Source organism: Pseudomonas nitroreducens (assembly GCF_024170165.1).
Taxonomy (GTDB): Bacteria; Pseudomonadota; Gammaproteobacteria; order Pseudomonadales; family Pseudomonadaceae; genus Pseudomonas; species Pseudomonas nitroreducens_C.
The window spans coordinates 224,641-339,983 of the sequence record NZ_JALJXP010000006.1 but is presented as its reverse complement, the minus strand read 5'-3'; the positions used below and the strand labels follow the sequence as shown (position 1 = coordinate 339,983).

At 63.8% G+C, this 115,343-nt stretch carries 95 protein-coding genes, 2 tRNA genes and 1 pseudogene (1 of these 98 running past the window's edge); 58 read left to right on the top strand and 40 right to left on the bottom strand.

Translation table 11 applies throughout. From position 1 onward, the window contains the following. The 3 genes from J2T47_RS14805 to pip form a co-directional block, all read right to left on the bottom strand. Positions 1 to 1,150: the 5' portion of a glucan biosynthesis protein G gene (locus J2T47_RS14805; protein ID WP_437180981.1), read on the bottom strand. It extends 422 nt beyond the left edge of the window; only the first 1,150 of its 1,572 coding nucleotides appear in the window; its start codon is at positions 1,148 to 1,150; its stop codon lies beyond the left edge, outside the window. 201 nt (positions 1,151 to 1,351) lie between these two features. Continuing rightward, positions 1,352 to 1,789: a D-aminoacyl-tRNA deacylase gene (gene dtd / locus J2T47_RS14800; protein WP_253448018.1), complete on the bottom strand. Its 438-nt coding sequence runs from the start codon at positions 1,787 to 1,789 to the stop codon at positions 1,352 to 1,354. Then, positions 1,786 to 2,757, bottom strand: a complete 972-nt coding sequence (gene pip, locus J2T47_RS14795; RefSeq protein WP_253448015.1) for a prolyl aminopeptidase — start codon at positions 2,755 to 2,757, stop codon at positions 1,786 to 1,788. The genes dtd and pip overlap by 4 nt, the downstream gene beginning before the upstream one ends. A 178-nt stretch (positions 2,758 to 2,935) precedes the next feature. Here pip and J2T47_RS14790 point away from each other — a divergent pair, with 178 nt between their 5' ends. Both J2T47_RS14790 and J2T47_RS14785 read left to right on the top strand, forming a co-directional pair. Further along, on the top strand, positions 2,936 to 3,364 hold the full coding sequence (locus tag J2T47_RS14790) for a hypothetical protein (protein WP_253448012.1): 429 nt from the start codon (positions 2,936 to 2,938) through the stop codon (positions 3,362 to 3,364). Next, positions 3,361 to 3,837, top strand: coding sequence for an NUDIX domain-containing protein (locus J2T47_RS14785; RefSeq protein WP_253448008.1), 477 nt, complete (start codon positions 3,361 to 3,363; stop codon positions 3,835 to 3,837). Before J2T47_RS14790 ends, J2T47_RS14785 begins: the two co-directional genes overlap by 4 nt. Before the next feature lie 2 nt (positions 3,838 to 3,839). Here J2T47_RS14785 and J2T47_RS14780 read toward each other — a convergent pair whose 3' ends face one another. Genes J2T47_RS14780 through J2T47_RS14770 form a run of 3 tightly spaced genes read right to left on the bottom strand, consistent with a single transcriptional unit; the run spans position 3,840 to position 6,411 of the window. Then, positions 3,840 to 4,739 (bottom strand): transporter substrate-binding domain-containing protein, encoded by a 900-nt coding sequence (locus tag J2T47_RS14780; protein ID WP_253448005.1) that lies wholly within the window; start codon positions 4,737 to 4,739, stop codon positions 3,840 to 3,842. Between the two features lie 39 nt (positions 4,740 to 4,778). After that, a complete protein-coding gene (locus tag J2T47_RS14775) occupies positions 4,779 to 5,129 on the bottom strand; it encodes a RidA family protein (RefSeq protein WP_253448002.1) in 351 nt (116 codons plus the stop codon). 25 nt (positions 5,130 to 5,154) lie between these two features. Further along, the gene (locus J2T47_RS14770) at positions 5,155 to 6,411 is read right to left on the bottom strand and encodes a D-amino acid dehydrogenase (protein WP_253447999.1); all 1,257 of its coding nucleotides are present in this window, start codon (positions 6,409 to 6,411) and stop codon (positions 5,155 to 5,157) included. A 63-nt stretch (positions 6,412 to 6,474) separates the two neighbouring features. Here J2T47_RS14770 and J2T47_RS14765 point away from each other — a divergent pair. After that, a pseudogene (locus J2T47_RS14765) lies at positions 6,475 to 7,453 on the top strand (LysR family transcriptional regulator). Positions 7,454 to 7,551: 98 nt separating this feature from the next. Here the strand turns inward: J2T47_RS14765 and hutG are convergent. The 9 genes from hutG to J2T47_RS14720 all read right to left on the bottom strand — a co-directional run bounded on the left by hutG (position 7,552) and on the right by J2T47_RS14720 (position 18,914). Beyond that, a complete protein-coding gene (gene hutG, locus J2T47_RS14760; RefSeq protein WP_253447996.1) occupies positions 7,552 to 8,355 on the bottom strand; it encodes an N-formylglutamate deformylase in 804 nt (267 codons plus the stop codon). A 256-nt stretch (positions 8,356 to 8,611) separates the two neighbouring features. Then, the gene (gene hutI, locus J2T47_RS14755; RefSeq protein WP_253447992.1) at positions 8,612 to 9,808 is read right to left on the bottom strand and encodes an imidazolonepropionase; all 1,197 of its coding nucleotides are present in this window, start codon (positions 9,806 to 9,808) and stop codon (positions 8,612 to 8,614) included. Continuing rightward, entirely contained in the window at positions 9,805 to 11,337 is a 1,533-nt protein-coding gene (gene hutH, locus J2T47_RS14750; RefSeq protein ID WP_253447989.1) for a histidine ammonia-lyase, read from the bottom strand. The genes hutI and hutH (J2T47_RS14750) overlap by 4 nt, the downstream gene beginning before the upstream one ends. Before the next feature lie 48 nt (positions 11,338 to 11,385). Continuing rightward, positions 11,386 to 12,201 (bottom strand): quaternary amine ABC transporter ATP-binding protein, encoded by an 816-nt coding sequence (locus J2T47_RS14745; protein WP_192293251.1) that lies wholly within the window; start codon positions 12,199 to 12,201, stop codon positions 11,386 to 11,388. Further along, positions 12,198 to 13,052: an ABC transporter permease gene (locus J2T47_RS14740; RefSeq protein WP_138213885.1), complete on the bottom strand. Its 855-nt coding sequence runs from the start codon at positions 13,050 to 13,052 to the stop codon at positions 12,198 to 12,200. The genes J2T47_RS14745 and J2T47_RS14740 overlap by 4 nt, the downstream gene beginning before the upstream one ends. 62 nt (positions 13,053 to 13,114) lie before the next feature. After that, positions 13,115 to 14,023, bottom strand: coding sequence for an ABC transporter substrate-binding protein (locus tag J2T47_RS14735; RefSeq protein ID WP_437180984.1), 909 nt, complete (start codon positions 14,021 to 14,023; stop codon positions 13,115 to 13,117). Positions 14,024 to 14,165: 142 nt separating this feature from the next. After that, on the bottom strand, positions 14,166 to 15,578 hold the full coding sequence (locus J2T47_RS14730) for a purine-cytosine permease family protein (RefSeq protein ID WP_253447983.1): 1,413 nt from the start codon (positions 15,576 to 15,578) through the stop codon (positions 14,166 to 14,168). A gap of 112 nt (positions 15,579 to 15,690) precedes the next feature. Then, positions 15,691 to 17,358, bottom strand: a complete 1,668-nt coding sequence (hutU, locus tag J2T47_RS14725; RefSeq protein ID WP_253447979.1) for a urocanate hydratase — start codon at positions 17,356 to 17,358, stop codon at positions 15,691 to 15,693. Between the two features lie 542 nt (positions 17,359 to 17,900). Further along, a complete protein-coding gene (locus tag J2T47_RS14720; protein WP_253447976.1) occupies positions 17,901 to 18,914 on the bottom strand; it encodes an ABC transporter substrate-binding protein in 1,014 nt (337 codons plus the stop codon). Positions 18,915 to 19,147: 233 nt separating this feature from the next. On the opposite strand from J2T47_RS14720, the gene hutH (J2T47_RS14715) reads away from it, so the two are divergent. Beyond that, a complete protein-coding gene (hutH, locus tag J2T47_RS14715) occupies positions 19,148 to 20,677 on the top strand; it encodes a histidine ammonia-lyase (RefSeq protein WP_253447973.1) in 1,530 nt (509 codons plus the stop codon). A gap of 201 nt (positions 20,678 to 20,878) precedes the next feature. Here hutH (J2T47_RS14715) and J2T47_RS14710 read toward each other — a convergent pair whose 3' ends face one another. Both J2T47_RS14710 and hutC read right to left on the bottom strand, forming a co-directional pair. After that, positions 20,879 to 21,469, bottom strand: a complete 591-nt coding sequence (locus J2T47_RS14710; RefSeq protein WP_253447971.1) for a HutD/Ves family protein — start codon at positions 21,467 to 21,469, stop codon at positions 20,879 to 20,881. After that, positions 21,466 to 22,176, bottom strand: coding sequence for a histidine utilization repressor (gene hutC / locus J2T47_RS14705; protein ID WP_151188577.1), 711 nt, complete (start codon positions 22,174 to 22,176; stop codon positions 21,466 to 21,468). The genes J2T47_RS14710 and hutC overlap by 4 nt, the downstream gene beginning before the upstream one ends. A 223-nt stretch (positions 22,177 to 22,399) precedes the next feature. On the opposite strand from hutC, the gene J2T47_RS14700 reads away from it, so the two are divergent. Beyond that, complete coding sequence (locus J2T47_RS14700) at positions 22,400 to 23,764, top strand: formimidoylglutamate deiminase (protein ID WP_253447968.1); 1,365 nt, start codon at positions 22,400 to 22,402, stop codon at positions 23,762 to 23,764. Positions 23,765 to 23,973: 209 nt separating this feature from the next. On the opposite strand, the gene J2T47_RS14695 is transcribed toward J2T47_RS14700, so the two are convergent. The 9 genes from J2T47_RS14695 to thiI form a co-directional block, all read right to left on the bottom strand. Beyond that, a complete protein-coding gene (locus J2T47_RS14695) occupies positions 23,974 to 24,537 on the bottom strand; it encodes a lipocalin family protein (protein ID WP_253447964.1) in 564 nt (187 codons plus the stop codon). Positions 24,538 to 24,574: 37 nt separating this feature from the next. Beyond that, positions 24,575 to 24,829, bottom strand: a complete 255-nt coding sequence (gene bamE, locus J2T47_RS14690) for an outer membrane protein assembly factor BamE domain-containing protein (protein ID WP_138213877.1) — start codon at positions 24,827 to 24,829, stop codon at positions 24,575 to 24,577. A 73-nt stretch (positions 24,830 to 24,902) separates the two neighbouring features. After that, positions 24,903 to 25,508, bottom strand: coding sequence for a DUF924 family protein (locus J2T47_RS14685; protein ID WP_253447961.1), 606 nt, complete (start codon positions 25,506 to 25,508; stop codon positions 24,903 to 24,905). Then, entirely contained in the window at positions 25,508 to 26,521 is a 1,014-nt protein-coding gene (locus J2T47_RS14680) for a class 1 fructose-bisphosphatase (RefSeq protein WP_138213875.1), read from the bottom strand. Before J2T47_RS14680 ends, J2T47_RS14685 begins: the two co-directional genes overlap by 1 nt. Before the next feature lie 232 nt (positions 26,522 to 26,753). Then, the gene (estP, locus tag J2T47_RS14675) at positions 26,754 to 28,661 is read right to left on the bottom strand and encodes an esterase EstP (protein WP_253447957.1); all 1,908 of its coding nucleotides are present in this window, start codon (positions 28,659 to 28,661) and stop codon (positions 26,754 to 26,756) included. A gap of 101 nt (positions 28,662 to 28,762) precedes the next feature. Next, positions 28,763 to 30,127: a DUF3999 domain-containing protein gene (locus tag J2T47_RS14670; RefSeq protein WP_253447954.1), complete on the bottom strand. Its 1,365-nt coding sequence runs from the start codon at positions 30,125 to 30,127 to the stop codon at positions 28,763 to 28,765. After that, the gene (locus J2T47_RS14665; RefSeq protein WP_253447949.1) at positions 30,124 to 33,834 is read right to left on the bottom strand and encodes a DUF2339 domain-containing protein; all 3,711 of its coding nucleotides are present in this window, start codon (positions 33,832 to 33,834) and stop codon (positions 30,124 to 30,126) included. The genes J2T47_RS14670 and J2T47_RS14665 overlap by 4 nt, the downstream gene beginning before the upstream one ends. A gap of 199 nt (positions 33,835 to 34,033) precedes the next feature. Beyond that, positions 34,034 to 35,854 carry a translational GTPase TypA gene (gene typA, locus J2T47_RS14660; RefSeq protein WP_081515354.1) on the bottom strand — a complete coding sequence of 607 codons (1,821 nt, stop codon included), beginning with the start codon at positions 35,852 to 35,854 and terminating at the stop codon, positions 34,034 to 34,036. 170 nt (positions 35,855 to 36,024) lie between these two features. Beyond that, on the bottom strand, positions 36,025 to 37,479 hold the full coding sequence (gene thiI, locus J2T47_RS14655) for a tRNA uracil 4-sulfurtransferase ThiI (protein WP_253447946.1): 1,455 nt from the start codon (positions 37,477 to 37,479) through the stop codon (positions 36,025 to 36,027). 331 nt (positions 37,480 to 37,810) lie between these two features. Between thiI and glnA the strand changes: the two genes are divergently transcribed. Both glnA and J2T47_RS14645 read left to right on the top strand, forming a co-directional pair. Beyond that, positions 37,811 to 39,220 carry a glutamate--ammonia ligase gene (gene glnA, locus J2T47_RS14650; RefSeq protein WP_045215805.1) on the top strand — a complete coding sequence of 470 codons (1,410 nt, stop codon included), beginning with the start codon at positions 37,811 to 37,813 and terminating at the stop codon, positions 39,218 to 39,220. A 120-nt stretch (positions 39,221 to 39,340) separates the two neighbouring features. Continuing rightward, positions 39,341 to 39,751 carry a hypothetical protein gene (locus J2T47_RS14645; protein WP_253447943.1) on the top strand — a complete coding sequence of 137 codons (411 nt, stop codon included), beginning with the start codon at positions 39,341 to 39,343 and terminating at the stop codon, positions 39,749 to 39,751. A 12-nt stretch (positions 39,752 to 39,763) separates the two neighbouring features. Here J2T47_RS14645 and J2T47_RS14640 read toward each other — a convergent pair whose 3' ends face one another. Further along, positions 39,764 to 41,971: a mechanosensitive ion channel family protein gene (locus J2T47_RS14640; RefSeq protein ID WP_253447940.1), complete on the bottom strand. Its 2,208-nt coding sequence runs from the start codon at positions 41,969 to 41,971 to the stop codon at positions 39,764 to 39,766. 195 nt (positions 41,972 to 42,166) lie between these two features. Between J2T47_RS14640 and J2T47_RS14635 the strand changes: the two genes are divergently transcribed. The 4 genes from J2T47_RS14635 to ntrC all read left to right on the top strand — a co-directional run bounded on the left by J2T47_RS14635 (position 42,167) and on the right by ntrC (position 46,012). Continuing rightward, a complete protein-coding gene (locus tag J2T47_RS14635; RefSeq protein ID WP_253447937.1) occupies positions 42,167 to 42,715 on the top strand; it encodes a DUF4124 domain-containing protein in 549 nt (182 codons plus the stop codon). Beyond that, complete coding sequence (locus J2T47_RS14630; protein WP_437180983.1) at positions 42,712 to 43,296, top strand: DUF4124 domain-containing protein; 585 nt, start codon at positions 42,712 to 42,714, stop codon at positions 43,294 to 43,296. The genes J2T47_RS14635 and J2T47_RS14630 overlap by 4 nt, the downstream gene beginning before the upstream one ends. Positions 43,297 to 43,502: 206 nt before the next feature. Then, positions 43,503 to 44,579, top strand: coding sequence for a nitrogen regulation protein NR(II) (gene glnL / locus J2T47_RS14625; RefSeq protein WP_253447930.1), 1,077 nt, complete (start codon positions 43,503 to 43,505; stop codon positions 44,577 to 44,579). A 2-nt stretch (positions 44,580 to 44,581) separates the two neighbouring features. Continuing rightward, positions 44,582 to 46,012 (top strand): two-component system response regulator NtrC, encoded by a 1,431-nt coding sequence (gene ntrC, locus J2T47_RS14620; protein WP_253447927.1) that lies wholly within the window; start codon positions 44,582 to 44,584, stop codon positions 46,010 to 46,012. 357 nt (positions 46,013 to 46,369) lie between these two features. On the opposite strand, the gene trmL is transcribed toward ntrC, so the two are convergent. Then, complete coding sequence (gene trmL, locus J2T47_RS14615; protein WP_253447924.1) at positions 46,370 to 46,831, bottom strand: tRNA (uridine(34)/cytosine(34)/5-carboxymethylaminomethyluridine(34)-2'-O)-methyltransferase TrmL; 462 nt, start codon at positions 46,829 to 46,831, stop codon at positions 46,370 to 46,372. A gap of 52 nt (positions 46,832 to 46,883) precedes the next feature. Here trmL and J2T47_RS14610 point away from each other — a divergent pair, with 52 nt between their 5' ends. Continuing rightward, a complete protein-coding gene (locus tag J2T47_RS14610) occupies positions 46,884 to 47,282 on the top strand; it encodes a hypothetical protein (protein ID WP_253447921.1) in 399 nt (132 codons plus the stop codon). A gap of 685 nt (positions 47,283 to 47,967) precedes the next feature. Here the strand turns inward: J2T47_RS14610 and secB are convergent. The 3 genes from secB to J2T47_RS14595 are packed head-to-tail and all read right to left on the bottom strand — an operon-like array spanning position 47,968 to position 49,166. Next, a complete protein-coding gene (secB, locus tag J2T47_RS14605; RefSeq protein WP_017517171.1) occupies positions 47,968 to 48,450 on the bottom strand; it encodes a protein-export chaperone SecB in 483 nt (160 codons plus the stop codon). 37 nt (positions 48,451 to 48,487) lie between these two features. Then, complete coding sequence (grxC, locus tag J2T47_RS14600) at positions 48,488 to 48,742, bottom strand: glutaredoxin 3 (RefSeq protein WP_045215790.1); 255 nt, start codon at positions 48,740 to 48,742, stop codon at positions 48,488 to 48,490. A gap of 1 nt (position 48,743) precedes the next feature. Beyond that, on the bottom strand, positions 48,744 to 49,166 hold the full coding sequence (locus tag J2T47_RS14595) for a rhodanese-like domain-containing protein (protein WP_253447918.1): 423 nt from the start codon (positions 49,164 to 49,166) through the stop codon (positions 48,744 to 48,746). A gap of 145 nt (positions 49,167 to 49,311) precedes the next feature. Between J2T47_RS14595 and gpmI the strand changes: the two genes are divergently transcribed. The 4 genes from gpmI (at position 49,312) to J2T47_RS14575 (ending at position 54,396) form a co-directional block, all read left to right on the top strand. Beyond that, positions 49,312 to 50,847, top strand: coding sequence for a 2,3-bisphosphoglycerate-independent phosphoglycerate mutase (gene gpmI / locus J2T47_RS14590; protein ID WP_253447915.1), 1,536 nt, complete (start codon positions 49,312 to 49,314; stop codon positions 50,845 to 50,847). A 138-nt stretch (positions 50,848 to 50,985) separates the two neighbouring features. Further along, on the top strand, positions 50,986 to 52,275 hold the full coding sequence (locus J2T47_RS14585; RefSeq protein WP_253447912.1) for a murein hydrolase activator EnvC family protein: 1,290 nt from the start codon (positions 50,986 to 50,988) through the stop codon (positions 52,273 to 52,275). Between the two features lie 27 nt (positions 52,276 to 52,302). Then, a complete protein-coding gene (locus tag J2T47_RS14580; protein WP_253447909.1) occupies positions 52,303 to 53,613 on the top strand; it encodes a S41 family peptidase in 1,311 nt (436 codons plus the stop codon). 3 nt (positions 53,614 to 53,616) lie between these two features. Beyond that, positions 53,617 to 54,396: a divergent polysaccharide deacetylase family protein gene (locus J2T47_RS14575; protein WP_253447906.1), complete on the top strand. Its 780-nt coding sequence runs from the start codon at positions 53,617 to 53,619 to the stop codon at positions 54,394 to 54,396. 195 nt (positions 54,397 to 54,591) lie between these two features. Here the strand turns inward: J2T47_RS14575 and J2T47_RS14570 are convergent, their stop codons facing one another. From J2T47_RS14570 to hisB, 7 genes are all read right to left on the bottom strand, one after another. Continuing rightward, positions 54,592 to 55,347, bottom strand: coding sequence for a substrate-binding periplasmic protein (locus J2T47_RS14570; protein WP_253447903.1), 756 nt, complete (start codon positions 55,345 to 55,347; stop codon positions 54,592 to 54,594). Positions 55,348 to 55,499: 152 nt separating this feature from the next. After that, positions 55,500 to 56,255 (bottom strand): substrate-binding periplasmic protein, encoded by a 756-nt coding sequence (locus tag J2T47_RS14565; RefSeq protein ID WP_437180982.1) that lies wholly within the window; start codon positions 56,253 to 56,255, stop codon positions 55,500 to 55,502. A gap of 265 nt (positions 56,256 to 56,520) precedes the next feature. Beyond that, entirely contained in the window at positions 56,521 to 57,291 is a 771-nt protein-coding gene (hisF, locus tag J2T47_RS14560; protein ID WP_253447898.1) for an imidazole glycerol phosphate synthase subunit HisF, read from the bottom strand. Positions 57,292 to 57,403: 112 nt separating this feature from the next. Continuing rightward, positions 57,404 to 58,141: a 1-(5-phosphoribosyl)-5-[(5-phosphoribosylamino)methylideneamino]imidazole-4-carboxamide isomerase gene (hisA, locus tag J2T47_RS14555; RefSeq protein WP_253447895.1), complete on the bottom strand. Its 738-nt coding sequence runs from the start codon at positions 58,139 to 58,141 to the stop codon at positions 57,404 to 57,406. Between the two features lie 40 nt (positions 58,142 to 58,181). Continuing rightward, complete coding sequence (locus tag J2T47_RS14550; RefSeq protein ID WP_045215778.1) at positions 58,182 to 58,442, bottom strand: DUF2164 domain-containing protein; 261 nt, start codon at positions 58,440 to 58,442, stop codon at positions 58,182 to 58,184. A gap of 3 nt (positions 58,443 to 58,445) precedes the next feature. Next, complete coding sequence (gene hisH, locus J2T47_RS14545) at positions 58,446 to 59,084, bottom strand: imidazole glycerol phosphate synthase subunit HisH (protein ID WP_081515338.1); 639 nt, start codon at positions 59,082 to 59,084, stop codon at positions 58,446 to 58,448. Next, a complete protein-coding gene (gene hisB / locus J2T47_RS14540) occupies positions 59,084 to 59,677 on the bottom strand; it encodes an imidazoleglycerol-phosphate dehydratase HisB (protein ID WP_015479330.1) in 594 nt (197 codons plus the stop codon). Before hisB ends, hisH begins: the two co-directional genes overlap by 1 nt. A gap of 140 nt (positions 59,678 to 59,817) precedes the next feature. Between hisB and panM the strand changes: the two genes are divergently transcribed. The 29 genes from panM (at position 59,818) to J2T47_RS14395 (ending at position 95,292) form a co-directional block, all read left to right on the top strand. Next, positions 59,818 to 60,216 carry an aspartate 1-decarboxylase autocleavage activator PanM gene (gene panM / locus J2T47_RS14535; protein ID WP_253447892.1) on the top strand — a complete coding sequence of 133 codons (399 nt, stop codon included), beginning with the start codon at positions 59,818 to 59,820 and terminating at the stop codon, positions 60,214 to 60,216. 140 nt (positions 60,217 to 60,356) lie between these two features. After that, positions 60,357 to 62,585 carry an AsmA family protein gene (locus tag J2T47_RS14530; protein WP_253447888.1) on the top strand — a complete coding sequence of 743 codons (2,229 nt, stop codon included), beginning with the start codon at positions 60,357 to 60,359 and terminating at the stop codon, positions 62,583 to 62,585. Continuing rightward, the gene (mutY, locus tag J2T47_RS14525; protein WP_253447885.1) at positions 62,582 to 63,649 is read left to right on the top strand and encodes an A/G-specific adenine glycosylase; all 1,068 of its coding nucleotides are present in this window, start codon (positions 62,582 to 62,584) and stop codon (positions 63,647 to 63,649) included. Before J2T47_RS14530 ends, mutY begins: the two co-directional genes overlap by 4 nt. After that, positions 63,646 to 63,918, top strand: coding sequence for an oxidative damage protection protein (locus J2T47_RS14520; RefSeq protein WP_253447882.1), 273 nt, complete (start codon positions 63,646 to 63,648; stop codon positions 63,916 to 63,918). The genes mutY and J2T47_RS14520 overlap by 4 nt, the downstream gene beginning before the upstream one ends. 78 nt (positions 63,919 to 63,996) lie before the next feature. Then, positions 63,997 to 64,072 (top strand) — tRNA-Phe (locus J2T47_RS14515). 231 nt (positions 64,073 to 64,303) lie between these two features. Beyond that, positions 64,304 to 66,634 carry an LTA synthase family protein gene (locus J2T47_RS14510; protein ID WP_253447879.1) on the top strand — a complete coding sequence of 777 codons (2,331 nt, stop codon included), beginning with the start codon at positions 64,304 to 64,306 and terminating at the stop codon, positions 66,632 to 66,634. 283 nt (positions 66,635 to 66,917) lie between these two features. Continuing rightward, complete coding sequence (locus J2T47_RS14505) at positions 66,918 to 67,691, top strand: ABC transporter ATP-binding protein (RefSeq protein WP_045215765.1); 774 nt, start codon at positions 66,918 to 66,920, stop codon at positions 67,689 to 67,691. Between the two features lie 14 nt (positions 67,692 to 67,705). Next, positions 67,706 to 68,458: an ABC transporter substrate-binding protein gene (locus J2T47_RS14500; RefSeq protein WP_236171132.1), complete on the top strand. Its 753-nt coding sequence runs from the start codon at positions 67,706 to 67,708 to the stop codon at positions 68,456 to 68,458. 56 nt (positions 68,459 to 68,514) lie between these two features. Next, positions 68,515 to 69,210, top strand: coding sequence for an ABC transporter permease (locus J2T47_RS14495; protein ID WP_253447876.1), 696 nt, complete (start codon positions 68,515 to 68,517; stop codon positions 69,208 to 69,210). Beyond that, positions 69,207 to 69,899 carry an ABC transporter permease gene (locus J2T47_RS14490; RefSeq protein ID WP_184587956.1) on the top strand — a complete coding sequence of 231 codons (693 nt, stop codon included), beginning with the start codon at positions 69,207 to 69,209 and terminating at the stop codon, positions 69,897 to 69,899. Before J2T47_RS14495 ends, J2T47_RS14490 begins: the two co-directional genes overlap by 4 nt. A 66-nt stretch (positions 69,900 to 69,965) precedes the next feature. Further along, complete coding sequence (locus J2T47_RS14485) at positions 69,966 to 71,186, top strand: methyltransferase (RefSeq protein ID WP_253447872.1); 1,221 nt, start codon at positions 69,966 to 69,968, stop codon at positions 71,184 to 71,186. Positions 71,187 to 71,575: 389 nt separating this feature from the next. Further along, positions 71,576 to 72,049 carry a MarR family winged helix-turn-helix transcriptional regulator gene (locus J2T47_RS14480; RefSeq protein ID WP_253447870.1) on the top strand — a complete coding sequence of 158 codons (474 nt, stop codon included), beginning with the start codon at positions 71,576 to 71,578 and terminating at the stop codon, positions 72,047 to 72,049. Then, the gene (locus J2T47_RS14475) at positions 72,046 to 73,533 is read left to right on the top strand and encodes an efflux transporter outer membrane subunit (RefSeq protein WP_253447867.1); all 1,488 of its coding nucleotides are present in this window, start codon (positions 72,046 to 72,048) and stop codon (positions 73,531 to 73,533) included. Before J2T47_RS14480 ends, J2T47_RS14475 begins: the two co-directional genes overlap by 4 nt. Positions 73,534 to 73,547: 14 nt before the next feature. Further along, on the top strand, positions 73,548 to 74,732 hold the full coding sequence (locus J2T47_RS14470; protein ID WP_253447864.1) for an HlyD family secretion protein: 1,185 nt from the start codon (positions 73,548 to 73,550) through the stop codon (positions 74,730 to 74,732). 13 nt (positions 74,733 to 74,745) lie between these two features. Further along, positions 74,746 to 76,284, top strand: coding sequence for a DHA2 family efflux MFS transporter permease subunit (locus J2T47_RS14465; protein ID WP_253447861.1), 1,539 nt, complete (start codon positions 74,746 to 74,748; stop codon positions 76,282 to 76,284). Between the two features lie 74 nt (positions 76,285 to 76,358). Then, positions 76,359 to 76,434, top strand: a tRNA-Thr gene (locus tag J2T47_RS14460). 319 nt (positions 76,435 to 76,753) lie between these two features. After that, positions 76,754 to 77,731 carry a glycosyltransferase family 2 protein gene (locus J2T47_RS14455; protein ID WP_253447858.1) on the top strand — a complete coding sequence of 326 codons (978 nt, stop codon included), beginning with the start codon at positions 76,754 to 76,756 and terminating at the stop codon, positions 77,729 to 77,731. 4 nt (positions 77,732 to 77,735) lie between these two features. Beyond that, entirely contained in the window at positions 77,736 to 78,794 is a 1,059-nt protein-coding gene (rfbB, locus tag J2T47_RS14450; protein WP_253447855.1) for a dTDP-glucose 4,6-dehydratase, read from the top strand. Continuing rightward, a complete protein-coding gene (gene rfbD, locus J2T47_RS14445; RefSeq protein WP_253447852.1) occupies positions 78,791 to 79,693 on the top strand; it encodes a dTDP-4-dehydrorhamnose reductase in 903 nt (300 codons plus the stop codon). Before rfbB ends, rfbD begins: the two co-directional genes overlap by 4 nt. After that, positions 79,693 to 80,574, top strand: a complete 882-nt coding sequence (gene rfbA / locus J2T47_RS14440) for a glucose-1-phosphate thymidylyltransferase RfbA (RefSeq protein ID WP_253447849.1) — start codon at positions 79,693 to 79,695, stop codon at positions 80,572 to 80,574. Before rfbD ends, rfbA begins: the two co-directional genes overlap by 1 nt. Beyond that, complete coding sequence (rfbC, locus tag J2T47_RS14435; protein ID WP_253447846.1) at positions 80,574 to 81,122, top strand: dTDP-4-dehydrorhamnose 3,5-epimerase; 549 nt, start codon at positions 80,574 to 80,576, stop codon at positions 81,120 to 81,122. The genes rfbA and rfbC overlap by 1 nt, the downstream gene beginning before the upstream one ends. Further along, positions 81,119 to 81,958: an ABC transporter permease gene (locus J2T47_RS14430; RefSeq protein ID WP_253447843.1), complete on the top strand. Its 840-nt coding sequence runs from the start codon at positions 81,119 to 81,121 to the stop codon at positions 81,956 to 81,958. The genes rfbC and J2T47_RS14430 overlap by 4 nt, the downstream gene beginning before the upstream one ends. 1 nt (position 81,959) lies before the next feature. Continuing rightward, on the top strand, positions 81,960 to 83,348 hold the full coding sequence (locus J2T47_RS14425; RefSeq protein WP_253447840.1) for an ABC transporter ATP-binding protein: 1,389 nt from the start codon (positions 81,960 to 81,962) through the stop codon (positions 83,346 to 83,348). 77 nt (positions 83,349 to 83,425) lie between these two features. Beyond that, entirely contained in the window at positions 83,426 to 87,748 is a 4,323-nt protein-coding gene (locus J2T47_RS14420; protein ID WP_253447837.1) for a rhamnan synthesis F family protein, read from the top strand. A 68-nt stretch (positions 87,749 to 87,816) separates the two neighbouring features. After that, on the top strand, positions 87,817 to 90,234 hold the full coding sequence (locus tag J2T47_RS14415) for a rhamnan synthesis F family protein (protein ID WP_253447834.1): 2,418 nt from the start codon (positions 87,817 to 87,819) through the stop codon (positions 90,232 to 90,234). Then, a complete protein-coding gene (locus J2T47_RS14410; protein WP_253447831.1) occupies positions 90,231 to 91,163 on the top strand; it encodes an NAD-dependent epimerase/dehydratase family protein in 933 nt (310 codons plus the stop codon). The genes J2T47_RS14415 and J2T47_RS14410 overlap by 4 nt, the downstream gene beginning before the upstream one ends. After that, positions 91,160 to 92,161 (top strand): glycosyltransferase family 2 protein, encoded by a 1,002-nt coding sequence (locus tag J2T47_RS14405; protein WP_253447829.1) that lies wholly within the window; start codon positions 91,160 to 91,162, stop codon positions 92,159 to 92,161. Before J2T47_RS14410 ends, J2T47_RS14405 begins: the two co-directional genes overlap by 4 nt. After that, the gene (locus J2T47_RS14400) at positions 92,158 to 93,396 is read left to right on the top strand and encodes a glycosyltransferase family 4 protein (protein WP_253447826.1); all 1,239 of its coding nucleotides are present in this window, start codon (positions 92,158 to 92,160) and stop codon (positions 93,394 to 93,396) included. The genes J2T47_RS14405 and J2T47_RS14400 overlap by 4 nt, the downstream gene beginning before the upstream one ends. A 12-nt stretch (positions 93,397 to 93,408) precedes the next feature. Continuing rightward, on the top strand, positions 93,409 to 95,292 hold the full coding sequence (locus J2T47_RS14395) for a hypothetical protein (protein ID WP_253447823.1): 1,884 nt from the start codon (positions 93,409 to 93,411) through the stop codon (positions 95,290 to 95,292). A gap of 205 nt (positions 95,293 to 95,497) precedes the next feature. Here J2T47_RS14395 and J2T47_RS14390 read toward each other — a convergent pair whose 3' ends face one another. Next, the gene (locus J2T47_RS14390) at positions 95,498 to 96,586 is read right to left on the bottom strand and encodes an acyltransferase family protein (RefSeq protein ID WP_253447820.1); all 1,089 of its coding nucleotides are present in this window, start codon (positions 96,584 to 96,586) and stop codon (positions 95,498 to 95,500) included. 168 nt (positions 96,587 to 96,754) lie between these two features. Here J2T47_RS14390 and J2T47_RS14385 point away from each other — a divergent pair, with 168 nt between their 5' ends. The 11 genes from J2T47_RS14385 (at position 96,755) to J2T47_RS14335 (ending at position 112,210) form a co-directional block, all read left to right on the top strand. Next, positions 96,755 to 98,653 (top strand): sensor histidine kinase, encoded by a 1,899-nt coding sequence (locus J2T47_RS14385; protein ID WP_437180980.1) that lies wholly within the window; start codon positions 96,755 to 96,757, stop codon positions 98,651 to 98,653. After that, entirely contained in the window at positions 98,650 to 100,035 is a 1,386-nt protein-coding gene (locus tag J2T47_RS14380) for a sigma-54-dependent transcriptional regulator (protein ID WP_253447814.1), read from the top strand. Before J2T47_RS14385 ends, J2T47_RS14380 begins: the two co-directional genes overlap by 4 nt. 133 nt (positions 100,036 to 100,168) lie before the next feature. Then, positions 100,169 to 101,590: a UbiA family prenyltransferase gene (locus J2T47_RS14375; protein WP_253447811.1), complete on the top strand. Its 1,422-nt coding sequence runs from the start codon at positions 100,169 to 100,171 to the stop codon at positions 101,588 to 101,590. Beyond that, a complete protein-coding gene (locus J2T47_RS14370) occupies positions 101,590 to 102,912 on the top strand; it encodes an FAD-binding oxidoreductase (protein ID WP_253447808.1) in 1,323 nt (440 codons plus the stop codon). The genes J2T47_RS14375 and J2T47_RS14370 overlap by 1 nt, the downstream gene beginning before the upstream one ends. Beyond that, a complete protein-coding gene (locus tag J2T47_RS14365; protein ID WP_253447805.1) occupies positions 102,909 to 103,649 on the top strand; it encodes an SDR family oxidoreductase in 741 nt (246 codons plus the stop codon). The genes J2T47_RS14370 and J2T47_RS14365 overlap by 4 nt, the downstream gene beginning before the upstream one ends. An 82-nt stretch (positions 103,650 to 103,731) precedes the next feature. Next, on the top strand, positions 103,732 to 104,190 hold the full coding sequence (locus J2T47_RS14360; RefSeq protein WP_253447802.1) for a GtrA family protein: 459 nt from the start codon (positions 103,732 to 103,734) through the stop codon (positions 104,188 to 104,190). A 977-nt stretch (positions 104,191 to 105,167) separates the two neighbouring features. Continuing rightward, entirely contained in the window at positions 105,168 to 106,619 is a 1,452-nt protein-coding gene (arcD, locus tag J2T47_RS14355) for an arginine-ornithine antiporter (protein ID WP_253447799.1), read from the top strand. Between the two features lie 16 nt (positions 106,620 to 106,635). After that, entirely contained in the window at positions 106,636 to 107,892 is a 1,257-nt protein-coding gene (gene arcA, locus J2T47_RS14350) for an arginine deiminase (protein ID WP_253447796.1), read from the top strand. A 138-nt stretch (positions 107,893 to 108,030) separates the two neighbouring features. Next, entirely contained in the window at positions 108,031 to 109,041 is a 1,011-nt protein-coding gene (locus J2T47_RS14345) for an ornithine carbamoyltransferase (RefSeq protein WP_253447793.1), read from the top strand. A 72-nt stretch (positions 109,042 to 109,113) separates the two neighbouring features. Then, positions 109,114 to 110,046: a carbamate kinase gene (gene arcC, locus J2T47_RS14340; RefSeq protein ID WP_253447790.1), complete on the top strand. Its 933-nt coding sequence runs from the start codon at positions 109,114 to 109,116 to the stop codon at positions 110,044 to 110,046. A gap of 265 nt (positions 110,047 to 110,311) precedes the next feature. Then, entirely contained in the window at positions 110,312 to 112,210 is a 1,899-nt protein-coding gene (locus tag J2T47_RS14335) for a beta-ketoacyl synthase (protein WP_253447787.1), read from the top strand. A 175-nt stretch (positions 112,211 to 112,385) separates the two neighbouring features. Here J2T47_RS14335 and J2T47_RS14330 read toward each other — a convergent pair whose 3' ends face one another. Beyond that, the gene (locus J2T47_RS14330) at positions 112,386 to 113,210 is read right to left on the bottom strand and encodes an HDOD domain-containing protein (RefSeq protein ID WP_139791463.1); all 825 of its coding nucleotides are present in this window, start codon (positions 113,208 to 113,210) and stop codon (positions 112,386 to 112,388) included. 192 nt (positions 113,211 to 113,402) lie between these two features. Between J2T47_RS14330 and J2T47_RS14325 the strand changes: the two genes are divergently transcribed. Together J2T47_RS14325 and J2T47_RS14320 are read left to right on the top strand one after the other, a co-directional pair. Continuing rightward, positions 113,403 to 113,942 (top strand): type 1 glutamine amidotransferase domain-containing protein, encoded by a 540-nt coding sequence (locus J2T47_RS14325; RefSeq protein ID WP_253447784.1) that lies wholly within the window; start codon positions 113,403 to 113,405, stop codon positions 113,940 to 113,942. An 87-nt stretch (positions 113,943 to 114,029) separates the two neighbouring features. Continuing rightward, complete coding sequence (locus J2T47_RS14320) at positions 114,030 to 115,226, top strand: class I SAM-dependent rRNA methyltransferase (RefSeq protein WP_253447781.1); 1,197 nt, start codon at positions 114,030 to 114,032, stop codon at positions 115,224 to 115,226. Positions 115,227 to 115,343 lie beyond the last annotated feature (117 nt).

Here is a 115,343-nt window from a genome sequence, read left to right as displayed (position 1 = left end):
GCTTCTCGGGGTTCCAGAAGGCGACGATGTTGTCGTTGGTCTCGTCCGGGGTCGGGATCTCCACCAGCTCGATGGTGCCCTTGCCCCAGTCGCCCTGCGGCTCGACCCAGGCGGACGGACGCAGGTCGTAGCGATCGTCGAGGTCTTCGTAGCGGGAGAACTCGCGACCGCGCTGCAGCAGACCGAAGCCTTTCGGATTCTCGACGCTGTAGGCGCTGACGGACAGGTGTTTCGGGTTGTTCAGCGGGCGCCAGATCCACTCGTCGTTGCCAGCATGGATCTGCAGGCCGGTGGAGTCATGCAGCTCCGGACGGAAGTTGTGCTCCGACGACGGTTGGTTGGAGCCGAACAGGAACATGCTGGTCAGCGGCGCCAGGCCCAGCTTGGAAACCTTGTTGTCGCGCAGGAACACGCGAGCCTTCACATCGACCACGGTGTCGTTGCCCGGACGGATGGTGAAGCGGTACGCGCCGGTCGCACGGGGCGAATCCAGCAGCGCGAAGATCACCAGGTGCTTGTCCTTGGGCTTGGGCTTCTCGATCCAGAACTCGCGGAAACGCGGGAATTCCTCACCCGACGGCAGCGCGGTATCCAGCGCCAGGCCACGGGCGGACAGGCCCCACCACTGGTCCTTGCCGATGATGCGGAAGTAGCTCGCACCCAGGAAGGTGGCGATCTCGTCCTGCTTGTCGGCGGAATTGATCGGGTACAGCAGGCGGAAGCCGGCGTAGCCCAGATCCTTGGTGGCATTGGCGTCGAATTTCAGCGAACCGAAGTCGAAACGGGAGGGATCGTACTTGATCTCCTTGACGTCGGTCGCCGTGACTTCGTTGATCTTCACCGGGGTGTCGAAATGCATGCCCTGGTGATAGAAGCTGATCTTGAAGGGGGTCTTCTCGTCGGCCCAGTAGGCCTTCTCGTTACGGAAGCGAATCTGCTGGTAATCGGCGAACTTCATTTCGCTGAATTCCGATGGCAGGTTGCTCGTCGGTGCGCTGTACTTCTCTGCAGCCAGCGCCTTGGCCTTTTCGCCAACGTCGTCGAGATTGAAGGCCCAGGCATGGGTAGCGCTCAACGCCAACAGGGCGGAGCCGACCAGTCCGCGAAGGATTTGGCGCGAAAGCGGTTGTTGAACGGAACGGAAAATCACGAGTCCCCCTCGTCCGTGAACACAAAACGATTAAAGCCAGCAAAGGCGATGCCAATCTGCTGGCGATTGAATTCCGACCCCGTTGAGCCTGAATGATTCCCCGATTTTTTCCACGGGTACTTCGGGCTCCCGGAGGCGCATTGTTCTAAGTGCATAAGCCCTAACCATCATCCCACGGCGATATGACAAGCTGCCGCGCGTTCAAGCCTCCAGTAGAAAGGTCACCGGACCGTCATTGACCAGGTGGACCTGCATGTTGGCGCCAAAACGGCCAGTGGCGACCAGCGGATGACGCTCTCGCGCCTGCTCCACGAGTAGATCGAACAACGCGGCGCCCTTTTCAGGTGGCGCCGCGCTGGAAAAGCTCGGTCGCAGCCCCTTTCGGGTATCCGCGGCCAGGGTGAACTGCGAGACCAGCAGCAGACCGCCGCCGACATCGCTCAATGAAAGGTTCATTTTACCTTCATCGTCGCCAAACACTCGATAGTTAAGCAGCTTGTGCAACAAACGGTTCACTGACTCCTGATCATCCTGGGGTTCGACCCCCACCAGGGCCAGCAGCCCGTGGTCGATGGCGCCGACGATTTCGCCGTCCACCTCGACGCGGGCGCCACGCACCCGCTGGATCAGACCCTTCATTCAGCCTCCGGCGGCAGGTTCAGCAGGCGCCGGCCGATCTCGTTGGTGGCGCGCACCAGCGCATCGGTAATGCCCGGCTCACCGGCCACGTGGCCGGCGTCGCGGACGATCTGCAGCTCGCTGTTGGGCCAGGCCTTGTGCAGCGCCCAGGCATTGTCCAGCGGGCAGACCACGTCATAGCGGCCGTGGACGATCACGCCCGGCAGGTGGGCGATCTTGTGCATGTCGCGCAGCAGCTGGTCGGGCTCGAGGAAGCCGTCGTTGACGAAATAGTGATTCTCGATGCGGGCGATGGACAGCGAGCGGTGCGGGTCGGCGAAGCGCTCGACCACCGCCGGGTTCGGCCTCAGCGTGGCCGTGCGGCCTTCCCAGGTGGACCAGGCACGGGCGGCGTGCATCTGGGCGATCTGGTCCGGGCCGGTCAGGCGGCGATGGAAGGCCTGCAGCAGGTCGTCGTGCTCGTCGGCAGGAATCGGCGCCAGGTAGTCTTCCCAGTAATCGGGGAACAGGCGGCTCGCGCCCTCCTGGTAGAACCAGCGGATTTCCTGCGGGCGGCAGAGGAAGATGCCGCGCACGATCAGCGCCAGCACGCGCTCGGGATGGCTCTGGGCGTAGGCCAGCGACAGGGTCGAGCCCCAGGAGCCGCCGAACAGTACCCACTTGTCGATGCCCAGGTGCTCGCGGATGAGTTCGATATCCTGCACCAGGTGCCAGGTGGTGTTGTTCTCCAGGCTGGCGTAGGGCGTGGAGCGGCCGCAGCCGCGCTGGTCGAAGGTGACGATGCGGTAGATATTGGGATCGAAGAAGCGCCGCGACATGGCATCGCAACCGGAGCCCGGGCCACCATGGATGAACAGAACCGGCAATCCGTCGGGCGTGCCGCTTTCGTCCACATAGAGGACATGCGGCTCCTCGACGGCCAGTTCATGGCGCGCGTAGGGCTTGATTTCCGGATACAAAGTTTGCATGGCTCGCTCCTGGATCAATGCGTACGGTCGCTCCGGACCAGTAACCATCCTAGGGCCTGTCGCCACCTAATAGAAAGTCGCGTTACCGCGGCGCGACTTCCATCAACAGTCTTCGGCCCCCACGGTGTCGGGCATGATACTCGGGCCAGCGAAAAACCGATAAGGGAGTTAGTGAGCCATGCCACGGAAGTTGTTTCTTTCTCTGTTCCTGCTGCTGTTCGCCTTGAGCGGTTGTGGCCGGGACGATCCGCGCGCGCAACTGGACGCCGCCGTCAAGCAGTTGCAGGACAACCTCGAAGCCAAGAATAGCGGGGCCGTGCTCGATCAGCTGGCCGGTGACTTTCGCGCCAACGGCGAGCTCGATCGCGACTGGGCCAAGCGCACCATGACGCTGCTGTTCCTGCGTCACCAGCAGGTCAAGGTGATCCTGCTCAGCAGCGAGAACAGCATCGACCCGACCTATGCCAACCGCGGCCACACCGACGCGCAGGTCGCCCTCACCGGCGCCGAGAACCTCATCCCCGACAGCGCCGGGCACTATTCCGTGAAGCTGGAATGGTGGCGCGACGGCTCCGAGTGGAAACTGGCGAGGCTCGACTGGCAATGACTTCTCCCCTGCAACACCGCATTCGCGCCGCTGGTCTGCTTTTGCGTAACGATGAAATCCTGCTGGTGCGCCACGAGGTAGCCGGAGACGTGTACTGGATTCCGCCGGGCGGCGGATTCGAATCGGACAAGGACGAGTCGACCCGCGACACCGTGCGCCGCGAGTGCCGGGAGGAAACCGGGCTGGCAGTGGAAGTCGGTCCGCTGGTCTATGTGCGCGAGTTCGCCGAGCCGGCGGCCGGGCGCTTCCACATGGAACTGTTCTATCGCGTGGATGCCTGGGATGGCCGGGTCAGTCTGGACAACCTGCGCGGCCTGGGCGGCGACGAATTCGACATCCGCGAAGTCGCCTGGGTACCGCGCCAGGAACTGCCGCGCCTGCCCTCCTACTACCCCGGCGAATTGCTCGACGACGTCTGGGAGCGCCTGGCCGAGGCGCAGCCGCTGATCCGCCACCTCGGCCTGCAGCGCTAGGGCTACTGCACCGGCTCGCTGGTGGGTTTGGCGATGATCGCCTGCAGCTCGGCAGTCATGGGGAATTCCAGGTTGAGGTTCTTCGGCGGGATAGGCTGTTCGAACCAGCGCTGGTAGATGCCCTTGATCTCACCCGAGGCGTAGAGGTCGGCCAGGGTCTGGTTGACCAGGGCGAGGAACTGCGGATCGTCGCGGCGCACCATGCAGGCGTAGATTTCCCGCGACTGCGGCTCGCCCACCACGACCCAATGATGCGGGTCGCGCGCCTTGGCCTTCTCGCCGTAGAGCAATGCGTCATCCATGTAGAACGCCACCGCGCGGCCGGACTGCAGCATCAGGAAGGCTTCGCCGTGGTCCTTGGCGCTGACCACGTTCATGCCCAGCTTGTGCTCGGCGTTGTAGGCCTTGAGGTAGCGCTCGTTGGTGGTGCCGGCGGTGGTCACCACGTTCTTGCCCTTGAGATCGTCGAAGCCCTGGATACCGCTGTCCTTGGCGGTCAGCAACTGGCCCTTCACATAGATGAAACCGTAAGAGAAGGCGACCTGCTTCAGGCGCTCGGCGGTGACGCCGGTGGAGCCGCACTCCAGGTCGACCGTGCCGTTCTGCACCAGCGGGATGCGCGTCTGCGAGGTCACCAGGTTGTACTTCACCTTGAGGTCCGGCTTGTCGAGCTTCTGGCGGATGCGCTCGACCACCTTGCCGGCCAGGTCCACCGAGTAGCCCATGGGCTGGCCGCTGTTGTCGCCCAGGTAGGAGAACGGCACCGAGGCGTCGCGATAACCCAGGGTTATCGTGCCGCGATCGGCGACCTTCTTCAGCGTGCCGTCCAGCGCTTCGTTCGCCTGCGCCAGCGCGCAGACCAGGCTGGACGCCGCCAGCATTCCCAGTGCGAGTCGTTTCATGGGTTCGATCCCTCTTGTTGTTGTGAGTCGGGTTGAGGTTCAGAGCCGTGCAGCGATCACGGTGATTTCCACCAACACGGACGGCCGCGCCAGCAGCGCCTGCACCGTGGTGCGGGTCGGCGCGCAGCCTTCGGGCAACCAAGCGGACCAGACGCCGTTCATGGCCTCGAAGTCCGCGGCGATGTCCTTCAGGTAGAGGGTCGCGCTGAGGATGTTCGCCTTGTCGGTGCCGGCTTCGGCCAGCAGTGCGTCGATCTTCGCCAGCACTTCGCGGGTCTGGTCCTGGATATCGGTGGCCTGACCGGGCACCTGTCCGGAGAGGAAAACCAGCGAGCCGAAGACCATAGCGCCGGAAAGGCGGTCGTTGTTGGCGATGCGTGTGAGTTGCATGGTGGGTCTCCTAAATCCGATGGAATCAGCCCGCCAGCCGTTCGGGCGTCAGGCCGCTGGTATCGATATCCGGGCGGCGCCCGGTGATCTGCGCGGCGATCAGTTGTGCGCTGCCGCAGGCCAGGGTGAAACCGAGCGCGCCGTGGCCGAGATTCAGCCACAGCCCGCGCGGCCCGCAGGCGCCCACCAGCGGCACGCCGGTGGGCGTGGCCGGGCGCATGCCGGCCCACTCGACGGCGGCGCCGTAATCGCAGGCGTCGGGCAGGGTCTCCGCCGCCTGCTGGCGGATCAGCGCCAGCCGCTTGGGCTCCAGGCTCGGGTCGAAGCCGACGATGTCGACCATGGCGGCAACGCGCAGGCGCTCGCCGATGCGCGCATAGACCACCTTGCGGTCGTAGTCGGTGAGGCTCACGTCCAGCGCTTGATCACCGGCACGAATCGGCGCGGTCAGGCTGTAGCCCTTGAGCGGATAAAGCGGCAGACGCGGCCCGCGCGGCAGCAGTGCGGCGCTGCGGTAGCCGGCGGCGAGCACCACATGATCAGCCTCGATGCTTTCCACACCAGCCGGCCCGCCCGCCTCCACGCCGACCACGGCGCCGTTGCGCAGGATCAGCCGGGATGCCGGATGGCCATAGAGGATGCGGCAGCGGCCCGACGCCTGAAGCCGCTCGTCCAGCCGCTGGCAGAACAGGAAGCAGTCGGCGACCTCCTCGTCCGGCGTGTGGATGCCACCGACGAAGGGCGCGCGCTCCAGCGCCGGGTCCAGCTCGCGGCACTGCGATGCCGACAACACGAATTGCGCGACAGGATCGGACAGGTTTTGCCGTGCGCTGCGGAAGCTGCCTTCATCGCGGAAGGCCACCAGCTTGCCGTTGCGCCGCCAGTCGAAACCCGCCAGCCCGTCCTCGCGCCACTGCGCCAATGTAGCCTGGCTGAACAGCGCAAGACGCAGAAGGTGTTTCGCGTTGACCTGGTTCACCGAGCGCCGGCACGCGGCGGTGAACTCCAGCAGCCAGCGCCATTGCGCCGGGTCCAGGCGCGGGCGCAGGCGCAGCGGCGAATCCCCGCGCAGCAGCCAGCCCAGCGCCTGCTGCGGCACGCCGGCATCGGCCAGCGGCGCGACATAGCGGTAGGACAGCTGGCCGCCGTTGGCGAAGCTGGTTTCCAGCCCGGCCTGACCCTGCGCTTCCAGCACGGTGACGTCGAAGCCTTCGAGGACCAGCGCCTGCGCCGTGGCCAGTCCGACCACCCCCGCGCCGATGATGCAAACCCGCTGTGCCATTGCCGTCTCACTGCCCATCCATTCCTGGCACCGACCTTAGGCCCGGGTGACAGGCGGCGAACAATGAATAAACATGGGCGACCCATAAACCAGGGTTATACCCTGGCGAATCCGCCTACGGAGGCAAGCCATGCGCCTGCGCCATATCGAAGTGTTCCAGGCCATCCGCGAGACCGGCTCGGTCAGCGGCGCCGCGCAATTGCTGCACGTCTCGCAGCCAGCGGTGACCAAGGTGCTGCAGCATGCCGAGCAGCAGTTGGGCTTCCCGCTCTTTCTCCGTGTTCGCGGAAAGTTGCAGGCGACACCCGAGGCCCTGGAACTGGAGCGCGAAGTGGCCAAGGTCAGCGAAAGCCTGCAGGGCGTGCGGCGCCTCGCGCAGAGCCTGCGCGGCCAGCCGGAGAACCGCCTGCGCGTGGGCGCCACGCCGGCCATGGCGCTGTCGCTGCTGCCGCCGGTGATCCGCGAATGGACCGACCGTTACCCGCAGAGCAGCTGCGAACTGGCCACCCAGCACTCCCGCGAGCTGGTGCAGAACCTGCTGATGCGCGAACTTGACCTCGCCCTCACCCTGCAGCAGAGCGACCACCCCGGCCTGCGCTCGCAGCCCATCGCCAGCGGCCCGCTGGTGGCCCTGGCGCCACGCGGTCACTGGCCGACTGAACGCCTCGGCCAGCCGCTGACGCTGGACGAGCTGGCCGGCGAACCGATGATCGGGCTGTCCACTTCCGACCCGCTATCGGCCCGCCTGGAAAGCCATCTGGCCAACGTCGAACCGCCACCGCGCGTGCGCATCGCAGTGCAGACCTATGCGCTGGCAAGAACGCTGGTGGAAGCCGGAACGGGACTGGCGCTGGTCGATCCCTTCACCGCGCTGGGCGCGGACGAACGCCTGACGGCGCAGCGAACCCTGACACCCACCGTGAAGGTGACGCTCTACGCCTTGACCCGCGCCGACGAAACCCCGCCGCATACCCAGGCGCTGCTGCTGGAAATGCTGGTGCGGCACGCTGAGAGGCAACTGGCGCAGCAGCGCTTCGAATGAAAAGACAGCCCCCTGCCGCGCCGGGGCAACGCCGCCGGGATGCGTGGTCCGGCGGCGCCGCGCCGACAGTCCCGGCGCGGCAGGAAGCTGCGTAAAACTCAGCGGCCGTAGCGTTCGCGGCCCCAGGCGATGAAGGTTTCCAGCAGGCGCCGGAGTACCTGGGCGGTCGGCGCGGCGAGGTCTTCGCGGTAGCCGAAGGGCGCGTGCTCATCCATGTAGTTGCACTGCGCGAGCTCCAGTTGCACGGCGTGCACGTTGTCCTGCGGCTGGCCGTAGTGGCGGGTGATGTGCCCACCCTTGAAGCGGCCGTTGAGGATGTGCCGGTAGGCCGGTGCATCAGCGCAGACCGCGACCAGTCGCTCGGCCAGCTCCGCGTCGCAGCTCGCGCCGCTGTGGGTGCCGATGTTGAAGTCCGGCAGCTTGCCGTCGAACAGGTGCGGGATCACCGAGGCAATCGAGTGGGCGTCCCACAGCAGCGCGTAGCCGAACTCGGCCTTCAGGCGCGCCAGCTCGTCGGCCAGGGTGCGGTGGTAGGGCGTCCAGACTTCGGCGAGGTAACGCGCGCGCTCTTCGGCCGACGGTGTCTGGCCGTCCTTGAACAGCGGGCGGCCGTCGAACAGGGTGTCCGGGTAGAGGCCGGTGGTGGCGGTGCTGTACAGCGGCTTGTCGTCGGCCGGGCGGTTGAGATCGATGACGTAGCGCGAGTAACCGGCGGCCAGGGTGCTGGCGCCCAGCTCTTCGGCGAAGGCGTAGAGCCGCGGGATGTGCCAGTCGGTGTCGGCCAGCTCGCGGGCCTCGTCCACCAGGCCGTTTGCCACGGCCGGGGTCAGGCGGATGCCGGGGTGCGGCATGCTGACCAGCAGCGGCACGCGGCCGCGTTTGAATTCGAGAACGTTGTCCATGGGAGCTATCTCCAGTACGGGCGAGATGTATTCGCTGTTCGTGCGAGCAAGATTTCCCTCTGGAAATCCGTGCCGCTGCTTCCCTCTCCCCAGCCCTCTCCCTGAAGGGAGAGGGGGCATCCGATTGAAGCGAGCCACTCGTGCCACTCTGCGACATCGCTTGCAGGCTGACGCCAGAGTTTCGAGTTCTGCCGAACCGGTCCCCTCTCCCGCTTGCGGGAGAGGGTTAGGGAGAGGGGCATTTGATCTTGCCGCTTCAAAGCTCTTCGCCGTGACGAATGACGCGCTTGGGCAGGTCGCCGCCGAGCCAGTAGGCGAGTTCGGCGGGGCGCTGGATGTCCCAGGCGATGAAGTCGGCGACCTTGCCCGCTTCCAGGCTGCCGTGGCTGTCGGCCATGCCCAGCGCGCGCGCGGCGTTGAGGGTGACGCCGGCCAGCGCTTCTTCCGGGGTCAGGCGGAAGGCGGTGCAGGCCATGTTCAGCATCAGGCGCAGGGACAGTGCCGGCGAGGTGCCGGGGTTGAGGTCGCTGGCAATGGCGATATTCACGCCGTGCTTGCGCAGGGCATCCATCGGCGGCAACTGGGTTTCACGCAGGACGAAGAAGGCGCCCGGCAGCAGTACGGCGACGGTGCCGGCTTCGGCCATGGCGATGGCGTCGCTCTCGTCCATGAACTCCAGGTGGTCGGCGGACAACGCGCCATACCGCGCGGCAAGGCTGGAGCCATGCAGCGACGACAGTTGCTCGGCGTGCAGCTTCACCGGCAGGCCCAGGCGCTGGGCGGCCTGGAACACCCGCTCGACCTGCGCCGGGGAGAACGCCAGGTGCTCGCAGAAGGCGTCCACCGCGTCCACCAGCCCCTCTTCGGCCAGCGCCGGGAGGATGTGATTGCAGACCTGCTCGATGTACTCGTCGGCGCGGCCGGCGTATTCCGGCGGCAGGGCATGGGCGGACAGGCAGGTGGTGCGCACCGTCACCGGCAGCTCCTGCTCCAGGCGGCGGGCCACGCGCAGCATGCTCCGCTCGCTGTCGAGGTCCAGCCCATAGCCGGACTTCACCTCAAGCACGGTCACGCCATCGGCCAGCAGCGAGCGGGCGCGCTTGATGGCGCTGGCCAGCAGTTCGTCCTCGCTGGCCTCGCGGGTAGCGCGCACGGTGCTGGCGATGCCGCCGCCGGCCGCGGCGATCTCCGCATAGCTGACACCGTTGAGGCGCTGCTCGAACTCACCGCTGCGGTCACCACCGAATACCAGGTGGGTATGGCAGTCGATGAAGCCGGGCGTGACCCAGGCGCCACCCAGGTCGGTGCTCTGGATCGGCCGCTCGGGCAGTTCGGCGCGCGGGCCGATCCAGCTGATGCGCTGGTCCTCGGTGATGATCGCCGCGTCCTCGATGACCGAGTAGCGGCCGTCCTTCATGGTCGCTGCGTGGCAGTGCTGCCAGAGGTGTTTCATTGCAGTCTCCCGATGCTCGCGCCGACGCTGTGCAGCGCTGCCGGGTCGGCCAGCAACTCGGCAGCGCGGGTGATGTCCGGCGCCAGCCAGCGGTCGCTGTCATAGGCCGGCACCTGTTCGCGCAGCAGGCTCCAGGCGCAGTCGGTGCCGCTGCCGAAGCGTTGCGGCTTGAGGAATTCGAAGGCCTGGGCGGCCAGCAGGTATTCGATGGCGAGGATGCGCCGGGTGTTGTCGATGGCGCGACCGAGCTTGAGCGCGGCGCTGGTGCCCAGGCTCAGGTGGTCTTCCTGCAGGCCGGAGGTGACGTAGTTGTCCACCACCGCCGGCTGTGCCAGCTGGCGGTTCTCGCCGGCAAGGGAAGCGGCGACGTATTGCACGATCATCATCCCCGAGTTGACCCCCGGCTGGCTCACCAGGAAGGCCGGCAGGCCGCTGACCAGCGGGTTGATCAGACGGTCCAGGCGACGCTCGGAAACCCCGCCCAGCTCGGCCACGGCAATCGCCAGCAGGTCGGCGGCCATGGCCACGGATTCGCCGTGGGGGTTGGCCTGGGACACCACCCGGTAGTCGTCCGGCGTGCCCAGCACCAGCGGGTTGTCGGTGGCGGAATTGAGTTCGGTCTCGATCTGTTTCGCCGCGTGCTCCAGTTGGTCGCGGCAGGCGCCGTGGATCTGCGGCATGGAGCGGATGCTCAGGGCGTCCTGGGTACGGATGCCACGGCTCGAGGCGATCACTTCGCTGCCGTCGAGCAGCGCGCGCAGGTTGGCGCCGACCTTCTGCATGCCCGGGTGCGGCTTGAGCGCGATGATCTCGGCATCGAACGCGTCGATCTGCCCGCGCAAGGCTTCGAAGCTCATGGCGCCGATCACGTCGGCCCACTGCGCGAGGTGGTTTGCATCGTCGAGGGCGAGACAGCTCAGACCAGTCATGCAGGGGGTGCCGTTGACCAGGCAGAGCCCGTCCTTGGCGCCCAGCTGCACCGGCTCCAGGCCTTCGGCGGCCAGCGCCTGGAAGGCCGGCACCACTTCGCCGCGATAGCTCACCTCGCCGATGCCCAGCAGCGCAACGCCGACATGGGCCATGTGGGTCAGGTAGCCCACCGAGCCCTGCGCCGGTACACGCGGGGTGATGCCATGGTTGAGCAGCGCCAGCAGCGCTTCCACCACGCGGCGATGCAGGCCGGATTTGCCATGGCTGTAGTTGGCGATGGCGGCGGCGATGATCGCGCGGGTCTGCTCGTCCTTCAGCGGCTCGCCCACGCCGCAGGCATGGCTGAGCAGGGTGTTGCGCGACAGCTGAGCCAGTTGCTCGCCCTGCAGCACCACGTTGCACAGCGCGCCCAGGCCGGTGCTGATGCCGTAGGCCCGCTCACCCCGGCTGACGATGCGCTCGACAATGCCGTGGGCATTGTCGATGCGTGCCCAGGCGGCCGTCGACAGTTGCAGGCGCGCGCCCTGGCGCGCCACCGCGACCAGGTCCTGCCAGCGCAGCGGGCCGTTGCCGAAAGTGAGGGTGGAAGAGGACGACATGCGGAACTCCTGTAGGCGGGGAAGCCCCTTCCCCGCCGGCGAATGGTCTTACAGCGCGGCGACGCGGCGCTGGACGAAGCGGTCGACGTACTCGTCGGCAGGCTTGTGCAGGATGTCGGCGGGCGCGCCCACCTGGATCAGCTGACCGTCCTTGAGGATGGCGATGCGGTTACCGATGCGCACCGCTTCATCGAGGTCGTGGGTGATGAAGACGATGGTCTTGTGCAGGGTCTTCTGCAGCTCCAGTAGCTGGTCCTGCATGTCCGCGCGAATCAGCGGGTCGAGGGCGCTGAAGGCTTCGTCCATGAGGATGATGTCGGTGTCCGCGGCCAGGGCGCGGGCCAGGCCGACGCGCTGGCGCATGCCACCGGAGAGCTGGTGCGGGTAGGACTTCTCGTAGCCCTTCAGGCCCACGGTGGCGATCCAGTGCAGCGCGCGCTCCTGGCACAGCGCCTTGCTCTCGCCGCGGATCTTCAGGCCGTAGGCGACGTTGTCGAGCACGCTCTTGTGCGGCAGCAGGCCGAAGCTCTGGAACACCATGCTGATCTTGCGTCGGCGGAAGTTCTCCAGCGCGGCAGAGTCGTAGGCGAGCACATCCTCGCCATCCACCAGGATCTGCCCGCTGGTGGGGTCGATCAGGCGGTTGAAGTGGCGCACCAGGGTCGACTTGCCGGAGCCGGACAGGCCCATGATGACGAAGATTTCCCCGGCCTCGATGGACAGCGAGAGGTCGTTGACGCCGACCACGCAATCGGTGGCGGCGAGCACCTCGGCCTTGCTCTTGCCCTGGCGGATCATCGCCAGCGCGGAGTCGGCCTTGGCGCCGAAGATCTTGTAGACGTTCTTGACCTGGATCTTGCTCATTTGCTGGCCTCATGGTGGCGCGAGCGGCCGTAAGCCTGGGTGATGCGGTCGATGACCACGGCGAGGATGACGATGGCCAGACCCGCTTCCAGGCCCTTGCCGACGTTGAGCGTCTGGATGCCCACCAGCACGTCCTCGCCCAGGCCACGGGCACCGATCATCGAGGCGATGACCACCATCGACAGCGCCATCATGGTGGTCTGGTTGATGCCGGCCATGATGCTCGGCAGCGCCAGCGGCAGCTGCACGCCGAACAGTTGCTGGCGGCGGTTGGCGCCGAAGGCGGTGATGGCTTCCATCACCTCGCGGTCGACCTGGCGGATACCCAGGTCGGTGAGGCGGATCAGCGGGGGAGCGGCGTAGATCACGGTGGCGAAGATCGCCGGCACCTTGCCCAGGCCGAACAGCATCAGCACCGGGATCAGGTACACGAAGCTGGGCATGGTCTGCATGATGTCCAGCATCGGCAGCAGCACGGCGCGGAAGCGGTCGCTGCGCGCGGCGACTATGCCCAGCGGGATGCCGATCAGCACCGAGATGAGGGTCGCCACCATCATCAGCGCGAGGGTCTGCATCAGCTTGTCCCACAGGCCCACGGCGCCCACCAGGAACAGCAGCCCGACGATCACCACGGTCGGCAGGATGCGCCGGGTGGCGTGCCAGGCGATGCCGGCGACGATGGCCAGCATCAGCCACCAGGGAGTGGCCCGCAGCACGCTCTCCAGGTTGACGATGGCCCACAGCAGGGTGTCGGAGATGTGGCGGAACACGTCGCCGTAGTTGGTAACCAGGGCATCGACCCAACCGTTGACCCAGTCGGCGATGGAGAAAGTGAAGCGTTCGGGAAACATGGCACGTACTCGTCAGGAGTGGGCATCACCGGGGAAGCTGGGCCTCCCCGGATTCGGCGGCGTCAGAGCGCGGCCTGGACCTTCTTCGCAGCGTCCTCGCTGACCCAGGTGGTCCACACTTCCGGGTGCTCCTTGAGGAAGGCCTTGGCCAGTTGCTCGGAGGAGAGTTTCTCCTTGGCCATCTTCGCCAGGTTCTGGTTCAGCAGGTCGATGGGCAGGTTGACCTTCTCCAGCACCGCCACCAGCTCCGGGGCCTGATCATGGAAGACCCTGGACAGGCCGACCTGGATCTTCACGTCCTTGTTCACGCCCGGCTCATCCAGCTTCACCAGGTCGGCCTGGCCCATCAGCGGCGTCGGCGACCAGTAATAGAAGAGGATAGGCTCCTTGCGCTTGTAGCTCGACAGCACCGCAGCATCCAGGGCCGGACCAGTACCGGGGCGGAAGTTGGTGTACTTGTCCTCGAGGCCGTACTTCTTCAGCATCTCGGAGTTTTCCAGCTCGCAGGTCCAGCCGGCCGGGCAGTTGTAGAAGCGGCCCTTGCCCGGCTCTTCCGGATCGCGGAAGACTTCGGAGTACTGCGCAAGGTCGGTCACGGCCTTGAGGTTCGGCGCCTTGGCTTCGATGTTGCGCGCCTTGTCGCCCTCGATCACGAAGCGCGGCACGTACCAGCCTTCGGTGGCGCCGACGATGGGCGCGCCCACGCCGACTACCTTGTTGGCGGCGGCGGCCTTGTTCCAGGCGTCGCTGCGGCCGATCCATTCCTCGCTGAAGATCTGGATGTCGTTGTTCGCCAGCGCCTGCTCCATGGTGATGGAGTTGCCCGGCAGGCTGTCGGTTTCGCAGCCGTAGCCGTTCTTCAGGATGATCTGCATGAGGTCGGTGAGCAGCATGCCGCTCTCCCAGTTCAGCCCGGCGAACTTCACCGGCTTGCCACTCTCGCACCAGCCGGCGGCCTGGGCCGATGCCATAGTGCCGCCCAGCAGACCGGCGGACAGGAACAGGCCCAGCAGCGTCTTCTTGGTGTTGTTCATCTGATGCTCCTAAACGTGAATGAGGTTGGGCAGTGCAAGGGCCGCGCAAGCTTGTGGCTGCGCGGCCGGGCCGGTCTGTTCAGGTGCGGGCCGGCAGGATCAGCCGGTCCGGTACTGCCCGCGTGACGCGGCGGGCGACCAGGTAATAGAGAACGGCCGGAACCACCAGGCCGATGATCCAGGAGATATCCACGCCACCCAGGGCGTCCACCAGCGGGCCGGTGTAGAACTTGGTGGAGAGGAAGGGCAGCTGCACCAGCACGCCAATCACGTAGACGCTGATGCCGGGGACGTTCCAGCGGCCGTAGCGGCCATCGGGATCGGCCAGCGCCGGCACGTCGTAGTGCTCGCGGGTGATGCAGTAGTAGTCCACCAGGTTGACCGCGCTCCACGGGGTGAAGAAGGCCAGCAGGAAGAGGATGAAGGACTTGAACGCGCCGAGGAACGAATGCTGGCCGAGCAGCGCGATCAGGGTCGCGGCGCCGACGATCACCAGAACGAACACCAGCCGCTGCAGGCGGCTCACTTCCAGGTGGCCACGGAAGCCGCTGATCACCGTGGCGATGCACATGAAGCTGCCGTAGGAGTTCAGCGTGGAGATGGTGATCTTGCCGAAGGCGATGGAGAAGTACAGCAGCGCGGCGACTGCACCACTGCCACTCAGGCCGACGATGTAGGCCACCTCATGGCCGGCGAACTGGCCGTTGGCACCCGCGGCGGCGAACACGCCGAAGATCATCGCCACCTGCGCACCGATCACCGAACCGGCACCCACGGCGAGGAAGGTCTTCACCGAGGACGTCCTGCTCGGCAGGTAGCGCGAGTAGTCGGCAACGTAGGGGCCGAAGGCGATTTGCCAGGACGCGGCGAGGGACACCGCGAGCAGGAAGCTGCTCCAGCTGAAGTGGCGAATCTGCAGCAGCGCGCCGACGTCGGTCTGGCTCATCAGGCGACTGAACAGGTAGACGAAGGCGATTACCCCGATGACGCTGGCGATGCGGCCGATCACGTGGATCACCCGGTAGCCGAGCACGGTCACCAGCACGATGACGCTGGCGAACATCAGGATGCCGGCGCTGTCGCTGACGCCGAACAACTGGCCCAGGGCCTGGCCGGACAGCACCGTGCCGGTGGCGGTGAAGCCCAGGTACATCAGGCACACCAGCACGATCGGGATGGCCGCGCCGTAGACACCGAACTGCACGCGGCTGGAAATCATCTGCGGCAGGCCGAGCTTTGGCCCTTGGGCTGCGTGCAGCGCCATCACGCCGCCGCCCAGCAGTTGGCCGATGAGCAGGCCGATCAGCGACCAGAACACATCGCCGCCCAGCACCACGGCCAGGGCGCCGGTGACGATGGCGGTGATCTGCAGGTTGGCGCCCAGCCACAGGGTGAACTGGCTGTAGAGCTTGCCGTGGCGCTCGGCCTCGGGGATGTAGTTGATCGAACGCACTTCGATCAGGGGTTTGGAGCTATCACTGGCCTGGGACATCGTTATTGTTCTCCCGAGGGGATTTCTTGTCTGTCGATGTACTGCTTCTGTACGGACCGGGCCGCCGCACCACGCCGTGCGGCGGCCCTCTCCCTGGTCCTGGATTGCTGAATTACTGGCCGGTGATCATCGGCAGGTTCAGGCCCTGCTCCTTGGCGCAGTCGATGGCGATCTGGTAGCCGGCGTCGGCATGGCGCATCACGCCGGTGCCCGGGTCGTTGGTCAGCACGCGAGCGATGCGCGCGGCCGCTTCGTCGGTGCCGTCGCAGACGATCACCATGCCCGAGTGCTGGGAGAAGCCCATGCCCACGCCGCCGCCGTGGTGCAGCGAAACCCAGGTGGCGCCGCTGGCGGTGTTCAGCAGGGCGTTGAGCAGCGGCCAGTCGGACACGGCGTCGGAGCCGTCCTGCATGGCTTCGGTCTCGCGGTTCGGGCTGGATACCGAGCCGGAGTCGAGGTGGTCGCGGCCGATCACGATCGGCGCTTTCAGCTCGCCGCTGCGGACCATTTCGTTGAATGCCAGGCCGAGCTTGGCGCGCTGGCCCAGGCCGACCCAGCAGATGCGCGCCGGCAGGCCCTGGAAGCTGATGCGTTCGCGGGCCATGTCCAGCCAGCGGTGCAGGTGGGCGTCATCGGCGATCAGCTCCTTCACCTTGGCGTCGGTCTTGTAGATGTCCTCGGCATCGCCCGACAGCGCGGCCCAGCGGAACGGACCGACGCCACGGCAGAACAGCGGGCGGATGTAGGCCGGAACGAAGCCGGGGAAGTCGAAGGCGTTGGCCACGCCCTCTTCCTTGGCCATCTGGCGGATGTTGTTGCCGTAGTCGAAGGTCGGGATGCCCTGCTTCTGGAACGCCAGCATGGCTTTGACGTGCACCGCCATGGACTGCTTGGCGGCCTTGACCACGGCAGCCGGGTCGGTCTGCGCGCGGTCGCGGTACTGCTCCCAGGTCCAGCCGGCCGGCAGGTAGCCATTGAGCGGGTCGTGGGCGGAAGTCTGGTCGGTGACCATGTCAGGGCGTACGCCGCGCTTGAGCAGTTCCGGGAGGATTTCCGCGGCGTTGCCCAGCAGGGCGATGGAGATCGCCTTGCCTTCGGCGGTGTACTGGGCGATGCGCGCCAGGGCGTCGTCGAGGTCCTTGGCCTGCTCATCGACGTAGCGGCTGGCGAGGCGGAAATCGATGCGGCTCTGCTGGCACTCGATGTTCAGCGAGCAGGCGCCGGCCAGGGTCGCGGCCAGCGGCTGGGCGCCGCCCATGCCACCCAGGCCTGCGGTGAGTACCCAGCGGCCCTTGAGGTTGCCGTCGTAGTGCTGGCGGCCGGCCTCGACGAAGGTTTCGTAGGTGCCCTGGACGATGCCCTGGCTACCGATGTAGATCCAGGACCCTGCGGTCATCTGGCCGTACATGGCCAGGCCCTTGGCGTCGAGCTCGTTGAAGTGTTCCCAGTTGGCCCAGTGCGGCACCAGGTTGGAGTTGGCGATCAGCACGCGCGGAGCGTTGGCGTGGGTCTTGAAGACGCCGACCGGCTTGCCGGATTGCACCAGCAGGGTCTCGTCTTCGTTCAGCTCTTTCAGGGTCGCGACGATCTTGTCGTAGCACTCCCAGTTGCGCGCAGCGCGACCGATGCCGCCGTACACCACCAGTTCCTTCGGGTTCTCGGCGACTTCCGGGTCGAGGTTGTTCATGAGCATGCGCAGCGGCGCTTCGGTCAGCCAGCTCTTGGCATTCAGTTGGGTGCCGCGCGGGGCACGGATTTCGACGTCGCGGAATTTGGTCACGGAGGGCTCCTTCGCTTTGCTCGGGTCGTTGGCCGTGGGGGGCGGCCTGGCGGTTCGTTCGACGGTGCCGAGGGGTTCGTCACCATCATGTCTATGCTTGTATGTACAAGTATAAGCAAAGCGAGGGCCAACCTTGGCTGGCAGGGTTTTTCGCCAGCTCAACATAGTTATCAAGTTATTGATTTATAATAGATAAACAAGGAAATCCGTGTATCGTGGGCGGATGACAGCAATAGCCTTCCTTCAGGCGAATGCACCAGAAGCAGGCTTCACTGCACCGTTTCGTTGCGTTCGGTAACACCGCTCGCTACCAAGGGACACAGGTTGTATAGACAAGCTCATTGGAGCGAGATTTAGGCACAGCGTCTCCCGGATGCACCTTCTCCCCTGCCCTCTCCCTGAAGGGAGAGGGAGCCGCCCCTGCCGGCTGACACTTTGGCCTCAACCTGCACCATACGGTCCCCTCTCCCTTCGGAGCGGGGCGCGCAGCCAGGGTTAGGGAGAGGAAGCCCCAGTACCATCAACTTCACCCAGGCACCCGCTCACTTCAACGCCGCATCGATCTTCGTCGCCGCCTCGTCCGTCACCCACTTCGACCACAAATCCCGATGCTCGCGGAAGAACTTCGCGCGCACGTCCGCCACATCGCGGTGGTGCTCGGCCATGTCCGCCAGCAGCGCGTTGAACATCGGCAGCGGCAGCTCGACCTTCTCGAACACCTGCACCAGCGCCGGTGCCTTGTCATGGAAGTCGCGGGACACGCCGATGCTGATCTTCGCCGGCAGCGAGCGCGAGCCCCTGGGGTGGACATCGTTGGCGTCGGTCAGGGTCTTCCAGGCCGCCTCGTCGAATGGCGGCTCCTCCAGTTGCACCAGCTTGAAGCGTCCCAGCAGCGGCGTCGGTGCCCAGTAATAGAAGAGCACCGGCTTGCCCTGGGCGATGGCCGAACTGATCGCCGCATCCAGCGCGGGGCCGGCGCCGGTGCGGAAGTTCACGTAGCTGTCCGTCAGGCCGTAGGCCTTGAGCTTCTGCGTGTTGACGATCTCGCAGGTCCAGCCGGTGGGGCAGTTGTAGAAGCGGCCCTTGTCCGGCTCCTCGTCATCCTTGAACAGCGCCTTGTATCGGGGCAGATCGCTGACGGACTTCAGCTCCGGCGCGGCAGCCTTGATGCCGCGCTTGGCGTCGCCGTGCACCACGTAGTCCGGCACCCACCAGCCTTCGCTGGCGCCCTTCACCGTTTCGCCCACGGAGAACACCTGGCCGGCCTGCTCCGCCTGCTGCCAGATGGTGCTGCGCCCGGCCCACTGCTCGCCGGTGACCTGGATGTCGTTCTGCTTCAGCGCGTTCTCCATGGTCACGGTGTTACCCGGCACGGCGTCGGTCTGGCAGCCGTAGCCCTTCTCCAGGATGAAGCGCAGCACCTCGGTGGTGAACATGCCGCTCTCCCAGTTCAGCCCGGCGAAGACCACCGGTTTCGGGTAGGGGCAGGCGGCGAAGGTCTGCGCGCAGAGGCCGAAGGCGAGCAGCAGGGCGAACAGGCAACGGGGGGCGGACATAGGCATCTCCGGACCTTGGTGTCCCATTGGGTTTAGCCGCCGATCCGCGATTTGCCCACGACCACCGGACTGGAAATGCCACTGGCGGTGACATTCACTCCAGCCATGCACCACCGCAAGCGAAGGTGAAATGCCAAGTCACGCGTTCTGGCGCGCCATGGCACAGCGATTGCTATACCTGTATATACAGGAACGATCCACGGTAACACTTTCACCGAACCCAGGATGCCGACATGTCCGAAACCCTGCTCCTGACGCCCGGCCAGTTCGACCTCGACCAGCTGCGCGCCATTTACCAGCACCAACCCGAATTACGCCTGGCGGATGAATGCCGCGAGGCCATCCTGCGCAGCGCGCAGACGGTCAGCCAGATCATCGCCGACCAGCGCACCGTCTACGGCATCAACACCGGCTTCGGCCTGCTGGCGCGCACCTCCATCGCCGAGGACCAGCTCGCCACCCTGCAGCGCAACCTGATCCTCTCCCATTGCACCGGCACCGGCCCGCTGCTGGACGACGCCAGCGTGGCACTGATCATGGCGCTGAAGATCGGCTCCCTGGCGCGGGGCTTCTCCGGCGTCGGCCTGCCGGTGATCGAGACGCTGCTCAAGCTGTACCGCGCGCGGGTCTACCCGTGCATCCCGTCGCAAGGCTCGGTGGGCGCCTCCGGCGACCTCGCGCCATTGGCGCACCTGTCCTCGACCCTGCTCGGTGTCGGCCAGGTACGCCACGAAGGGCGCATCCTCGAAGCCGCCGAGGGGCTCGCCATCGCCGGCGCCGAACCGCTGGTACTGGGGCCGAAGGAAGGCCTGGCACTGATCAACGGCACCCAGGTCTCCACCGCGCTGGCCCTACGCGGGCTGTTCGCGGCGGAGAGGCTGTTCATCTCGGCGGTGGTCGCCGGCAGCCTGACGGTGGAAGCGCTGAAGGGCTCGTTCGTGCCCTTCGACGCGCGCATCCAGGAAGTACGCGGGCAACCGGGGCAGATCGCGGTCGCCGCGCTGTACCGCGAGCTGCTGCACGACAGCCCGATCAACCATTCGCACATCGACTGCAAGCGCGTGCAGGACCCGTACTCACTGCGCTGCCAGCCGCAGGTGATGGGCGCCTGCCTGGATCACCTGCGCTTCGCGGCCGGGGTTTTCCTGCGCGAGGCCAACGCTGTTTCCGACAATCCGCTGGTGTTCAGCGCTGACGGCGATGTGCTGTCAGGCGGTAACTTCCACGCCGAGCCGGTGGCCATGGCCTCCGACGTGCTGGCGCTGGCGATCTCCGAGATCGGCGCGCTGTCCGAGCGGCGCATCGCCCAGCTGGTGGACCCGGCGATGTCCGGGCTGCCGGCCTTCCTGGTCAAGGAGGGCGGGCTGAACTCCGGCTTCATGATCGCCCAGGTCACCTCGGCGGCGCTGGCCTCGGAGAACAAGACCTGGGCCCACCCGGCCTCGGTGGACAGCCTGCCGACCTCGGCGAACCAGGAAGACCACGTCTCCATGGCCACCTTCGCCGCCCGCCGCCTGCAGGACATGGCCGGCAACAGCGCTGGTGTGGTCGCCATCGAACTGCTCGCCGCCGCGCAGGGCGTGGACTTCCACGCGCCGCTGCAGAGCTCGCCGCAGCTGCAGGAAGTGCGCACGCTGATCCGCAGCCAGGTGCCGCATTACGAACAGGACCGCTACTTCGCCCCGGACATCGCCGCGGCGCGGGCGTGGGTAGAGGAAGGGGTGATGAGCCGGTGGATCGGCTATTCGCGCCTATACGCCTGACCTGAAGTCGATGGCGTTTTACGCCATCGAGGGCATGGCCCGCTCCTACACCGGCAAGAGCGCAGCCCCCTGTAGGAGCGGGCCATGCCCGCGAACAGCGCCTGTAAGGCGCTTCTTCCGGGCCGTGGAATGGTTGATGGGTATCGCTTCGCTCCACGCCATCCTACAAATGCAAAAGGCGCCTTCCGGCGCCTTTTCTGCTCAGCGTGCGTCGAGTTCGATCACGCAGATATCCGCACTGCCCGCCACCTTCAGCCGCCACTCGCGCAACGCACCGTCGCCCTCGGCGATCAATGTGTCATGCAGGCCCAGCACACCAGCGGCCGCACCGTTGAGGCTGGCATGAATGCCCTCCCCCGCACTGAACAGCAGCACCGTCGAAGCACTGCTGAAGAAATGCGCCGCGCCATCCAGCTTCAGCCACTGCAGCCGCGCCCGATAGCGAGCCGGCGAGTAGATCAGGTTGAAGTCGCGGATCGCGCCGCCCAGCAGCGTGCAATCCACTGCGCTGGCACCATCGAAGGCGAAGGCATCGAGCGCACGCAGGTCACGGGAATCGACGCCATCCACCTTCAGCCGCATGCCCTCGCCTTCCAGCACGCTGATGACGCGCTGGTAACCGGTGAACGCGGAGAACGGCCCGGGCGCCCCGACGTCAGCGATGGACACGCGCCAGCCGAAACCTTCCAGGCCGTCGCCGACATCGCGGACGATCTCGCGGGTGGTACCCGCACCGTTCTTCCAGGGCATCGCCGGGTAGTCGGCAGCGCGCAGCAACTTCACATCGGTCATGAACTGAAACGTCCTTCCAGGCGGTAGCGCGAGCCCGGATACAGCAGGCGCGCGCTGGTGACGGTATTGCGCCCCGACCAGGTGCGCCGGCGGATCAGCAGGCACGGCTCATGGCGGTCGACGGACAGCAGCTTGCATTCCTCCGGGCTGGGCAGCACTGCCTCGACCACGTGCTCGCCCTCGCTCAGCGGCGCCACTTGTGTGAGGTAGGCGAACGGCGTCTGCCCGGTGAAATCCTGCTTCATGTAGTCCGGCGCCACGGCCGCGTTGACGTAGCGGTCCTCGATCTGCACCGGGATGTCGTTCTCGTAGTGCACGATGATCGAGTGGAAGATGCGCTGCCCTTCGCGCACGTCCAGCGCCAGAGCGCGCTCGGCGGTGGCCAGTTCCTCGATCAGGCTGACCACCACGCAATGGTGCTTGTGGCCGCGGGCAGTGATTTCCTCGGCGATGTTCTGCACCTGGAACAGCGCCGACTGGCCCTTGGGCTCGGCGACGAAGGTGCCGACGCCCTGCATGCGCACCAGCAGCCCGTCGGCGGTCAGCTCGCGCAGCGCGCGGTTGATGGTCATCCGGCTCACGCTCAGCTCCTCGACCAGCTCCGCCTCGGACGGCACGCGGTGGTGCGGCGGCCAGGTGCCGGACTGGATCTGCTGGATGATCAGCTGCTTGACGCGGGCATACAACGGCGCGGGAATTTCCCCCATCTGCGCGGCGAGCGACGAACCCTCGGCGGGCGGGGTAGGCGTGGGCGATGCGGGCACGGGAAACTCCTTGTCGTGGCGACGGCTGGTCTGACTCCGGCATGTACCGGATTCGACCGGTGCATACAAGTCCTCTGGCGACCGTCGGGTGCCTTGCAGTTTACGGTCTCGGCAAACGTCTGTATATGTATATACAAATTCCAAGAAGCTCGCGAGGACCCCGCGCATGTCCGTCCTGTTCGCCGAATCCGCCCTGCTGCCCTCCGGCTGGGCGCGCAATGTCCGCCTCGAGATCGATGATGACGGCCTGTTCACCGCGATCACCCCGGACGCCAGTGCGGAGGGCGCCGAACGGGTTTCCGGGCCACTGCTGGCAGGCATGCCGAACCTGCATTCGCACGCCTTCCAGCGTGCCATGGCGGGCCTGGCGGAAGTCGCCGGCAACCCCAACGACAGTTTCTGGACCTGGCGCGACCTGATGTATCGCCTGGTCGGCCGCCTGTCGCCCGAACAGGTCGGCGTCATCGCCCGCCAGCTGTACATCGAGATGCTCAAGGCCGGTTACACCGGCGTCGCCGAATTCCACTACGTGCACCACGACGTCGACGGCAAGCGCTACGCCAACCCGGCGGAACTGGCCCTGCGCGTGAGCCAGGCGGCGACGGACGCCGGCATCGGCCTGACCCTGCTGCCGGTGCTCTACTCCCACGCCGGCTTCGGCGGCCAGGCGCCCAGCGACGGCCAGCGCCGCTTCATCAACAGCACCGACAGCTACCTGAAACTGATCGACGGCCTGCGCGCGCACCTGGCGACGCAGCCGCAGCAGGACGTCGGCCTGTGCTTCCACTCCCTGCGCGCAGTAACCCCGCAGCAGATCGCCGAGGTGCTGGGCGTCGATTCCAGCGGTTGCCCGGTGCACATCCACATCGCCGAGCAGCAGAAGGAAGTCGACGACTGCCTGGCCTGGAGCGGCCGTCGCCCGCTGCAGTGGCTGTACGAGAATGTCGAAGTCGACGAGCGCTGGTGCCTGGTCCACGCCACCCATGCCGAAGCCGACGAAGTGACTGCCATGGCCCGCAGCGGCGCGGTCGCCGGCCTCTGCCTGACCACCGAGGCGAACCTGGGCGACGGCATCTTCCCGGCGGTGGATTACCTCGCCCAGCACGGTCGCTTCGGCATCGGCTCGGACAGCCATGTATCACTCAGCGTGGTCGAGGAGCTGCGCTGGCTGGAGTACGGCCAGCGCCTGCGCGACCAGCGCCGCAACCGCCTCTACGGGCAGGACCAGCCGATGGTCGGCCGCACCCTGTTCGACGCCGCGCTGGCCGGCGGCGCCCAGGCCCTCGGCCAGCCCACCGGCGAACTGGCGGTGGGCAAGCGCGCCGATCTGCTGGTACTCGATGGCGGCGATCCTTACCTGCAGACCGCCCGTGGCGACGCCATCCTCAACCGCTGGCTGTTCGCTGGCGGCGACCGCCAGGTGCGCGACGTGATGGTTGCCGGGCAATGGCGCGTACGCAGCGGCAAACATGCGCTGGAAGAACAGAGCGCCCGCGATTTCGCCCAGGTCCTCCGCGAGCTGCTGGGCTGAGTGCCAGCTTCAACGTCCCTCTCCCCCGCCCTCTCTCTGAAGGGAGAGGGAGCCGTTCGGCGCAAGGGCTATTTACAGCGTTAGCCGGCGAGCACCAAATTTCCAAAGCATGCCGATCAGTCCCCTCTCCCTTCAGGGAGAGGGCTAGGGAGAGGGCAGCCACGAACGAATATGCCCCATGAAAAAACGCCCCTCGGGGCGTTTTTTCGTCAGGGCGCGGCGGAGGTTTCTCCCGCCCGCCAGATCAGGTCGTCGGTCTGGTAGCCGCGCTCGTGGGCCAGTTCCAGCAGCTTCATGCGGGTCGCGTCCGGCACCACCGGCTGGCGCGAGAGCAGCCAGAGGTATTCGCGGTTGGGGTTGCCCACCAGCGCGGTCTGGTAGTCGTCGTCGACGTAGAGCACCCAGTAATCGCCCTTGGCGAGGCCGGGGAAAATCCGCGAGAAGGTGTTGTCGAAGCGCACCCAGAGCTTGTCGGTGCGGCCCGGCACCTGCGCCTCGGCGCGGCCGGTGGCCTGGTCCCAGTCGCCGTCCTGGGTCAGGCAGCGATTGGTCACCGCGATGCTGGCATCGTCCTGCAGGCGGTAGTGGGCTTCGGACTGCGTGCACTGGCGCTGGAAGAACATCGGCTTGCGCGCCAGCTCGTACCAGGTGCCTTCGTAGCGCTTGAGGTCGACCTGTACGGTCTGCGGTGGCTGCTGTGCAGAGCCTGCGCAGCCGCCCAGCATGATGGAGAAAGGTGCGGCCAGGCAGGCCAGCCAGATGGATCGATGCATTCGTTCCTCCTCGGCCGCCTGCCCTGCCCGGGGGCTCTTATTTCAGACCCTGGGCGGAGAACAGCAGCACTTTGTCGCCGGCGTACTGGATGCTGATGAAGGCTTTCTCATCACCCCAGGTGCAGCTGGAAACGCCCAGCGCGCCGGAGCATTCGGTGGGCTTGCCGAGCAGGCTTTCGACGTCGGCCTTGCTCATGCCGGTTTTGATCTTGGAATAGTTCTCCTGGTTCACTTTGCTGCAAGCGGCCAGGACGACACAGAACGCGACGAGCGCGAGGCGGCGGAAAGACATCGACAACTCCATTGTTTGGGGGGCAGGCCAACAAGCTTGGCACAGGGCGACCGGTTCGGCCGCCGGGTTGGAGTCAGAAACGTGAGCCAGGTTCCGTGAGGAACTTCGCTTCTTCGGGCGTGGACTCGCGCCCGAGGATGGTATTGCGGTGGGGGAAGCGACCGAAGCGCTCGATCACCACCTGATGCTTGCGCGCGTAGGCGAGGTAGCCGGCGAACAGCACCTTCTCGCTCTCGCTGGACTCGCCCTGCAAGTCCTCGTACAGGCGCACCGCCTCGTTCTGGCTGGCCAGGTCTTCGGCGTGCTCCAGCACGATGTAGACGAATACCCGCTCGATGCGCGGCAGCTGGCGATCGAAACCGGCTTCCAGGCCCTGGCGCACCAGTTGCTGGGCGCGGGCATCGCCGGCATAGGCGCGCGGGGCATCGCGGAAGACCATGCGCGGCAGCTGGTCCAGCAGCAGGATCAGCGCCAGCCAGCTCTGCGGCTCGCGCTCCCATTCCTGCAGACCACCGTCCAGAGCCTGGCGTACCAGGCCGCCGAAACGGTTTTCCGAGTCCACGTCCTGGCAGCCGCTCTTGCCGAACCACAGCGCGTTGCGCTGGGCAGCGACGTCATTGGCATCCAGCGCAGTGCCGAACCACCAGTCGAGCAGGGCCTGCCAGGGCGCGGCGCTCATCAGCCTTCCTGGTGGTAGGCGGTGGCGCGTTCGACTTCTTCCTTCGAGCCCAGGAACACCGCAACGCGCTGGTGCAGGCTGTCCGGCTGGATGTCGAGGATGCGCTGGCGGCCATTGGTGGCGGCGCCGCCGGCCTGCTCGATGATGAAGGACATCGGGTTGGCTTCGTACATCAGGCGCAGCTTGCCGGGCTTCTCCGGCTCGCGGGAATCGCGCGGGTACATGAACACGCCGCCGCGGGTCAGGATGCGGTGCACGTCAGCCACCATGGAGGCGATCCAGCGCATGTTGTAGTTCTTGCCCAGCGGGCCTTCCTTGCCGGCCAGTAGCTCGCTGACGTAGCGCTGTACCGGGGCTTCCCAGTGGCGCTCGTTGGACATGTTGATGGCGAACTCGGCGGTGCTGGTCGGCACGGTGATGTTGTCGTGGGTCATCACGAAGCTGCCCAGCTCCCGGTCCAGGGTGAAGCCCTTGACGCCGTTGCCCAGGGTCAGGATCAGCATGGTCTGCGGGCCGTAGATGGCGTAGCCGGCGGCGACCTGGGTGGTGCCCGGCTGGAGGAAGGCCTCCTCACGCAGGCTGTCGTTCTGGCTCAGGTATTCCTGCGGGCAGCGCAGCACGGAGAAGATGGTGCCGACCGAGACGTTGACGTCGATGTTGGAAGAGCCGTCCAGCGGGTCGAAGACCAGCAGGTAGGCGCCTTTGGGGTACTTGCCCGGAATCTGGTAGGGATGGTCCATTTCCTCGGAGGCCATGCCGGCCAGGTTGCCGGCCCACTCGTTGGCTTCCAGGAGGATTTCGTTGGACAGCACGTCCAGCTTCTTCTGCACCTCGCCCTGCACGTTCTCGGTTTCCATGCTGCCGAGCACGCCGCCCAGCGCGCCCTTGGAAACGGCGTGGCTGATCTCCTTGCACGCGCGGGCCACCACTTCCACGAGGTGACGCAGGTCGGCCGGGGTGTTGTGGCTGCGGGTCTGCTCGATCAGATAGCGGCTCAGGGTAACGCGGGACATGGAAGACTCCAGGGGAGAAGATGGAAAAAATCAGGGCGCATTCTAGCGTGGAAACGGCCGCGATGCCTCCTTGTACGGTGGCCTCGCCGAATGCTTGGAGCCCGCCGCGCACGGGCAGTTCCCCAGAGAGGAGCGGCCTTGCGACCTTCGGCCGCGCGACAGGCAGTAGAGTGGAAAGACAGCGGGGTGACAGCCGGACCGCCTGTCACCCCGCCCTGCCCGCTTCAGGCGATCAGAAGTCCAGGCTCAGTGCCAGGTTCACGCCCTGGGCCAGGTCGTCGCTGCTGCGGTGCGCGCTGTAGCCGCCGCGCAACGAGAGCTCCGGGGTCAGCTTCTGGGCGAAGCCGATGGTGGCGCGCTGCAGGTGACTCTGCGGGGTGTAGCCCTGCAGGCTGAAGCCGATGTCCGGCAGGCTGGTGAAGTTCATCCCGACGTTCTGGGTGTCGTCGGCGTACTCGCGCTCCACGGCCACCTCGCCGAACAGCTGGGTCTCCTGGGACAGGTCCAGCTTGCCCTGCAGGCCGACGCCGAGGCGACGGGAGTAGCGGTCCTGATCGTCGTAGGCCAGCGCGGTAGAGCGGCCGCTGCCCTCTTCGTAGCCATCCACTTTCACCCGCGCCCAGTCGGCGCTGACGAAGGGCGACAGGTGCCAGTTCTCGCCGCCCTGGGCAATGTCGTAGCCCAGGCGACCGCTGAAGGCCAGCAGGCTGCCGTCGGTGTCGGCCTTCTCTTCGACCTCGTGGTTGATGATGGTGAACTTGCGGTTGGCGTCATCAAAGTCGAGCTTGCCGCCGGTTACCGACGCATCAGCCCACCAGCGGTTCTGCTGGAACTGCACGAACAGGCTGCCCAGGTAGCTGTTGAGCTTGTAGTCGGAGTCATCCGCGCCCAGCTCCAGCTTCTGCCGGTAGAAACCCAGCGAGCCGCCGACACGCCAGGCGTCATCGAGGCGGTAGCTGGTGCCCAGGGTCAGGTTGGCGCCGTAACCGGAGCCATCGGCCGCGCTGTCCTGATCGTCGTAGTCCAGGTGCTGCGCGCCACCGGTGACGAAGCCGCGCCACTGGCCGGTGCCCTGCCAGTTTTCCCAGTCTGCCAGCCACTGACTGCGCAACTGGTCCTGGTAGGCGTTGTAGGTGCCCAGGGCCATCTCCGGCAGCATGGTCGCTTCCCACGGGGCGGAGAGCACCGAGTAGGCGTAGTCGGCGATCAGGGTCTGGCCGGCGATGGTCGGGTGCACGCCATCGTTGAAGATCAGCTTGGTCGGGTCGGGGTTGCTGCCATGGCGACCGTACACCGCGTTTTCGGGGCAGCTGTTGCCGCTGAAGCAGGTGCCGATCAGGTTCTGGTCAGTGGCCAGGCCGTAGGCGCCCGGGTTGGCCAGTACTTCCTTGAACATCGCCGGGATGTTCAGCGGAATGACGTTGGCGTTCGACGCCGCCAGCTGGCTGACCAGTTCCTCGTTGAAGATGCCCGACAGTTGGGTGCCGAAGGGCTCCAGCGCGGTGCCATTGGTGGCCGGTGTCTGGCCCAGGTCGGGCAGCAGCCAGACCATGATGTAGCGCGCGCCGGCGTTGTGCAGCGCATCCACGCTGTCGACCAGACGCCCGGCAGCCGCACGGGCGGTGGGGTCATCGGTAATGCGCAGCTGGAGGAAGTCGTTGCCGCCACCGGTGAGGTAGTAGAGCGCGTTCGGGTCGGCGCGGTTGTTCACCAGGTAGCCGTCACGGGTGCGACTGTCGGAGCCGGAGGTGACCGTCGAGCCGCCGGCAGCGGTGATGGAGTCGTAGATCTGGTCGGTGCGGTAGCCGCCGACTGCCCAGTTGTTGCCGTCGACGGTGCCGGGCACCAGCGAGGTCGAGGGGTTCAGGTCGGTGCCACTGATACCCAGCTTGCCGCCCAGGATCATCGGCGCGGTGGGGCCGAAGATCTCGCCGCTACCGTCCAGGTAGGTCGGGCCGACTCGGTTGGTGAAGCGGGTGCTGGCACCGGCGGGGCCGCTGGCATCGGCGAACTGGCCGGAATCGCTCAGGCTGTCGCCGAAGACGACCATGGTGGAATACGGCGAAGGGGCTGCGGAGGCCTGCGTGGCAATGGCCAATGCGCACGCAGCCGCCAGCGGGGTGAGCGCCTTTCTGATCATTCTGCTACTCCATGCTTTGTTGTTATTTGGCAATCAGAACAACCAAGACAGTATCAGAATTTCTACAGGCGACACCCCTATCTTGCGGCGATCCGCGTCGATCAGCTCGCCTGGCGGTTGCTCCGCAGCAGGCTCAGCGCCATCAGCGCGAGCAGGCCGACGCCCGCCAGCAGCAGCGCCCACAGGCCGTAGCGTTTCCAGTGGGTATCGGCTTTGACGGCATTCGCCGGCATTTGTGTCGCCGGTGCCTGCAAAGTGCCCTGGAGCCGCGCCTCGCCCATGCTCGCCAGACGTTTGGGTTCGTAGCCGGGCACCAGGGTGGACAGCGGCAGGCTGCCATCGCTGATGGAAGCGCTGCCCACCGCCAGTTCGTAGGGCGCGCCGCCGCGGGCGAGGAACACCAGTTCGCTGGCGCGCACGCCCACGCTCAGGTGCGCCGTCGAACCGCCGAGTCCGCCGCCGCGCGAATCCACCTGCAGGCGCAACTGGGCCAGGCTGGTGCCGGGCAGTTGCAGTTCTTCCTGGGTGACTTCCCCGCCCTGCCCCGGCAGGCGGTAGAGCACGCCGCGCGCCAGCGGCGCCCACTGCACGTTGCCGTCATGGCGGCCGGAGATCACCACCGGCGCCAGGGTGTTGTTCTGCTGCAGGGGAATCCGTACCCGCTCCACGGGCAACGCCAGCGGCAGGCTCCAGCTGAAGTCTCCGTTGTTGTCGGCCTGGGCTGCCAGCGGCTCGGACCAGAGCATCGGCACCGGCCCGGCACTGCTGCGGCTGCCGCTAAGGGTGGCGCCGACCAGTTGCGCCGCCTGTTCCGGCGACTCCCACCACAGGCGCAGGTAGCGCGCCGTCTGACCGGGCAACGCGATGTCGTTCTGCTCGATGCGCTGGCCATTGAAGTCCAGCCGCGCCAATTGCCCTTCGCCCAGCGAGCGCCAGTGCTCCAGGTCGTCGCTGGCCTCGATGCGCAGGCGCTGGAAACCATCGGAGTCCGCAGTCCAGTCCAGTTGCAGGCGGTCCAGCGGCAGGTCGCCGGAGCCGGTCTCCAGCAGCCAGCCGCGCAGCACCTGGGTCTTGCCCTGCTCGGGCGCGTTCGGGGTGATTTCGAGGATGGTGCCGGTGGTGCTGCGAACGATCTTCAGGTTGTCGCCGGCCGAGCTGCCGGAGGCGCTGCGCAGCGGGAAGATGCGCGCCTGCACTTCGCTGCGCACCTCCTTCTCGCTGGCCGCGCTGGTGCGCAGGCTGTATGGCAGCGCCTCGCCTTCGGCGTTGAAGATACGAACGTCACGCAGATCTCCATGGCGCGCAGCGAACAGCACCTCGATGGGCAATTGCACACGGTACCAGGGCCCGTTGCCGGACACTTCCAGCGGCACACGATTGGCAAAATCCGCGGGAGCGGGTGCGGCACTGGCCTGGCTGCCCAGCAGGCAGGCACCCGCGAGCAGGACTAGGTTCTTGAGCTTCATGCGGAGGGTTGCTCCTGTTGCGATGGCTCTTCGGGCGCGGGCCGACGCGGCGGCAGCGGCGCTAAGTAGCCGACGATCAGCATCAGCACGCCGACGCCGATGAAGGAAATGATGCGTTCCAGGCTGCCGCCGCTGGCGCGGTCGACGAGGAACAGCTTGATCACCACCACGACCAGCAGTACCGCGCCGACCAGCCAGAAGTCGCGGCGGCCGCGCAGGTGCCCGGCGATCATCAGGCCCAGGGCGATCAGTGCCCAGACGATGGACAGCCCGGCCTGCACCAGCATGGACTGGCTCAGGGAGTCGAACTCGAACGGCACGCCGCCCCAGTGATGGGCGGTGCGGCACACGGCCATGGTCAGCAGGGCGAACAGCGAAGCGCCCAGCAGCGCCTGCACCGGCAGGCGCAGGCTCGACTCGGCCACGCCCAGCTGCGGCAGGCCCAGGCGCGTCCACTGGAAGATCGCCGCCAGCACGATGAGCATGCCCAGCTCCAGCGGGTTCACCAGCGGCAGGTAGGGCAGCGGGTCGGCGGCGCCGTTGCTGAACAGGTTGACCAGCCAGAACCAGCCCAGCAGCGCCAGGGCCACAGGCGCGGCGGCGATGGCGCGGTACTCGCGCTCGAAGGCCGCCACCGGCCACGGCAAGCGCGCCACGCCGCCCATGAGGATCAGGAACAGGCTCGGCACCAGCGCCCAGCCCAGCCAGCGCCAGGCGTTGTAATGCTCGGCCAGGGCGAAGAACAGGTAGCGCAGCTCCAGCGCCAGCACGCCGAGGATCAGCCAGCAGCCCAGCACATGGGCTGCCTGTGCAGCACGGCGCGGCAGCCAGGCAGCGAGCCGGCGCAGGGTGAGGAAGTGCACCGCGAACACCGCCAGCCAGCCGAGCCAGCCCAGATCGGCCAACGGGTGGTATTGCAGGTTCCAGGCACTGGCCAGGGCCACCAGCGACACCGGCACCAGCGCCAGGCACAGCAACGCCAGCGCGCGCCATTGCTCGCGGCGCGCCAGCAGTGACCAGAGGCCGACACTGATGGCCGCCACCAGCAGCGCCACGTGTTCACGCATCTCGCTGGGCACGAAGCGGGCAATCTCCGACACCGCGGTCAGCGCCCACCAGCCGGCGCCCCAGACCAGCAGCAACTGCGACAGCTGCTCCAGCCCAAGGCCACCCAGCGCCAGGTTGCGCTCGCGCTCGCTGGCCCGGTGCAGGCGCCAGGCGCCGATGATCGCGGCCAGCGCCAGTACCGCCGGGGTCCAGAAGCCCATGTGCGCCAGCGGCTTCAGGCCCTCGCTGGGCAGGTCACCGAACAACGCCGAGCCGCCGAGCAGGAAGGCACCCGCGCCGATCACCTGCAACACCAGGCCGAAGATGAACGCGGCGCGCTGCTGCAACTGCAGGCTCAGCCAGAGGATCAGCAGGCCGCTGCCGGCCCAGACGGCGGCAGCGGTCTGCCACGGCAGCACGAACAGCACGGCGAGGTTGATGAAGGCCAGGCCCAGCAGCAGGACCACGCTCAGGCCGAGCATCAGCCGGCGGTCGTCGCGCACCATCGAGTCGCGCGCGGCGATCAGCATGGCGGCGATCAGCGCCAGGCCGATCAGCGAGGCAGTCACCAGCCCACGCCAGCCTGAGCCAAGTACTCCGTTGCCCTCCTGCGCGCCCTGCAGATGCAGAAGGAACACCGCGCCACCGAGCAACTGCACCGCAAAGGCGCAGGCCAGGAAGGTGCGCGAACGCAGGCGCAATGCGGCGAACAGCGTGGCCAGACCGGCCACGGCCCAGGTCATGGCCGTGCCGTCCGCGCCCATCAGCAACGGCGCGATCAGGTAGAGGAAGGCCAGGCCGAAGGCCGCCAGTACCGGACGGGCGCTCGGCTCCCAGCTACGCAGGGTTTCAGCATTGGCATTGCGCAGGTTCCAGAAGCTGAACAGCAGCGCCACGCCGAGCATCAGCGCGCCCAACGGGGCGCCTTCAAGCAGCGTCAGCGACTGCGGGTCGGCACGCAGTTCGCCGAGGAAGGCCAGCGCTGCACCGATTTGCAGCAGCAAGGCGAAAATCCGCGCCAGCGGCCGCTGCTGGCGCAAGCCGAGCCAGAAGATGCCCGCGCCTTCGACTGCCCAGGCCGCGGAAGTCCAGCGCGCGTCCAGGCCCAGCGGGATCGCCAGGGTGCCGAACACCACACCCAGCGCCAGGCAGGTTTCCACCAGCAGCAGCGCGCGGCCGGCGGTGCGCCCGGCCAGCAGGCGGGCGAGCAGCATGTAGAACAGGCCCAGCGCCAGGGCGCTGAACGCCGCGCCGAATTCCAGGTGCTGGATGATTCCGTATTGCAGGCCGAAGCCCACCAACGGCGTGCCGAACAGCACGGTGCCGTCGACGTAGTCGGTCTGCCGCGCCGACCAGCGCAGCAGCGCATCGCGCGAATCGTCCTCCGGCGCCCCGGCCGCCTCACGCAGGCGACGACGGGCGAACAGCAGGCCAATGGCGACGTAGGTGAGGAAGAACAGGATCAGGAACGGCTCGGTGGTGGCGAACAGCTCCGGCTTGTAGGAGCGCAGCCCCCAGGCCAGGCCGATGCCGAAGGTACCGAAGAAGCCGATCAGGTTGAGCAGCCGCCAGGCCTTGAACCAGGCGATGGCGAAGATGCCGGCGTTGAGCAGGGCGAAGTAGCTGAACAGTGCGACATGGCTGCCACCGCCGGTGGAGGCCAGGATCGGCGCGGCGAAACCGCCCAGTGCGGCGGCGGCGGCGAGGCCCAGGGCGTCCTGCAGGATGGCGAGGATCGCCGAGAACAGAGTGACCGCCACCAGCAGCACGAAGCCGGCCTTCGGATCGATCAGCACTTCACCATGGTTCATTGCCGGATACAGCTTGATGCTGGCGAACACCGTCAGGTAGAGCACAGCGACGCCGGTGCCCTGGAGGATCAGCGCGTAGGCCGGGCGACGGTGACGCAGCCACCAGCCGAGCCCGAGCAGCGCCAGCGCGGCGGCCGCGGTGCCGATGTAGGGGCCTTGCGGCGGCATGGTCATGCCTTCGGTGGCGTAGCGCAGCAGGAAGGCCAGGCCAAGGAACAGCAGCACCACACCGACGCGTAACACGGTGTTGCCGCCCAGCAGCCAGTCGCGGGCGGCGCCGAAGGCGCGGTCGAACAGCGAAGGGGCCGGCGGAGATGGCGGCAGCGGCGGCGCGGCAGGGGCTGGTGTCGGCTGGGCCTCGGACTCCTCGACGCGGGCCTGGACGGCCGGCCTTTCCATCGGTTCGAGCACCAGGTCGGACCACTCGATGGGCGCTTCCACCTGCGCGGCAGCCACCGCGGCGGGCACCGGCTCGCTGGCGGGCAGCTCGATGTTCCACTCCAGCTCGGCGACAGCGGGTTCGCTGACGGGGGGCTCGGGCTCGGGAACGTCCGGTGCGGCCGGCATTGGCGGCGCAACGTACTCGACGCTGGCCGGCGGCGGCGTCTGCCCGCTCGCGTCACGCTCCACCTGCAGCAGCCGCTCATACAGGGCCTTGGTGCCCTGGTCGAAGCGCTCGCCAAAGGCCTTCAGCTCACCGCGAAGGCTGACGTTCTCCCGCTGCAGGCTGTGCAGCGCGAAGGTCTGTCCCAGCGCGAGACCAACCACCGCGCCCAAAACCGCCCCGGTGATCGACTCGCCCGCAGCGGCGCCGATGACCAGGCCGACCAGCATGAAAATCCATTGCATGCTTTCGAATCCTTGAGGTTCTGTGCGAATCCATCCCGAACCGGACGGCAACGTCCGGCAGGCTGAGTATATCGGCCCGGTTCCCTGGCCTGCGTCCACTAACTCTCAGCTTCACAGGATCAGACGTCTCGATACTGCCTTTCAGCCACGCAGAAATGAAAAAGCCGGGCATGAGCCCGGCTTTTTCACTGCAGATCGATCAGACCTTGGCGCGTTCGTAGCGCTTGCGGTCGTTCTCGTTGAGCATTTTCTTGCGCAGACGGATGGACTTCGGAGTCACTTCCACCAGCTCATCATCGGCGATGAACTCCAGCGCCTGCTCCAGGGTGAAGCGGATCGGCGGAACCAGGGCGATGACTTCGTCCTTGCCCGAAGCGCGCATGTTGTCGAGCTTCTTGCCCTTCGTGGGGTTGATCACCAGGTCGTTGTCGCGGCTGTTGATGCCGGCCAGCTGGCCTTCGTAGATCTCGTCGCCTGGGCCGAGGAACAGCTTGCCGCGGCTTTGCAGGGTTTCCAGCGAGTAGGTCAGCGCGGTGCCGGTGGCCATGGAGACCAGCACGCCGTTCTGACGGTTGGTCACTTCGCCGGCCTTGATCGGGCCGTAGTGGCTGAAGGTCGAGGTCAGGATGCCGGTGCCCGAGGTCAGGGTCAGGAAGTTGTTACGGAAGCCGATCAGGCCACGCGCCGGGATGGTGTATTCCAGGCGCACGCGGCCCTTGCCGTCGGGGATCATGTTGGTCAGATCGCCCTTGCGCAGGCCCATCTGCTCCATCACCGAGCCCTGATGCTGCTCTTCGATGTCGATGGTGACGTTCTCGTAAGGCTCCTGCTTCTCGCCGTCGGCGGTCTCGATGATGACCACTTCCGGACGGCCTACGGCCAGTTCGAAGCCTTCACGGCGCATGGTTTCGATCAGTACCGAGAGGTGCAGTTCGCCACGGCCGGAGACCTTGAACTTCTCCGGGGAGTCGCCTTGCTCGACGCGCAGGGCCACGTTGTGCAGTAGTTCCTTGTCCAGACGGTCCTTGATGTTGCGGCTGGTGACGAACTTGCCTTCCTTACCGGCGAACGGCGAGTCGTTGACCTGGAAGGTCATGCTCACGGTCGGCTGGTCGACGGTCAGCGGCGGGCGCGCTTCGACGTTCTGCGGGTCGCACAGGGTGTCGGAGATGTACAGCTCGTCCATGCCCGAGACGCAGACGATGTCGCCGGCTTCGGCTTCAGCGACTTCGACGCGCTGCAGGCCGGAGTGGCCCATGATCTTCAGGATACGGCCGTTGCGCTTGGTGCCGTCGTCGCTGATGGCCACGACCGGGGTGTTGGTCTTGACCTTGCCGCGGGCGATACGGCCAATGCCGATCACGCCGAGGAAGCTGTTGTAGTCCAGCTGGGAGATCTGCATCTGGAACGGACCGTCGACGTCGACTTTCGGCGCCGGAACGTGGTCGATGATCGCCTGGAACAGCGCGTCCATGTTGTCGTCCATCTTCTCGTGGTCCATGCCGGCGATGCCGTTCAGGGCACTGGCGTAGACGATCGGGAAGTCCAGCTGCTCGTCGGTGGCGCCGAGGTTGTCGAACAGGTCGAAGATCTGGTCGATGACCCAGTCAGGACGCGCGCCCGGACGGTCGATCTTGTTCACCACCACGATCGGACGCAGGCCGGCCTTGAAGGCCTTCTGGGTCACGAAGCGGGTCTGCGGCATGGGGCCGTCCTGGGCGTCGACCACCAGCAGTACGGAGTCCACCATGGACATCACGCGCTCAACCTCACCGCCGAAGTCGGCGTGGCCGGGGGTGTCGACGATGTTGATGCTGTAGTCGTTCCATTTCAGGGCGGTGTTCTTCGCCAGAATGGTAATGCCACGCTCTTTTTCCTGGTCGTTGGAGTCCATCACGCGCTCGTTTTCCGCTTCTTTGCGGTCGAGGGTGCCGGACAGGCGCAGGAGCTTGTCTACGAGGGTGGTCTTGCCATGGTCGACGTGGGCGATGATGGCGATGTTGCGCAGTTTTTCGATCACAGTGTCAGTCTCGATAGTGAATCTTCGGCTGCCGTTTTCGGCAGCGGGGGCCGGGCCGTGGCGCGGCGGTGCAAAAGGTCAGGGCGTGAGCCTACGCACCGAATGTGTCGGGAGGTCGGTGGCGGATACTGCCGCCGAACAGTCCGGGCTGGCGGCGTTGGTCCGCGCCTTTATTGCGGACGGTAAACACGCACATTGGTGTGCCCTTCGTTGACCAGGTGGTGGGCGTGCAGGCGACTCATCACGCCCTTGTCGCAATACAGGAGGTACTGGCGGTTGGGGTCCAGTTCCTTGAACTTGCTGTTGATCGCGTAGAACGGCATCGGCAGCACTTCGATGCCCTCGATGGCCAGCGGTTCATCTTCCTGGGCATCGGGGTGACGGATGTCCACCACGATCTGCCCGGCCAGCACCTCGTCGACCATTTCCACGGCCAGGTCCTTGCCCAGTTCATCGATCACGCGATCGACGGTCATCTGGGTGGAGCGCTCCAGGGCGCGGTCGAGCACGGCCATGTCGAACTTGGTTTCTTCGTGGTCGACGCGGTACGGCTTGGCCTGGGTGGTCGGGTTCACCGAGATCACGCCACAGTATTCTGGCATGTGCTTGGCGAACTCGGCGGTGCCGATCCTGGTCGCGGTGTCGATGATGTCCTGCTTGTGGCTGACGATCAGCGGGCGCAGGACCAGGGTGTCGGTCACCCGGTCGATCACCGAGAGGTTCGGCAGGGTCTGGCTGGACACCTGGGAAATCGCCTCGCCGGTCACCAGCGCGTCGATCTCCAGACGCTCGGCCACACGGCTGGCGGCGCGCAGCATCATGCGCTTGAGGGTCACGCCCATGTAGCTGTCGTCGACCTTGGTGAGAATCTCGCCGACCACTTCCTCGAAGGGTACGCTGACGAACAGCACGCGCTGGGAGCTGCCGTACTTCTTCCACAGGTAGTGCGCGACTTCCATCACGCCCAGTTCGTGGGCACGGCCGCCGAGGTTGAAGAACACGAAGTGGCTGATCATGCCACGGCGCATCATCTGGTAGGCCGCCACGGTGGAATCGAAGCCGCCGGACATCAGCACCAGCACCTGTTCCAGCGCACCCAGCGGGTAGCCGCCGAGGCCATCGTGCTGGGCGTGGATCACGTAGAGGCGGTCGTGGCGGATTTCCACGCGCACCTGCACTTCCGGGTTCTTCAGCGACACGCCCGCCGCGCCGCAATGCTGGCGCAGGCCACCGCCGACGTAACGCTCCACATCAATGGAGGTGAAGGGGTGCTTGCCGGCGCGCTTGCAGCGCATGGAGAAGACCTTGCCCGGCAGCTGGTCGCCGAAGTGTGCCTTGCACTTCTCGAGGATGTCGTCGAAATCGCCCAGCGGGTATTCGTGCACTTCCAGGAAGTGGCCGATACCCGGCGTGCAGGTCAGGCGCTCGATCATTTCGCGCAGCGCCTTCGGGTCGGTGACCCTGGTCTCGACCTCGAGGTTGTCCCACTCGCCCTCGACCAGCAGCTCGGGATCGAGATCGCGGAGCACCGTGCGAATATTCTTCGCCAGCTGGCGGATGAAGCGCTTGCGCACCGGCCGGCTCTTGATGGTGATTTCCTGGAAGACCTTGACGATGAGTTTCATGCGGATCGGGCGATTGCCATGGGACTGAAAAAAAGGGGCGGAATTATATCCGAAATTGCTCAAGACTTGAGCAGAAATCGGAGACTTTCTTTTTAGTGCACCAAAATGGACTGATGCACCACGATGGAGCACCAAAGCGGTGCACTATTATCGCGCAATCCTCTATAACTCCCGCTACAGCCCGTGATTTCTGGGCCTCTGCCCATTTACGGGCACTGGCACGCAACTTGCTCTCTTGTGAGGCAGGTTGCCCTGGCGGAGTATTCCGGCCGGCATCACCCGATACTGGGGCACAGAAAGCTCCCAGCTCTAATCCCTCCTGGAGGACAGCATGTCGTACAAGTCGCAACAACTGATCAAAGATCATGACGTGAAGTGGGTTGACCTGCGCTTCACCGATACCAAAGGCAAGCAGCAGCACGTCACCATGCCCGCCCGCGACGCGCTGGACGACGAGTTCTTCGAAGCCGGCAAGATGTTCGATGGCTCTTCCATCGAAGGCTGGAAGGGCATCGAAGCCTCCGACATGATCCTGCTCCCGGACGACAGCACCGCCGTGCTCGACCCGTTCACCGAAGAGCCGACCCTGATCATCGTTTGCGACATCATCGAGCCGAGCACCATGCAAGGCTACGAGCGCGACCCGCGCAACATCGCCAAGCGCGCCGAGGAATACCTGAAGTCCACCGGTATCGGTGACACCGTATTCGTCGGCCCGGAGCCGGAGTTCTTCATCTTCGACGAAGTGAAGTTCAAGTCCGACATCTCCGGCTCGATGTTCAAGATCTTCTCCGAGCAGGCTTCCTGGAACACCGACGCTGACATCGAGACCGGCAACAAAGGTCACCGTCCGGGCGTCAAGGGCGGCTACTTCCCGGTACCGCCGGTCGACCACGACCACGAAATCCGTACCGCCATGTGCAACGCCATGGAAGAGATGGGCCTGGTCATCGAAGTTCACCACCACGAAGTGGCGACTGCCGGCCAGAACGAAATCGGCGTGAAGTTCAACACCCTGGTGGCCAAGGCTGACGAAGTTCAGACCCTGAAGTACTGCATCCACAACGTTGCCGACGCCTACGGCAAGACCGTGACTTTCATGCCGAAGCCGCTGTACGGCGACAACGGCTCGGGCATGCACGTTCACATGTCCATCTCCAAGGATGGCAAGAACACCTTCGCTGGCGAAGGCTATGCCGGCCTGTCCGATACCGCCCTGTACTTCATCGGCGGCATCATCAAGCACGGCAAGGCTCTGAACGGCTTCACCAACCCGGCCACCAACTCCTACAAGCGCCTGGTTCCGGGCTTCGAAGCTCCGGTCATGCTGGCCTACTCGGCCCGTAACCGTTCCGCCTCGATCCGTATTCCGTACGTATCCAGCCCGAAAGCCCGCCGCATCGAAGCGCGCTTCCCGGACCCGGCTGCCAACCCCTACCTGTGCTTCGCCGCTCTGCTGATGGCAGGCCTGGACGGCATCCAGAACAAGATTCACCCCGGCGATGCCGCCGACAAGAACCTGTACGACCTGCCGCCGGAAGAGGCGAAGGAAATCCCGCAGGTTTGCGGCAGCCTGAAAGAGGCGCTGGAAGAACTCGACAAGGGCCGTGCGTTCCTGACCAAGGGCGGCGTGTTCACCGACGAGTTCATCGATGCCTACATCGAGCTGAAGTCGGAAGAAGAAATCAAGGTGCGCACCTTCGTGCACCCGCTGGAATACGACCTGTACTACAGCGTCTGATCCACGAATACCTATAAATAGCGACACCATTAAGGCCTCCTTCGGGAGGCCTTTTTTATTGCCGGGCGCATCGACCATGACTAGATTTCACTCCGTCGCCACTACCCAAGAAGGGTTCCGATGCACTACTTGTCCCGAATTCTGCCCCTGCTGTTATGCCTGCCGCTTTCCGCTCACGCGCTGACCGATTGCAACGATGTGCAAGATCGCGACTTGCAACGAATGTGCGAGGCAGTGAAGAGCGGCAGCATCACGGACTGCAACAGCATTGGCGACCGAGACCTGAGACGGTACTGCGAGGCGAAGGTTGCGCCCGACAATGGCAGGACCGATTGCAGCGACATCCATGACCGTGACACCAGCCGGCAATGCCAGGCCATCGTCACCAACAACCCCGGCGACTGCGAAAGCATTGATGACCGCGACATGCGCCGCACCTGTCGAGCGATGACCAGCGGCACCGCGGCTGATTGCGAAGGCATCGATGATCGTGACCTGCGCCGCACCTGCCGTGCACTGAAGACACCCTGAAGTCCGCCGGGATCAGATCCCGCCGTCTACCGGCACGCCCTGCTCCTCGTCATCCTCGCGGCGCGACTTGCGCATGCGCGAGAGCTGCACGTTCAGGCGCGGCATGGACAGTTCCAGCCCGGCCTTGTCGAGCTTCTGTCGCAGGCGCAGGTTGAAGGCGCGCTGCACTTCCCACTGGCGGATCGGCGCGGTCTTGAAACGGAAGCGCAGGATCGCCTGGCCGGCGTCGAAGCTCTCGATGCCCTGGATTTCCAGCGGCGACCAGATGGCACGGTTGATGGTGCGGTCGCCGCGCAACTCGCCGGAGACCTCCTTGACCAGCGCCAGCGCGTCGTCGATCGGCATGCTCGCCGGCACCGGCCAGCGGAACATGGCGTAGCCGAACTGCCGCGAGTAGTTCTTGATGCTCTTGATCTCGCTGAACGGGATGGTGTGCACCACACCGTCCAGGTCACGCAGGCGCACGGTGCGAATGGTCAGGCCTTCCACCGTGCCGAGATGGCCGCCGACGTCGACGTAATCGTCGATGGACAGCGAATCCTCGATGATGATGAACAGGCCGGTGATCAGGTCCGCCACCAGCGACTGCGCGCCGAAGCCGATGGCCAGACCGATCACACCGGCGCCGGCGAGCAGCGGCGTGACGTTCATGCCCATGTTGGCCAGCGCGACGATCAGCGCGATCACCGCGATGGTCACGAACAGCACGTTGCGGATCAGCGGCAACATGGTCAGCGCGCGGGCGTTGGCGCTCTTCTTGCCGCCCAGGCCGAGGCTGTGCTGCACCGCGGTGTCGGTGAGGATCCAGACCAGCCAGGCCACCAGCAGGGTGGTGCCGAAGCTGAACAGCTTCATGCTGATCTGCGAGCCATCCCCCTCGGCGAAGCCGATCAGCGACATGCCCCAGACGCGCAGGCCGATCTCCAGGAAGAACAGCAGGCTGGCGATGTGCAGCAGGGTGTAGCCAAAGCTCTGCAACTGCTCGATGTACGGCGCGTGGCGTCGTGCGCCGCGCCGCGCCGAGCGCTGGTGGGCGCGACGGATCAGCCCGTTGACGGTCATCGCCACCACCGCCACCACGGCGCAGACCAGGGCCCGGCGCAAGGCGTAGCTGCTGTCGCCGGCGGTGACGATGGTGGCGAACAACGAGATGCCGACCAGCACGAGCACCGGCAGGAACCAGATCGAGCCGATCAGTTCCACCAGGTCGCTCAGGCCACGGCGCTTGAGGCGGCGCTCCAGCGGCTGGTTGCGGATCAGGTGGGCGATCGGCCGGCGGAACTGCAGGACGAACAGCGCGGTGAGCAGCGCGGCGCAGATGTTCGCCACGGAGCCGACGAACAGCGAGATGTTCATCCCCAGGCTCTCGATGACGCGCGGATCGTGCATCACTTCGCCCAGCGCGGCGAGGCTGCCGATCAGCCACAGCGGGCGGAAAGCGCGACGCCGCAGGATATCCAGCGCACGCATGCGGTGCGGGCCGCTGAGCAGCGACAGGGAAATCACGCACAGGGCGGAGAACAGCGTGCCGCACACCAGGGTGTAGGCGATCACCATGGCCACCAGCTTGCCCAGCGAGCTGGGCAGCACCAGGGACAGGTAGACGGTGATCAGGAAGGCCACCAGCCAGGGGCCGAGCTTGCGCAGGGCGAACAGCAGCAGGTCGCGGGTCTTGGGGTGTTGCGGCAGCTCGTCTTCCAGGCCGAAGCGCTTGCGCATGCGCCCGGCGATCCAGCGCAGGCCGAGGGCGACACAGGCCCAGATGAGGATGACCAGGGCGAAATCGAGGATCATCCCCGGCCACTCCGCCAGCGACGGGGTACGCGCGTCGAGCTCGAAGCCGGCGCCCTGGAACAGTTCCGACCAGCGCACCACGGGGCTGTTGGCGCCCTCGAACTGGCGCTCCAGGCTACCCAGAGTGTCGCCGATCAGGCCGAGCACACCGCCCTGGTCCTCGGTGCCTTTCTGCGTGGCATCACGCAGCTGCTTGAGCTTCTTCAGCAGGTCGGCGCGTTGCTGGTCGCTCTCCAGGGTCTTGATCACTTGGTTCAGCGACTGCTCCAGCTGGGCGTCGCTGACCTTCGCCTCGCCACTGCCCGTCACCCCGGCCAGCGGCCCGGGAAGCGCCGCCAGCGCAGGCCCGGCGACGGACAAGCCGAGGCCCAGGCAGCACAGCAGCAGCCACTGGCGAAGCAGGTAACGAATCGGAATCACAGGCATACCCCACCAACATGGACAATCACGCTTGCCCGCATCATACAGACGCCGGCGCCAGGCTCGGACCCGTCCCACGCAGGAAAGGTCCCCCCCACGAGCAGCAGCGCACAACGCGCGGCGCCCCGCTGAAAGACAATAGGCAACTTGCCAGCCGCCGTCGGCGGTGCAAGGCTTGGCATGACCATCCGGAGATTCTTCATGCGCCTGATCCTCACCGCCCTGCTGCTCGCCGCCGCATTGCCAGCCAGCGCGCAGATCTACAAGTACACCGACGCCAACGGCAAGACGGTGTTCACCAACCAGCCGCCGACCAATGTCGACGCCAAGCCCGTCGAGCTGCCGCCGACCAACACCGTTGGCCCGCAGGGCCCGGTCGCCGTCCCCGCCGACAGCGGTACCGCGAACCAGGCCGCTACCCCCTACGCCATTCTTGCGCTGAGCAACCTGCCGGACGACGAGTCACTACGGCAGAACAACGGCACCTTCATCGTCAATGTCGTGGTGCAGCCCGGTCTGGCGGGCGGCCACCTGCTGCAACTGGTGCTCGACGGCCAGCCCTACGGCGCACCGACCAGCAGCACCAGCATCGGCCTGCAGAGTCTCGACCGTGGCGACCATACACTTGCAGTCCAGGTGCTGCAGGGCAGCCGCGTGATCCAGGCCAGCGCACCGGTGAGCTTCACCCTGCAACGCATCAGCACCAACAGCCCGCAACGGCCCAAGGTTCAACTCAGGACGGGCGGCTGACCATGCGCCAACTGGTCATCCTCCTGCTGTCGGCGCTGTGCTGCCTCTCGGCCAGCGCTGAGGTCTACACCTACATCGACAAGGAAGGTAATCGCGTCTTCACCGATCAGCCGCCGCGCGGCAACGCGCAGAAGCTGCAACTGGCGCCGATCAACTCCCAGCCCGGCGCACCCAACGGCGTGCGCATGCCGCCACCGCTGTATGCACCGGCCACACCCGAACTGCCGCCCGGCCCGCCGGCGTATCAGCTGCTACGTATCATCGTGCCGGAGCCCGACGCCACCGTGCGGGCCAATGACGGCGCACTGATCGTCTCCGCCACCAGCGACCCATCCCTGCTGCCCGGGCACCTCTACCGCCTGCTGCTGGACGGCAAGCCCGTGGGCGAACCCGGCCGCAGCCCGGTATTCCCACTGAACAACATCGACCGGGGCACCCACCAGCTTTCGGTAGAAATCATCGATACCCTCGGCCGCACCATCGAGCAGACGCCCAGCCAGCCCTTCCACATGTTCCGCGTTTCGGTGGCCGAATCGGCCGACCTCGACGCTTCCCACCCCCTCGCCGCCGCCGACCTCTGACGCGGCGTGCGGCCCGGCACAAATGCACCAGATCGGTGCATCAGCCTGCACCACTTTCTATACTCTCCCCATTTCGGGTCACTCCCGCTGACCGGATCGGCCGCCTGCGCACCGCAAATCAGCGCGATGCCGTGAAATACGCGTCTTTTCAGGGCCTGGTTTGCTTTTTGCATTTTCCCGCACAGTCTTGGGACATCTCTTACGCCATGCCTACAGAAACCCAGCTCCGCCTGTTGCTCGACAACCTCACCACGGCGGTGATCCTGCTCAATGCCGAGCTGCGCCTGGAGTACATGAACCCGGCGGCGGAAATGCTGCTGGCGGTCAGCGGACAGCGCAGCCACGGGCAGTTCATCAGCGAGCTGTTCACCGAATCGCCGGAGGCGCTGCAGTCGCTGCGCCAGGCGGTGGAAGAGGCGCATCCCTTCACCAAGCGCGAAGCGAGCCTGACCTCGCTGACCGGCCAGACCATCACCGTGGACTACGCGGTGACGCCGATCCTCGACCGCCGCGACACCCTGTTGCTGCTGGAAGTCCACCCGCGTGACCGGCTGCTGCGGATCACCAAGGAAGAAGCCCAGCTGTCCAAGCAGGAAACCACCAAGCTGCTGGTTCGCGGCCTGGCCCACGAGATCAAGAATCCGCTGGGCGGTATTCGCGGCGCGGCGCAGCTGCTGTCCCGCGAGCTGCCGGAAGAGTCGCTCAAGGACTACACCAACGTCATCATCGAAGAGGCCGACCGCCTGCGGAACCTGGTGGACCGCATGCTCGGCTCGAACAAACTGCCGCAGCTGGCGGTGACCAACGTCCACGAGGTGCTGGAGCGCGTCTGCAGCCTGGTGGAGGCCGAAACCCAGGGCACCATCCCGCTGGTACGCGACTACGACCCGAGCATTCCCGACCTGCTGATCGATCGTGAGCAGATGATCCAGGCGGTACTCAACATCGTCCGCAACGCCATGCAGGCGATCTCCGCACAGAACGAACTCAAGCTGGGGCGCATCACCCTGCGCACCCGCACCCTGCGCCAGTTCACCATCGGCCACACGCGCCATCGCCTGGTGTGCAAGGTGGAGATCATGGACAACGGCCCGGGCATCCCGGCTGAACTGCAGGACACCATCTTCTATCCGATGGTCAGTGGTCGTGCCGACGGCACCGGCCTGGGCCTCGCGATTACCCAGAACATCATCAGCCAGCACCAGGGCTTGATCGAATGCGACAGCCATCCGGGCCACACCGTATTCAGTCTGTTCCTGCCCCTGGAACAAGGAGTGCATTGACCATGAGCCGATCAGAGACCGTCTGGATCGTCGACGACGACCGCTCCATCCGCTGGGTACTGGAAAAAGCCCTGCAACAGGAAGGCATGACCACCGTCAGCTTCGACAGCGCCGACAGCGTGATGAGCCGCCTGGGCCGGCAGCAACCGGACGTGATCATTTCCGACATCCGCATGCCCGGTTCCAGCGGCCTGGACCTGCTGGCGCAGATCCGCGAGGTGCACCCGCGCCTGCCGGTGATCATCATGACCGCGCACTCGGACCTGGACAGCGCCGTGGCCTCCTACCAGGGCGGCGCCTTCGAATACCTGCCCAAGCCCTTCGACGTCGACGAGGCCGTCTCCCTGGTCAAGCGCGCCAACCAGCACGCCCAGGAGCAACAGGGCCTGGAAGCGCCGGCCAACCAGACGCGCACCCCGGAAATCATCGGCGAGGCGCCGGCGATGCAGGAGGTGTTCCGCGCCATCGGCCGCCTCTCGCACTCCAATATCACCGTGCTGATCAACGGCGAATCGGGCACCGGTAAAGAGCTGGTCGCCCACGCCCTGCACCGTCACAGCCCGCGCGCGGCCTCGCCGTTCATCGCGCTGAACATGGCGGCGATCCCGAAGGACCTGATGGAGTCCGAGCTGTTTGGCCACGAGAAAGGCGCCTTCACCGGCGCGGCCAACCAGCGTCGCGGCCGCTTCGAGCAGGCCGACGGCGGCTCGCTGTTCCTCGACGAGATCGGCGACATGCCGGCCGACACCCAGACCCGCCTGCTGCGCGTGCTGGCGGACGGCGAGTTCTACCGCGTGGGTGGCCACACACCGGTGAAGGTGGACGTGCGGATCATCGCCGCGACCCACCAGAACCTGGAAAACCTGGTGCGCGAGGGCAAGTTCCGCGAGGACCTGTTCCACCGCCTGAATGTCATCCGCGTACATATCCCGCGCCTGGCGGACCGCCGCGAAGACATCCCGGCGCTGGCCCGACACTTCCTCTCCCGAGCGGCGCAGGAACTGGCGGTGGAGCCCAAGCTGCTCAAGCCGGAGACCGAGGAATACCTGAAGAATCTCGGCTGGCCGGGCAACGTGCGCCAGCTGGAGAACACCTGCCGCTGGATCACCGTCATGGCTTCCGGCCGCGAGGTGCACATCGACGACCTGCCGCCGGAGCTGATGACCCAGCCGCAGGACAGCGTACCGGCCGCCAACTGGGAACAGGCCCTGCGCCACTGGGCCGACCAGGCACTGGGACGTGGCCAGTCCAGCCTGCTCGACACCGCAGTGCCGGCCTTCGAACGGATCATGATCGAGACCGCGCTCAAGCACACTGCCGGCCGCCGCCGCGATGCCGCCGTGCTGCTGGGTTGGGGCCGCAATACCCTGACCCGCAAGATCAAGGAGCTGGGCATGAAGATCGACGGCCCGGACGAGGATGGCGAGGACTGAGGTCCTGCGATGAAACAGGGGCCGCAAGGCCCCTTTTTTCTTCCATCGCCGTGAGCGCGCTACCGGCTCTGGCCAATCGCGGACGGAGTCCGCTCCTGCGCCCCCGCCATTCCCGGCAGGCCGGTGCAGTCACACACCCGCAACATCCATCCACAGAACCTGTGGATAAGCCTGTGCACGGAACGGGGAAGGAACGTGCTACAGCCCAGAGCACGCGCGGTCTGGAGGTTTGCGTGGTTTCTGTGCAGGAATTTCCGGCTTGCCCACATCCACTGTGTGCCCGTCTGTGGATAAGCTTGGGGCAAGCCGCTGCGCTCCCCTCCCGGCGCGGGTTTGCGCGGATCGATCAGAAAACGCTCAATCCATCGCGAAGCCGTGCTGACGCCAGGCTTCGTAGACCGTCACCGCCACCGTGTTGGACAGGTTCAGGCTGCGGCAGCCCGGGCGCATCGGCAGGCGCACGCGGTGTTCCGGCGGCAGGGCGTCACGCACTTCTTCCGGCAGGCCGCGGCTTTCCGGCCCGAACAGGAAGGCATCGCCGCGCTCATAAGCCACTTCATGGAACGGCTGCGAGCCCTTGGTGGTGAAGGCGAACACCCGCGGCTGGCCGAGCTGCTGCAAGCACTCTTCGAGCGTCGCATAGCGCTTCACGCTGGCGTACTCGTGGTAGTCGAGCCCGGCGCGGCGCAGGCGCTTGTCGTCCAGCTCGAAGCCCAGCGGCTCGATCAGGTGCAGGCTGCAACCCGCATTGGCGCACAGCCTGATAATGTTGCCGGTGTTTGGGGGGATTTCCGGTTGAAAAAGGATTACGTGGAACATGCAGCGCTCCGAGCCTGAGAACGGCGGGCATTCTACCCCCGCCAAGGAGCAAATGCGGCCCAGGCCCTGGCTCAAGGTGCTGGTGTCGCTGTGCGTGCTCGGCCTGCTGCTGGGGCTGATGCTTGGCCGCCTGGTGAATCCGCCGCACGAGGGCCCCCCGCAGATCCTTGCCGTAGAGCCGTCCGTCGATGGACTGGTACTGACTCTGGACTCACAGCCGGCAGTGCGCGCCGGCCATCTGGATGGCGCCCTGGCGGTGCAGATCGATGCCAGCGGCACCGCCCAGCAGGGTCAGTTGCGGATCGGCGATGCGCCGGTGCGCTGGAAGCTGGAGCCAAGGGAGCGCGGGGTTCTGCTGACGCTGCTGTCGACCCGGCGCCTGCAGGGCAGCTGGGACAGTGCCGAGGCCGGGGGCCGGTGGCGCCTGAGCATCAGCGCGCGGCCCGAATAAAAGCGGGGTTTTCCCGGCCTGCCTGGTCCGGGGCCCCGAAGCGGGAAGCGAACCCACCGAAGGGGTTCGCAGGCATAAAAGAGGGGTTTACCCGGCCTGCCTGTACCAGGACCCCTAACGGGTGCGCGGTGCGCCTAGGCGCGCCTGCGGGCATAAAAAGGGGGCTTTCCCGGCCTGCCTGTACCAGGACCCCCGAACCGGCTGCGACGGCCACCGCTTCGGGCGGCACGCTCGCAAGTTGTAAAAGAGGGGTTCCCCAGCCTGCCTGTACCGAGGCCCCTGAAATCGCTGTTATCAGGGGTATTGCAGAGGGCGTGCCAAGATTGCTCGCAAGGCATTGCGCCCCACGCCCATGTCGCTCCCCGGCTGGCTGAAAGTCCCGTAGCCAGGGGCTTCCGGCGATATCCACAAGCGTTCGAAACAGCACCCGCCGGTGTCTACGCCGGGGATTACAGGTCCTCTCCGCCGCGGCGTTGGCTGCGCCCTGCTAGTGCGCATGCACCAAACTCGAACGCGCCGCCCTTACCCACAGCAGCCCTGAGCAACTGCTGGAACAGCCTGTGGATAAGCGTACCTAGGCCTTGGGCCCTGCAGCACGCACGACCCTGATCAAAAATCGATCAACCCCGAATCGCAGGCAAAGAAAAAGGCGCCCGAAGGCGCCTTTCTCGTTCGGCGTCAGTGATTACTGGGCCGGGATCTCGCCGGATGCCTGCATGCGGGCGATTTCCTGCGCGTACAGCGCATCGAAGTTCACCGGGGACAGCATCAGCGCCGGGAACGAACCGCGGACAACCAGGCTGTCCAGGGTCTCGCGGGCGTACGGGAAGAGGATGTTCGGGCAGAAGGCGCCCAGGGTGTGGCTCATGCTGGACGCGTCCAGGCCCTTGATCAGGAAGATGCCGGCCTGCTGCACTTCAACGATGAAAGCGGTTTCCTCGTTGTTCTTCACGGTCACCGAAACGGTCAGGACCACTTCGTAGAAGTCGCCGTCCAGTTGCTTCTGACGGGTGTTGAGGTCCATGGCGATGCTCGGCTGCCACTCCTGACGGAAGATTTCCGGAGCCTTAGGGGCCTCGAAGGAGAGGTCGCGCACGTAGATGCGCTGCAGCGAGAACTGCGGGTTGTTGTCTTGTTCGGCTGCGCCGTTGCTGGCTTGTTCAGTCATTTCGGGACCTTCTTGTGCATCGTTTCAGAATGAGGAATTACGCCGAGAGCAGCGTATCCAGCTTGCCCGCGCGTTCCAGCGCGTAAAGATCGTCGCAGCCGCCGATGTGGGTTCCGTCGATCCAGATCTGCGGCACTGAAGTCCGACCCGCCTTGCTGGCCATCTCGGCGCGCACGCCAGGCTTGCCGTCCACGGAGATTTCCTCGTAGGCGACACCCTTCTTGTCCAGCAGGGCCTTGGCGCGGATGCAATAAGGGCACCACGCGCTGGTGTAGATCAAGGTCGACGACATCTCATTTCACCAGGGGCAGGTTGTCGCCGCGCCAGCTGCCGATGCCGCCGGAGAGCTTGGCGGCGGTGTAGCCGGCCTTCTGCAGCACACTGCACCAGGTGCCCGAGTGCTGGCCCATGCCATCGACCACGATGATGGTCTTGGCCTTGTGCTTGTCCAGCTCGCTCAGGCGGGCGTTCAGCTTGTCCGCCGGAATGTTCAACGCGCCGACGATGTGGCCGCTGGCGAACTCCTTGGTCGGGCGGATATCCAGCACCACGGCCTGCTCGGCGTTGACCATGGCGGTCAGCTCGCGGGTGGACAGCGCGCGGCCGCCCTTGCGCATTTCGTGCAGGGCCAGCAGCACCAGCAGGATGACCAGGGCACCGACCAGCAGGTAGTGGTGGGTGGCGAATTCGATCAGACGAGGAAGAAACGAAGACATGCGCAGGACATCCAGACGTAAAAATGCCGGCCAGTATACACGCGCGTATCTGACGGCTGAACCCTGCCAATCATGGCGTCTGTCGGCACCAACCGGTAAAATGTCGGTCCTTTTCTGACCCCTATTCTCGGAAAGAGCCGTACCTATGACTGCAACGCGCAAACCGCTGGTCCTGATCATCCTGGACGGCTTCGGCCATAGCGAGAGCCCTGAATTCAACGCCATCTACGCCGCGAAGAAGCCCAACTGGGACCGCCTGCTGGCCAACCAGCCCAACGGCCTGATCTCCGGCTCGGGCATGGATGTCGGCCTGCCCGACGGGCAGATGGGCAATTCCGAGGTAGGCCACATGAACCTGGGCGCCGGCCGTGTCGTCTACCAGGACTTCACCCGCGTCACCAAGGCCATCCGCGACGGCGAGTTCTTCCAGAACCCGGTGCTGACCGGCGCCGTCGACCAGGCTGCAGGCGCCGGCAAGGCCGTGCACATCCTCGGCCTGCTCTCCGATGGCGGCGTGCACAGCCACCAGGACCACCTGATCGCCATGGCCGAGCTGGCCGCCCAGCGTGGCGCGCAGAAAATCTACCTGCACGCCTTCCTCGACGGCCGCGACACGCCGCCCAAGAGCGCCGAGCCTTCGCTGAAGCTGCTCGACGACGCCTTCACCCGCATCGGCAAGGGCCGCACCGCCAGCATCATCGGCCGCTACTTCGCCATGGACCGCGACAATCGCTGGGACCGCGTCGAAGCCGCCTACAACCTGATCACCGACGGCACCGCCGAATTCACCGCCGACACCGCCGTGGGCGCGCTGAACGCTGCCTATGAGCGCGGCGAGAGCGACGAATTCGTCAAGGCCACCCGCATTGGCGAACAGGTGCGCGTGGAGGACGGCGATGCCGTGGTCTTCATGAACTTCCGCGCCGACCGCGCCCGCGAACTGTCGCGCGCCTTCGTCGAGCCGGGCTTCAAGGAGTTCCCGCGCCAGCGCGAGCTGCACCTGGCGCAGTACGTGATGCTGACTCAGTACGCGGCGAGCATCCCGGCGCCCAGCGCGTTCAAGCCCGAATCCCTGGACAACGTCCTGGGCGAGTACCTGGCCAAGAACGGCAAGACCCAGCTGCGCATCGCCGAGACCGAGAAGTACGCCCACGTGACCTTCTTCTTCTCCGGCGGCCGCGAAGAGCCGTTCGAAGGCGAAGAGCGCATCCTCATCCCTTCGCCCAAGGTCGCCACCTATGACCTGCAGCCGGAAATGAGCGCGCCGGAAGTCACCGACCGGATCGTCGACGCCATCGAGCACCAGCGCTTCGACGTGATCATCGTCAACTACGCCAACGGCGACATGGTCGGCCACACCGGCGTGTTCGAGGCCGCGGTGAAAGCCGTCGAGTGCCTGGATACCTGCGTCGGTCGGATCGTCGAGGCGCTGGACAAGGTCGGCGGCGAAGCCCTGATCACTGCCGACCACGGCAACGTCGAGCAGATGGAAGACGCCATGACCGGCCAGGCACACACCGCGCACACCTGCGAGCCGGTGCCGTTCGTCTATGTCGGCAAGCGCAAGGTGAGCATCCGCGAGGGCGGCGTGCTCGCCGACGTGGCCCCGACCCTGCTGAATCTGATGGGTCTGGAGCAGCCGAAAGAGATGACCGGCAAATCGATTGTCACCCTGCTTTAAGGGCCACAATCGGGCGGGAACGTGAGCCATCTCCCGCCGGTCAGAGCAAACGCCCCACGCCATGCGGCCTGGGGCGTTTTTTTTAGCGCCCGCCACGGGCATACTAGCCCGGTCCAGAATCCAGGTGCCCGCCACCCAATGCCTCGCGCCCTCCTCCCGCTGCTGCTGATCTGCCTCCTGAGCCCGCTCGCGGTCGTTGCCGACGAACGCGCCGACGCCCAACGTCAGCTGGAGCAGACGCAGAAAGACATCAATGAGCTGAAGAAGAACCTGAAGAACATCCAGGACGAGAAGTCAGGGGTGCAGAAGCAGCTCAAGTCCACCGAAACCCAGATGGGCGACCTGGAAAAGCAGATCCGGCAGATCCAGGACGAGATGAAGAAGAACGAGGACGAGCTGCAGCGCCTCGATTCGGAGAAAAAAAAACTCCAGGGCGCACGCCTTGAACAGCAGCGCCTGATCGCCATCCAGGCCCGCGCCGCCTACCAGAGCGGCCGCCAGGAGTACCTCAAGCTGCTGCTGAACCAGGAACATCCCGAGAAGTTCAGCCGCACCCTCACCTATTACGACTACATCAACAAGGCGCGCCTGGAGCAGCTCTCGGCCTTCAACGAGACCCTGCGCCAGCTGAGCAACGTCGAACAGGAAATCACCTCGCAGAAGGACGAGCAGGTCGCCCAGCAGACCGCCCTCGAAGCCCGCCGCCAGGAACTGGCCGACGCCCGCAAGGCGCGCCAGGAGACTCTGGCCAAGCTCAACAGCGATCTGAAGGACGGCAGCAGCAAGCTCAAGGACCGCGAACAAAGCCAGGACGACCTGAACAAGGTCCTCAAGACCATCGAGGAAACCCTCGCCCGCCAGGCCCGCGAAGCCGAGGAAGCGCGCCAGCGCGCCCTGGCCGCCGAGCGCGAGCGGGTCAAGCGCGAGCAGGAACTGGCCGCGCGCGGCGAGAAGCCTGCAACGCCCTCCAGGCGTCCCGACTACAGCGGCCCGCTGGTTTCCAGCGGCGCCGGCTTCGGCGGCGCCTTCGCCGCCACCAAGGGCAAGCTGCCCTGGCCGGTCGATGGCCGCGTGCTGGCGCGCTACGGCAGTCCGCGCGGCGATGACCCCCGCGCCACCTGGGATGGCGTGCTGATCGGCGCCAACGCCGGCAGTACCGTGCGTGCCGTGCATGGCGGCCGCGTGGTGTTCGCCGACTGGCTGCGCGGCTCAGGCCTGCTGGTCATTCTCGACCACGGTGGTGGCTACCTCAGCCTTTATGGGCATAATCAAAGTCTTCTGAAGGACGCCGGCGATACCGTCAAAGCGGGCGATCCCATTGCAACCGTGGGAGCCAGCGGGGGTCAGAGTACCCCGGCGGTGTATTTTGCCATTCGCCATCAGGGCCGCCCGGCGGACCCTTCGACCTGGTGTCGCACGCAGGGATAAGCGGCGATCACGCATTAGGAGCCAAACATGTCGCAAGCTTTCCGTCTCACTACCCTGGCCCTGGCCTTGCTGCTCGGCGTCGGTGCGGTCCAGGCCGCCGACGCGCCAGCCGCAGCCCCCGCGGCCAACGGCAAGGAGGCTCCGCTACCGCTCGACGAGCTGCGTACCTTTGCCGAGGTCCTGGACCGGGTGAAGGCGGCCTACGTCGAACCGGTGGATGACAAGACGCTGCTGGAGAATGCCATCAAGGGCATGCTCAGCAACCTCGACCCGCACTCCGCCTACCTCGGCCCGGAAGAGTTCGCCGAGCTGCAGGAAAGCACCAGCGGCGAGTTCGGCGGGCTGGGCATCGAGGTCGGCAGCGAGGATGGCTTCGTCAAGGTGATCTCGCCGATCGACGACACCCCGGCGGCCAACGCCGGCATCCAGCCGGGCGACCTGATCGTCAAGATCGACGGCAAGCCGACCAAGGGCCAGTCGATGAACGAGGCGGTGGACAGCATGCGCGGCAAGGCCGGCTCGCCGATCACCCTGACCATCGTGCGCGGCGGCGGCAAGCCGTTCGACGTGACCCTCAAGCGCGCCGTCATCAAGGTCAAGAGCGTGAAGAGCCAGCTGCTCGAACCGGGCTATGGCTACCTGCGCATCACCCAGTTCCAGGTGAACACCGGCGAGGAGACCGTCAAGGCGCTGTCCAAGCTGCGCAACGACAACAAGGGCAAGCTCAAGGGCATTGTGCTGGACCTGCGCAACAACCCCGGCGGCGTGCTGCAGTCCGCGGTGGAAGTGGCCGACGCCTTCCTCACCAAGGGCCTGATCGTCTACACCAAGGGCCGCATCCCGAACTCCGAGCTGCGCTTCTCCGCCGACCCGGCGGACCCGAGCGACGGCGTCCCGCTGGTGGTGCTGATCAACGGCGGCAGCGCCTCGGCGGCCGAGATCGTCGCCGGCGCCCTGCAGGACCAGAAGCGTGCGATCCTCATGGGTACCGACAGCTTCGGCAAGGGCTCGGTGCAGACCGTGCTGCCGCTGAACAACGACCGCGCCCTGAAGCTCACCACCGCGCTGTACTACACCCCCAATGGCCGCTCGATCCAGGCCCAGGGCATCACCCCGGACATCGAGGTGGAACGCGCCAAGGTGACCCGCGAGAAGAGCGAGTTCGACGGCTTCAAGGAAGCCGACCTGCAAGGCCACCTGGCCAACGGCAACGGTGGCCAGGATCGTCCGACCACCTCCGGCAAGCCTCCGGTGGATCGCCCGCAGGATGGCGACTACCAGCTCAGCCAAGCCCTCAGCCTGCTGAAAGGACTCAGCGTCAGCCGCGGCAACAACTGACCGATGCGCCCGGCCCGGCTGCTTTTCGGCCTGTGCCTGGCGCTGCTGTGCCTGCCGGTGGCCGCCGCGCCCCGGCCGGACGGCGGCAAGCCGCTGGTCAGCATCGTCATCGACGACCTCGGGCAGAACCTGGCGCGTGACCGCCAGGTGCTCGACATCTCCCCCGCCATCGCCCTGGCGATCATCCCCGACACGCCCCATGCCGCCGAACTGGCGCGCGAGGCGCACCATCGCGGGCGCACCGTGATGCTGCACATGCCGATGGACCCCGCCGGCGGTGACTACGCCTGGACCCCGGAACTGACCCAGGATGAGCGCGCGCGCCGTCTCGACGCCGCACTGGCGAAGGTGCCCTACGTGCAGGGTGTGAACAACCATGAAGGCAGCCGCATGACCGCCGACCGCCCGGCCATGGCCTGGCTGGCCGCGGAGCTGCAGCGCCGCCACCTGTTCCTGCTCGACAGCCGCACCAGCGCCGCCACCGTGGCTGCCGCCGAGGCGCAGAAGATCGGCCTCGCCAGCCTGTCGCGGGATGTGTTCCTCGACGATGACCCGAGCGAAGCTGCAGTGCTGGAGCAGATGCAGCGCGGCCTCGCGCTGGCGCGCAAGCAGGGCACGGTGGTGATGATCGGGCACCCGAAGCCGGCGACCCTGGCGGTGCTCAAGCGCGTGCTGCCGACCCTCAAGGCCCAGGGCTTCGAGCTGGTGCAGCCGGCGCTGATGATCGCCGAGCGCGGCAACCGCGCCATGGCGGGGCATGGGCGGGATGGGGTTTACCGCTGATTCAGTAGCCGGCGGGCGCGGAACCTGGGGCTCGCACGAATAGCTCCCTCTCCCTTCAGGGAGAGGGCGGGGGGAGAGGGCAACCCTTAACGTCGGAGTTGCCTGTTAGACCCTCTCCCCAACCCTCTCCCTAAAGGAAGAGGGCGCAGCTTGGTGCCAAGCTTCAATCCTGAAGTCAGACGGCGCCCCAGTGATTTACAGATAGTTATTGGTCGCCTGCTCGATGAAGCCATCGGCGCGCATCTCGTCCAGCGCCTTCTGCAGCTTCGCCACCACCTCGTCCGGGGTGTTCTTGTTGATCGCCAGGTACAACTGGGCCTCGTTGAAGCGCAGCACGGTCTGCAGGCCGGACACGCCTTCCTGCTTGGCCAGGTAGCGGCCCACCGGGTCGGTGGTGGCCCACAGGTCGATCTCGCCGGTGGTCAGCTTCTTCACGTTTTCCTGGTCACGCAGCGCGTTGATCACCGGGATGCCCTGGCTCTCCAGGTTCTGGCTGACGGCGTCGTTCTTGTAGGCTCCGAGCTTGTACTTGGCGGCGTCCTTGAGGTCCTTCACCTTGATCGAGCTGCCCGGCGGCGCGAGCAGCACCCAGTGGGTCTTGGCGATCGGCCCGACCCACTTGAACAGCGGCACGCGCTCGGGGGTATAGGTGGTGGAGAACAGCCCGTAGTCAGGCTTGTCGAGGGCCAGCTTGTACAGGCGATCCCAGGGGAAGCGCAGGCTCAGGCTGTAGTGGATGCCGGCGCGCTTGAACATCTCGCGGACGATGTCCGCGCTGATGCCGTCGATACCGTCGTCACGGGCGAAGTTCTTGTCATCCACCGCCATGTTGAACGGCGGGAAGTTCTCGGTGAGCAGCACCATCTTGTAATCGGCGGGCAACTCGGCGCGGGCCGTGGCGGCCCCCAGCAACAGACCCAGGGTCAGGGTCCTGGTCAGGACTTTCAGCATGGTCATACCGCTCGCTTGGTTATCGTTATTGGGCTTGCGGCATCCCTGCAGGGGGGACGGAATACTTCGCTCGTCTGCCTTCCGTGGCAAAACCGGCACCGAGGGATGTCGGCGCCAAACACAAAGGCCGGCGAGTGGCCGGCCTTCGGGTGTTACAGGTAACTGTTGAGCACGTCGTCGACGAAGCCTTCGGCGCGCATCTTGTCCAGCGCACCCTGCAGCTTCTGTACCACTGCGTCCGGGGTCTCGCGGTTCAGCGCGAGGAACAGCTGGTCGCTGTTGAAGCGCAGTACGGTCTTCAGCCCGGTGACGCCCACCTGCTTGGCCAGGTAGCGGCCTGCCGGATCGCCACTGGCCCACAGGTCGATCTGACCGTCGCGCAGCTTGGCGGCATTCTCCTGGTCACGCAGCGCCAGCACCGGCTCGAAGCCGTGTTCGCCCAGGTACTGGGCCATGGCGTCCCCCTTGTAGGCGCCGACACGGTACTGCTTGGCTTCATCCAGGTTGTTCAGGGTGATGGGGCTGTCAGCCTTGGCCAGCAGGACCCAGTCGTCCGGGCCGATCGGGCCGACCCACTTGAACTGGCTCTCGCGCTCGGGCAGGCGCGCGGTGACGAACACGCCGTAGCCGGGCTTCTCCAGCGCCAGCTTGTAGATGCGGTCCCAGGGGAAGCGCAGGGTCAGGCTGTACTGCACGCCGGCACGCTTGAACATCTCCTTGACGATATCCACGGCGATGCCGTCGATGCTGTCTTCCTGGGCGAAGTTCTTGCCGTTGATGGCCATGTTGTAGGGAGGGAAGTTCTCGGTGAGCAGCACCACGCTGTAGTCCGAAGAATCCGTTTCAGCCCTTGCCGCACTGGCCAGAAGCAGGCCGCAGCCTAGCCATGCGAGCAGAATGCGCTTCAGCATCGAGATATTTCCTGCGTATGACATTTCTGAGAAGGCGCAGAGCTTACTCGGAGAATTGACGCCAATAAACCCTATGAATGTGGCAATGGGACATAGATACGCCAGCACCTGGAATCCGGAACGTCAGTACCTTGACTCAGGCGCGCCAGTACCTTGACCTCAGCCACCGGCCGGTGAGCATCACGCGCAGGGAAAGGATGCGGCGGGGAAGGAAGGCTCGGGAGAAAGCCATCGGGCCGGGAGAACCCCGGCCCGGAGGGGATCAGCGCACGACGATGCCGCGGCTGGCCAGGTAGGCCTTGGCCTCCGGCACGCTGTACTCACCGAAGTGGAAGACGCTCGCCGCGAGCACCGCGTCGGCCTTGCCCTCGATGATGCCGGCGGCCAGGTGCTCCAGGTTGCCGACGCCACCGGAAGCGATCACCGGCACGCCCACTGCCTCGCTGATCGCGCGGGTCACGCCCAGGTCGTAACCGCTCTTCACGCCGTCCTGGTCCATGCTGGTCAGGAGGATTTCACCAGCGCCGAGGCCTTCCATCTTCTTCGCCCACTCCACTGCGTCCAGCCCGGTGGGCTTGCGGCCGCCGTGGGTGAAGATTTCCCAGCGCGGGGTTTCGCCGGTGCCCGAGACTTTCTTCGCGTCGATCGCGACCACGATGCACTGCGAGCCGAAGCGTGCGGCGGCTTCGCCGACGAATTCCGGGGTGAACACCGCGGCGGTGTTGATCGAGACCTTGTCCGCACCGGCATTGAGCAGGTTGCGGATGTCCTGCACCGTCCTGACGCCGCCGCCCACGGTCAGCGGGATGAACACCTGGCTGGCCATGCGCTCGACGGTATGCAGGGTGGTGTCGCGGCCATCGACGCTGGCGGTGATGTCGAGGAAGGTAATCTCGTCCGCGCCCTGCTCGTCGTAGCGACGGGCGATTTCCACCGGGTCGCCGGCGTCGCGGATGTTCTCGAACTTGACGCCCTTCACCACGCGGCCGTTGTCCACGTCGAGGCAGGGAATGATGCGTTTAGCCAGTGCCATAGCAATGCTCTCGTAGGATGGGTGGAGTGCAGCGATACCCAGACTGCCGGACCACCCCAGGTCCTCAGTGCCGGGCCATGCCGTTTCGCGGCAAGCCCGGCCTGCGTTCAGGTCAGCCCTTGAAGCTGTCGCACAGCGCCTGGGCTTCGGCGACGTCCAGGGTGCCTTCGTAGATCGCGCGGCCGGTGATGGCGCCGACGATGCCCGGGGTGCGGGCGTCCAGCAGCTTCTGGATGTCACCCAGGTTATGGATGCCGCCCGAAGCGATCACCGGGATGCGCGTGGCGTTGGCCAGGGCCGCGGTGGCTTCGACGTTGCAGCCCTGCATCATGCCGTCCTTGGCGATGTCGGTGTAGACGATCGCCGAGACGCCATCGGCCTCGAAACGCTTGGCCAGGTCGATGACCTGCACCGAGCTCACTTCCGCCCAGCCATCGGTGGCGACGAAGCCGTCCTTTGCGTCGAGGCCGACGATGACCTTGCCCGGGAAGGCCTTGCACGCTTCGGCGACGAATTCCGGCTGCTTGACCGCCTTGGTGCCGATGATCACGTAGCTGACGCCGGCGCGGACATAGTGCTCGATGGTTTCCAGCGAACGGATGCCGCCGCCGATCTGGATCGGCAGCGTCGGGTAGCGCTTGGCGATGGCAGTGACCACGTCGCCGTTGACCGGCTTGCCTTCGAAGGCGCCGTTCAGGTCCACCAGGTGCAGACGGCGGCAACCGCCCTCCACCCACTTGGCGGCCATGGACACCGGGTCATCGGAGAACACCGTGGCGTCGTCCATCAGGCCCTGGCGCAGGCGCACGCAGGCGCCGTCTTTCAGATCGATTGCGGGGATGATCAGCATGGGTTGAACCTGCTCGAATCCAAAGATGAATGGGGTCGGGTCAGCTCTTCTCGAGCGCCCACAAGTCGCTTTCGATGCTCTCGAACCGGTCTTTCAGGTGAGATTGCACGTCGAAGATCGCCTTGTTGTAGAACAGCGGGCCGAACTCGCGCAGGAAGAAGTCCAGCGCCTCTTCGGCCTCGAAGGAGCCGACGTCCAGCTCGAAGCGATCTTCGAGGAAACGCTGGATCGCCCGCGCCGCGCTCTGGCGCTGGGCGCCGTCGAGCTCGAGGATCGCCGGCTTGTCCTTCTGGCGGGCCATGGCTTACCAGCGCCCGTCCCAGGCGGCGAAGTTCTGCAGCAGCTGCAGGCCATGGGTATGGCTCTTCTCCGGGTGGAACTGCACGGCGAAGCGCGAGCCGTCGGCCAGCGCGGCGGCGAAGTCGACGCCGTAATGACCGCGACCGACCACCTGGCGCGGGTTACCGGCCTGGATGTAATAGCTGTGCACGAAGTAGAAGCGCGCGCGGTCCGGGATGTCGTGCCAAAGCGGGTGATCGACGCTCTGCGCCACTTCGTTCCAGCCCATGTGCGGCACCTTCAGGTGCTCGCCGTCCTCGTGCAGGTCCTTGCCGAAGAAGCGCACCTGACCGGGGAACAGGCCGATGCAGTCGACGCCGTCGTTCTCCTCGCTGCGCTCCAGCAGCGCCTGCATGCCGACGCAGATGCCGAGGAACGGGCGGTCCTGGCTGACCTCGCGCACCAGGCTGTCGAAGCCCAGGCGCTTGATCTCGGCCATGCAGTCGCGGATCGCGCCGACACCGGGAAACACCACGCGGTCCGCCTCGCGAATCACATTGGCGTCACTGGTCACCAGCACGCGACCGGCACCCACGCGCTCCAGCGCCTTGGACACCGAGTGCAGGTTACCCATGCCGTAGTCGATGACGGCTACGGTCTGCATTACAGGCACCCTTTGGTGGACGGCATCTGGCCGGCCATACGCTCGTCCAGCTCGATGGCCATGCGCAGCGCGCGACCGAAGGCCTTGAACACCGTCTCGATCTGGTGGTGGGTGTTGTGCCCGCGCAGGTTGTCGATGTGCAGGGTGACGTTGGCGTGGTTGACGAAGCCCTGGAAGAACTCCATGAACAGGTCGACATCGAAGCCACCGACGCTGGCGCGGGTGAACGGCACATGCATCTGCAGGCCGGGACGACCGGAGAAGTCGATGACCACGCGCGACAGCGCCTCGTCCAGCGGCACGTAGGCGTGGCCGTAGCGGCGGATGCCCTTCTTGTCGCCGATGGCCTTGGCGAAGGCCTGGCCGAGGGTGATGCCGATGTCTTCGACGGTATGGTGGTCGTCGATATGCAGGTCGCCCTTGCACTCGATGTCCAGGTCGATCAGGCCGTGGCGGGCGATCTGGTCCATCATGTGCTCGAGGAAGGGAACCCCGGTATCGAAGCGGGCCTTGCCCGTTCCATCCAGGTCGATGGAAACCTTGATCTGGGTTTCCAGGGTGTCGCGCGCGACGGATGCCTTGCGTTCGGCCATCACCAGCTCCACAGCTAACACTGCACGTAATTATAAGAAGGGGCGGCATTATAGGCGCGCCGGGCGCCGCGCGGCTATGGGCGGTGGTCGGCGCTGGCCGATGGACCTACACTGCGCGGCTCGCCTTCCGAGGATTACCCATGCCCGTCGTCGTCCAGCACCTGACCCAGCCCAGCGACCAGGACCGCCAGGACCTGCTGAAGATCTACGCCGACGCGCCGCAGTGGCTGCTGGCACCTTTCGCCGACGCCGATGAACTGGTCACCCGCGGGCTCGTCGAGGCCCAGCTGTTCACCGGGCGCTTCAACGACCGCCTGCTGGGCGCCGCCTGGATCGAGCGCGACGGCGACACCTGGCGGCTTTCCCACCTGTGCGTGCGCCAGGTCACTCGCAACCGTGGAGTTGCCCGGCGGCTGCTGGAAGAAGCCCAGCGCCTGGCCGTCCTGCAGGGCGCCGCGCTGCGCCTGAGCGCTCCGCGGGACCAGCCCGAAGCCGCGCGCTTTGCCGAGCACCTGGGCCTGACACTGCTGCCAGCCTGAGCCGACATCGCCGGGAACCGCGCGGCAAGTCCCCGTTCAAACTCCGCAATACCTGGCTCCGCCTTTCCGGGCTGGGGCGCCGCTGCGTCATTGGTATACTTTCCCGCGACTCCACCCGCCGCCTGAACAAGGACCCGTACATGAAAGCGTTCGGCAAAATCATCGGCATCGTTGCCCTGGTCCTGCTGCTGCTCATCGTCGCCGCCGGCTTCGCGCTGACCCACTTCTTCGATCCGAACGACTACAAGGACGAGATCCGCCAGCTCGCCCGGGACAAGGCCAATCTCGAGCTGAACCTCAAGGGTGACATCGGCTGGAGCCTGTTCCCCTGGCTCGGCCTGGAGCTGCATGACACCAGCGTGGCAAGCCTGCAGACGCCGGACAAGCCGTTCGCCGATGCACAGCTGCTGGCCATGTCCGTGCGCGTGCTGCCGCTGCTGCGTAAAGAAGTGCAGATGAGCGACATCCGCGTCGAGGGCCTGACCCTCTCCCTGAACAAGGACAAGAACGGCGTCGGCAACTGGGAAAGCATCGGCAAACCCGCCCAGCCCGCCAACGGCACGCCGCCGGCCGCACAACCGGCGCCTGCGCCGGGCGATCCGGGCAAACCCGCCGCCAGCGAAGGCCACCAGGCGATGAAGCTGGACATCGACAGCCTGAGCGTGAAGAACGCCCGCATCGACTACGCCGACGCCCAGAGCGGCAAGAACTACAGCGTCGAAGGCATCGAGCTGACCACCGGCGCGATCCGCGAAGGCAGCAACATCCCGGTCAAGCTCAGCGCCTACCTGGGCACCAACCAGCCGGTGATCCGCGCCCGCACCGAACTCACCGGCAGCCTGCGCTTCGACCGAGCGCTCAAGCGCTACCAGCTCGAAGATGCCAAGCTGTCCGGCGAAGTCTCCGGCGACCCGTTCCAGGGCAAGACCGCCAACTACAGTGCCCAGGGCCAGCTGGTCCTCGACCAGGCCGCCCAGGTCGCCGAGTGGAACGGCCTGAAGGTCACCATCAACCAGCTGCGCGCCCTTGGCGAGCTGAAGGCCCGCGAGCTGGATAAGGAGCCCAAGTTCGACGGCGGCCTGTCGCTGGCGCCGTTCAACCTGCGCGAATTCCTCGAAGGCATCGGCCAGACCCTGCCGGAGATGGCCGACGCCACCACGCTGACCAAGCTGGAGCTGGCCACCCGCATCAGCGGCACCCGCAACAGCCTGACCCTGGGCGACATCAAGCTGAAGCTGGACGACAGCGCCTTCAGCGGCAACCTCGGCATCGCCGACTTCGGCAAGCAGGCCATCCGCGCCCAGCTCGCTGGCGACAAGCTGAACCTCGACCGCTACCTGCCGGCCAAGGTCAAGAAAGCCCAGGAGGCCAGCAACAGCGCGCGCAAGGCCGAGGTCGACGCCACCGCGCAGAGCGCCATCAAGGGCGACACCCCGCTGCCCAGCCAGCCGACCCAGCAGGCCTGGAGCGACGCCCCGCTGCTGCCCATCGCCCGCCTGCGCTCGCTGGACCTGGACGCCGGCCTGAACCTCGGCCAGCTGACCCTGGACAAGCTGCCCATCGACAACGCCGTGCTCAAGCTGCGCGGCCAGGGCGGCCTGCTCAACCTCGACGACCTGCGCGGCGAGCTCTACGACGGCAAGTTCAACGCCACCGCCACCCTCGACGTGCGCCAGGACGTGCCGACCCTGCAGGCGAAGAAACACATCGCCGACGTGCCGGTGGAACGCCTGCTCGAATCCCAGGGCCAGAAACCACCGGTGAAGGGCCTGCTGGACCTGGACGCCGACATCACCACCCAGGGCAATAGCCAGAAAGCCTGGATCGACAACCTCAACGGCACCGCGCACTTCGTCCTGACCCAGGGCGTGCTGCTCAACGCCAACCTCGAACAGCAACTGTGTCAGGGCATCGCCACCCTCAACCGCAAGTCGCTGACTGCCGAGCATGGCGGCAAGGACACGCCATTCCGCGAACTGCAGGGCAATCTGGTGTTCAGGAATGGCGTGGCCAGCAACCCGGACCTCAAGGCCAGCATCCCCGGCCTGACCGTCAAGGCCGACGGCGACCTCGACCTGCGCGTGCTGGGCATGGACTACCGCGTCGGCGTTACCATCGAAGGCGACAAGAGCGACATGCCCGACCCCGCCTGCGAAGTGAACAAGCGCTACGTCGGCATCGAATGGCCGCTGCGCTGCCGCGGCCCGCTGGAACTGGGCGCCAAGGCCTGCCGCCTGGACAAGGACGGCATCGGCAAGATCGCCGCACGGTTGGCCGGGGACCGGCTGAACCAGAAAATCGAAGAGAAGCTCGGCGACAAGGTCAGTCCCGAACTCAAAGACGCACTCAAAGGGCTGTTCAAGAAGTGACCCCGCAAAGCTTCAATTCGGCCGTGCTCGACTGGTTCGACACGCACGGCCGCCATGACCTGCCCTGGCAGCAGAACATCACGCCGTACCGGGTGTGGGTCTCGGAAATCATGCTGCAGCAGACCCAGGTCAGCACCGTGATGGGCTACTACGACCGCTTCATGACCGCGCTGCCGACGGTGGCGGACCTGGCCAACGCGCCGGAGGACGAAGTACTGCACCTGTGGACGGGCCTGGGCTACTACACCCGCGCGCGCAACCTGCACAAGACCGCGAAGACGGTGATGGAGCAGCACGGCGGCGAATTCCCCCGCGACGTCGAGCAACTCGCCGAGCTGCCCGGCATCGGCCGCTCCACTGCCGGCGCCATCGCCAGTATCTCCATGGGCCTGCGTGCGCCGATCCTCGACGGCAACGTCAAGCGCGTGCTGGCGCGCTACATCGCCTGCGACGGCTATCCCGGCGAGCCAAAGGTGGCCAAGCTACTGTGGGAGGCCGCCGAGCGTTTCACCCCGCAGGAGCGGGTCAACCACTACACCCAGGCAATGATGGACCTGGGCGCCACCCTCTGCACCCGCAGCAAGCCGAGCTGCCTGCTCTGCCCGCTGCGCGAGGGCTGCCGCGCGCACTTCCTCGGCCGCGAGACCGACTTCCCGGTGTCCAAGCCGCGCAAGGCGTTGCCACAGAAGCGCACGCTGATGCCGATCCTGGCCAACCGCGAGGGCGACATCCTGCTCTATCGCCGCCCATCGACCGGACTCTGGGGCGGGCTGTGGAGCTTCCCCGAGCTGGACGACCTGGCCGCCCTTGACCCGCTGGCCCAGCGCCACGCCTTGCGCCTGGGCGAGCGCCGCGAGCTTGCCGGCCTGACCCACACCTTCAGCCACTTCCAGCTGGCCATCGAGCCCTGGCTGGTGCGCGTCGAGGACGCAGCCCCCGCCGTGGCCGAGGCCGACTGGCTCTGGTATAACCTCGCCACCCCGCCGCGGCTCGGCCTTGCCGCCCCGGTGAAGAAGCTGCTCAAACGAGCCGCCGACGTGTTGAACGCAGGAGAAATGTCATGACCCGACTGGTGATGTGCCGCAAATACAAAGAAGAGCTGCCCGGCCTCGATCGCGCGCCCTATCCCGGAGCCAAGGGCCAGGACATCTACGAGCACGTCTCGAAGAAAGCCTGGGAGGAATGGCAGAAGCACCAGACCATGCTGATCAACGAGCGTCGCCTGAACATGATGAATGCCGATGATCGCAAGTTCCTCACCGCCGAGATGGACAAGTTCCTCTCGGGCGAGGAATACGCGCAGGCCGAGGGCTACGTCCCGCCCAGCGCGTAAGCTTCGGTATTATTTGAAAAATTTTTTCGCAGCACGCTTGACACCCCTTCCGAAAACCCTTTTAATGCGCGCCACGTTGCCCAGGTAGCTCAGTTGGTAGAGCAGGGGATTGAAAATCCCCGTGTCGGCGGTTCGATTCCGTCCCTGGGCACCAAGCCTTCCGAAAAGCCCCTGAAATCGCGAGATTTCAGGGGCTTTTTCATTCCACTCCGCACAAGTCACTCCCCCGCCCCCGCAGGCTCCCACGATTCGTATCGAATGTTTGCCTAAGTACAGTGTCTACTGGCGCATAGCACATCGATCTTTCAGAATCATGACCATCCGGACGATTTCCACACTTCAGTGGGATACCCTCCGGGATTCGATGTTTCGTAGCGGAGTCACTGTGCGCAAACTCATAAGCTGGTGGAATTCCCGGGGCAACCTGGTTTCCCTGTCTGCCCTCTTCCTGCTGGTACCGCTGATCGGCCGCTACAGCCTTGGCTGGGGCTCCCCGCTGGGCTACCTGTCGGACCTGGCGCTCGGCACCCTGCTGGTCGTCGCACTGCACAACCGCCGCCTGTTCATCGCCATTCCGGTCATGTTGGTCTGGGCGCTGTCGGTGATCGGCACCGCCGAGCTGGTCAGCGCCGTGGGCCGCATGCCCGCCCCGGAAGACCTGCACTTCCTCGCCGACCCGACCTTCGTCGCCAACTCTACCGAAGGCGGCGGTCTCAACCACCTGCACCTGGCGATCCTGATCGGCGCCGGCATCCTGCTCTGCGCACTGCTCTGGCGCCGCCGCGAACAGCCGCTGCCGCGCTACGCCTATGCCGTACCGGCGGCACTGCTCGCCGCCCACGCCGGCGTGCAGTACTTCCAGCCCAGCGATGCAGAGATGTGGAAGCAGTTCAACCTGCCGCACCAGCTGGTCTCCCGCGCCGTCACCAGCGGCGAGATGGCCTACCAGGACTGGCGCGACCGCGACCAGCCGGAAGTTCGCCCGGACGTCACCGGCCTGACCCAGCATGACCTCAACGGCACGCCGCTGCTGGCCGGCCGCGGCCAGGCGAAGAACGTACTGATCATCGCCATGGAAGGTATTCCCGGCGCCTACGTAGCCACCAACCGTGCCGCCCTGAGCAGCAGCTACGAAGAATCGATGATGCCGCGCCTGAGCACCTGGGCCGAGCGCGCCATGACCACCCCGGACTACGTGGTGCACAGCCACCAGACCATCCGCGGCCTCTACGCCATGCTCTGCGGCGACTACAGCAAACTGGACAACGGTACACCCAAGGGCGTCGAACTGCTGGGCAACCCCACTCGCGCGGCCGAATGCCTGCCGGCGCAGCTGCACCAGGCCGGCTTCAGCACCCACTTCCTGCAAGGCGCCGGGCTGCGCTTCATGGCCAAGGACAAGGTCATGCCGGCCATGGGCTTCGACAAGACCCTGGGCCGCGACTGGTTCAAGAAGAAGCCCTACCTGGAATTCGCCTGGGGCATGGACGACAAGGCCTTCTTCGAAGGTGCGCTGGACTACGTCGGCCAACTGCGGCAGAAGAAGCAGCCGTGGATGCTCACCCTGCTCACCGTCGGCACCCACCAGCCCTACTCGGCCACGCCGGAATACCTGGCCAAGTACCCGACGCCGCGCCAGGCGGCGGTCGCCTACCTGGACGACGCCGTCGACGCCTTCCTCAAGGGCCTGGAAGAAAAAGGCGTGCTCAAGGACACCCTGGTGATCGTCACCTCCGACGAATCCCATGGCATCGACAACGTGCGTCTTGCCTCGGCCTGGGGCCTGAATCTGATCCTTGCACCGGAACAGGCCGCGCTACCGCCGGTGAAGGCCGGCGTCTACGGCCACGTCGACCTGGAATCCTCGGTGCTCGACTACTTCGCCATCAAGGCGCCGCAGGATATTGCCGGCCGCTCGCTGTTCCGCGAATACACCAACGGCCGCGAGATGGTGACCTTCACCAATGGCATGCAGCGCTATCACGACGGCAAGGGCAACTTCACCGAGTGCGACTTCCAGCAGGTCTGCCGGCGCTACAAGAGTGACGGTTTCATCGCCGACACCGCCAAGTTCGAAGGCCGCTTCAGCGGCCGCGATGCCCGCCTGATGACAGCCCGCGCGGACATCCTCGACCAGTCGGTGACCAAGGCGCAGTCGGCCCGCGAGTACCAGTTCGCGACCAAGGAACGCATCCGCCTGAAGCCGCAGATCGACAATGAGTACACCGACAACCTGATCGGCGCGCAGTACCTGGAGTTTCCGGCCAACACCCACACCACGGTGCGCCTGAAGATCCGCGCCATCCAGATGGACGCCAATGGAGCGAAAGTCACGCTCAAGACGCGCTCCTTCGAGAAGCCGGTGCCCATCGAGATGCCGGACTTCCCGCTGGTGAAACGCAACCAGCCGCTGGAAGTGAGCTTCGGCTTCGACAACGAGGAGGCCCGCAAGGCGTTTTCCTTCCATCTCCTGGCCGAAGGCAAGGGCGTCATCGAGATCACCGATTTCCATGTGCTGACCCAGCCGCGCAAATCGACGATCAACGCCGCCGAAGGGGGTGGCACGGGGCTGGCCGACGCCAAGGCACTGCCGATCCCGCGACTGTCCGGGCACCCGAACCTGATGGCCAGCCAACCGCCGGAATCCCAGGACGACATTACGCCCGCCGAGGCGATCGAAGACCCCAGCCCACAACTGCGGCAGATGATGCAGTGACTCGTACCGGCGGCCCCAGGGCCGCCGGACTTTTACTGACGGGTCTAAACTGGCACTATCCCGCCCCCGCGCCATCAGCCGATGCCCCGAACCGGCGCGGCTAGTTCAGCCCAGGCGACAACGCCGAGCGGCAATGCGACAACTTGCCACTACAGCCGACGACCGCGGCAGATGGGCGCTTGGCGCACCCCTGAGTGCGTGTTAGGTTGCCCCTCGCCAGGATGGCCCCGATTCTGCAGTGACCTGCTGCGAAAGCGTCCGAATAACAATAGAGGAGCCCCCTATGGCCACGGCCATACCCGCACTGGAAATCCGTAACCTGCACAAGCGTTACGGTGACCTGGAAGTGCTCAAAGGCATTTCCCTGACCGCCCGCGACGGCGATGTGATTTCCATTCTCGGCTCCTCCGGTTCCGGTAAATCCACGTTCCTGCGCTGCATCAACCTGCTGGAGAACCCGCACCAGGGCCAGATCCTGGTCGCCGGTGAAGAACTCAAGCTGAAGAAGACCAAGGACGGCTCGCTGGTTGCCTCGGACAACAAGCAGATCAACCGTCTGCGCAGCGAACTGGGCTTCGTCTTCCAGAACTTCAACCTCTGGCCGCACATGAGCATCCTCGACAACATCATCGAGGCGCCGCGCCGTGTGCTGGGCAAGACCAAGGCCGAGGCCACCGAGATCGCCGAGGCCCTGCTGGCCAAGGTCGGCATCTCCGACAAGCGCCACAGCTTCCCCGCGCAGCTTTCCGGTGGTCAGCAGCAGCGCGCCGCCATCGCCCGCACCCTGGCGATGCAGCCCAAGGTCATCCTCTTCGACGAGCCGACGTCGGCACTGGACCCGGAAATGGTCCAGGAAGTGCTTAACGTTATCCGCGCGCTCGCCGATGAGGGTCGCACCATGCTGCTGGTGACCCATGAAATGAACTTTGCCCGCCAGGTATCCAGCGAGGTGGTGTTCCTCCACCAGGGCCTGGTAGAAGAGCAGGGACCGCCGCAGCAGGTATTTGACAACCCGCAATCGGCACGCTGTAAACAATTCATGTCCAGCCACCGCTAACGGAGCATTACTGCATGAACAACTATAAGAAGATCGTTCTGGCTATCGCGGCCACCTTCGCACTGGGGAGCCAGGCCATCGCCGCGGACAAACTGCGCATCGGCACCGAAGGCGCCTACCCGCCCTTCAACGGCATCGACGCCAGCGGCCAGGTTGTCGGTTTCGACATCGAGATCGGCAAGGCACTGTGCGCCAAGATGAAGACCGAGTGCGACGTCGTCACCTCCGACTGGGACGGCATCATCCCCGCGCTGAACGCCAAGAAGTTCGACTTCATCGTCGCTTCCATGTCGATCACCGACGAGCGCAAGCAGGCGGTTGATTTCACCAACCCCTACTACACCAACAAGCTGCAGTTCGTGGCACCGAAGTCGACCGACTTCAAAACCGACAAGGGCTACCTCAAAGGCAAGGTGATCGGTGCGCAGCGCGCGACCATCGCCGGCACCTGGCTTGAAGACAACATGGCTGACACCGTCACCATCAAGCTCTACGACACCCAGGAAAACGCCTACCTCGACCTGTCCTCGGGCCGCCTCGACGGCGTGCTGGCCGACAAGTTCGTGCAGTACGACTGGCTCAAGAGCGACGCCGGCAAGGACTTCGAGTTCAAGGGCGAGCCGGTGTTCGACAACGACAAGATCGGCATCGCCGTGCGCAAGGGCGACCCGCTGCGTGACAAGCTGAACGCCGCGCTGAAGGAAATCGTCGACGACGGTACCTACAAGAAGATCAACGACAAGTACTTCCCCTTCAGCATCTACTGATGCATGTGCCGCGCCGCCCCTCGCCGGGCGGCGCGCGCCTTCAGGCGTGACTCCCCATGATTTTCGACCTGCACGGCTTTGGCGATCAGTTGATCGCCGGCACCTGGATGACGCTCAAGCTTTCGCTCGCCGCAGTCTGCGTGGGACTGATCCTCGGCCTGCTCGGCGCTGTCGCCAAGACTTCGAAATACAGCATCCTGCGTAACCTGGGCGGCTTCTACACCACCCTGGTGCGCGGCGTTCCGGAAACGCTCTGGGTACTGATGATCTACTTCGGTACCGTGACCGGCCTGAACGCCATTGGCGGGCTGTTCGGCTATCCGGAATTCGCCCTCTCCCCGTTCGCAGCGGGCACCTGTGCCCTGGGCCTGTGCTTCGGCGCCTACGCGACCGAAGTCTTCCGTGGCGCGCTGCTGGCGATTCCCAAGGGCCATCGCGAGGCCGGCCAGGCGCTGGGCCTCTCCGCCCCGCGCATCTTCTGGCGCATCGTGCTGCCGCAGGTGTGGCGCGTGGCGCTGCCGGGCCTGGGCAACCTCTACCTGATCCTGCTCAAGGACACCGCCCTGGTTTCGCTGATCAGCCTCGACGAGATCATGCGCAAGGCCCAGGTCGCCTCCAACGCGACCAAGGAACCCTTCACCTTCTACATGACCGCGGCCTTCATCTACCTGGGCCTGACCGTCTTCATCATGGCCGCCCTGCACTTCCTCGAGCGTCGAGCCGGCCGTGGCTTCGTGAGGAACGAGCTATGACCGATCTCGAGCTGCTCCTCAAATGGCTGCCGAAGATGCTCCAGGGCGCCACCCTGACCCTGGAGCTGCTGGCCATCGCCGTGGTCGCCGGCCTCTGCCTCGCCGTGCCGCTGGGCATCGCCCGCGCCTCGCGGCACTGGTACGTACGCGCAGTACCCTACGCCTACATCTTCTTCTTCCGCGGCACACCGCTGCTGCTGCAGCTGTTCATCGTCTATTACGGCTTCGCCCAGTTCGAAAGCGTGCGCAAGGGGCCGTTCTGGCCGTACCTGCGCGACCCTTACTGGTGCGCCCTGCTGACCATGACCCTGCACACCGCGGCCTACATCGCGGAGATTCTCCGGGGCGCCATCCACGCCATCCCGGTGGGTGAAGTGGAAGCCGCCCGCGCGCTGGGCATGTCCCGTCGTCAGGCGCTGTTCCACATCATCCTGCCGCGCGCCGCGCGTATCGCCATGCCGGCCTACAGCAACGAGGTGATCCTCATGCTCAAGGCCAGCGCCGTGGTGTACACCGTGACCCTGTTCGACATCATGGGCATGACCCGCACCATCATCGCGCGCACCTACGAGAACATGCTGTTCTTCTGCTACGCAGGCCTCTTCTACCTGCTGATCACCCTGGTGCTGACCCGCATCTTCCGCCTGCTCGAACGCTGGCTGAAGGTGGACTCCATGCAGGGCCGCTGACCGGCGCGCCGCTCGCCCGCGGGGCCGCTATAATGCGCGCCCCGTGGCTTTCTCCCGCTTCATATCGTGCGCCCCAACGACACTCCCCTGACCGGCTCCGACCTGCTCCAGCGCTTCCAGGCACTGGACGGCTTCCTGCTGGAACATCAGGCGCTGTGGCGGCCGAAACCCTTCACGATGCTGGAGCTGCCGTGGGAGCGCGAGCAGCCTGAACTGGCCGCCTGGCTACGCAGCCGCAGCCTCGAAGCCGCCGAATCGGTGCACAACGCGCCCGAGCAGCTCGATGCGCCAGCTCCCTTCCCCGAGATGGCCGCCACGTCCGCGCGGCTGTCCATCGTCGGCGAACTCCCGGCAACACCGCTGGGCAAGCTGCCGAACCTGCTGACCGTCGACGTCCCCGGCCGCAAGTGGCAACAGATCGAAGCCTTCGCCAGCCGCCTGGATTTCGCCGAAACACCGCAGCAATGGCTCGACTGGTGCGCCGGCAAAGGCCATCTGGGCCGTCTGCTGGCGCGCGACGGCAAGCCGCTGCTGAGCCTGGAGTTCGACAACGCCCTGGTGGAAGACGGCCAGCGCCTGAGCGATCGGCTGCAGCTTCATGCCCGGCACCGCCAGCAGGACGTGCTCGCAGCGGACGCTCGCGAGCACCTGCAGGCCGGGCACACCGCCGTCGCCCTGCACGCCTGCGGCAACCTGCACGTCCGCCTGCTGCAACTGGCCAGTGCCCGGGGCTGCCGCCAGCTTGCCGTGGCGCCCTGTTGCTACAACCGCATCGACAGCGAGCACTACCAGCCGCTCTCGCACACTGCGCAAAACTCCAGCCTGCGGCTCTCGCGGGATGACCTGCGCCTGCCGCTTGCCGAAACCGTCACAGCAGGCGCCCGCGTGCGTCGCCAGCGTGACGGCTCGATGGCGCGGCGACTGGCATTCGACCTGCTGCAACGGGAAGTCCGCGGCAGCAACGACTACCTGTCCACTCCCTCCGTACCGCCAACCTGGCTGGACAAACCCTTCGCCGACTATTGCCGGGATCTCGCCGCGCTCAGGGGGCTCGACCTGCCCGCTGGCACCGACTGGCAGGAACTGGAGGCAAGGGGCTGGCAGCGCCTGGCCGAGGTACGCAACCTGGAACTGGTGCGTGGGCTGTTCCGTCGCCCCATGGAGCTGTGGCTGCTGCTCGACCGCGCGCTCTACCTCCAGGAACAAGGCTATCGCGCCACCCTCGGCGCCTTCTGTGCCACCCGAATGACCCCGCGCAACCTGCTGTTGCTGGCCGAACGCACCTGAGACGGGCGTTCCAGCGCTTCACCCACAGACCCTGTGGATAACTCTGTTCGTAACTCGGGAAAAACTACCCCTTCCTTACCACCCAGACCGCCTCGCTGCGATCTGGTCATTTTTTGTACACATGAATTTAATCTATTAAAAACAGTCGGTTACGACATTTAGTGATTGCTATCACATCTCATATGCGATTTGCGCCCTAAAGCCGCGCCCCTTGTGCATAAAGGACAGTCGACGGCGTAGGAAATCAGCCATCCCTGTTGCTAATCCTGACCTAATAGCGCTTCGTCGAACGGATTGTTGCGCAATCGCGACAATTGAGCCTTGTCAATCGCTGCCTAGGCAGTATCATTTCGAAACATTTCACTGCCTAAGCAGCTTTCTGTTTTGACATGAATCACTACAACGCAGCGGATTTTCCGTTCAAAGGCTCCATCGGCCAGTTGCTGGGCGCTACGGCGATCCTCAAGGACCGCTTGATGGACAAGCACCTCGCCCACCTGGACATCACTGCCGCTCAGTTCAAGGTGCTGTTCTTCGTTGGCCAGGCGCGCGCCAACACGCCAGCCGAATTGTGTCGCGAGCTGTCCATCGACAGCGGCTCCATGACCCGCATGCTCGATCGCCTGGCGCGCAAGGACCTGCTGGTCCGCGAGCCCTGCCAGAACGACCGCCGCAGCGTGCGCCTGAGCCTCAGCCCCGCCGGACAGGCGGTGAATGACGAAGCCCCGAGCATCGCCGCAGCAGCCATGAACGAACTGGTCGGTGGCCTCTCCCGCGACGAACTGCAGACCCTCACCGGCCTGCTCGACAAGATCCTGCGCGCCCACGGCGCCGCCGCCCATTGCGCGGCGCAGGAGAAATGACCATGAACCACCTCCGCATCGCCCTGCTGCCGGCCGCCGTGTTCGCTGCCGTGCTGGGCCTCTCCGGCTGCGTCAGCTACAAGGGCCTGGACACCAGCGGCAGGGCCGTCGACCCAGCCAGCCTGAAGGCCGGCGTCAGCCTCGATGGCACCCCGCTGTCTGCCGCCGCCTGGCCCAGCGAGCACTGGTGGACCAGCCTGGGCGACCCGCAACTGGACAGCCTGATCGGCGAGGCCCTGCGCGGCACGCCGGACCTGGACATCGCCAGCGCCCGCGCACGCCAGGCCATCGCCGCCGCGCAGGCGCAGGACGCCGCGCGCCTGCCCAGCGTCAAGGGCACCGCCAGCTACGCCGGCATCCGCGCACCGGAAAGCATCATTCCGGCACCAACCGGCGGTCGCTACTCGGCGGTGAAATACCTGTCGATGAGCTTCAGCTACGACCTCGACCTCTGGGGCGGCCAGCGCGACGCCTGGGAAGCCGCCCTCGGCCAGGCCAACGCCGCCGAAGTCGACCGCCAGGCCGCCTCGATCACGCTCTCCACCAACGTCGCCCGCGCCTATAGCGACCTGGGCCACGCCTTCGTCGCTCGCGACCTGGCCAAAGACGAACTGGATCGCTCGCAGCATCTCTTCCAGCTCAGCCAGAAGCGCATGGACGCCGGCCTGGACAGCAAGGTCCAGCTGCAGCAGACGCAGTCCCAGGTCGCCAGTGCCAAGCAGCAACTGGCAGCCGCCGAGCAGGAGATCGCCAGCGACCGCATCGCCCTCGCCGTGCTGCTCGGCCAGGGCCCGGACCGCGGCCAGGACCTGCAACGCCCGCAAGTGCTCAAGCCCGGCGCGCTGAGCCTGCCGTCGAACCTGCCAGCCGAACTGCTGGGCCGTCGCCCGGACATCGTCGCCGCACGCTGGCGGGTCGAGGCCGCCTCGAAAAGCATCGCGTCGGCGAAGACCGAGTTCTATCCCAACGTGAACCTGGGCGCGATGGTCGGCCTCGCCGCCCTGCACACCAGCGATGTGCTGAAGGCGCCGAGCCGGTTCTTCCAGATCGCCCCGGCCATCTCCCTGCCGATCTTCGATGGCGGTCGCCTGCGCGCCAACCTCGCCGAGAAGGACGCCGACTACGACCTGGCCGTTGCCCAGTACAACAAGACCCTGGTCAACGCCCTCGGCGAAGTCGCCGACGATCTCGGCAAGCTGCGCTCGCTGGAGCAGCAGATCGACGACCAGCGCGATGCCCGCGACATCGCCAGATCCAACTTCGACCTGGCCATGCGCCGTTATGGCGAAGGCGTCGGCAACTACCTCGACGCCCTCAGCGTGCAGCAGCAACTGCTCCTCGCCGAACGCCAGCTGGCCAGCCTGGACGCCCAGCGCATCGACCTCTCGGTGCAACTGGTCCAGGCCCTGGGCGGTGGTTACCAGCCCGACACCACATCCACTCCCGCCCCGCTCGCCCAGGCGAACGCGGCCGCCGCGCACTGAACGAGGCACCCGACATGAGCACCGCCACCCAAGAAACCCCGAACAGCAACCCCAAGCGCAAGCGCTGGCTGCTGATCCTGCTCGCCGTCGTCATCCTGGCCGGCCTCGCCAGCGTCGCCTGGGAAATCCTCTACGGCCGCTGGCACGAGGACACCGACGACGCCTACGTGAACGGCAACGTCGTGCAGATCACCCCGCAGATCATCGGCACCGTGGTCAGCATCGGCGCCGATGACGGCGACCTGGTGCACAAGGGCCAGGTACTGGTGAAGTTCGACCCCAGCGACGCCGACATCGCCCTGCAGCAGGCCGAAGCCAACCTCGCGCGCACCGTGCGCCAGGTGCGCGGGCTGTTCAGCAACGTCGACGGCTACAAGGCCGACGTGGCTGCCAAGAAGGTCGCCCTGTCCAAGGCCGAGGCCGACTTCAAGCGCCGGCAGAACCTCGCCAACGACGGCGCCATTTCCCAGGAAGAACTGGCTCACGCCCGCGATGCCCTGGACACCGCGCGCAGCTCGCTGACCAACTCCGAGCAGCAGCTGGACACCAACCGCGCGCTGGTGGACGACACCGTGATCGCCTCGCACCCGGACGTCAAAGCCGCCGCCGCCAAGCTGCGCCAGGCCTACTTGGACGACGCCCGCGCGGTGATCATCGCGCCGGTCACCGGCTACGTCGCCAAGCGCACCGTGCAGGTCGGCCAGCGCGTGCAGCCGGGCGCCGCGCTGATGGCGGTGATCCCGCTGGACCAGGTGTGGATCGACGCCAACTTCAAGGAAACCCAGCTCAAGCACATGCGCATCGGCCAGCCGGTGGAAATCCGTTCCGACCTCTACGGCAGCGAAGTGAAGTACTCCGGCACCGTCGACAGCCTCGGCGTCGGCACCGGCAGCGCCTTCTCCCTGCTGCCAGCGCAGAACGCCACCGGCAACTGGATCAAGATCGTCCAGCGCGTGCCGGTGCGCATCCGCATCAACGCCGAGGAACTGGCGAAGAACCCGCTGCGTATCGGCCTGTCCATGGACGTCAACGTCAGCCTGCACGACCAGAGCGGCCCGGCCCTCGCCCAGCAGGCCCCGCACGAGGCGGTGTTCTCCACCGACGTGTACCAGGAGCAACTGGCCTCGGCCGACCAGCTGATCGAGAAGCTGATCCAGGCCAACCTGGCCGATGCCAACCACAGCACCGCGCAACGCTGATCCGACCACGCCCATGAGCCAGCCCAACAGCAGCAGTTTCAGCCCACCCAGCCTGGTCATGGCCACCATCGGCCTGTCGCTGGCGACCTTCATGCAGGTGCTCGACACCACCATCGCCAACGTCGCCCTGCCGACCATTTCCGGCAACCTCGGGGTCAGTTCCGAGCAGGGCACCTGGGTCATCACCTCCTTCGCGGTGAGCAACGCCATCGCTCTGCCGCTGACCGGCTGGCTGAGCCGCAAGATCGGCGAAGTGCGGCTGTTCATCGCCGCCACCCTGCTCTTCGTGATCGCCTCGTTCCTCTGCGGCGTCGCCCAGCAGATGGGCATGCTGGTGGGCTTTCGCGCCATCCAGGGGTTCGTCGCCGGGCCGCTCTACCCGATCACCCAGACCCTGCTGATCTCCATCTATCCCCCGGCGAAAAGGGGGATGGCACTGGCACTGCTGGCCATGGTGACAGTGGTCGCGCCCATCGCCGGGCCGATCCTCGGCGGCTGGATCACCGACAGCTACAGCTGGCCGTGGATCTTCTTCATCAACGTGCCCATCGGCCTGTTCGCCGCCATGGTCGTCTACCAGCAACTGCGCGCCCGCCCGGTGGTGATCAAGCACGCGCCCATGGACTACATGGGCCTGGCGATGCTGGTGATCGGCGTCGGCGCCCTGCAGATCGTCCTCGACAAGGGCAACGACCTGGACTGGTTCGAGTCCGGCTTCATCATCGGCGGCACGGTGATCGCGGTGATCGCCCTGGCGGTCTTCATCATCTGGGAACTGACCGACAAGCACCCGATCGTCAACCTGCGACTGTTCGTGCACCGCAATTTCACCGTGGGTACGCTGGCACTGGTGGGCGGCTACGCCGGATTCTTCGGCATGAACCTCCTGCTGCCGCAATGGCTGCAGACGCAGATGGGCTACACCGCTACCTGGGCCGGCCTGGCGGCGGCGCCGATTGGCATCCTGCCGGTGTTCCTCTCGCCGGTGGTCGGGCGCTACGCGAACAACTTCGACCTGCGCCTGCTGGCAGGGCTGGCCTTCCTGGCGATGGCAGCGACCTGCTTCATGCGCGCCGACTTCACCACCGACGTCGACTACCTGCACATCGCCCTGGTGCAGATGTTCATGGGGCTGGGCGTGGCGTTCTTCTTCATGCCGATCCTGAGCATCCTGCTCTCCGACCTGCCACCGGACCAGATTGCCGACGGCTCGGGCCTGGCGACCTTCCTGCGGACCCTGGCCGGCAGCTTCGCCGCGTCCCTGACCACCTGGATCTGGAACCGCCGCGCCACCATGCACCACGCCTACCTGACCGAGAACCTCAGCCAGTACGATCCGGCCACCCGCGCCACCGTCGAACAGCTGGGCGGCCCCGGCCAGCACAGCGCCGCCCTGCTGGAGCGCATGGTGCAAAGCCAGGCCTACATGATCAGCACCATCGACTACTTCACCCTGCTGGGCTGGCTGTTCCTTGCCATGCTGGTGGTCATCTGCCTGGCCAAGCCGCCCTTTGGCGCCAAGCCAGGCGCAGCGGCTGCCGGCGGACACTGACAAAAACTACGGATCATTCTGACAAATCAGTGGTTTACACCACGGGCGCCGTGACTATAATGGCGCCCCTCCTTGCCGGTATAGCTCAGCTGGTAGAGCAACTGACTTGTAATCAGTAGGTCCCGGGTTCGACTCCTGGTGCCGGCACCACGAACAGTAGAAGGCAAGGCCCACCACCACGGTGGGCCTTTGCTTTTGCAGGACTCGCGCCGTCCTATCAGACGAATGGCCTGAACCTTGGGTCTTGTAGCGAATCCATAAGCCTTTTATATACACCTGTTGCTGGCAGTCGGCGCCGCCCGATACACGTGCAAAGACAATAGGTTTACTGCGAAGGCTGCATGAATATAATGACCGCTTTTCATCGGGGCTCAGCCCTGCTCAAGGTTGAGCTCAATCCGGCGAACACAGCGACAAGCATCAGTAATCGATTCTTCAACTTGCGGATGGAACCGCCAGGGGCACAGCAGTGATCGCCAAGAGCGCGGTTCAGACACAACAAGGACAAGTCACCGGTAGCGGCAGTAATGCACGCGTGGCTATCCTGTTGTCGACGTTCAATGGCGCCCCCTTCCTGCGCGAGCAACTCGACTCCCTGATCAACCAGACTCACCAGAACTGGGTGATCTACGCCTCCGATGACGGCTCCAGCGACTCGACACTCGCGATTCTCTCTGAATATCAGCTCAGCCTGGGGCAGGATCGAGTGGTCATCTTCCCCGGCCCGCGCAAGGGCTTCTCTGCGAATTTCCTCTCCCTCCTGAAGCGGCCGGAGCTCGAAGCGGATTACTACGCCTATTGCGATCAGGACGACATCTGGGAAGCAGGCAAGCTCGAACGTGGTGTCCGCTGGTGTGAAACCATCACGCCCCCCCAGCCCGCCCTCTTCTGCGGCAGAACCCGCCTGGTTGATGAAGCCGGCAAGCCTATCGGCTACTCGCCGCTTTTTTCCGCACCGCCGTCCTTCCGCAATGCCCTGGTGCAAAGCATCGCCGGCGGCAACACTATGCTCTTCAACGGGGCGACACGCACGCTACTGATGAAGACCCATGAAGGCGATCAGATCATCTCGCATGACTGGTGGACCTACCTGGTGGTCGCTGGCTGCGGCGGCATCGTCCACTACGAATCAATCCCCACCATTGACTATCGTCAACACGGCAGAAACCTCATCGGCTCCAATTCAGGCTTCAAAGACCGCATCGTGAGGCTGAGAAAGCTTCTCGCGGGAACCTTCAAAGACTGGAACGACGCCAATCTCCAAGCGATGAGGGCTGTTCAGGGGCAATTGAGCAAGGACAGCCAGCAAACCCTCGCGCTGTTCGTGCAAGCCCGAAAATCCACACTTCTCAAGCGCCTTTTCCTGATATCCCGATCAGGCGTCTACCGGCAAACCCTTCTTGGCAATCTCGGCCTGACAGCTGCCGCCATTCTCCAGAGGCTATGACTCCATGACCATTCTCGTTACCGGCAGCGCCGGCTTCATCGGCGCGAACTTCGTCCTCGACTGGCTTGCCACTCATGATGAAGCGGTGATCAGCCTCGACAAGCTGACCTATGCAGGCAACCGGGAAAACCTTGCCACTCTGGAAAACGACCCGCGGCATACCTTCGTGCAGGGCGACATTGGCGACAGCGAGCTGGTTTCCCGCCTGCTCGAGGAACATCAGCCGCGCGCTATCCTCAACTTCGCCGCAGAGTCGCACGTCGACCGCTCCATCCACGGCCCGGAAGACTTCATCCAGACCAACATCGTCGGCACCTTCCGCCTGCTGGAGAGCGTGCGCTCGTACTGGGGAAGTCTGCCGGAAGAACGCAAGAGCACCTTCCGCTTCCTCCACGTCTCCACCGATGAGGTGTACGGCTCGCTGGAACCGACTGCGCCAGCCTTTACCGAGAACCACAAGTACGAGCCCAACAGCCCGTACTCCGCCTCCAAGGCTGCCTCCGACCATCTGGTACGCGCTTACCACCACACCTATGGCCTGCCGGTACTGACCACCAATTGCTCGAACAATTACGGTCCCTACCACTTCCCGGAAAAGCTGATCCCGCTGGTGATCCACAATGCGCTGGGCGGAAACGCACTGCCGATCTATGGCGACGGCCAGCAAGTCCGCGACTGGCTCTATGTGAAAGACCACTGCAGCGCTATCCGCCGCGTCCTCGAAGCCGGCCAACTGGGCGAGACCTACAACGTTGGTGGCTGGAACGAAAAAGCCAATATCGACGTCGTTCATACCCTCTGCGACATCCTGGACCAGGAAAAGCCGCGCGCCGACGGCCGGAGCTACCGCGAACAGATCACCTTCGTCAAAGATCGCCCGGGGCATGACCGCCGCTACGCGATCGACGCCAGCCGTCTGGAGCGCGAGCTCGGCTGGAAGCCTGCAGAAACCTTCGAAACCGGTATCCGCAAGACCGTTCGCTGGTATCTGGACAACCAGAACTGGGTGCATAACGTGACCAGCGGCGCTTATCGTGACTGGGTTGGCAAGCAATACGCATGAAGAAAATCCTGCTACTCGGCGCCAACGGCCAGGTCGGCTGGGAGCTGCAGCGGGCGCTGGCTCCCCTCGGTGAACTGATCGTCTGTGACCGCCATCGAGCCGATCTGTCCGATCCCGAGGCAATTGCGCGCCTGGTGCAATTCGAGAAGCCCTCCGTAATCGTCAACGCCGGAGCCTATACGGCCGTGGACAAGGCGGAGAGCGACATCGCCACGGCTCGACTGGTCAATGCCGAAGCAGTAGGAGCCCTGGCTGCAGCAGCGGCCGACCTGGATGCCTGGCTGGTGCACTACTCGACCGACTATGTGTTTAACGGCAGTGGCTCGACCCCGTTCACCGAGGACGACGCCACCGCTCCACTGAGCGTATATGGTCAGACGAAGCTGGAGGGTGAACAGGCCATCCGCAACTCCGGCTGCAGGCACCTGATCCTGCGCACGAGCTGGGTCTACGCGTCACGGGGCGCAAACTTCGCGAAAACCATGCTGCGGCTTGCCGGTGAGCGGGAAGAGTTGCGAGTCGTCGCCGACCAGGTTGGCGCACCGACCAGCGCCGAGCTCATTGCGGACGTCACAGCCATTGTCCTCACCCGCCTGCGCCATGACAGCGAACTGCAGAGCCACGCCAGCGGCACCTACCACCTCGTTGCGAGCGGTGAGACCAGCTGGCATGGCTTCGCTCGATTCGTCATCGGAAAAGCCATCGAGCTCGGCGTCCCGCTCAAGGCGGCACCGGAACGCGTAATGCCCATTGGTAGCGCCGACTATCCCTTGCCAGCGAAGCGACCGGCGAACTCACGCCTGGACAATGACAAGATTCAACGAACCTTCGACGTGACGCTCCCCCAATGGGAGTACCACGCCGCACGCATGATCAAAGAGCTAATCGGACAGCACTAATGAATCGTAAAGGAATCATCCTCGCCGGCGGGTCTGGCACTCGACTTCACCCAGCCACCCTGGCGATCTCGAAACAGCTCCTGCCTGTCTATGACAAGCCGATGATCTATTACCCTCTGAGCACCCTGATGCTCGCCGGGATTCGCGACATCCTGATCATTTCCACACCGCAGGACACTCCGCGTTTCGAACAACTGCTGGGCAACGGAAACCAGTGGGGCCTGAACCTGCAGTATGCGGTGCAGCCGTCGCCGGATGGACTGGCGCAAGCCTTCCTGATTGGCGAAGAGTTCATCGGCAGCGATCCTTGCGCACTGGTGCTGGGCGATAACATCTATCACGGACATGACTTCCAGGAACTGCTGCTCAACGCAATGCAGCGTACCTCCGGGGCGAGCGTCTTTGCCTACCACGTGCACGATCCCGAGCGTTATGGTGTTGTCGAGTTCGACGCCGATGGCACGGCGATCAGCCTGGAAGAGAAGCCGGCCAAGCCGAAGTCCAGCTATGCGGTCACCGGCCTGTATTTCTACGACAACCAGGTCGTCGAAATCGCCAAGAACATCAAGCCGTCGGCCCGCGGCGAACTGGAAATCACCGATGTGAACAAGGCCTACCTCGAACGGGGCGAGCTGTCAGTGGAAATCATGGGCCGCGGCTACGCCTGGCTGGATACCGGCACCCACGACTCCCTGCTCGAAGCCAGCCACTTCATCGCCACTCTGGAAAATCGCCAGGGCCTGAAAGTAGCCTGCCCGGAAGAGATCGCTTTCCGCCAGAAATGGATCAGCGCCGAGCAACTCGAGGCCCTGGCCGCACCGCTGTCCAAGAACGGCTATGGCCAATACCTGAAACGCCTGCTAGTCGAGACCGTTTATTAATGAAAGCCACTCGCCTTGCCATCCCTGACGTCATTCTCTTCGAACCCAAGGTGTTCGGTGACGATCGTGGCTTCTTCTTCGAAAGTTTCAATCTGCAGAAATTCGAAGAGGCAGTCGGCCGCAAGGTCGACTTCGTACAGGACAATCATTCTCGCTCCGCGAAAGGTGTCCTGCGCGGCCTGCATTACCAACTGGCGCCGCACGCACAGGGCAAGTTGATCAGGGTTGTGCAAGGCGAGGTGTTCGACGTCGCGGTGGATGTTCGCAAGTCCTCCCCGACCTTTGGCAAATGGGTTGGGGTGCATCTTTCGGCAGAAAACAAGAGCCAGCTCTGGATTCCCGAAGGCTTCGCACATGGCTTCCTGACGCTGACTGACGACGTGGACTTCCTCTACAAGACCACGAATTACTACGCGCCGGCCGCGGAAGGCTGCATTGCCTGGGACGACCCGGCACTCGCGATCGAGTGGCCGACCACAGTCGAGCCGGTCCTGTCGGAAAAGGACAGGCTCGGCCTGCCGCTGGCACAGGCCGAGGTGTTTGAATGAATGCCCAATTGAGCCAGCGAACTTCGTTCGGCTCGCTGCTGGTGAGCATCTGGCGGCACCGCCAGCTCATCGGCCAGATGACCAGGCGCGAAGTCGTTGGCCGCTACCGGGGCTCCGCACTGGGCTTGGCCTGGTCGTTCCTCAATCCGCTGATGATGCTCAGCGTGTACACCTTCGTCTTCTCGGTCGTATTCAAGTCGCGCTGGGGCCAAGCCAGTGCGACCGCCAGCGACAGCCACGCAATGTTCGCGATCATGCTTTTCGTTGGCCTGATCGTCCACGGACTGTTCGCCGAGGTGATCAACCGCTCTCCCGCGCTGATCATCGGGAACGTCAACTTCGTCAAGAAAGTGATTTTCCCCATCGAGATCCTGCCGTTGATCTCCATGGGGGCCGCGCTGTTCCACAGCGCAGTCAGCACCCTAGTACTGATGATTGCCTACGTCGCCTTCCTGGGCATTCCGCACTGGACGGTGGTCCTGCTGCCGCTGGTGCTGCTGCCACTGGTCACCCTGACGCTCGGGTTCAGTTGGTTCCTCGCATCCATCGGGGTATTCCTCAGGGATGTCGGCCAGACCATGGCAATCTTCACCACCGTTCTGCTGTTCATGTCGCCAGTGTTCTTCCCCCTCAGTGCACTGCCGGAGAAATTCCAGCCGTTCATCATGGCCAACCCTCTGACGTTCATCATCGAGCAATCCCGCGCCGTGCTGATCGAGGGGAAGCTCCCCGACTTCATCGGACTGGCCGTGTACCTGCTGGTAGCCACCGTTATTGCCTGGGCCGGCTATGGCTGGTTCCAGAAAACGCGCAAGGGTTTCGCGGATGTCCTCTGAGTTGAGTCTGCTCGATACGCAAACGACTGCCCCGGCAGCTGATGAAGTCGCTATTCGCGTCGAGCATCTGAGCAAGTGTTTCCATGTCTATGACCTGCCGCGGCATCGCCTTAAGCAGTTCGTGCTTCCGCCCCTGCGCCAATTGGTGGGCCTACCGACGCACAACTACTATCGCGAATATTGGGCTCTGCAGGACATTTCATTCACCATTGGCAAGGGTGAAACGGTCGGCATCGTCGGCAAGAACGGCTCCGGCAAGTCCACACTGCTGCAGTTGATCTGCGGGACGCTGACCCCGACCTCCGGACAGGTGGAAGCCAACGGACGGATTGCTGCGCTGCTGGAGCTGGGATCAGGCTTCAATCCAGAGTTCACCGGCATTGAAAACGTGTATCTCAATGGTGCCGTGCTTGGGCTCGATCGCCAGGAAATCGATGCTCGCCTGGACGATATCCTGGCTTTCGCCGATATCGGCGACTTCATCAGGCAGCCGGTCAAGACGTACTCCAGCGGCATGGCAGTCCGCCTGGCCTTCGCCGTCCAGACAGTGGTTGACCCGGACATCTTCATCGTCGACGAGGCCCTTGCGGTGGGCGATGAGAAGTTCCAGCGCAAGTGCTTTGCCCGACTGGAAGAACTCAAGGCGCGCGGTACCTCGATCCTCTTCGTGTCCCACTCTGCGCCCAGCGTCAAGGAACTCTGCGACAAGGCACTGCTGCTCAATGAGGGGCAGAAGCTGCTTTACGGCGACGCCTCCGAAGTCGTCAAGAACTACCAGCGCCTGATCTACGCCCCGGCAGAGAAGTACCAGCAACTTATCCAGGCGTACAAGGATCTCGACCTGGAAGATGCCTCCTCTCCCCTGCAGCTTTCCGACGAGTCGGGGTCGAAGAATCGCAAGGCCGCGGAAGACGAGTTCGACCCGGGGCTCGTACCAGAGAGTACCGTACGCTATCCGGAGCAGGGTGCGCGAATCGAATCGCTGGAGATATTCAATGCCAAAGGCGAGCAAGTGAACGTGCTCAATCCTGGCGGTGAGTACCAGTTCGTCGTGTCAGGAAGCTTCGAAAGAGCCTGCGACTCGGTGTACTTCGGCATGCATATCCGCACTATCTCCGGGCTGGAGGTCACTGGACAACGCTATCCCCAGGAGCCTCAGACCGTGGAGCACATTCTTGCCGGCAGCAAGTTCAGGATGAGCTTCAGCTACCGCATGTCCCTGCTGCCAGGTATCTACTTCGCAGGCTGTGGCCTCTGGTCCAACTACGAGCCCAACAACCTGAACAGGATAATGGACGCGGTCATGTTCCGCGTCGCATTGCCCAATGTGAACCACTCCTTCGGCTACTGCGATCTGATGACCGAAACCCCCACGCTCGAACTTAGCTGAAGCACCCTGCTTGCAGCGAAGAAGAAATAACGAGCAGGCGCCGAGACCGCCAGGGCTAGAAGAGAAGAATCGAGATCATGGAATACAATCTTTCAACGAAGAACTGGCAGTTTCTTCTGCACAACTCCTATTTTTCGCCAAAGAACAAGCTTCTTTATATTTCCACGCCCAAGGTAGCGTGCACCTCTCTGAAATGGTGGATTGCCAAGCAGGAAGGGTATACGGCCGCGATTCGCCAGTTGGGCGGAAGCCAGGAAAGCTCGCCGGAGCTGATCATCCATGACACCTTTCACAAGGTGGCTCCGGAGGTCACTCAATTCGATCAAGCACGTCTGTCTGGCCTGTTCGACGCGCCGGATATTCTTCGTTTCGCCGTGGTCCGCAATCCCTACAAACGGATATTTTCCGCCTGGCAATCCAAATTGCTCCTGCAGGAGCCGTTTCAGTCGACGCCCTATCTGAAGCACGATTTCTTCCATATGCGTGTTTCTACCCCCGAAAGCGCTGCTTATGCATTCGAGGCCTTTCTGGAGCACCTGGCCAGCGAAGAAGCTCCTGCATTCTGGGATCTGCACTGGACCCCACAAGCAGAGTTGCTGTGTCCTGACGTTGTCCCCTATACCCTGATTGCCCAGCTGGAAAACACATCCGAGCTGGAGGCATTGCTGCAACAGTCGCTCGGGTCGAACTTCATCAACCCGTTTACCAGCAGCAATGCCAACGAAAGCCTGATCCCCTTCTCGTCCGAATACTTCACTCCTCGCTCTATCCAGTTGATCAGCGAGTTGTACCGCGACGACTTTGAGCGATTCGGCTACGAAAAAGCCTTGCCGCCTTCCAAGGCCCAGCAAAGCAGCGAAACCTTCCGTGTCGCGCTCAAGGGCATCGACATGCTCAAGTCCAGACACGCACGCATCGCTGACTTCCAGCAACGCATCAAATCCACGGAAACGCAGTATCAGCAGCAGCAGCAGCTGGCAGGCGAACGCGCCCAACTGATCGAGAAGCTGCTGGAAACCAATACGGTCCTGATGCAGAAAGCGATCGATGGCGCGCAGGAGCATCGCGAAGAGGCCGTATCGGCGGAAGGTGATCGTGCGATTGACGAGGCGCTGAGGCAGCGTGATCGACTTCAGGAAGAGTTGAACGAACGCAACGCACAGATTGGTGAATTGACCCAATCGCTGGCCGAGCATGTCCAGGCCAGCGAGTCACGGTATAAGGCGCTCAATAGCCGCGAGCAGGAAATTGCCTCGCTCAAATCCGAACTCAGTCATTGCGCCGAGCAAATCAGCGAGCTTCAGCGCAATATCGACGAACAGTCCCAGCAGGGGGAGCACTTCGGCAAACAGCTGTCGGAGCGCAATAAGGAACTCTCCCGTTTGCGTCAGTATCGTGCGCAGGCCGAAGTCACCGTCGCAGAACTGACCTCCAGCGAGACTTCGCTGAAGACTCAGATTCACGCACAGTCAGCACAGTTGCAGGAAGTCCGGCGCAAGATCGCTGCCTATGAAAAGCTTTCCCATGACTCTGCCCTGGCCCTGGAAAGCATCAGCCAGAACAAGCGTCAATTGCGCCAGGACCTGGTCCACAACATCGAACTGGTGGAGAAGTACTCGGACCTGCTGTGCAAGTATCAGGTCATTACCCAGACCTATGCCAGGGCCCTTGCAGTGACCTTCGCATCCAGAGCCTGGCGCAGGCAATCGTGGTTCGGCAATTCAGAGAACAGCCCGCGCCAACAACTGTCCCGGCTGGTCAGTGAAGAGTTCGCCTTCGATCCACAGGCCTATCTTGAGAATTATCCGGATATAGCCCAGTCGGGCCTCACCGCCGAAGAGCATTTCCTGGCTTTCGGACTGCTGGAGAAGCGCCTTTTCTCGCTGATCTCCGATGTCCCGCTACCGGCCCCGCTTCAGATGAGCGCCAAGGCCGCCCCCAAAACGGCCGCACTCCTCGAAGGTCTCCTGCAATCGGTGCGCAGCCTTCAAGGTGAAAGCGGGCACACGACCGCGACACCATCGGAGCCGCTCGTCGACGGCGCTGCATTCGATCCAGAACTGTACCTGACTCTCTATCCGGACCTGAAGGCAGCGGGTGTCGATCCGCATGCACACTACCTGCACCACGGGCGCTCTGAAGGCCGGATCGGATGCCTCCCGCCCCTACAGATCCGAGGTGACGCCACCACCTTCGACCCCAAGCGCAGAACCGTCATGGTCGTCAGTCACGAGGCCTCGCGCACTGGCGCACCAATACTCAGCCTGAATCTGGTACAGGCGCTCAGCCGCGAGCACAACGTCGTGGCGATGCTGCTCGGTGGGGGCGCCCTGGAAGACGCGTTCGTCGACGCGAACATTGTAGTAGTGGGCCCGCTCAACATTCGCGGCACGCCGAGTCTGGCCTCGATCATGGTCGCGAAGGTACTCGACCGGTTCAACATCGATCTGGCTCTGGTCAACAGCATCGAATCCAGGGTCGTTCTGCCGGCATTGGCTGAGCGCTTCATTCCTTCGATCAGCCTCATCCATGAGTTCGCCGCCTACACGCGTCCGCGCCACGCATTCCGAGAAGCGCTGCTCTGGTCCGGTGAAACCGTCTTCTCCGCAGACCTGACACTGCAAAGCGCACAGTCGGAGTATCCGGAGGTTTCAAAACGCCCCATACGCGTGCTGCCGCAAGGACGCTGCATCGTCCCCGCGGAAAGCATCCAACCCGTAGCCGTGGAGAAGGAACGCAATCGCATCCGCAATGCACTGCGACCGGCACAGCAACCACTCGACACCCTCGTGGTTCTGGGGGCCGGCTTTGTCCAGTTGCGTAAAGGAGTCGACCTGTTCATCGAGTGCGCTGCCCGGGTAGCACAATTGCCGGGCGGACAGAAGTGTCAGTTCGTCTGGATTGGCCAAGGCTACGATCCTGACCTGGACACTGGCTACTCGGTCTACCTGGCTGACCAGATTCGTCGCGCGGGCCTGGAGAACATCGTCAGGTTCATTCCGGAAACCTCGGCGATCGATACGGTCTATGAAGAGGCCGACGTACTGCTGCTGACCTCGCGCCTGGACCCATTGCCCAATGTCGCCATCGACGCGATGGATCACGCACTGCCAGTGCTCTGCTTCGACAAGACGACGGGCATCGCTGACTTCCTGAACTCCAGCGGACTGGGAGATGAGTGCGTTGCCCCCTATCTGGACACCACCGCCATGGCCGAGCGGATACTATCGCTCGCCAGCTCCAAGGCACTACGCGAAGATCTGGGCGAGCGCTGCCGGCTGAAATCCCGGCAGTACTTCGATATGACCGGTTACGTATCGCGCCTGGAGGCACTCGCTGGCGATGTGCAGATCCAGTGCCGCCAGGAGAAGGCCGATCTGATCACGATCGAACACTCCGAGCTGCCGCGCCTGGACTTCATCCTTGCGCCCGATCTCTCCGAGCTGGACCGCTCAAGAGCTCTGCGACTCTACACGCGCTCCTGGGCCAGCGGGATTGGCTGCCGCAAGCCATTCCCAGGTTTCCATCCTGGCATCTACCTCCAGGAAAACAAGCTGCTCGGCTCCGGCATCGACCCCCTCGCGGACTTTATCCGGGCCAACCATCCGGAAGGCAAGTGGCTGCTGCCTGTCCTGACACCACAAACACCAGTCGAGGCCCTGCCTTCGACGTTGCGGATCGCCTTGCATATCCATGCCTATTATCCGGATCTGCTGCCGGAAATACTCGAGCGCCTTACCTTCAACGATGTGTTGCCGGATCTGTACATCAGCGTTCCCAGCGAAGAAGCCCAGCGGCAAGTATCCGAACTGCTGAAGAGTTTCGAGGGGCACTTCATCAAGCTCGAGGTCACCCCCAACAAGGGACGCGACATCGGACCGATGCTCTGCGCCTTCGGCCGAGAGCTGGTCGATGGCTATGATCTGGTGGGGCATATCCACACGAAGAAGACCGTGGATGTCGCTGACCCAACGATGGGGCAGAACTGGTTCCGCTTCCTGATGGACAATATGCTGGGTACCAGGCAACACCGAATGGCAGACATTATTCTCGGCCGCATGAGCCAGGATCCGTCGCTTGGCCTGGTTTTCCCGGACGACCCTTACGTCACGGGATGGTCTGGCAATCTCCCATTCGCCGAAGAGCTTGCCCCGCGACTCGGCCTGGCAGCCGAGAGTCTGCCGGAGCATTTCCATTTCCCGGTAGGCAACATGTTCTGGGCACGAAGCTCAGTACTCGCCCCACTGGTCAGCCGCTTCGGCGACCTGAACGAGTACCCCGACGAGCCACTTCCGTATGATGGCAGCATGCTGCACGCCCTGGAGCGCCTGCTGCCGATCCACTGCATCAGAAATGGACACGGCCTGGCGGTAACTAACGTTCCCGGTATAACCCGTTGAAAGAAAAATGGAGGGCGCGAGGTGCAAGCCCGCCCCACTACAGGAAGTCAGAGTTGAGCAGAAGAGTTTTGAATGCCCTGATCAGGCGGCTGCGAAGCCACTATTATCGGTGCCTGTTGCAGATCGCCGATTGCGCGCATCTCTACGAGCGTGCTTTTTACCTGCAGCAGTATCCTGATATCGCCGGCGCGAAGATCAGCCCGGAGGAGCACTTCTACCGTTTCGGGCGTTTCGAGGGCCGTATAGCCAAGCTCCCTCAGTTGCAGCTAATCGGAAGCCTCGAGAGCGAATTCAGTTCGGCCCGTGAGACTGTACTGGTCGTCAGTCACGAGGCATCGCGCACTGGGGCGCCGATTCTCAGCCTCAACCTGGTCCGCGAGCTGAACCAGCGCTACAACGTCATCGCGCTGTTGCTGGGAGACGGCCCCCTGGTGCAGGCATTCCGCGATGCCGGTGCCGTGGTTATGGGTCCTTACGATATCCGACACAACCCCGCTCTGGCAGACTTGATCATGGGACAGTTGGTCGAGCGCTGCCGCATCAAGTTTGCCTTGGTGAACAGTATTGAGTCGCGCGTCGTTCTGCCCGCATTGGCCAAACGCCACATCCCGCGCATCAGCCTTCTACACGAATTCGCCGCCTACACCCGGCCGCGCCATGCATTCCGCGATGCGCTGTTCTGGTCGAGCGACTCCGTCTTCTCGGCACGTCTGACGCTGATGAATACCCTGGAGGAATACCCGGACTTGGCCGAGGATGTCGCGCACATCCTGCCGCAAGGACGCTGCACGCTGCCTGACGAGGGCAGCCGAAAAGACGCCGGCCACGATAGAAAACTCCTCAAGGCACTTAGCCCTTCCACGGCCGAGCAGGACACGTTCCTGGTCGTCGGCCTGGGATTCGTCCAGGTTCGCAAGGGCGTTGACCTATTCATCGAGTGCGCGAGCCGCATCCTGCGCTCCAACCCCGCCCGTCAATTTCGTTTCGTGTGGATCGGCAAGGGCTACGACCCAGAACATGACGTGGGATATTCGGTCTACCTGGCCGACCAGGTCAGACGTTCAGGTCTCGAGCGACACTTGTCATTCATTGGCGAAACCTCCGATATCAACAGCGTCTATCAGCAGGCGGACACCCTGCTGTTGACCTCGCGTCTGGACCCTTTGCCGAACGTCGCCATTGACGCACTGTGCGAAGGTCTTCCGGTGCTGTGTTACGAGAACACCACTGGCATCGCCGATATCCTCATTGAGGAGGGTCTGCGGAATGAGTGCGTAGCGGGCTACCTGGACAGCGCGGAGCTGGCAGCCAAGGTCCTGCGCCTGGCTGACGATCCGTCTCTGTACCAACACGTGGCCCAGCAGTCACGGGCCCTGGCGGACCGGCGCTTCAACATGACGGACTACGTCGCACGCCTGGAGGCGCTCGCTGCCAGCATTACAGAGAAGGCGCACCAGGAGGCTGAAGACAACGCGCTCATTCTGGAGTCGGGGCTGCTGCGACAAGATTTCTATTCACTGCCGCGCTTCCGCCATCAACCCGCATCCGAAGCCACCCTTGGCTATGTGCGGGCCTGGGCATGCGGCATGGGCCAGCGCAAGCCATTCCCTGGTTTTCATCCGGGCATCTATCAGGAACTGAATGGCCTGCCGATCGGCGGCCCCGATCCACTGGCTGACTACCTGCGCAAAGGAAAGCCTGAAGGGCGCTGGATTAGTCCGGTCATCTCCAGCACCGGGCAGGCACCAGCTCTAAAGCCTGGCAGCCGCGTGGCGCTGCATCTGCATGTCTATTACCCGAAGCTGCTCGGGGAAATGCTTGAACGCCTGAAGCACAACAGCCTGCGCCCGGATCTGTTCGTGAGCGTCCCCAGTGAACTCGCCAGAGAGGCGGTGAACAAGGAGCTCGACAATTATCCGGGAGTGGTCAAGGCGCTGGTGACGGTTCCCAACCGAGGCCGCGATATCGGTCCCTTCCTGACCCAGTTTGGCCCGGAGCTGGTCCGTGACTACGACTTCGTCGGGCATCTTCATACGAAGATGAGCGCTGACGTGAAAGACCGCTCCATGGGGGAAACTTGGTACCATTTCCTTCTCGAGAATCTGTTGGGCGGCCAGGCCGGTGCCATGGCCGATCGCATTATCGCCACGCTGCAGAATGAGCCATTGATCGGCATGGTGTTCCCTGACGACCCCAATGCCATAGGCTGGAGCGCCAACCGCCCATTTGCTGAAGAGCTGGCGACGCGTCTTGGAATCGGCCAACTGCCCACTCACCTGCAATTCCCGGTGGGCACCATGTTCTGGGCCCGCAGCGATGCACTTAGAGCGATTGTCGAACTCGACCTCCAATGGCAGGACTACCCGGAAGAGCCCCTGCCCTACGATGGCTCCATGCTGCACGCACTGGAACGTCTGTTCCCCCTTTCCATTACCGATAAGGCCATGCGCTGCGCGGTGACGAACATTCCCGGTATGACTCGATGAAAATTGCAATTTTCGGTGGCGGTGGATTCATAGGTTCGGCCATTGCCGATCGTCTTCTGCAAGACGGCCATCAACTCAGGATCTTCGAGCGCCCACGCGTGCCGCCCTATCGCGAGTTCATCGCGGAGGAGAAGGTCGAATGGGTCACTGGCGATCTCATGAGCACCCATGACGTGGCGGAAGTACTGGATGGTGTCGACACCGTGCTGCACCTGGTCTCCACCACTCTGCCCAAAAGTTCGAATGACGATCCGATCTACGATGTGCAGACCAACCTGATCGCCACCTTGCAGATGCTGAACCTGATGGTGAGCAAGGGTATTCGCAAGATCGTGTTCATCTCTTCCGGCGGTACGGTCTACGGGCCACCGAGCTACCTGCCCATCGACGAACTGCATCCTACCGAGCCACAGGTTTCGTACGGCATCACCAAACTGATGATCGAGAAGTACCTGCTGATGTATCAGCATCTGCATGGGATCAAGGCCAATATCCTGCGCGTGACCAATCCCTATGGTGAACGCCAGCGAGTTGAAACCGCCCAGGGCGCGGTCGGCGTGTTCCTGAGCAAGGCCTTGAAGGATCAGCCCATCGACATATGGGGTGATGGCAGCGTGACGCGCGACTACATCCACGTCTCGGATGTCGCCGAGGCTTTCGCCAAGGCCACGACCTACGATGGTCCCGAGTCGGTCTTCAACATCAGTTCCGGAAGCGGCACCTCGCTCAACGAGCTCGTTGCCAGCCTGGAAAAGGTGATTGGCAAGGACATCCAGCGCAACTATCTGCCGGGCCGGCCGTTTGACGTACCGACCAGTGTCCTGTGCAACGAGCGCGCTGCTCGCGAGCTGCAGTGGAGGCCGGTGGTGGACCTGGAGTCAGGCCTGCGCCGTACGCTCGACTGGTTGGAGCAGGCGGCCAAGCGATGACGCTGGAGTCATCCTCGCACCCGAGAATTTCGGTTGTCATACCCACCAAGAATGGCGGCCCACTGTTCGGCCGCGTTCTGGCCAGTGTCCTCGAGCAGCGCATCCCCGGTGAGTTGGAGGTGCTGGTCGTTGACTCAGGCTCCACCGACGAGACGCTGGCTATTGCCCGCCGATATCCCCAGGTGCGCCTGATTGAAATTCCCCCTCAGGAATTCGGCCACGGTAAAACGCGAAACCTGGCCGTATCCCTGGCGAAAGGCGAGTTCGTCGCCATGATCACCCAGGACGCACTTCCCGCCTCCAACGACTGGCTGCTCAACATGGTCACCCCCTTGTTGAACAATCCAAGCATTGCAGGAGTCTTCGGCCGTCATATCGCGTACCCCGAGGCCAGTGTATTCAACCGACGCGAGTTGGAAGCACACTTCGACGGATTCACCAGCCAGCCTGTGGTTCACCTGGACTCGCGGGACCGATACGCCAACGAAGAAGGCTATCGTCAGTTTCTCTATTTCTTCTCCGACAACAACGCCATGTTGCGGCGCAGCGTCTGGGAGAAAATCCCTTATCCCGAAGTCGACTTCGCCGAAGACCAGGCCTGGGCACGGCTGGTCGTAGAGGCCGGTCATCACAAGGCTTATGCCCACGACGGGGTGGTGTATCACTCTCACGACTACGCACTGCTGGAACGCCTGCAACGCAGCTTCGACGAAAGCTACGCCCTGAGCCGCCTCTTCGGTTATCAAGGCGGTCGAGGCATCAAGCACGCCATCCGGAGTTTGCTGGCACTGACCCGACGAGACATCAAGGTCAGTCTGCAAGAGGGACTGCTGAAGTCCGATCCGATCACTGTCCTCAGAATGCCTTTCGATCATCTGATGCGAATACTCGGGTCCTACCTCGGGCAGCACGCCGACAAGATGCCAATGGCAGTTCGCCTGCGCCTATCTCGCGATCGCCGGTTGATGAAAATCGACGCATGGAGCAACCGCCCATGACTCCGGCCCTCGTGCTACGAAAGTCCATCAATGCCCTGAACTTCGCCCGGCGCAATGGCTGGGGCAGCATGCTGCGCCTGGCTCATCGGAAGATCAGCGAACAGAGCGGCCTCTTTGGCAGAACCGACATCTTCGACCAGTACGCCTTCCTGTCCCCCGCGCCTATCGGCAACAAGATTGCCGCTGATGCCGTTGGCCACAAGACTATCAACTGGTTCATTCCCAGGGTGGGCAAGGGCTCGGGCGGGCACCTGAACATCTTCCGCTTCATCAAGAACCTGGAAGATCAGGGATTCGAGTGCCGAATCATCATCGTCGATAACCCGCTGCCAAAATCCGCAGTCGTGGCCAAGCAGGATATTCACCGCTGGTTCTTCCCGCTCAAGGCCGAGGTATTCGTCGGCACCGATGGGCTACCCCCGGCATACTTCTCCTTCGCCACTTCCTGGCAGACCGCCTATACCGTCAGAGCTTTTCAAGCCACGGTCACGCGCTGCTACTTCGTCCAGGATTTCGAGCCCTGGTTCTTCCCGGCAGGTTCGGAAGCGCTCATGGCCGAGGCTACCTACCACTTCGGATTCCAGGGTTTCACCGCTGGTAGCTGGCTGGCAGAAAAGCTCAGAGCCGAATATGCCATGCAGACATGTGCGCTGGGCTTTTCCTTCGACAAGGATCTATACCGCCCGGGCCCAAAACCCGACGACAGTACCCGACGCGTATTCTTCTATGCCCGCCCGCCAACCGCCAGGCGGGCCTTTGAGTTGGGCATGCTGGTGCTTCGCGAGGTTTGCCGGCAGCGCAGCGATATCACCGTGGTACTGGCAGGCTGGGATGTCTCCCAATACGAAATCCCATTCCCTTGCGAGCACTTGGGCCTGGTCGAGATCGAGGACCTGCCGGGTGTTTACCAGCGCTGTGACGTTGCGCTGGTGCTGTCCTGCACCAACCTGTCGCTATTACCTCTGGAACTGATGGCCAGCGGAGTACCGGTAGTCAGCAACGATGCACCTCATACTCGTTGGCTGCTCAATGATGAAAACAGTGCACTGGCAACAGCAACTGTGGAAGACCTGACTACGAAGCTTATCCAAGTGCTGGACGATCCATCATACGCGGAACGACTTAGAAACAACGGCCTGCATTGCTCAGGAAAAACTTCTTGGGAAAAAGAGGCCATGAAAATGGTCCAACGCCTTGAGCGTCTCGCAGCTAATGCTGATCCGTTTACTGACTAAAGAGCTACTAGAATGGAATATGTTGAAAACAACGCAAGGCAGCAGAGCCATGCATTGGAAAGTCTTTCATTGGCTAGGACCGTACCTCTTTTCATATTTTCTCTGATCACCTACATTGCCGCCATGCATTGGAGAGTCGGCATAGAGTTGGCAGATGATGGCGCCTTTTTCCTGCGCTATGCCCAAAACATGCTTTCGGGCGAGTTCTGGGTATGGAACTTAGGCGAAAACCCCATTTGGGGAGCCAGTGCGCCACTCTACCCTCTCTTTCTTGCAGCTGGGCTCAGCATCGGTCTAACACCAGAACATAGCATTATCTACACTGGCTATTTGCTGGCTGGGCTTGGGCTCTCGAGCTTGGTAGTTGTGTTTTCCCGGAAGTATGGATTAGCCGCCGGACTGGCTTTCCTGGCATTTACTTCCATTGATAGCGAGCTCATGTATTTCTCCATTGGCGGCTTAGAAACCCCATTGACATTTTCGCTGATCTGCTTGGCGGTGTGGGCTGTTATTGAATCACGCACCCCGTGGATCATTGGTTTATCAGCCGCTCTTTTAATGATCAATAAACTCGATCTTGTTCCGGTCGGCGGGCTCGTTCTACTTGCTATTTGGGTGCGAGAAGGAAAGTTTCCAGCGCGCGCAGTCTTACTGGCCGGTGCAGTCGCCGTGGCCTGGTATGGCTTTGCCTGGATCTACTTTGGCGCCCCAGTACCCAACTCCTTCCTTACGAAATCACTGCACCAAGGCAATATCCCCAAGCTCATTGATTGGACGTGGTTCCCCACCGTTGTTTATCTCAACGGAACCCACAAATGGCTTCTCGCACTGACACTTCCCGCGATCATCCTGAATATTCGAAGGAATCTTCCGCTACTAATACTTCTGATCGGCACACTGGCTACACATACAACGGCTTATATCATCAAATATCCGTTCGAGCCTTACAACTGGTATTGCATGCCAAGCCTCCTGTGCCTCGCCATCCTGGCGGCATTGGGCATTAGCAACCTATCTGCATTGATCGGACAAAAAATTCTCTTGCGTTGTGTCGCCGGCGCAAGCTTCCTGGCTGCATTCATTTACTTCAGCCTTCCGCCCAACCTCGCCATGAACGACGCTCTCCGCACATTCACAGGTCTGTTCGAAAGTGATCGCGCCCAAGCTGGCAGATGGGTGAATGAGCATACCCCCAAGAGCTTCAAGGTGATGACGTACTGGGGAAACCCGGCATTCTATTCGCAGCGTGAAGTAATTGACGCCTCTTTCCTGAATAGAAAATTCGAAGCCAATAACTTGGTGGAAACCTATAAACCGGAAATCGTAATTCTCCAGGCAGACCCACACACCAATCCGATGCAACCATTCTATCCAATAACGGATAGTGGCTACTCGGTCGTCAAGATATTTGACAAGACCTTCCAAAATGGAATGCCTTACTTCTTTACTGTGCTTGCTCGCAATGATGTTCTCAGTCAGATCGATGGCGCCAGCCCTCCCAAGGACTTCCTGAGCCTTCTTTCAGACAAAGAACTTGGCGACACTTACGGCCTGATAAAGGTTTACGACCAAAGCACCCTGTTCATACATCCCGGCGAAAACACTCCAACAAAAGCAACACTAAACACGGCCAAATTTAAAGAGCTTTTTCAGGAAGAAAAAGTATCGATCAAACTATCCATCTCGCCCCTGCTCGCCGCAGATGCCATTGCGAGAGGAGCCGGCAATGTTCGCGTCACACTAAGTAGCGAATCAGAAACCATACTGGACGCCGTAATTACTTCAGGCACCCCCTATACGAAAGAGATCGACTTGAAGGACCTTGATCGAATTCACATCACGGTCGACAACAATGGTAGCGCTGACTCTGACTGGCTTCTACTAAGCATCAAGTAGCCACCAGCCTGGCACCCTGCAACAGAAAGGGCCGATGAGATATCTCACCGGCCCTTTTTAATAAACGGCTAACGCCCTGATGACTATCGCTAAAAAACCAGTACCTTCAAGTAAAAACCTAGCCCCTTACTTTGCAGAGCTATTGACCTGCAACCTGCTTAGGTTGTGGGGTGATTTCTTCGGAAGGAAATTTTCCGGATAGTCTCTAGGCATCTCTCGTTGCCTGAGCTGGCCTTCTCAGCAGAAACTCCGCAACTCTATCCCCTAGCACGTTACGCCACTTGAGCGCAGGACTCTCAACCAACTTCCATGACGCGTATGCCAAGGGAATAACGATAAGTGTGGCATACGCTGCATTCAGGTAGCCACTCTGCCCCGGCCTCCAGACCAGTTGCTGAATTGGCCAAGCATAGATATATACGCCGTAGGATATATCACCAAAACGATCCATATCGAAATGCGGCAACCTGTAAGCAACCATGAAAACACAATAGGCCACCGTGGGTATATAAACATAAAAATACACTGATGTTCCGGCCGCCCCGAATGTTGAAACCAAAAGCAGAGCACACACACCCCAGTTGAGAGGGATATATCTCCTAAGGATCCAATACATGCAGCCTGCAGTGAAGAAAAGCAGCGGTTCATGGAAACGAGGCTCAGCGCCGAACATGGGCAACGAGGCATAGTCTGTTTGAGCTATATATACAATCAGCACAATGACCGCACCAGCCAGGATACGGCTTCTAAAAACACCTACACAGCCAAGCAGGAAAACCATGACATAGCACCGCAACTCAGCCGGCAACGTCCAGGTTGCACCATTTGTAGCACCGGCGAAAGGACGCCCCGGAAAACCAAATGGCAGATTGTAAATCCATTCCCACAGGGTCGCATTCCATAAATTGACCCATGGGTTTTGCTCAAAGTAGGATTTCAAAGAGACGCCTGAAGCCATAGGCCCTATGACAAGAATTGCCACGAACGAATAAACAATGACTGCAGGATAAAGGCGCAGCGCACGAGACACCGCAAAGTCGATAGGACTCCTATTGGTAATCGACGCCGAAACGAGGAATCCGCTGATTGCAAAAAACCCCCCTACCGCAATACTACCAATCCATGCGTGGGGCACTATAAGAGCAGAGACAGGGTCGCGCCCGTCACCGCTTATAGGGAATGAGTGGCCGAAAAGAACCAAATAAGCCAATATAAATCGAACAATGGTAAAATTATTCTCGCGAACCTTCTCAAACTCATGCAAGTATCTTATTTTCTTGAATTCGCGAAACATCACCCTCTCCCTAGCAACAAGAATATTTTGCAACTTCAAGCAAAATATCACCATTCAAAATCTTCTGATTGTATTTAATTTTCCTTATCAACTCAAGCTACACACCTAGACCAGCCCCCTGCATGGCCCTCTCAGCAGAGCAGGTGAATCTCGTTATGCAACGCAGCGATGCATAGTCCCGCCCTCAGGAAGCCGGCCGCTTCAGCCTATCGCTCACGGTTCGGTGTAGCATCGACTACAGATGCAACTGCCTGCGATGTACCAAACTTGACCACTCACCTGACTCGCTGGCGCTCGCCGGCCCTGCTATTGCTGCTGCTTGCACCGCTCCTCTGGCCACTGCATAACGTTGCCGAGCGCTACTACAGCGAGCAGATTGCCCGGCAGAACCAGCAAACACTCGATCTCTATGTTGCCAACCTGCTGGGCACACTGCGGCGCTATGAGGATCTGCCGCCGATTCTCGGCGAGCTTCCGACCTTGCGTGCCGCACTGCAGTCGCCAGACAGCCTTGTTGCTCAGCAGGCAGCCAACCAGGAGCTCACACGCATTCGCGGCCGCACTGGCGCGGATGTCATCTACTTGATGCAACCGGACGGCCTGACCCGAGCCGCTTCCAACTGGGATCAGCCTGACACCTTCGTCGGCCGCAACTTCGCCTTCCGTCCCTACTACAAGGAAGCCCTGCAAGGTCGCCCCGCACACTTCTTCGGCCTGGGCACCACCTCCAAGCGCCGCGGTTACTTCTTCGCCAGTGCGGTACGCGCTGACAACAAGTTGCTGGGGGTACTGGTGGTCAAGGTCGATCTGGAACACATGGAGCAATTGTGGGGCAACACGCCGGATCAGTTGCTGGTCATGGACAGCAACGGCGTAGTCATTCTCTCTTCCAACGATGACTGGCGCTTTCACACCGGGCGCGAGCTGTCTCCCGCCAAACAACGGGAGATTGCCGAGAACATCCCTTACCCGGTGCTGCATCCGAAGCCGTTGAAAATCGACCAACGCCGCTGGATCAGCCAAAGTCAGAAACTTCAGGAAACTGGCTGGACCGTCAGTATCTACACACCACGCACCCAGGTGGATGGCCCGGCCCGCAGCATGGTCCTGATCGGTGCGGCAACATTGATGGCACTGCTGCTGCTCTTTTCATTGCTGACCATCAGCCGCCGCCACTACCTCGAGCGCATTGCCCTGGAAGCCCAGGCCAAGCACGAACTGGAACTGCGCGTGCAGGAACGCACCCGGGAGCTGGAGGGCGCCAACACGCGGTTACAGGAGGAAGTCAGCAACCGCGAGCAGGCCCAGCGCGAGCTGATGCACGCCCAGGATGAAGTGGTCCAGGCCGGCAAACTGACCGCACTGGGCACCATGTCTGCCAGCATCAGCCATGAGCTCAACCAGCCGCTGGCGGCGATCCGCAGCTACGCCGACAACGCCCGCGTACTGCTCGACCACCAGCGCTACGACGACGCCCGCGGCAATCTGCAGCAGATTGGCGAGCTTACCGGGCGCATGGCCTCGATCATCGGCCACCTCAAGGCCTACGCCCGCGGTGCCCGCCGGGCGCCAGAAAACGTCGCCCTGCAGCCGGCGATCAATGACGCTCTGGCACTGGTTGCCCAGCGCCGCCAGGCGATGAACGTGGAACTGCTGCGCGACTTGCCCGACGCGGCAATCTGGGTGCAGGCCGGCGAGACCCGGCTGCGGCAGATTCTTTCCAACCTGATCTCCAACGCCCTCGACGCCCTGACCGAAAAGGGACTGCCAAGGCGCATCTGGCTGACCACCGAGCAGACGCCCGAGCGCGTCATTCTGTCCCTGCGCGACAACGGTCCCGGATTCTCCGAAGAGGCCCTGGCCCATGCCCGCGAGCCCTTCTTCACCACCAAGACCAGTGCGAAAGGCCTGGGGCTTGGCCTGGCCATCTGCGACACCCTGCTACGTACGCTGGGCGGACATCTTGAATTGGGTAATCACGCCGAGGGCGGCGCTCTCGTACAATTGCACCTGTTGCCGGGCATCCCCGGCGTGACCCTGACGCCGCAAGAGGAAACCCGCGCATGAGCTCGGCCGAGCCGTTCGACTCCACCACCCAGGTGCTGCTGATCGATGACGACCCGCACCTGCGCCAGGCGCTCTGCCAGACCCTTGACCTCGCCGGCTTCAAGGTGGTCACCCTGGGCGATGCGCGGCAGATCGATCCGCAGCAGGCGCGCGACTGGCCGGGAGTGATCGTCAGCGACATCCGCATGCCGGGCATCGATGGCCTTCAATTGCTTGAGCAACTGCACGCGCAGGACTCCGAATTGCCGGTGATCCTGGTCACCGGCCATGGCGATGTACCGCTAGCCGTGAAGGCCATGCGCTCGGGCGCCTATGATTTCCTCGAGAAACCATTCCCCAGCGATGCGCTGCTGGACAGCGTGCGCCGCGCGATCGACGTGCGCCGACTGGTGCTGGAGAACCGCAGCCTGCGCCTGGCCCTGACCGAGCAGAAGGAAGTCCGTGGCCGTCTGGTGGGCCAGTCCGCGCCGATGCAGCGTCTGCAACAGCAGGTCGCGTCGCTCGCGGCGATCCATGCGGATGTGCTGGTCCTGGGCGAAACCGGCTCGGGCAAGGAAGTGGTCGCCCGCGCACTGCATGACCTGTCGAGCCGCCGCAACGGCCCCTTCGTCGCCATCAACGCCGGCGCACTGGCTGAGTCGGTGGTGGAAAGCGAGCTGTTCGGCCACGAGCAGGGCGCTTTTACCGGCGCGCAGAAGCGCCGCATCGGCAAATTCGAGTTTGCCAACGGCGGCACGCTGTTCCTCGACGAGATAGAGAGCATGAGCCTGGACGTGCAGGTGAAGCTGCTGCGCCTGCTGCAGGAGCGCACCGTCGAACGCCTCGGCTCCAACCAGCTCATCCCGCTGGACATCCGTATCATCGCGGCGACCAAGGAGGACCTGCGCCTGGCCTCCGATGAAGGCCGCTTTCGCGCCGATCTCTACTACCGCCTGAACGTCGCCAGCCTGCGCATTCCGCCGCTGCGCGAGCGCGGCGACGATATCCTGCTGCTGTTCCAGCACTTTGCCGAACGCGGCGCGCAGCGTCATGGCCTGAACGTACGTCCGCTGGACTCGGCGCAGCGCGGGCAACTGCTGGTGCACGGCTGGCCGGGTAATGTCCGGGAGCTGCAGAACGCCGCGGAGCGCTATGCCCTCGGCCTGGACCTTGGGCTGGATGATAGCCGTGCCCAAGCGATAAACGTCGCGCCCGGCGCTGGGCTGAACGAGCAGGTGGAATCCTTCGAACGCTCGCTGATCGCCGCCGAGATGAGCCGGCCACACAACTCCCTGCGCAGCCTTGCCGAAGCGCTCGGCGTGCCGCGCAAAACCCTGCATGACAAGCTGCGCAAACATGGGCTGCTGCTTAACCCCAGCGATGGGGACGACCGCGAAACGTGAAAGCAGCATGGATTCGGATTACGGCTTTTGCTGCATGGCTTCAAACGTTACTATCCGCAAGCGCCGAAGAGTCCCAATTCCCTGTCAGGGGCTCTTGTCTCTTTTGCATATGGACTTGTTGAGGTAGCAGTAAGTGTCAGCCCCTTTGGTCATCGATCTTGATGGCACCCTCATTCACAGCGACCTACTGCTTGAGTCAGGCCTCAGCTTTCTTAAGCTCCATCCCCTGAAAGCTCTGGTGCCAATGCGCTGGCTGGCTCAGGGGAAAGCAAACCTCAAGAGCCGTCTGGCCCAAATGGCACCGCTCGACGTGTCCGTGCTGCCCTACAACGAAGACGTGCTCGAGTTGATTCGCCAGGAGAAGCAGAACGGTCGCCGGATCATTCTGGCCACAGCGAGCCATCACAGCTACGCCCAGCGCATCGCTGATCATCTGGGAGTATTCGACCAGGTGATGGCCACTGATGAACGCACCAATCTGTCTGCCGAACGCAAGCGCGATGCGCTGGTCGCGGAATTTGGCATGCAGGGCTTCGATTACGCGGGCAACTCGTCGGATGATCTGCCGGTCTGGCAGGCGGCACGGCGTGCCTACGTCGTCAACTCCAACGGCAAGATCAGTCGCCGCGCACATGACCACGGTAACGTGGAAAGCGAAATCAAGCGGGAAACCCAGGTCGCCCGTACCTGGCTGAAGGCGCTGCGGGTCCACCAGTGGGCCAAGAATGCCCTGATCTTCGTACCGCTTCTGGCTAGCCATCGTCTGCTCGAGCCCCAACTCCTGCTCAATGGCCTGCTTGCTTTCCTGTTCTTCGGCCTTTGTGCGTCCAGCGTTTATATTCTGAACGACCTGCTCGATCTGGAAGATGACAGGCACCATTCCAGTAAGCGCCGCCGCCCCTTTGCGAGCGGTGCCTTGTCAATCCAGAGTGGACTGCTCGCGTTTCCGATACTCCTATTGATTGGCTTCCTGGGCTCTGCATTGCTGTTGCCATGGAAGTTCGGCCTGGCCCTGGCCGCCTATTACGTGCTCACGCTCGCCTACTCCTTCTGGCTCAAACGCAGAATGGCGATCGATGTCATCGTTCTGGCGATGCTCTATACCTCTCGCATCATCGCTGGCACCTTCGCCTTCGGCGTGAAGCTGACGTTCTGGATGCTGGCCTTCTCGATGTTCATCTTCCTCAGCCTTGCCCTGGTCAAACGCTACTCCGAGCTGCGCGAAGCAAGGATGAAAGGCAAGAGCCAGAAGACCCGTGGCCGCGGCTATTATCCAGATGACCTGGAGATGGTCGCATCACTGGGAGCTGCGTCCGGTTATCTGTCTGTCATGGTCCTGGCTCTGTATATCCAGGACGCTACTACCGCAGCGATGTACCACTATCCACAACTGATCTGGCTAGCCTGCCCACTTCTACTGTTCTGGATCACGCGTGTCTGGATGCTCACCCACCGCGGATTGATGCATGACGACCCCGTCGTGTTCGCTATCAAGGACCGCGCCAGCCTGCTGATCGGAGCCGCTTTCGCCCTGATCTTCTGGGTAGCCGTCTAATGGCACGGAGTTTGGCGTCCTGGGGGCGCTATCCCTACACGCCCCAGGATCTGCACGCTTGCGCCTGGCAAAGCGAATTGCCGGCACTTTTGCACCAATTAGCGGAGAACCCGCAAGGCACACTGCCCTATGGCAACGGTCGAAGCTACGGAGACAGCTGCCTGGCGCTGAGCGGCGAACTGCTGCAGACCCGGCAGCTTGATCGACTGATAACAGCCGACTGGAAAACCGGAATAGTACGCGCTGAGGCCGGCGTCACCCTGGCCGAAATTCTGGCAGTAGCTATTCCCCGAGGATGGTTTCTGCCGGTCACTCCAGGCACAAAATTTGTAACCCTGGGCGGCGCGGTGGCCAATGATGTGCACGGGAAGAACCACCACATCCGAGGAACCTTTGGCCGCCATGTTCAGTGCTTCGGCCTCCTGCGCTCCGATCAGCAACAGCCCCTGCTCTGCTCGACGCAGGAAAATACCGAATTGTACCGCGCCACCATTGGCGGGCTGGGACTGACAGGCGTGATCACCTGGGTCGAGCTGCAGCTGATGCCGGTCGTATCCAGCCAGATAGATAGCATCAGTGTACGGTTCGACTCCCTCAGCGAGTTCTTCACCCTCTCGGAAGAGTTCGACAGGACACATGAGTACACCGTGGCCTGGATTGATTGCCGGGCCAAGGGTGAATCTGCGGGTCGAGGCGTATTTTCCGTCGGCAATCACGCCCGTGACGGGCTACTTCGGTTTGATGGGCGGACACGCCTGAGTGTCCCATTGACACCCCCCATCAGCCTGATGAACAGCCTGAGCCTGAATCTGTTCAATAACGCTTACTTCCACCTGCATAAACCTGGACGCCACAGCTCCCAGGTTAGCTATGACCCGTTTTTCTACCCCCTGGATAGCGTCCTGCACTGGAATCGCATCTATGGCCGAAAGGGCTTCCAGCAGTATCAGTGCGTGATTCCCGATACGGCGGCCGAAGCTGCCATGACCGAGATCCTTGCCAGCATCTCGAGTAGCGGAAGCGGATCGTTCCTTGCCGTCATGAAGCGTTGTGGTGATGTGCCCTCCCAAGGCCTGATGTCCTTCCCCATGCCTGGGGTATCCCTGGCACTGGACTTTCCACAGCGACAGAACCTGGAGGCCGGTTTATTCCGACGTCTTGACCAGATCGTCCGGCAAGCAGGCGGGCGTCTCTATCCGGCAAAGGACGCGCACATGTCCGGAAATGACTTCCGCACCTTCTACCCTGCCTGGCAGCAGGTCGAGGCTCTTCGCGACCCCGCCCTATTCTCCCAATTCTGGAAACGCGTAACCCAAGCATGAAGAATATCCTGATCATCGGCGCCACCTCCGCTATCGCCAACGCCTGTGCACGGGCCTGGGCAGCCGAACAGGCCCGCTTCTTCCTGGTTGGAAGGAGCGCCGACAAGCTCGCCCAGGTTGCAGACGACCTGCGTGCCCGAGGCGCCAGTGACGTGCTGACCCACGCCCTGGACTTGAACGATCTGCAGGCGCACGAGACCATGATTGACAGCGCCTTCTCCAGCCTTGGCTCCCTGCACATCAGCCTGATCGCACACGGCACCTTGCCTGATCAGGCCGTCTGCCAGCAGGATGTCGACGTAGCGTTACGCGAATTTTCCAGCAATGGCCTCAGCGTCATTGCCCTGCTTACTCGCCTGGCCAATCGCCTGGAGCAGCAGCGCAGCGGCACCATTGCGGTGATCTCTTCGGTAGCAGGAGATCGTGGCCGCCCCTCCAACTATCTCTACGGCACAGCCAAAGCTGCAGTCTCGACCTTCTGCGAAGGACTGCGTGCGCGGCTCTTCAAAGCCAACGTCCATGTTCTGACGATCAAACCCGGCTTCGTCGACACCCCGATGACTCAAGGCCTGCCTCTACCCAAAGCACTGGTCGCCACACCGGAGCGAGTGGCTCAGGATATCGTCAGCGCCATTGAGAAAAAGAAGAACAGTATTTATACACCCGCTTTTTGGGCTGCAATAATGCTGATAATTCGGAGCATTCCGCAATTCGTCTTCAAGCGCGCCTCACTCTGATAGAGTTGATCCAGCGCCTCTGGAAAATGGTCAAAAACACATAAAGCCTGCTTGAGATTAAGCATTTCGGAGCAAGGCTTTAATGACCATCTCTCACCATCTTCACCCTACAGCACCAGCAGCCCCTGCAATGTTAAAATCAACAAAGATTGCGGTCTTTTACATACTCTTCGCCATAATAGCGACAGCCGCCAACATTGGCGCACAAGACATATTCACTCGAATATATATCGGCCCATTAAGCATTCTTCTTTCCATTGCAGCAGGAACCGCCGCTGGCTTGGTAGTGAAATACACCCTCGACAAGCGCTACATCTTTCAGTTCAAGGCTCGAGACACGCTGCATGACAGCCAAGTCTTTCTCTTGTACAGCTTCATGGGGCTCGCCACCACCGCAATTTTCTGGGGCTTCGAATTCACCTTCGAGTATCTGTTCGAAAGCAAGGAAATGCGCTATCTGGGCGGAATCATTGGCTTGGCCATAGGATATATAGCCAAGTACCATCTGGATAAGAGGTTTGTTTTCCGCACAGATGCATGAAATCCCAGGCCAGTTCCCCCTCGGGAAAGTCTGTTCATTGCCCTACGAGGGATGAATGCCTCGAGCCTTCGCATAAGTCCCGCTGACTCCGAAACTGCAGAACAGCCCTTGAGCATTTCAATTCGCAGGATCGCCCACGATGTCAACTTCCTGTGGGCGAAGAAACTGTCACCATGCCAATGGAGCGTATTCACCCGATTGCACATCCTACTGGCCTGACTCCTGGGGGGAAGGGAAGGTTATATGGAGCACACTGTCATAACTTGAGCTTCTGCCTCCTGGCCCTCGAGGCTGAGCCGCACCTCGCAAAACCCTTCACGACAAACTGCGCAAACACGACCTGCTGTTCTCCGGCAGTGGCGGAAATTCCGCCGACGCGAGCGACATCTGAGCAAAAATCCGCCGATGACTTCCACTGCGACCAAGGGCGAACAGCGCAACAGAGCGCTCTGACGTAGTCTTCAGCCCTGGCATACACCTTGCTCTGCGACACGGGTGCGATTGCCTTGTGCATCACATCTCGCGACGTGCCCGCCACGCCGCGCCCGCCGGGCCACGAACCCGGTGGTGTCCTTCAGGCTTCTTGCCATCTCGCGCCTTTGCTTCGGCAGGCGCATCGCCGGGTGCAGTGATCCTGCCCCGGCCAATTTTCCCCTCTCGCCTCTTCGTTCGGGACTTTTCTACACAACGGTCCTGGACCTCTCTGCATTTGCGAATCAAGCGCAACGGCGCGCCCTGCGCGGGCCTGCGGAATCGACTGCCATTCTGCGGTCATGAAACCGCGCTCAAATCTTCACGAAATCCCCTCTAAATCGGGCGCTAATGCAAAACCTCTCCTATGGTTTATGCGGGGTGGGCAGAGCAGGAAGTACTGCCCGATACATTGGATAGCAAGCTATTGACCTGAATCAGGAGCGCCCCCCCGAGACGGGCGCTAAATAGCCTCACTCTCCAACTTCCTATAGGGAGATTCTTAAATGTCGCAAGAAAGCAGCCAAAAACTAAAGTTAGGCGCTTTGACGGCTCTCGTTGTCGGCTCGATGATCGGCGGGGGCATCTTCTCCCTGCCGCAAAACATGGCCGCCAGCGCTGACGTCGGCGCGATTCTCATCGGCTGGGCCATCACCGCGGTCGGCATGCTGACCCTGGCGTTCGTGTTCCAGACCCTGGCCAACCGCAAACCGCAACTCGACGGCGGTGTGTACGCCTACGCCAAGGCCGGTTTCGGTGACTACATGGGCTTCTCCTCGGCCTGGGGTTACTGGATCAGCGCCTGGCTCGGCAACGTCGGATACTTCCTCCTGCTGTTCAGCACCCTGGGTTACTTCTTCCCGATCTTCGGCAAGGGCGACACCGTCGCGGCAATCGTCTGCGCGTCGATCCTGCTGTGGGCCCTGCACTTCCTGGTGCTGCGCGGGATCAAGGAAGCGGCGTTCATCAACACCATCACCACGGTGGCGAAGATCGTCCCGCTGTTCCTGTTCATCCTGATCTGCCTGTTCGCCTTCAAGCTGGACATCTTCACCGCGGACATCTGGGGCAAGAGCAATCCTGACCTGGGCAGCGTGATGAACCAGGTGCGCAACATGATGCTGGTCACCGTGTGGGTGTTCATCGGCATCGAGGGCGCGAGCATCTTCTCCTCCCGTGCGGAAAAACGTTCGGACGTCGGTAAGGCCACCGTGATCGGCTTCATCACCGTCCTGCTGCTGCTGGTCCTGGTGAACGTGCTGTCCATGGGCGTGATGACCCAGCCGGAACTGGCCAAGCTGCAGAACCCGTCGATGGCGCTGGTGCTGGAGCATGTGGTCGGCCACTGGGGCGCGGTCCTGATCAGCGTCGGCCTGCTCATCTCCCTGCTGGGTGCCCTGCTCTCCTGGGTCCTGCTGTGCGCCGAGATCATGTTCGCCGCCGCCAAGGACCACACCATGCCGGAGTTCCTCCGCAAGGAGAACGCCAACCAGGTGCCGGCCAACGCCCTCTGGCTGACCAACATCTGCGTGCAGGTCTTCCTGGTCATCGTGTTCTTCACCTCCGGTAGCACCGACGGCGGCATGGACCCGTACACCAAGATGCTACTGCTGGCCACCTCGATGATCCTCATCCCGTACTTCTGGTCCGCGGCCTACGGCCTGCTGCTGGCAGTCAAGGGCGAGACCTACGAGACCGACTCGGCTGACCGCACCAAAGACCTGATCATCGCCGGTATCTCGGTTCTCTACGCGGTGTGGCTGATCTACGCAGGCGGCCTGAAGTACCTGCTGCTGTCGGCGCTGCTGTACGCGCCCGGCGTCATCCTCTTCGCCAAAGCGAAACACGAAGTGGGTCAACCCATCTTCACCAATGTCGAGAAGCTCATCTTCGCAGTAGTCGTGATCGGTGCACTGATCGCGGCCTATGGCCTCTACGACGGCTTCCTCACTCTGTAACTCCTGGAGACATCTCATGAGCACGGAAAAAACCAAACTTGGCGTCCATTCTGAAGCTGGCAAACTACGCAAAGTGATGGTCTGCTCGCCCGGACTCGCCCATCAACGCCTGACCCCGAGCAACTGCGACGAGTTGCTGTTCGACGACGTTATCTGGGTGAACCAGGCGAAGCGCGACCACTTCGACTTCGTCACCAAGATGCGCGAACGTGGCATCGATGTTCTGGAAATGCACAACCTGCTGACCGACATCGTGGCGAACCCGGAAGCCCTGAAGTGGATCCTCGATCGCAAGATCACCGCTGACAGCGTCGGCGTCGGCCTGACCAACGAGCTGCGTTCCTGGCTGGAAAGCCTGGAGCCGCGCAAACTGGCCGAGTTCCTCATCGGCGGCGTGGCCTCCGACGACATCCCGGAAAGCGAAGGCGCCAAGGCGCTGAAGATGTACCGCGACTACCTGGGCCACTCCAGCTTCCTGCTGCCGCCGCTGCCCAACACCCAGTTCACCCGTGACACCACCTGCTGGATCTACGGCGGCGTGACCCTGAACCCGATGTACTGGCCGGCGCGACGTCAGGAAACCCTGCTGACCACTGCCATCTACAAATTCCACCCGGAATTCACCAACGCCGAATACGAAGTCTGGTACGGCGATCCGGACAAGGACCACGGCATGTCCACCCTCGAGGGTGGTGACGTAATGCCCATCGGCAACGGCGTGGTCCTGATCGGCATGGGCGAGCGCTCCTCTCGCCAGGCCATCGGCCAGGTAGCCCAGGCGCTGTTCGCCAAGGGCGCTGCCGAGAAAGTCATCGTCGCCGGCCTGCCGAAATCCCGCGCTGCGATGCACCTGGACACCGTCTTCACCTTCTGCGACCGCGACCTGGTCACCGTCTTCCCGGAAGTGGTGAAAGAGATCGTTGCCTTCACCCTGCGCCCGGACGAGAAGAGCCCCTACGGCATCAACGTCCAGCGCGAAGAGAAGGACTTCATGACCGTCGTCGCCGAATCCCTGGGCCTGAAGAAACTGCGCGTCGTCGAGACCGGCGGCAACAGCTTCGCCGCCGAACGCGAACAGTGGGACGACGGCAACAACGTGGTCTGCCTGGAACCGGGCGTGGTGGTCGGCTATGACCGCAACACCTACACCAACACCTTGCTGCGCAAGGCCGGTGTGGAAGTCATCACCATCAGCGCCGGCGAACTGGGCCGCGGCCGTGGCGGCGGTCACTGCATGACCTGCCCGATCATCCGCGACCCGATCGACTTCTGATCCGCGGCAAGCTTCAGACGCAACTTCCACAAACAGAGCGCAAGCACCTCACGAGGCGGCCCCGCAAGGGCCGCCTGCCCCGCCAGCCACGAGCTGTACTGACGAGGCCGAGATTTCCGTCCCACAAGGAGATAGACCATGGCTTTCAATATGCACAACCGCAACCTGCTCAGCCTGATGCACCACAGCACTCGCGAGTTGCGCTATCTGCTCGACCTGTCCCGCGACCTGAAACGCGCCAAGTACACCGGTACCGAGCAGCAGCACCTGAAAGGCAACAACATTGCGCTGATCTTCGAAAAGACCTCGACCCGCACCCGCTGCGCCTTCGAAGTCGCCGCCTATGACCAGGGCGCCAACGTTACCTACATCGACCCGAACTCCTCGCAGATCGGCCACAAGGAGTCCATGAAGGACACCGCCCGCGTACTGGGCCGCATGTACGACGCCATCGAATACCGTGGCTTCAAGCAGGAGATCGTCGAAGAACTGGCCAAGTTCGCCGGCGTCCCGGTATTCAACGGCCTGACCGACGAATACCACCCGACCCAGATGCTGGCCGACGTGCTGACCATGCGCGAGCACAGCGACAAGCCCCTGCACGACATCAGCTACGCCTACCTGGGCGACGCCCGCAACAACATGGGTAACTCCCTGCTGCTGATCGGCGCCAAACTCGGCATGGACGTGCGCATCGCCGCTCCCAAGGAACTCTGGCCGACCGACGAACACGTCGCCGCCTGCAAGAAGTTCGCTGAAGAAAGCGGTGCCCGCATCACCATCACCGAAGACCCGAAAGAAGCCGTCAAGGGCGTGGACTTCATCCACACCGACGTCTGGGTATCCATGGGTGAGCCGGTCGAAGCCTGGGGCGAACGCATCAACGAGCTGCTGCCCTACCAGGTCAACATGGACATGATGAAGGCCGCCGGCAACCCGCGCGTGAAGTTCATGCACTGCCTGCCCGCCTTCCACAACAGCGAAACCAAGGTCGGCAAGGACATCGCCGCCAAGTACCCGCACCTGAAGAACGGCATCGAAGTGACCGAAGACGTCTTCGAATCCCCGTACAACATTGCCTTCGAGCAGGCGGAAAACCGCATGCACACCATCAAGGCAATCCTCGTTTCGACCCTCGCCGACATGTAATGCCGGGCCGCCCCCGGACCGCGACGAATCGCCGGTCCGGGGAGCGTTTCCACTCTTTCGGAGGAAATGAATATGCGTATCGTCGTCGCATTGGGCGGCAATGCCCTGCTGCGTCGTGGCGAGCCCATGACTGCCGACAACCAGCGCACCAACGTACGGATCGCTGCCGAACAGATCGCCAAGGTTGCCCCGGGCAACGAACTGGTGATCGCCCACGGCAACGGCCCGCAGGTCGGCCTGCTGGCCCTGCAGGGCGCGGCCTACGAGAAGGTCAGCCCCTATCCGCTGGACGTCCTGGGCGCCGAGACCGAAGGCATGATCGGCTACATGATCGAACAGGAAATGGGCAACCTGCTGCCGTTCGAAGTGCCGTTCGCCACCCTGCTCACCCAGGTCGAGGTCGACTCCAAGGACCCGGCCTTCCAGAACCCGACCAAGCCCATCGGCCCGGTCTACTCCAAGGAAGAGGCCGAAGCCCTCGCCAAGGAGAAAGGCTGGAGCATCGCCCCGGACGGCGACAAGTTCCGCCGTGTCGTGGCCAGCCCGCGGCCGAAGCGCATCTTCGAGATCCGCCCGGTCAAGTGGCTGCTGGAGAAAGGCACCATCGTCATCTGCGCAGGCGGCGGCGGCATCCCGACCATGTACGACGAATCCGGCAAGAAACTCTCCGGCGTCGAAGCGGTGATCGACAAGGACCTCTGCTCCTCGCTGCTGGCCCAGGAACTGTCGGCTGACATCCTGATCATCGCCACCGACGTGGACGCGGCCTACATCGACTGGGGCAAACCGACCCAGAAAGGCATCGCCCAGGCCCACCCTGACGAACTGGAACGCCTGGGCTTCGCCGCCGGCTCCATGGGTCCGAAGGTCATGGCCGCCATCGAGTTCGCCCGCGCGACCGGCAAGGACGCAGTGATCGGCTCGCTGGAAAACATCGTCGCCATCACCCAAGGCAAGTCCGGTACTCGCGTCAGCACCCAGAAAGCTGGCATCGAATACCGCTGAGCCGCCCTCAGCAAAGGCACCATCGAAACGGGAGCCCCAGTGGGCTCCCGTTTTCGTTCAGGGCCTCGCGCCGGATTCACTCAGGAACTCGTCGCCTTCTTCCGACAAATCCTGGCGCGAGCGTGACTCGGCGGTCATCATCCTCGTCAGCTAAAGCATTCCGAATCACTAGAAGCCACGCCTGGCTTTGTGCCACCGGGCCGCCCCTGCATGGGCCACCGTCGTCCGGCGCGCAAGATGCACTTGCTGAAGGAGTTTCCGAGAGATGTCTCGACTACCGGTCATCGTTGGTTTTGGTGGATACAACGCGGCAGGCCGCAGTTCCTTCCACCATGGGTTCCGCCGCACCGTCCTCGAATCCATGGAGAGCGCCGCCCGCCAGGAAACCCTCGCCGGTCTCGCGGTGATGATGAAACTGGTCAAGGTCGTCGAGGGCCAGTACCAGGATGCCGACGGCAACAACCTCGACCTGGCCGCCATCGAGCAGCGCTTCGAGCAGCAGATTCGCCAGTCCACCCTGATCCGCCGCATCGAGCTGCAATACCTCGACGTCGATGCCGCGCACTGCCACAAGAGCCTGACCGTCAGCGCCGCCGGCAGCCCGGTGACCTTCACCACCCTGCGCAAGCAACTGCCCGAGCCGCTGCCGGCCAACTGGTCGGTGGAAGAACTCGAAGGCGGCGAAGTCCGCGTCACTCTGCACGACAGCTGCGAATTCAAGGTCGACAGCTACCGCGCACTGCCGGTGAAGTCCGCCGGCCAACTGCCCACCGGCTTCGAGCCGAGCGAGCTGTACAACTCGCGCTTCCACCCGCGCGGCCTGCAGATGTCCGTGGTCGCCGCCACCGACGCGGTGCGCTCCACCGGTCTCGACTGGCAGACCATCTGCAACGCTGTCCAGCCTGACGAAATCGCCGTGTTCTCCAGCAGCATCATGAGCCAGCTGGACGAGAACGGCTTCGGCGGCCTGCTGCAGTCGCGACTGCGCGGCCACCGCGTGTCGGCCAAGCAACTGCCGCTGGGCTTCAACAGCATGCCCACCGACTTCATCAACGCCTACGTGCTGGGCAGTGTCGGCATGACCGGCAGCGTCACCGGCGCCTGCGCCACCTTCCTGTACAACCTGCAGAAAGGCATCGACGTCATCACCACCGGCCAGGCCCGCGTGGCCATCGTCGGCAACGCCGAAGCGCCGATCACCTCCGAGATCATCGAGGGCTACGCCGCCATGGGCGCGCTGGCCACCGAGGAAGGCCTGCGCCACATCGAAGGCCGCGACGACGTCGACTTCCGCCGCGCCAGCCGCCCGTTCGGCGACAACTGCGGCTTCTCCCTGGCCGAGTCCGCGCAGTACGTGGTGCTGATGGACGACGCCCTGGCCCTGGAGCTGGGTGCCGACATCCACGGCTCGGTGCCGGACGTGTTCATCAACGCCGACGGCTTCAAGAAGTCCATTTCCGCGCCCGGCCCGGGCAACTACCTGACCATGGCCAAGGCCGTGGCCGCCGCCGCGCAGATCGTCGGCGAGAACAGTGTGCGCCAGCACAGCTTCGTCCACGCCCACGGCTCCAGCACCCCGGCCAACCGCGTCACCGAATCGGAAATCCTCGACCGCGTCGCCACCGCCTTCGGCATCGAAGGCTGGCCGGTCACTGCGGTGAAAGCCTTCGTCGGCCACTCCCTGGCCACCGCCAGCGCCGACCAGGTGATCTCCGCCCTGGGCACCTTCCGCTACGGCGTCATCCCCGGCATCAAGACCGTCGACAAGTTCGCCGACGACGTCTTCAAGGACCACATCGCGCTGTCCAACAGCGACGTGCGCCGCGACGACCTGGAAGTCTGCTTCATCAACTCCAAGGGCTTCGGCGGCAACAACGCCACCGGTGTGCTGCTGTCCCCGGCCGTTACCGAGAAGATGCTGCGCAAGCGCCATGGCGACGCCGCCTTCGCCGACTACCAGGGCCGCCGCGAAGCCACTCGCGCTGCCGCCCGGCAGTACGACGAAGCCGCGACCCAGGGCCGTTTCGAGATCATCTACAACTTCGGCAACGACATGATCGACGAGCACGCCATCGAGATCAGCGACCGTGGCATCCAGGTCCCCGGCTTCAGCCAGACCATTGCCTACAAGAAGGACGCGCGCTTCAGCGACATGCTCGACTGATTGCCGACGTTGAACGAAAAAGCCGGGCAGATGCCCGGCTTTTTCATGCCTAACTGTTCACCCCATACTTGGCTGGCGCTGTAGGAGCGAGCTTGCTCGCGAACCGCTCAACGCCTTACCCGCCGGGAAACTCGTTCGCGAGCAAGCTCGCTCCTACGAAGAGCCTACGCGGCGGTCAGTACGTCCCCTGCCCCACGCCCAGTTCGAGAATGCTCGCCTTGAGGTTCTCGAAGTCGTACTCGCTGAGCCCGACGTAATCCAGCACCAGCGCGCGCACGCTCTCCCACTCGTGGTCCTCGTCCTGGTTGCCCAGCACGCGGTACGAGCCACAGATGTGCTCGGCCATCTTGAGGATCGCCAGCAGGTTCTTCAGCTGGGTATCCCGGCAGTTGTCCTCGCTGAAGATCGACAGCGCATTGTGATGATTGGCGATGGCTTCGCAGACGTGCTCCGGCAGGCGCCAGGAGCGCGCGGTGAAATAGCCGACCACGGCGTGGTTGGTGTTCAGCACGCGGTTCTCGGTATCCACCACCCGGCGCTCGTCGCTGGCGCTGGCGTAGGCCTCCTCCAGCACCGCCATGTAGTGCGGGAAGCGCTTAAGCATCAGCGGGATGCCGCAGTTGTGGAACAGTCCCAGCGCGTACGCCTCGTCCACCGACTCGTAGCCGATGCGCTTGGCCAGGGTCAGGCAGCTCATGGCCACGTCCTGGGCGGTGTCCCAGAAGCGGTTGAGGGTGACGATGGTGGCGTCGCTCATCTCGCCCTTGATCGACTGGGCGTTGATCAGGTTGATCACCGAGCGGCTGCCCAGCAGGTTCACCGCGCGCTGGATCGAGGTGATGCGGTTGGCCAGGCCGAAGAACGGCGAATTGACCAGCTTCAGCAGCGCGCCGGACAGCCCCGGATCCTGGCTGATCAGCTTGGCGATCGCCTTCAGGTCCGGGTTGGGCATGAACTGCTCCATCTGCAGGTCAACCATGATCTGCGGCTGCGGCGGCACGCTGATGCCCTGCAGGGCCTGACGGATCTGTTCGGCGGAGAGTTCTGGGGACATGGGGCGCGCTGGGAAAAGTTGACGGGGTGCACAGTTTACCCAGAGCCGAGGCTTCCGGGAGTGCTGCTTTTGATTGAACTTTCATCGGCGGCTGTGTCGGAACCTTTACACCCAAGCGGAAGAAATGGGAGACAAGTCATGAGCCAGACACTCAAAGGCAAGACCATCGCCATCCTGGTCACCGACGGTTTCGAGCAGGTGGAGCTGACCGGCCCGCGCGACGCCCTGAAGGAAGCCGGGGCCAAGGTGAAGATCCTTTCCGACAGCAAGGACAAGGTGCGCGGCTGGAACCACGACCAGCCGGCCGACAACTTCAAGGTCGACGGCACCTTCGAGACCGCGCGCGTCGACGAATATGACGCCGTCCTCCTGCCGGGCGGGGTGATCAACGCCGACCAGATCCGCAACCTGCCCAAGGCTCAGGAAATCGTGCAGAAGGCCGCCCAGGCCGACAAACCCATCGCAGTGATCTGCCATGGCGCCTGGCTGCTGGTCTCCGCCGGTCTGGTGAAGGGCAAGACCCTGACCAGCTGGAACTCGCTCAAGGACGACATCAACAATGCCGGGGGCCACTGGGTCGACCGCCAGGTGGTCAACGATGGTGGGCTGATCAGCAGCCGCAAGCCCGAAGACATCCCCGCCTTCAACAAGCAGCTGATCGAAACCCTGGCCGCCTGAACGCCGCCGATCAAAAGCCCGTGCGCCGCGCAGCGGCGGCGCGCGCCGCTGCGCTATAATCCCGCTCTTTTGCCGGAGCCCTTCCCCATGACCCTGCCCAGCCTGCGTCTGAAAGCCAACGCCGAGCGCCGCCTGCGCGCCGGCCACCTGTGGGTCTACAGCAACGAGGTGGACGTCGCCGCCACCCCGCTGAACGGATTCGGCGCCGGCGAGCAGGCCATCCTCGAAATGGCCAACGGCAAGCCGCTGGGCATCGTCGCGATGAGTCCGAACAACCTCATCTGTGCCCGCCTGATTTCCCGCGATACCAAGCACGTTCTCGACAAATCCCTGCTGGTTCACCGCCTGAACGTCGCCCTGAGCCTGCGCGACCGGCTGTTCGACAAGCCCTTCTACCGCCTGGTCTACGGCGACTCCGACCTGCTACCGGGCCTGGTGGTCGACCGCTTCGGCGACGTGCTGGTCGTCCAGCTCGCCTCGGCGACCATGGAGAAGCACCGCGACGACGTCCTGGCTGCCCTGCTGCAGGTGCTCAAGCCCAGCGCCGTGCTGTGGAAGAACGACTCCAGCGCCCGTGACGCCGAAGGCCTGGAGCGCTACGTGGCCAACGCCTACGGCGACGTCCCGGAGTGGGTCGCGCTGGAAGAGAACGGCGTGAAGTTCGAAGCCCCGGTGCTGGCCGGCCAGAAGACCGGCTGGTTCTACGACCACCGCATGAACCGCGCCCGCCTGCAGCCCTACGTGCAGGGCAAGCGCGTGCTCGACCTGTTCAGCTACATCGGCGGCTGGGGCATCCAGGCCGCGGCCTTCGGCGCCAGCGAAGTGATGTGCGTCGATGCCTCCGGCTTCGCCCTCGACGGCGTCGAGCGCAACGCCACGCTGAACGGCCTCGCCGAGAAAGTGGCCTGCGTGGAAGGCGACGTGTTCGACGCCCTGCGCGAGCTGAAGGCCGCCGACGAGCGCTTCGACGTGATCGTTGCCGACCCGCCCGCCTTCATCAAGCGCAAGAAGGACCTGAAGAACGGCGAGGCCGCCTACCGCCGCCTCAACGAACAGGCCATGCGCCTGCTGTCCAAGGACGGCGTGCTGGTCAGCGCCTCCTGCTCCATGCACCTGCCCGAGGACGACCTGCAGAACATCCTGCTGGGCAGCGCCCGCCACCTGGACCGCAACATCCAGCTGCTCGAGCGCGGCGGCCAGGGCCCGGACCACCCGGTGCACCTGGCGATCCCGGAAACCCGCTACATCAAGAGCCTGACCGTGCGCCTGCTGCCCAACGGCTAAGGCATCGCGGAACGAAAAACGGGGCGCCTCCTGACGGGAGCGCCCCGTTTTTCATTGCAGTCGCGGACGGCGGATAACGCTTGTGGCGTTATGCGCCCTACGGGCATGCAGCCGCGT

Coding starts and splice junctions, on each gene's coding strand:
- dtd (WP_253448018.1), bottom strand. CDS start 1,789: ATGAAGGGTCTGATCCAGCGGGTGCGTGGCGCCCGCGTCGAGGTGGAC.
- pip (WP_253448015.1), bottom strand. CDS start 2,757: ATGCAAACTTTGTATCCGGAAATCAAGCCCTACGCGCGCCATGAACTG.
- J2T47_RS14790 (WP_253448012.1), top strand. CDS start 2,936: ATGCCACGGAAGTTGTTTCTTTCTCTGTTCCTGCTGCTGTTCGCCTTG.
- J2T47_RS14785 (WP_253448008.1), top strand. CDS start 3,361: ATGACTTCTCCCCTGCAACACCGCATTCGCGCCGCTGGTCTGCTTTTG.
- J2T47_RS14780 (WP_253448005.1), bottom strand. CDS start 4,739: ATGAAACGACTCGCACTGGGAATGCTGGCGGCGTCCAGCCTGGTCTGC.
- J2T47_RS14775 (WP_253448002.1), bottom strand. CDS start 5,129: ATGCAACTCACACGCATCGCCAACAACGACCGCCTTTCCGGCGCTATG.
- J2T47_RS14770 (WP_253447999.1), bottom strand. CDS start 6,411: ATGGCACAGCGGGTTTGCATCATCGGCGCGGGGGTGGTCGGACTGGCC.
- hutG (WP_253447996.1), bottom strand. CDS start 8,355: ATGGACAACGTTCTCGAATTCAAACGCGGCCGCGTGCCGCTGCTGGTC.
- hutI (WP_253447992.1), bottom strand. CDS start 9,808: ATGAAACACCTCTGGCAGCACTGCCACGCAGCGACCATGAAGGACGGC.
- hutH (WP_253447989.1), bottom strand. CDS start 11,337: ATGTCGTCCTCTTCCACCCTCACTTTCGGCAACGGCCCGCTGCGCTGG.
- J2T47_RS14745 (WP_192293251.1), bottom strand. CDS start 12,201: ATGAGCAAGATCCAGGTCAAGAACGTCTACAAGATCTTCGGCGCCAAG.
- J2T47_RS14740 (WP_138213885.1), bottom strand. CDS start 13,052: ATGTTTCCCGAACGCTTCACTTTCTCCATCGCCGACTGGGTCAACGGT.
- J2T47_RS14735 (WP_437180984.1), bottom strand. CDS start 14,023: ATGGCATCGGCCCAGGCCGCCGGCTGGTGCGAGAGTGGCAAGCCGGTG.
- J2T47_RS14730 (WP_253447983.1), bottom strand. CDS start 15,578: ATGTCCCAGGCCAGTGATAGCTCCAAACCCCTGATCGAAGTGCGTTCG.
- J2T47_RS14720 (WP_253447976.1), bottom strand. CDS start 18,914: ATGTCCGCCCCCCGTTGCCTGTTCGCCCTGCTGCTCGCCTTCGGCCTC.
- hutH (WP_253447973.1), top strand. CDS start 19,148: ATGTCCGAAACCCTGCTCCTGACGCCCGGCCAGTTCGACCTCGACCAG.
- J2T47_RS14710 (WP_253447971.1), bottom strand. CDS start 21,469: ATGACCGATGTGAAGTTGCTGCGCGCTGCCGACTACCCGGCGATGCCC.
- hutC (WP_151188577.1), bottom strand. CDS start 22,176: ATGGGGGAAATTCCCGCGCCGTTGTATGCCCGCGTCAAGCAGCTGATC.
- J2T47_RS14700 (WP_253447968.1), top strand. CDS start 22,400: ATGTCCGTCCTGTTCGCCGAATCCGCCCTGCTGCCCTCCGGCTGGGCG.
- J2T47_RS14695 (WP_253447964.1), bottom strand. CDS start 24,537: ATGCATCGATCCATCTGGCTGGCCTGCCTGGCCGCACCTTTCTCCATC.
- bamE (WP_138213877.1), bottom strand. CDS start 24,829: ATGTCTTTCCGCCGCCTCGCGCTCGTCGCGTTCTGTGTCGTCCTGGCC.
- J2T47_RS14685 (WP_253447961.1), bottom strand. CDS start 25,508: ATGAGCGCCGCGCCCTGGCAGGCCCTGCTCGACTGGTGGTTCGGCACT.
- J2T47_RS14680 (WP_138213875.1), bottom strand. CDS start 26,521: ATGTCCCGCGTTACCCTGAGCCGCTATCTGATCGAGCAGACCCGCAGC.
- estP (WP_253447957.1), bottom strand. CDS start 28,661: ATGATCAGAAAGGCGCTCACCCCGCTGGCGGCTGCGTGCGCATTGGCC.
- J2T47_RS14670 (WP_253447954.1), bottom strand. CDS start 30,127: ATGAAGCTCAAGAACCTAGTCCTGCTCGCGGGTGCCTGCCTGCTGGGC.
- J2T47_RS14665 (WP_253447949.1), bottom strand. CDS start 33,834: ATGCAATGGATTTTCATGCTGGTCGGCCTGGTCATCGGCGCCGCTGCG.
- thiI (WP_253447946.1), bottom strand. CDS start 37,479: ATGAAACTCATCGTCAAGGTCTTCCAGGAAATCACCATCAAGAGCCGG.
- glnA (WP_045215805.1), top strand. CDS start 37,811: ATGTCGTACAAGTCGCAACAACTGATCAAAGATCATGACGTGAAGTGG.
- J2T47_RS14645 (WP_253447943.1), top strand. CDS start 39,341: ATGCACTACTTGTCCCGAATTCTGCCCCTGCTGTTATGCCTGCCGCTT.
- J2T47_RS14640 (WP_253447940.1), bottom strand. CDS start 41,971: ATGCCTGTGATTCCGATTCGTTACCTGCTTCGCCAGTGGCTGCTGCTG.
- J2T47_RS14635 (WP_253447937.1), top strand. CDS start 42,167: ATGCGCCTGATCCTCACCGCCCTGCTGCTCGCCGCCGCATTGCCAGCC.
- glnL (WP_253447930.1), top strand. CDS start 43,503: ATGCCTACAGAAACCCAGCTCCGCCTGTTGCTCGACAACCTCACCACG.
- ntrC (WP_253447927.1), top strand. CDS start 44,582: ATGAGCCGATCAGAGACCGTCTGGATCGTCGACGACGACCGCTCCATC.
- trmL (WP_253447924.1), bottom strand. CDS start 46,831: ATGTTCCACGTAATCCTTTTTCAACCGGAAATCCCCCCAAACACCGGC.
- J2T47_RS14610 (WP_253447921.1), top strand. CDS start 46,884: ATGCGGCCCAGGCCCTGGCTCAAGGTGCTGGTGTCGCTGTGCGTGCTC.
- secB (WP_017517171.1), bottom strand. CDS start 48,450: ATGACTGAACAAGCCAGCAACGGCGCAGCCGAACAAGACAACAACCCG.
- grxC (WP_045215790.1), bottom strand. CDS start 48,742: ATGTCGTCGACCTTGATCTACACCAGCGCGTGGTGCCCTTATTGCATC.
- J2T47_RS14595 (WP_253447918.1), bottom strand. CDS start 49,166: ATGTCTTCGTTTCTTCCTCGTCTGATCGAATTCGCCACCCACCACTAC.
- gpmI (WP_253447915.1), top strand. CDS start 49,312: ATGACTGCAACGCGCAAACCGCTGGTCCTGATCATCCTGGACGGCTTC.
- J2T47_RS14585 (WP_253447912.1), top strand. CDS start 50,986: ATGCCTCGCGCCCTCCTCCCGCTGCTGCTGATCTGCCTCCTGAGCCCG.
- J2T47_RS14580 (WP_253447909.1), top strand. CDS start 52,303: ATGTCGCAAGCTTTCCGTCTCACTACCCTGGCCCTGGCCTTGCTGCTC.
- J2T47_RS14575 (WP_253447906.1), top strand. CDS start 53,617: ATGCGCCCGGCCCGGCTGCTTTTCGGCCTGTGCCTGGCGCTGCTGTGC.
- J2T47_RS14570 (WP_253447903.1), bottom strand. CDS start 55,347: ATGCTGAAAGTCCTGACCAGGACCCTGACCCTGGGTCTGTTGCTGGGG.
- hisF (WP_253447898.1), bottom strand. CDS start 57,291: ATGGCACTGGCTAAACGCATCATTCCCTGCCTCGACGTGGACAACGGC.
- hisA (WP_253447895.1), bottom strand. CDS start 58,141: ATGCTGATCATCCCCGCAATCGATCTGAAAGACGGCGCCTGCGTGCGC.
- J2T47_RS14550 (WP_045215778.1), bottom strand. CDS start 58,442: ATGGCCCGCCAGAAGGACAAGCCGGCGATCCTCGAGCTCGACGGCGCC.
- hisH (WP_081515338.1), bottom strand. CDS start 59,084: ATGCAGACCGTAGCCGTCATCGACTACGGCATGGGTAACCTGCACTCG.
- hisB (WP_015479330.1), bottom strand. CDS start 59,677: ATGGCCGAACGCAAGGCATCCGTCGCGCGCGACACCCTGGAAACCCAG.
- panM (WP_253447892.1), top strand. CDS start 59,818: ATGCCCGTCGTCGTCCAGCACCTGACCCAGCCCAGCGACCAGGACCGC.
- J2T47_RS14530 (WP_253447888.1), top strand. CDS start 60,357: ATGAAAGCGTTCGGCAAAATCATCGGCATCGTTGCCCTGGTCCTGCTG.
- J2T47_RS14520 (WP_253447882.1), top strand. CDS start 63,646: ATGACCCGACTGGTGATGTGCCGCAAATACAAAGAAGAGCTGCCCGGC.
- J2T47_RS14505 (WP_045215765.1), top strand. CDS start 66,918: ATGGCCACGGCCATACCCGCACTGGAAATCCGTAACCTGCACAAGCGT.
- J2T47_RS14500 (WP_236171132.1), top strand. CDS start 67,706: ATGAACAACTATAAGAAGATCGTTCTGGCTATCGCGGCCACCTTCGCA.
- J2T47_RS14495 (WP_253447876.1), top strand. CDS start 68,515: ATGATTTTCGACCTGCACGGCTTTGGCGATCAGTTGATCGCCGGCACC.
- J2T47_RS14490 (WP_184587956.1), top strand. CDS start 69,207: ATGACCGATCTCGAGCTGCTCCTCAAATGGCTGCCGAAGATGCTCCAG.
- J2T47_RS14480 (WP_253447870.1), top strand. CDS start 71,576: ATGAATCACTACAACGCAGCGGATTTTCCGTTCAAAGGCTCCATCGGC.
- J2T47_RS14475 (WP_253447867.1), top strand. CDS start 72,046: ATGACCATGAACCACCTCCGCATCGCCCTGCTGCCGGCCGCCGTGTTC.
- J2T47_RS14470 (WP_253447864.1), top strand. CDS start 73,548: ATGAGCACCGCCACCCAAGAAACCCCGAACAGCAACCCCAAGCGCAAG.
- J2T47_RS14465 (WP_253447861.1), top strand. CDS start 74,746: ATGAGCCAGCCCAACAGCAGCAGTTTCAGCCCACCCAGCCTGGTCATG.
- rfbB (WP_253447855.1), top strand. CDS start 77,736: ATGACCATTCTCGTTACCGGCAGCGCCGGCTTCATCGGCGCGAACTTC.
- rfbD (WP_253447852.1), top strand. CDS start 78,791: ATGAAGAAAATCCTGCTACTCGGCGCCAACGGCCAGGTCGGCTGGGAG.
- rfbA (WP_253447849.1), top strand. CDS start 79,693: ATGAATCGTAAAGGAATCATCCTCGCCGGCGGGTCTGGCACTCGACTT.
- rfbC (WP_253447846.1), top strand. CDS start 80,574: ATGAAAGCCACTCGCCTTGCCATCCCTGACGTCATTCTCTTCGAACCC.
- J2T47_RS14430 (WP_253447843.1), top strand. CDS start 81,119: ATGAATGCCCAATTGAGCCAGCGAACTTCGTTCGGCTCGCTGCTGGTG.
- J2T47_RS14420 (WP_253447837.1), top strand. CDS start 83,426: ATGGAATACAATCTTTCAACGAAGAACTGGCAGTTTCTTCTGCACAAC.
- J2T47_RS14410 (WP_253447831.1), top strand. CDS start 90,231: ATGAAAATTGCAATTTTCGGTGGCGGTGGATTCATAGGTTCGGCCATT.
- J2T47_RS14405 (WP_253447829.1), top strand. CDS start 91,160: ATGACGCTGGAGTCATCCTCGCACCCGAGAATTTCGGTTGTCATACCC.
- J2T47_RS14400 (WP_253447826.1), top strand. CDS start 92,158: ATGACTCCGGCCCTCGTGCTACGAAAGTCCATCAATGCCCTGAACTTC.
- J2T47_RS14395 (WP_253447823.1), top strand. CDS start 93,409: ATGGAATATGTTGAAAACAACGCAAGGCAGCAGAGCCATGCATTGGAA.
- J2T47_RS14390 (WP_253447820.1), bottom strand. CDS start 96,586: ATGTTTCGCGAATTCAAGAAAATAAGATACTTGCATGAGTTTGAGAAG.
- J2T47_RS14385 (WP_437180980.1), top strand. CDS start 96,755: ATGCATAGTCCCGCCCTCAGGAAGCCGGCCGCTTCAGCCTATCGCTCA.
- J2T47_RS14380 (WP_253447814.1), top strand. CDS start 98,650: ATGAGCTCGGCCGAGCCGTTCGACTCCACCACCCAGGTGCTGCTGATC.
- J2T47_RS14370 (WP_253447808.1), top strand. CDS start 101,590: ATGGCACGGAGTTTGGCGTCCTGGGGGCGCTATCCCTACACGCCCCAG.
- J2T47_RS14365 (WP_253447805.1), top strand. CDS start 102,909: ATGAAGAATATCCTGATCATCGGCGCCACCTCCGCTATCGCCAACGCC.
- J2T47_RS14360 (WP_253447802.1), top strand. CDS start 103,732: ATGACCATCTCTCACCATCTTCACCCTACAGCACCAGCAGCCCCTGCA.
- arcD (WP_253447799.1), top strand. CDS start 105,168: ATGTCGCAAGAAAGCAGCCAAAAACTAAAGTTAGGCGCTTTGACGGCT.
- arcA (WP_253447796.1), top strand. CDS start 106,636: ATGAGCACGGAAAAAACCAAACTTGGCGTCCATTCTGAAGCTGGCAAA.
- J2T47_RS14345 (WP_253447793.1), top strand. CDS start 108,031: ATGGCTTTCAATATGCACAACCGCAACCTGCTCAGCCTGATGCACCAC.
- arcC (WP_253447790.1), top strand. CDS start 109,114: ATGCGTATCGTCGTCGCATTGGGCGGCAATGCCCTGCTGCGTCGTGGC.
- J2T47_RS14335 (WP_253447787.1), top strand. CDS start 110,312: ATGTCTCGACTACCGGTCATCGTTGGTTTTGGTGGATACAACGCGGCA.
- J2T47_RS14325 (WP_253447784.1), top strand. CDS start 113,403: ATGAGCCAGACACTCAAAGGCAAGACCATCGCCATCCTGGTCACCGAC.
- J2T47_RS14320 (WP_253447781.1), top strand. CDS start 114,030: ATGACCCTGCCCAGCCTGCGTCTGAAAGCCAACGCCGAGCGCCGCCTG.